The organism is Streptomyces sp. NPDC007863 (genome assembly GCF_040633895.1).
Taxonomy (GTDB): Bacteria; Actinomycetota; Actinomycetes; order Streptomycetales; family Streptomycetaceae; genus Streptomyces.
The window spans coordinates 109,321-219,940 of record NZ_JBEYEI010000016.1 but is presented as its reverse complement, the minus strand read 5'-3'; the positions used below and the strand labels follow the sequence as shown (position 1 = coordinate 219,940).

Here is a 110,620-nt window from a genome sequence, read left to right as displayed (position 1 = left end):
ACACCCGTCCCGCGGGCAGCTGTACGCCGAGCCCGGCGTCCTCCAGGACCCGGACCGCCGCCCGGCCGACCTCCGGTGCCAGGTAGTTGGTGAAGGTGTCCGGCCAGAGGGTGAGCGCGGGCGGACGGGCGGAGGAGCGGTCGGCGAACCACGAGGTGAAGGTGCGTGCGGCGACCCTCGGCATGGCCCGTTCCGGAGTGACGCCGGCGAGCCGGGCGGCGTACGGGAGGCGCATCGCCGCGTTCAGGCCGCGTCCGAAGTGGGCGAGCAGGGAGGGGAGGCGGCCCATCGTCCAGTGAGAGCGCGGGCGGCGCCACCAGCCGCTCACCCCGGCGTAGTGGCGGTCCAGGAACTCGGCCTTGTACGCGGCCATGTCGACGCCCACCGGGCAGTCGCTGCGGCAGCCCTTGCAGGAGAGGCAGAGGTCGAGCGCTTCCCGGACCTCCTCCGAGCGCCAGCCGTCCGTGATGATCTCGCCGATCGCCATCTCGTGCAGGAGCCGGGCCCGGCCCCGCGTCGAGTGCTTCTCCTCGCCCGTGGCGCGGAAGGACGGGCACATCACGGAAGGCCCCGAACCGGGCCCGGCCACGCGGCACTTGGCGACCCCCACGCACCGCGCGGCCGCCTTCCCCACTCCCACCACCGGCAGCAGCCCCTCGAACCGCAGCCCCGAGTCAAGGGGCTCGGGACGGACCAGCATCCCCGGGTTCAGTGCCCCGTCCGGGTCCCACAGGTCCTTCACCGCCCCGAACAGCCCGACCATCTCCTCCCCGTACATCCTCGGCAGCAGCTCCGCCCGCGCCTTCCCGTCCCCGTGCTCGCCGGACAGGGAGCCCCCGTGCGCGACCACGAGTCCGGCGACGGCCTCCGAGAAGCGGCGGAAGGCGCGGACGCCCCGCGGCGTCCACAGGTCGAAGTCGACGCGGACGTGGACGCAGCCGTCGCCGAAGTGCCCGTAAGGGGTCCCCCGCAGGCCGTGCTCGGCCAGCAGGGCGCGGAAGTCGCGCAGGTACGCGCCCAGCCGGGCCGGCGGCACCGCGCAGTCCTCCCAGCCGGGCCAGGCGTCCCCGCCGCCGGGCATCCGGGTGGCCGTTCCGGCCGCGTCCTCCCGGATCCGCCACAGGGCGCGCTGCCCGGCCGGGTCGCGGACGACGGCCGTGTCGAGCGCGTCCGCGGCCCGTACCAGCCGCCGCGCCGCACCGTCCCCGTCGGCTTCGCAGAACAGCCACGCCCCGCCCCGCGGCAGGCCCTGCGCGTCCCCCACCAGGTCGGCCGCCATGCCTTCCGCCGTCAGCGCTCCGTACGCCACGAGGCCCGCCGCCGCGTCCGCCGCGGCCGTCTCGTCGGCGTAGCCGAGGACGACGAGGACCGGGTCGGCGGGCAGCGGGACGAGACGGACGGTCGCCTCGGTCACCACCCCCAGGGTCCCCTCGCTGCCGACGAAGGAGCGGACGACGTCCGTGCCCCGTTCGGGGAGCAGCGCGTCGAGGGCGTAGCCGGAGATGCGGCGGGGCAGGCCGGGCGGGTAGCCGGTGCGCAGGAGGGCGAGGTTGCGGCCGACGAGGTCCGTCAGGCCGGCGGGGGCGCCTTGCCCGCCTCTCCCCAGTGTCAACCTCTCGCCCCGGTAACTCACCACTTCCAGTGAGTGGATGTTGTCGGCGGTGGTGCCCCAGGCGACGGAGTGGGCGCCGCAGGCGTTGTTGCCGATCATGCCGCCGAGGGTGCAGCGGCTGTGGGTGGACGGGTCGGGGCCGAAGGTGAGGCCGTACGGGCGCACCGCCTCCCGCAGCCGGTCGAGGACGAGGCCGGGGCGGACGACGGCGGTGCGGGCGGCGGGGTCGACGGAGACGAGGCCGTCCATGTGGCGTGTGAGGTCGAGCACGACGCCGGTGCCGGTGGCCTGGCCTCCGATGGAGGTGCCGGCGCCGCGCGGGACGACGGGGACGGCGCCGTGCCGGCGGCAGATCTCCAGGGCGGCGGCGATGTCGTCGGCGTCGCGCGGCGCGACCGTACCGGCAGGCACGCGGCGGTAGTTGGAGGCGTCCATGGTCGCGAGGGCCCGGGCGGAGGCGCTGAAGTCGACGTCTCCGGCGAGGGCGGATCTCAGGTCCGCGGCGAGGTCGGCGGAGGGGCCTGCGGCGTGTCTGTCGTCTGTTCCCACAACGCAAGGATGTCTCGTGGTTCGTCTCATCGGGCGGACATGCCGCGACCGGGCCCTGCCCGACCCGATACTCTCCGGCTCGTGGCCGACATCCAGATTCCCGCTGACATCAAGCCCGCAGACGGTCGTTTCGGCGCGGGCCCCTCCAAGGTGCGGACGGAGGCGCTGGACGCCCTGGCCGCCACCGGCACGTCCCTCCTGGGCACGTCCCACCGCCAGGCTCCCGTCAAGAACCTGGTCGGCGAGGTCCGTACCGGGATCCGTGACCTCTTCTCGCTGCCCGAGGGCTACGAGGTGATCCTCGGCAACGGCGGCTCGACCGCCTTCTGGGACATCGCGACCCACGGTCTGATCGAGTCCAAGTCGCAGCACCTCACCTTCGGCGAGTTCTCGTCCAAGTTCGCGAAGGCCGCGAAGCTGGCCCCGTGGCTGGCCGAGCCGACCGTGGTCTCCTCCGAGCCGGGCACCCACCCGGAGCCGGTGGCCGAGGCGGGCGTGGACGTCTACGCGTACACGCACAACGAGACCTCGACCGGTGTCGCCGCCCCGCTGAAGCGGGTCGCGGGCGCCGACGAGGGCGCGCTGGTCCTGGTGGACGCGACCTCGGGCGCGGGCGGTCTGCCCGTCGACATCACCGAGACGGACGTCTACTACTTCGCCCCGCAGAAGTCCTTCGCCGCCGAGGGCGGCCTGTGGCTGGCGGCGTTCTCCCCGGCGGCCCTGGAGCGCGCGCAGCGGATCCACGCCTCCGGCCGGCACATCCCGGAGTTCTTCTCGCTGCCGACGGCGATCGACAACTCGCTGAAGAACCAGACGTACAACACCCCGGCGCTGTCGACCCTCTTCCTGCTGAACGAGCAGCTGAAGTGGATCAACGGCCAGGGCGGCCTGGACTGGGCCGTGGCGCGGACGAAGGAGTCCTCGGACGCCCTCTACACGTGGGCCGAGGAGTCGAAGTACGCGACGCCGTTCGTGACGGACGCGGCGAAGCGCTCGCAGGTCATCGGCACGATCGACTTCGCGGACGAGATCGACGCGGCGGCGGTCGCGAAGGTGCTGCGCGCGAACGGGATCGTGGACACGGAGCCGTACCGCAAGCTGGGCCGCAACCAGCTGCGCATCGCGATGTTCCCGGCGATCGACCCGGCGGACGTGCGCGCGCTGACGGCCTGCGTCGACTACGTGATCGAGAAGCTGTAAGCAGGCAGGGCGTACGGGGCCCGGTGTCGGAGAGGACCGACGCCGGGCCCTCGCGCGTCCCCGGGGGCCGTCAGCCGGCCTGCGCCTTCACGTGGTCGATGACGGCGGTGAACTCCTCCGTCGGGGAGAACTCGACGACGTCGGTGTCCTCCAGCGCCTCGGGGGCGTGGCCGGGGCCCCAGTAGTAGGCCTGCCCGGCCTCGTAGGACTCGTCGCCCGAGGCGGTCCGCATCCTGATGCTGCCCTTGAAGACGTATCCCCAGTGCGGGCACTGGCACAGGTCGCCCTCCAGGCCCTTGAGCGCGGGCGCCATGTCGGTGCCCTTGGGGAGGTGGATGAAGGCGACGGTCATGCCGCCGCCCGCCTCCCGCATCCGGAAGTCGAGACCGCCGCCCTCCATGGCGACCGGGGTGTCCTCACGCGTGAATGCCGTCATGACGCCTCACCTCTTCGCTCTCCTTCCAGTCTGGCCCTGGGAGGTCAGCCGCGCCGCAGGAGCCGCTTGATGCCGAGGACGAGGACGGTGGCGCCGGCGAGGACGAGGAAGCCGGTGGTGGCGCTGCCGCCGGAGTCGGTGGCCGCGGGGGCGGTGCCGCCCATGCCGGGGGTCGGGGCGGCCGGGTCCGAGCCCGTGCCCGGGTCCGTGCCCGGGTCGGTGGCGCGGGGGGCGTCCTCGCGCTCCACGCGGACGACCCGGCTCCCCTGTCCTTCGGAGCCGAAGAGGTAGGCGGAGCCGTCGGGCGTGTACGTGACCGATTCCGCCTGCCCCTGGAAGGGGGCGCCGGGGGAGGTGCCGTCGCCTTCGATACGGCCGTCCTTCCAGACGTACTCGCGGGCGCTGAAGTAGCTGCGGAGGAGGAGGCGTTCACCGTCGGGCGAGAAGGCGCCGTCGGTCACCCAGGGGACCTCGCCGATGCGGCGGAAGGTGTTGGTGCCGGAGGTGGAGAGGCGCTCGGGGCCGGCGTAGAGGCCGCCGCCGTCCTCGTTCTTGCTGGCGATGTAGACGCGGCCGGTCTTCGGGTGGACCATCAGCGCCTCGGCGTTGCGGGGCCCGTCGGCGTACTTCACGTCGTACTGCGTCGCCCGGACGGTCTGGTCCTTGAGGGTCTTCGGCTCGGGGAAGCGGTAGATCCAGACGTGGTCCCAGGAGCCGTCGAGGTTGTCGCCGATGTCGCCGACGTAGATGTCGCCGTCCGGGCCGACGGAGATGGCCTCCATGTCCCGGGGGGTGCCGACCCCGGCCATCGTCAGGGTCGCGACCGTCTCTCCCGTACGGGAGTCGACGCCGAAGATCCGGGGCTGGTCCTGGTCGTTGTGGGTCCAGTAGATCCCGGGGTGCGCCCGGCTGGCGGCGAGGCCGCTGGACTCGGTGATCCGCGGGTCGGCGAGGGTGAAGTCCCGGTCGGGTTCCTGCCCTTCGGCGTGGGCATGGCCGGCCGGGAGCAGCGCCAGGGTGGCGGCCGCGGCGAGGGCGCACAGTGCAGATCGCATGGGATCAAGCGTGCCATGGCGCCGGGGAAACAGGCTTGACCTGCGCGGAAGCCACTGTCATGGTCGCGCGCATGCCTACCTTCACCGCGCCGGACGGCACGGAACTCGCCTGTCACGTCACCGGTTCCTTCCCCGGGTCCGGTCCCGCGCTGCTCTGTCTGCCCGGCGGTCCGATGCAGGACTCCGCGTATCTCGGGGACCTGGGCGGGCTCACCGCCTCCCGGACGGTGATCCGGCTCGATCTGCGGGGCACGGGCGCGTCGGCGGTGCCGGAGGACCCGTCCTCGTACCGCTGCGACCGGCTGGTGGAGGACGTGGAGGCGCTCCGTGTCCGCCTCGGCCTCGACGCGGTCGACGTCCTCGGGCACTCGGCGGGCGCGAACCTGGCCGCGCTGTACACGGCCCGGTACCCCGGGCGGGTGTCCCGGCTGGTCCTGGCGGCCCCGGGCACGGCGGCCGTCGGCCTGGACACGAGCGGCGAGGAGCGGCTGGCGGCGGCGCGGCGGCCGTGGCGGGAGAAGGAGCCGTGGTTCGCGGAGGCGTACGCGGCGCTGGAGGATCTGGCGTCGGGGCGGGGCGGGCCCGAGACGTTCGCGGCGGTCGCGCCGTTCTTCCACGGCACCTGGGACGACGCGGCGCGCGAGCGGGACGCGGCCGCGCACCGGCAGCGGAACGGCGAGGCCGCCGGGGTGTACGGCTCCGAGGGCGCCTACGACCCGGCGGCGACGCGCGCGGCGCTCGCGGCGTTCGGCCGGCCCGTGCTGGTCGTCGCCGGCGAGGGCGACGCGAACACCCCGCCGCCGACGGCCGCCGCGTACGCGGAGCTGTTCCCGCAGGGACGCCTTGAGGTCCTGAAGGGCGGCGGGCACTTCCCGTGGCACGACGACGCGGAGTGGTTCGCGGGCCGGGTGGCGGACTTCCTGGACGCGCAGGCGGGCCGGCCCGCCTGAACGGGAGGTGTCGCCCCGTACAACCTTTCGGGCGCGAGCCGGGTCTGGTGGGTGTGGCGCCCGGCGCCGCGCCCGCTCTTCCCTCGCCCGAGGAGGCTCCGCCTTGTCCCGCACCCGTACCGACGTCCGGACCCCCGTCCACGTCCGCCCGTCGTCCCGGCTCCGGCTGACCGCCGCCCTGGCCGTCACCCTCGCGGCGACGACCGCCGCCACCGCGGCGGGCCCGGGCGTCGCGACGGCGGCGCCCGTCGCCGCCCTGGCGCAGGAGGCGGGCACGGAGGCGACGATCCCGGTGATCGAGTCGACGGAGCGCGTGAGCAGTGTCGGTGCCACCGGCTTCCTCACCGACGGCTGGATCGACCACTGGGTACGGTACGACGGCACGTCCGTCGAGCTCCCGAGCATCAGCGGCACGTACCAGGGCTCGCCCGGGTCGGACCTCGTGGTGGGGGTCGACGGCGGCCACTACGTCCTCCACGACATGGCGAAGGGCGGCGAGCCCGTCCTCATCGAGGCGAAGTACTGGCTGCGGGCGGTCAGCGGCTCGACGCTCGTGCTGTTCGACAGCTGGGCCAAGAAGGTCCACCTGGTCAGCCGGGCTCCGGACGGGCAGACCGTCGACCGTGAGGTGACCGGGCTCCCTTACGGAGAGATCGGGAGCATCACCTCACCGGCCCCCGGCACGGTCGCGATCAGTGTGGGGTCGGACGGTGGGCGGCTCGTACTGGTCGACGTCGCCACGGCGTCCGTCGTCGAGTCGTACGACACCCCCGACGGCTACACCAGTCGGCCCCAGATCACCCCCGACCACGTGGCCTGGGCCTCCGACGGCACGACGCACGTGATCGACCGGGAGACCCGGGAGGGCGAAGTCCTGCCCTACAAGGCCACGTTGGTGCTGGGCGACGACTGGCTCGCGGTGGAGGACACCCGGATCACGCTCAGGTCGCGGAAGGACGGCCGGACGGTCGATCCGTTCCTGTACACGAGTGACGCGGTCTTCGGGTCCGACGGCACGTTCCTCGTGCGGGGCAGCACGACGACGGTGAAGGACGCCATCTTCCGCGTCGCCCTGGACGCGGACGGCGCCCCGGCGGTGACCGTGGTGGCGGACTTCCCCGAACCCCCGCCCCTCGCCCTGCGGAGCGTGACGGTGCCGAGCCGGATCACCACGTCCTGGACGCGGTTCAGCTGGGAGTTCAACCAGGAGGTGAACGCCGACTTCCGGGTGACGAACAAGGCCACCGGCCGCTCGGCGCTGCTGCCCGACAACATGAACCCGTTCGTCGACTGGGACACCACCATGGGCAACCTCTTCGGCGCCTACAACGGCGAGTACGCGTGGAAGCTGTCCGCCGGCACCATCGAGCGGACGGGCACCTTCACCCTGGCCCGCCCGACCCGGGCACGCGACTTCAACGACAACGGCGGCGCCGACGCGCTCGTCCGCGACAGCGCGGGCAACCTCTCCGCGTACGGGATGCGCCAGATCGTCGGCATGAAGGACCGGGAGTGCTACGAGGAGGGCTGCCCGCCCGTCGTCTACAAGCCGGACGCCGAGCGCCTCGGCACCGGCGGGTGGAACGCGTACACGCTGATGACCTCCCCCGGGAACCTGGGCGGCGGCGCGGCGGACGACATCGTGGGCCGCGACCGGGACGGCGTGCTGTGGCTGCACCAGAGCGAGAAGCAGAAGCTGCTGCCGCGCACGAAGGTCGGCGGCGGCTGGCAGGTCTACAACAAGATCACCGGCGGCTCCGACCTCAACGGCGACCGGCGCGGCGACCTGCTCGCGACCGACACGGCCGGTGTCCTGTGGTTCTACGCGTCCACCGGCGACGCCGCCAAGCCGTTCAAGCCGCGCGTGCGGGTCGGCGGCGGCTGGCAGGTCTACAACCTCCTCACCGCGCCCGGCAACATCGCCGGGGCGCACGGCGGCGACCTCCTCGCCCGCGACAAGGACGGCGTCCTCTGGCTCTACCTCGGCAAGGGCGACGGCACCTTCACCGCCCGCCGCAAGATCGGCGGCGGCTGGCAGAAGTACACCCACATCATCCCCGCCGGCCTCGGCTACGAGGCCCACCTGTCCGACATCTACGCGATCGGCCCGTCCGGCTCGGCGCACTACTCCAGCCTCGACAGCACCACCCGCCCCTTCGAAGCCGCGGACGTCCTGCCCCTGCGCACCGACTCCACCACCTACAAGACCTTCTTCTAGGAGGCCCTGCGCACGCCCCCGCCCGTGTCCCGCGTCACGTCGCAGGTCACGGGCGGGGTCCGGGATGATGTGACCATGCGTTTTCTGTTCGTCGGCGACAGCATGACCATCGGACGCGCCGGCGACTGGACCTGGCGCTACCGCATGTGGCGGCACCTGGAGAGGGTGCTGCCCGGCGGGTACGAGATCGTCGGGCCCCGGGACGGGCTGTACGTGCCCGAGGGCGAGGCGGGGGACCCGCAGGGCTACGCCGATCCCGCGTTTCCGGCCGCCGCCCGCCGGCACCTCGCCGGGTGGGGCGAGGGGTGGCTGCACATGGCGCCGGTCGTCGGGGAGACCGTCGCCGCGACCCGCGCGGACGTGCTCCTCGTCTCGCTCGGCCTGATCGACCTCGGGTTCTACACGAACAGCGACCAGACCGAGGAGAACGTGCGGGCGTTCCTCACCGGCGCCCGGGCCGCCTCCCCCGGCGTCCGGGCCGTCCTGCTGCCGGTGATCCCCAACATCCGGGCCACGTACGACGCCGCCTTCGCCGCCGAGTGCGACCGCTTCAACGAGCTGCTCGCCAAGGCGGTCGCCGATCTCGACACGGCCGCCTCGCCGCTGCTGCTCGCCTCGGTGCCGGACTCGTACGACCTGCGGACGGACACGTACGACGGGACGCACCCGGGTCCCGGCGGCGAGCACAAGCTGGCCGGCGCCTTCGCCGACGCGATGCACCAGGCGTGGGGGTTCGGCGGCCCGTACACCGGCGCGTACGCCGGCTAGGCGCCGTCAGGCGGCCCGGGTCATGCGGTTGGCGAAGGTGGAGAGGGTGTAGGCGCCGACACCGAGGACGACCTCCAGGGCGTTGCGGCGGGTGTGGCCGGCGGCCTCGAAGGCGGCCAGTTCGGCGTCCGACACCGCACCCGAGGAGGCGAGCACCTGAAGGGTGAACTCCCTTACGGCGTCGAGGCGTTCGGGCGAGGGGGCGGGGCCGAGGGCGGCGAGCTTCGCCTCGTGCATGTCGACGCAGAGGTGGCACTGGCTGCGGCGGGCGACGGTGAGGATGACGGTCTCGCGGGCGTGCGGGGCGAGGCTGGTGGACTCGAACGCGGCGGAGAGCGCGAGGAAGGCGTCGAGGACGTGCGGGGCCTGCTCCTTGAGGAGTGCGACGGCGCCGGCGGTGCGCTCGGGGAGGGTGGCGGTGGTGTGCGACAAGAGGATCTCCTCCTAGAATGGACAACATGGTTGACCATATGCCGGAAGAGAACGTAAACCAGGTTGTCGATTCGGGCAAGGGGATTCCCGCCCACCCCGACTCCCCCGACTCCCCCGACTCCCCCGGCCTTCCCGACTCCCCCGGCTACGAGCTGCCCCTGCTGCTCCTCGGCGGCTTCCGCACCCTCATCGACCGGCTGCACGCCCGCCTCGCCGACGAGGGACATCCCGGCATGCGCCCCGCCCACGGCTTCGCCATGCAGGCCATCGGCGGCCGGGGCGCCACCGCCAGCGAGATCGGACGCCGCCTCGGCGTCTCCAAGCAGGCGGCCGGCAAGACCGTCGACCGGCTCCTCGCCCTCGGCTACGCGGAACGCGCCGACGACCCCGCCGACGCGCGCCGCAAACTCGTCCGCCTCACCCCGCGCGGCCGCGACGCCCTGGCCCGCTCCGCCGCCGTCTTCGACGAACTGCGGGCCGAGTGGAGCGCGGTCCTCGGGGCCGACCGCGTCCGCGCCCTGGAGGCGGACCTGCGGAACGTGGTCCCCGCGGAGACCGCGTTCCGCCTCGACGCCACCAGCTGGCTCGGCGGGAACTGACCGCCCCTACCAGGCGAAGGCCTCCGGGGACGGACCCGGGCCCGGGAAGATCGCGTCCAGCTCGGCGAGGAGCTCGTCCGACAGCTCCAGCTCCAGGGCGCGCAGGGCGCCCGCCAGCTGCTCCGGGGTGCGGGGGCCGACGATCGGGCCGGTGACGCCGGGGCGGGTGAGGAGCCAGGCCAGGCCGACCTCGCCGGGGGCCAGGCCGTGCTTGTCGAGGAGGTCCTCGTACGCCTGGAACCGCGCCCGCTTCGCCGGGTCCGCGAGGGTCTCCGCCGCGCGGCCCTCGGTGCGGCGCCTGCCCTCGGTCTCCTTCTTCAGGACACCGCCGAGCAGACCGCCGTGCAGCGGCGACCAGGGGATGACCCCGAGGCCGTACTCCTGCGCGGCCGGGATGACCTCCATCTCGGCGCGGCGCTCGTAGAGGTTGTAGAGGCACTGCTCGCTGACGAGGCCGACCATGCCGCGGCGGGCGGCGGCCTCGTTGGCCTGGGCGATCTTGTAGCCGGGGAAGTTGGAGGAGCCGGCGTAGAGGATCTTGCCCTGCCGGATCAGGACGTCGATCGCCTGCCACACCTCGTCGAAGGGGGTGGCGCGGTCGACGTGGTGGAACTGGTAGACGTCGATGTAGTCGGTGCCGAGCCGCTTGAGGCTGGCGTCGACGGCGCGTCGGATGTTGAGGGCGGAGATCTTGTCGTGGTTCGGCCAGGCCTCGCCGTCCGTGCCCATGTTGCCGTACACCTTGGTGGCGAGGACGGTGCGGTCGCGGCGGCCGTCGCCCTTCGCGAACCAGGAGCCGATGATCTCCTCGGTGCGGCCCTTGTTCTCGCCCCAGCCGTAGACGTTGGCCGTGTCGAAGAAGTTCAGGCCGGCGTCGAGCGCCGCGTCCATGATGGCGTGGCTGGTGGCCTCGTCGGTCTGCGGGCCGAAGTTCATCGTGCCGAGGACGAGGCGGCTGACCTTGAGTCCGGTGCGTCCGAGCTGCGTGTACTCCATGAGGCACAAGCCAACTCGTTGGAGCGCGCTCGAAGCAAGGGCTTACCGGGGGGCGCGAACGCCCTACTGCCCGACCACCGACGCCACCGCGATGATCGCGAACATCAGTACGAGTACGCCGGCCATGATCTGGTTACGAGTCTTCGGATCCACGCATCGAGATTAACCCGGACCGTCCTCCCGGCCCGCCAGCGGCCAGGCCTCCACCGTCTCGTACCGGGGCTGCTCCCCCGCCACCCCGCTCACCGGCAGGTTCGAGCGGACCAGGGCCAGCTCGCCGACCTCCCAGCGGGTGCCCTCGAAGCCGTCGAGCGCGTCGAGGAAGGGGGCCAGCGGGGCGCCCTCGCCGCGGGCCCGGGCGATCGTCAGATGGGGCTGGTAGCGGCGGTGCTCCTCCATCGGGATCCCCGCCCGGCGGGCCGCCGCGTCGGCGCGCTCGGCGAGCCGCCGCAGGGCGTCCAGGTCGCCGGCGACGCCGGTCCACAGGGCGCGCGGGCCGAAGTGGCCGGCGCCGTGCAGCCGCAGCCCGAAGGGCGCGGTGCGCCCGGCCGCCCGGGCAAGCCGGGCCCGGAGGTCCGGGAGGAGCCCGTCGTCGACCTCCCCCATGAACGCGAGCGTGAAGTGCCAGCCGGGCCGGGAGGTCCAGCGCAGGGCCCGCGCACCGGGCAGGGCGTGGAGCGCGTCGACGGCGGCGCCGAGCTCGGCGAGCGCCTCCGCGGGCGGCAGGACGGCGGCGAAAAGCCTCATGCCCGCCAGTGTGGCAGCGGATGGCGTCTCTGATCAGCTTAGTGATCCCGTGTGAACCGTCAGGTTCGGCACGGGTTCTGTCCACCTGGGTGGGGAGGCGTGGGCGTGGAGGTGGAATCCGGCGCCCAGTGCTGCTCCTCGTGGCCGGTGTCGGCGGTTGGTGGGTGTGCTGATCGTGGTCACGCTCTGGTGCCGATGTGCTGCGCGGGGCAGCCGTGTCCGGTCCGTTGAGGCGTGTCCCTCCGGACGCCGGCCGGCACACCCCTGGGGTTGTGCCGGGGAGGGAACCCTGCGTCGCCTGGGCGCGGGGTGGTGGGTGCGTGGCGGGGTGGGGCCGGTTTTGGACCGGTCCGACCGGGCGGTCTTCGGGACGGTGGCGATGACGGCTGTGGTTTCGAGCCGGTCGACCACCGTGCGGATGACCGTCTGTCCGCTGGTGCGGTCGGTGACGGTCCTGGTCTGGTGGGTGAGGCCGCGTGCGGCGATACGGCGCCAGGCGCCCTGGTCGCGGTCGCCCTGCCACCCGCAGCCGGGCTGAGGGCAGAGGGCCCATTTCCAGCCGGGTGTGGTGGGTCGGTCGGGTGCCTTGCGGTGCCGCAGGGGGGTGAGGCAGTGCGGGCAGTGCTTGCTGGTGTTGCGGGGCGGGACGGTGACGACGGCGATGCCGGTCTCGGCGGCGAGGTGGCGCATCCGGTCGGCGATCTTCCCGCGTACGGTCTGCGAGAGGCGGGTGTTCATGGTGCGGCCCATGCCCCCGGCCTCCATCGACCTGAGGTCCTCCAGGTAGATCACGGTCGCCCCGGCCGCGATGGCCTGGTCCACCGCCCAGCGGGCAGCCGCCCACGCGAGGGCGTCGTTGAGGTTCGACCGGCGCCGCGAGACGCGCCGGATCTCCTCCGTCAGCACCGCGTGCCTGCCGTCCAGGGCGGGGTCGGCGAGCCGGGCGTAACGATCGGTCTTCGTATACAGGTGCTCCGACAGGCGGCGCAGCCGGTGCTGTTTGGCCAGGACGCCGGCGGCCCGGAACTGGGCCCCGGCGCCGAGGGCGGTGATCCGCCCGTCGTCGTGCAGCCGGACCGCGCCCGCCGACAGGAGCGTGTTGAGGCCCCAGTCCACCCCCAGGGCGACGGTGTGGCCGGTGCGCCGGGGCTTGGGCACGGGGTGGGTGAAGGCCAGGTCCGCGTGCACTTTCCCGCCGGTGGGGCGCAGGGTGGGCAGGTGGAGGACCGCGTTCGCCGGGACGGTGGCCGGCAGCGCGATCGGGCAGGCCACCCACGTCCAGTCCGCGTACGTCTGCGGGTCGGGGCGGGTCGGGAGCTGGAGGCGCAGCAGTGCCCGGCCTGCGTCGTCGGCGCGTTCGAGGGTGGCCTGCTGTCCGTCGCACGCGGACAGCAGCAGCATCCGCGCCGCACCCGGCTCCGGTTCCAGCTCGAACACATCCACCGGCAGACACCCGCGCCCGCGCACGTACGCGGCGATCTGACGGGTACGGGAACGGATCACGCCGGAGGGCAGGTGCTCCCCGCCGGGGATCGCGGCGCGCACCGCGTCCCACTCCTCGCGGGTGCGCTTCCCCGGATCGGCCGGCCACGCCGTCAGCACCCCGGCGATCACGTCCGCCCGCCACTTCACCGACCGCAGCATCCGCCCGGCCTGCTCCTGCGCCATGCGCACGATCCGGTCGTTCACCCGCACCCCGCCCGGCGGGGCGACCGTCCAGCCCAGACGGCGCAAAGCCATCCACGCCTGCGACGGCAGCCCCCGTCCACCCGCGTCCACACCCGAGGCCAGCACATCGACATCGGCGGCGTCCCAGTGCTCCGCCAGCAGTGCGCCTGTCATGTCCGCCACCAGGTCGGCGCACCAGCCCACCCGCTCCGCCAGGACGGCGGGGGTGAGGACCTCGCCGGTCTTCTCCACCACTCCCGACCGGAGCAGGACGGGTGCGCAGGCGGTACGCGCCGTCTCCCCCTCGCCCAACGGCAGCCTCCGGCCCACCGACACCCCTCCCCTCACCCCTGGTGCTGTCATCCGATCAACGACACCACCACGGTAAGGTCACACATTCGCCCCACGAACTCCCGGGCGACAACGACACCCCGCAACAACCTCCCCACACGAGACCCGCGAGCAACACACCACCGAAGATCCCTAAGGAAACCAGTGAGCCTCGGCCGGATGGACAACGCGATCAAGATCAGGCGGGGCGGACCCGCGGACCTTCCGGCCGTGCTCGCCATCCTCGACAGCGCCGTGGCGTGGCTCAACGGCGAGGGCATCACCGCCCAGTGGGGCACCACCCCCTTCACGGAGCGGCCGAAGACGGTCGAGCACGTCGGTCAGGTCATGGGCGAGGGCGACCCGTGGATCGCCGAGGTGGACGGCGTCCCGGCCGGCACCCTCACCCTGACCCCGCACCCCGGCGCGTACGTCCCGCCGGCCGGGGAGCCGGAGCGGTACGTCCGCTACCTCGCCACGGACGGCCGGTTCCACGGCCTCGGCGTCGGCGCCGCCCTGCTCGCCCACGCGGCGGAGGAGACCCGGCGGGCGGGCGTCCCGCTGCTCCGCGTGGACTGCTTCGCGGGCAGCGAGGGCCGCCTCGTCGCGTACTACGAACGCCAGGGCTTCACCCGCACCGACCCCTTCACCGTCGGCGACTGGCCGGGACAGGTCCTGGAGATGCGGGTCTGAACGGCGGACGGGGGGGGCGGGGGCCGCCGAAGCCCCCGCCCCCCGTCGCCGCCTTCCGGCCCGGGGTACGCCGGTCAGGCCGCCGTCGCCAGCCGCTGCGGGGTCGCGCGGGGGACGAAGCGGACGCTGGGGTGGCCGTGGCGCCAGCCCATGGCGACCCTCAGGTTGCCGATGCGGGCCAGGACCAGGCCGATGACCGCGGCGGCGGCGAGGGAGACCAGGCCGCCGGTGGCGAAGCCGACGCGGGCGCCGTACGTGTCGGTGACCCAGCCCAGGAGCGGCGCGCCGATCGGGGTGCCGCCCGCGAAGACCATCATGTAGAGGCTCATCACGCGGCCCCGCATGGCCGGGTCCGTCGCCATCTGGACGGCCGAGTTCGCGGTGATGTTCACCGTGAGGCCGATCATGCCGATGGGGACGAGCAGCAGCGCGAAGAGCCAGAAGGACGGCGAGAAGGCCGCCGCGATCTCCAGGACGCCGAAGACGCCCGCGGCGATCACCAGCATCCGCAGCCGGGTGGAGCCGCGGCGGGCCGCGAGCAGGGCGCCCGCGAGGGAGCCGGCCGCCATCAGGGTGTTGAGGAAGCCGTAGGTGCCGGCGCCGACGTGGAAGACCTCGCCGGAGAAGGCGGTCAGCCAGATCGGGAAGTTGAACCCGAAGGTGCCGATGAAGCCGACCAGGACGATCGGCCAGATCAGGTCGGGGCGCCCGGCGACGTACCGCAGGCCCTCACGGAGCTGGCCCTTGCCGCGCGGGGCGCGCTCGACCTTGTGGAGTTCGGCGGGGCGCATCAGCCACAGGGCGGTCAGCGGCGCGAGGAACGACAGGCCGTTGATGAGGAAGGCCCAGCCGCTGCCGACCCCGGCGATCAGGACGCCGGCGACGGCGGGGCCGACGAGCCGGGCGGACTGGAAGTTGGCCGAGTTCAGCGAGACCGCGTTGCGGAGCTGGTCGGGGCCGACCATCTCGGAGACGAAGGACTGCCGGGCCGGGTTGTCGACGACCGTCACCATGCCGAGGAGGAAGGCGATCAGGTAGACGTGCCAGACCTGGACGTGGCCGGAGAGCGTGAGGACGGCGAGCGCGAGGCCGCACAGGCCGAGCGCGGCCTGGCTGACGAGGAGCAGGCGCCGCTTCGGGTAGCGGTCGGCGATGACCCCGCCGTAGAGGCCGAAGAGGAGCATCGGCAGGAACTGCAGGGCGGTGGTGATGCCGACGGCGGCGGCCGAGCCGGTGAGGCTGAGGACGAGCCAGTCCTGGGTGATCCGGGCCATCCACGTACCGGTGTTGGAGACGATCGCTCCGGTGAAGAACAGCCGGTAGTTCCGGATCGAGAGGGAGGAGAAGGTCCCGCTGCGGGCCTTGCCGCCTCCTCGGGTAGTGGTGGGTTTATGGACGGGTGCGGAGTCTGCTCCGGGTCCCGTGCTCAAAGTGCGTCGCCTCCTTGGCGCTCGGTTCACAGATGGGCGAGCTTCTCCAGGACCGGAGCGGCCGCGCGCAGTACGGCCCACTCGTCCTCGTCCAGGCCCTCGGCGAGGGAGGCCAGCCAGGCGTTCCGCCTGCGGCGGGCGTCCTCGAGCATGGCCTCGGCCTGCTCGGTCTGGCTGACCACCTTCTGCCGGCGGTCGTCGGGGTGCGGCTCCAGCCGGACCAGCCCCTTGGCTTCGAGCAGTGCGACGATGCGGGTCATCGACGGCGGCTGTACGTGCTCCTTGCGGGCCAGCTCACCGGGGGTGGCGGAGCCGCAGAGGGCCAGGGTGCCGAGCACCGACATCTCGGTCGGGCTCAGCGACTCGTCGACGCGCTGGCGCTTGAGGCGCCGGCTCAGCCGCATGACGGACGAGCGGATCGCGTTCACGGCCGCGGCGTCGTCGGCGGTGCCGTGGGACAGGTCGGGCATGTAGTTAGCCTAACTCATTACTCTGACTAAGGACCACTCGGGGGGCGTCCACCGGCCCGCGTGTCGCGCGTGTCACACGGTCGCGTACCGCACGCCTCGCACCGCCCCAGGTCACGGACCGATATCCATGCATCACCCAAATGAGTGAGTCGGATCCGGAAAGTGACGCAAAGGGGCACCGGCAGCCCCGACCCTGAACGGCATGGGATCGACAGTGCTCAGCCTGCGCATCGACAGTGAGCTGCTCGACCGGCTCAAGGGTCACGCCGCGAAAAGGGGAATGAGCGTCCAGGACTATGTCGTCCGGACGCTCATTCGAGAGGACTTCGACGAGCGGTTCAAGACCGCCGTCGAGGAGACGGAGAAGTTCTACGGGGAGGGGGCGGAGCCGGAACCTCCCGGCGCCGCCCCCTCCCCGCTCGATCAGGTCAGGCCCAGCGCCGGCATCGCGTAGTAGAAGACGAAGATCGCCGACACGACGTACATGGCCACCGGGACCTCACGGCCCCGTCCGGCCGCGAGACGCAGCACGCTGAAGCTGATGAAGCCGATGCCGATGCCGTTCGTGATCGAGTACGTGAACGGCATCATCGTCATGGCCAGGAAGGCCGGCACCGCGATGGTGTAGTCGGCCCAGTCGATGTCCTTGACCGACCCGGCCAGGATCAGGAAGCCCACCGCGAGCAGCGCGGGGGTCGCCGCCTGCGACGGCACCATGGTCGCGAGCGGCGTGAGGAACAGCGCCACCGAGAACAGACCGCCCGTGACGACCGAGGCGAGGCCGGTACGGGCGCCCTCGCCGACGCCCGCCGTGGACTCCACGAAGCAGGTGGTGGCCGACGAGGAGGTCGCGCCGCCGGAGGCCACGGCGAGGCCGTCCACGAGCAGGACCTTGTTGATGCCCGGGAAGTTGCCGTCCTTGTCGATCAGCTTGGCCTCGTCGCCGACGCCGAGGATCGTGCCCATGGCGTCGAAGAAGCAGGACAGCAGCACGGTGAAGACGAAGAGGGCGCCGGTGAGGTAGCCGACCTTCGCGAAGCCGCCGAAGAGGCTGACCTCGCCGACCAGGCCGAAGTCCGGGGAGGCGACCGGGTTGCCGGGCCACTCCGGGGTGGTCAGGCCCCAGGACGGGATGTCCGCGACCGCGTTGATCACCATCGCCACGATCGTCATGACGACGATCGAGATGAGGATCGCGCCCGGCACCTTGCGGATGATCAGGGCCAGGGTCAGCAGGGTGCCCAGGGCGAAGACCAGGACCGGCCAGCCGAGCAGGTGCCCGCCGGTGCCGAGCTGGAGCGGCACGGTGGTGTGCGCGGCGTCGGGGATGCGGGAGACGAAGCCCGAGTCGACGAGGCCGATCAGCATGATGAAGAGGCCGATGCCGATCGCGATGCCCTTGCGCAGGCCGACCGGGACGGCGTTCATGACGCGCTCGCGCAGACCGGTCGCGACGAGCAGCATCACGACGATGCCGGCGAGGACGACCATGCCCATGGCGTCCGGCCAGGACATCCGGGGCGCCAGCTGGAGGGCGACGACCGTGTTGACGCCGAGACCGGCGGCGAGCGCGATCGGGACGTTGCCGATGACGCCCATGAGGAGCGTCGAGAACGCCGCGGTCAGGACGGTGGCGGTGACGAGCTGGCCGCTGTCGAGCTGGTGCCCGTACATGTCCTTGGCACTGCCGAGGATGATCGGGTTCAGCACGATGATGTAGGCCATCGCGAAGAAGGTGGCGAAACCGCCGCGGACCTCACGGGCGACGGTGGAGCCGCGCTCGGAGATGCGGAAGAAGCGGTCGAGACCGGAGGTGGGTTCCTGCGGGACCTGCGGTTCGGGGGCAGGGGCCTTGGCGGCGGCCGTGGTGCTCATGGGGGTGGGTTCCTCTTCGGGAAAGAAGTCCAGAAGTCCTTTTTTGGCGGTTCATACGAGGGAAACCCGCCTCAGGCAAACCGTTTCAGTATGAACACATGAACGAGCGGGAGTCCATCTCCGCGCGTAGACCCGAATTCGGCCCACCTAGACTGGCGGCATGGCGAAGTGGACACCGAAGCACGAGGCACCCGCACCCCTGGAGGGGCCGGTCGTCGCGACGATCACCGGCGGGACGATCATCTGGTTCGTCCTCTTCCTCGTGCAGCTCCCCTTCTACGGCTGGTTCGCCGACCGCGACATCACCTCCTGGGTGTGGACCTGCCTGGCCGGCGGCGCGCTCGGTCTGCTCGGCATCTGGTACGTGCGCAAGCGCGACGCGGCCCTCAAGCGGCACCAGGCCGCGCGCGAGGCCGAGGAGGCGGGCGGGGCGTCCCCCGCGTAGCACCCGGCCGCCGGCACCCGGCCCCACGCCCCGCGTAGCCCCACGGGACGATTCCGGTCCTCCCGCGGTCGGATCTTGCCGCTTCCCAGCGGGTGAACGGTCGATTCCGGTCGTACCGTCGGAACCATGACGCAGCGGGCGAAGATCGACACGGACAGCGGCGACACCCGGGGCACCCCCGTCGAGACCGAACCGCCCGTCGTCCACCGCCCCGCCGGACTGACCTCCGCCGAGGTCGCCGAACGCGTCGCGCGCGGCGAGGTCAACGACGTACCCGTCCGCAGCTCGCGCTCCACCGCCGACATCGTCCGGGCCAACGTCTTCACCCGCTTCAACGCGATCATCGGCGTCCTCTGGGTGATCATGCTGATCGTCGCCCCGATCCAGGACAGCCTCTTCGGCTTCGTGATCGTCGCCAACACCGGCATCGGCATCATCCAGGAGCTGCGCGCCAAGAAGACCCTCGACGGGCTCGCCGTCATCGGCGAGGCGAAACCCACCGTCCGCCGCGACGGCCGCGCCGCCGGGATCTCCACCTCCGAGATCGTCCTCGGCGACCTCATCGAGCTCGGCCCCGGCGACAAGGTCGTCGTCGACGGCGTCGTCGCCGAGGCCGACAGCATGGAGATCGACGAGTCCCTCCTCACCGGCGAGGCCGACCCCGTCGTCAAACGGCCCGGCGACCCCGTCATGTCCGGCTCCTTCGTCGTCGCCGGCGGCGGCGCCTTCACCGCCACCAAGGTCGGCCGGGAGGCGTACGCGGCGCAGCTCGCCGAGGAGGCGTCCCGCTTCACGCTCGTCCACTCCGAGCTGCGCTCGGGCATCTCCACGATCCTCAAGTACGTGACGTGGATGATGGTGCCGACCGCGATCGGCCTGATCATCAGCCAGCTGGTCGTCAAGGACAACGACCTCAAGAACTCCATCGCCCGGACCGTCGGCGGCATCGTCCCGATGATCCCCGAGGGGCTCGTCCTGCTCACCTCGGTCGCCTTCGCCATCGGCGTCATCCGGCTCGGCCGCAAGCAGTGCCTGGTGCAGGAGCTGCCGGCCATCGAGGGCCTGGCCCGGGTCGACGTCGTCTGCCTCGACAAGACGGGCACGCTCACCGAGGGCGGCATGGACGTCACCGAGGTCCGCGTCCTGAACGGCTCCGACGAGGGGTACGTGCGCAAGGTCCTCGGCGCCCTCGGCGAGTCCGACCCGCGGCCCAACGCCTCCCTCCAGGCCATCATCGACGCCTACCCGGACGCCGAGGAGTGGCGGTGCACCGAGTCGCTGCCCTTCTCCTCGGCCCGCAAGTACAGCGGTGCCGCGTTCAGCGAGGGCGACGGCGAGGAGTCCACGTGGCTGCTGGGCGCCCCCGACGTCCTCCTCCCGCACGGCGACCCGAACCTCGCGGAGATCGACCACCTCAACGAGGAGGGCCTGCGGGTCCTCCTCCTCGCCCGTACGGTCCACGAGCTCGACTCCCCGGACGTCGCGAAGGACGCCCGCCCCACCGCCCTCGTCGTCCTCGAACAGCGGCTGCGGCCCGACGCCGCCGACACCCTCGCCTACTTCGCCGACCAGAACGTCGCCGCCAAGGTCATCTCCGGCGACAACGCGGTCTCCGTCGGCGCGGTCGCCGGCAAGCTGGGGCTGCCCGGCGCCGACCACACCGTCGACGCCCGCACGCTGCCCGCCGACCGGGAGGAGATGGCGAGGGTCCTCGACGAGAACGCGGTCTTCGGCCGGGTCACCCCGCAGCAGAAGCGGGACATGGTCGCCGCGCTCCAGTCCCACGGGCACACGGTCGCCATGACCGGCGACGGCGTCAACGACGTCCTCGCCCTGAAGGACGCCGACATCGGCGTCTCCATGGGCTCCGGCTCGGAGGCGACCCGGGCCGTCGCCCAGATCGTCCTCCTGAACAACTCCTTCGCGACGCTGCCGTCGGTGGTGGCCGAGGGCCGCCGGGTCATCGGCAACATCACCCGGGTGGCGACCCTCTTCCTCACGAAGACCGTCTACTCGGTCCTCCTGGCGATCCTGGTGGTGGTCAGCCAGATCGAGTACCCCTTCCTCCCCCGGCACCTCACCCTGCTCTCCACCCTGACGATCGGCGTCCCGGCCTTCTTCCTCGCCCTCGCGCCCAACAAGGAACGCGCCAGGCCGCACTTCGTCCGCCGGGTCATGCGGTACGCGATCCCCGGCGGCGTCGTCGCGGCGGCCGCCACCTTCACCACGTACCTCCTGGCCCGCCACCACTACACGGGCGCGGACGCGCTGGGCGCCGAGACCAGCGCCGCCACCCTCACCCTCTTCCTCGTCTCGATGTGGGTCCTCGCGATCATCGCCCGCCCCTACACCTGGTGGCGGATCGCCCTGGTGGCCACCATGGGCGGCGCCTTCCTCCTCGTCCTCGCCGTCCCCTGGCTCCAGGACTTCTTCGCCCTCAAGCTCGTCGGCACGACCATGCCCTGGGCGGCCGTGGCCGTCGCGGCGGCGGGCGCGGCGGTCCTGGAACTCGCCTGGCGCTGGGTGGACCGCAGGTTCCCCGCCTGACGGGCCTGACGGGCCGCGCGGCACGGGAAGCGGGAGGATGGAAGGGCAGGGACTCGCCAAGGGGGCGTCATGTCTCGTATCGAGGAATCCATCGACATAGCCCGCCCGCCCGAGGACGTCTTCTCCTACCTCATGGACCCCGGGCACATTCCCGAGTGGCAGGAGAGCGCCGTGGCCGCGCGGCGGCTGGACGAAGGAGAGCTGCGGGTCGGCTCGCGGTTCCGGGTGCAGCGCCGGTTCGGCCGCCGCGAGATGCCGATGACCATGGAGGTCACGGAGCTCACACCGCCGAGCAGCTGGCACTTCCACGGCGTCGACGGGCCCGTGCGCGGAGACGTGCGGGGCACGCTCGAACCGCTCGGCGACGGCAGCGGCTCCCGGCTGACGCTGTCGCTCGACTTCGAGGGCCACGGCGTCGGCAAGGCCCTCGTGCCGCTCGTCGTGCGCCCGCGCGTGCGGAAGGAGATGCCGCGCAACGAAGCGCACCTGAAGGAACTGATGGAGACCGGGCCCGCCCGCTAGCCGCGGGCGGACCCGGGGGCCTGGACCCGGGGCCTAGTCGAACCAGCGGTCGCGGGCCAGTTCCTCCGTGCGGGTGGGGTCCTCCAGGAGGGCGGCCACCTCGAAGCGGCGGGGCCACTGGCGGGTGGCCCAGGCGAGGGCGGCCGCCACGCCCTCCAGGGTGGCGGCGTGCAGGGTGCCGTCGGGGGTGAGGCGCCAGTCCAGTTCCGTGTCGCCCGCGCGCAGCTCCTCGTGCTCCACGTAGGTCGCGGGCGTCGACGGGCCGAGGAGGGCGTGGACCGAGGCCGGGACCTCGTGCACCTCGCCCTCCGTGGTGACCTCCGCCGGGACGGCCGTGCTCAGCCGGCGGACCTGGAAGAGCTCCGCGAGATCGGCCGCCCGGGACGGGGAGACCGGGAGGAGCGGCAGGCCGGCGGCGAGCGGAAGGAGGTCGGGGGCGTCCGCGACCAGCGCCTCGGTGGCGTCCACGACGACCAGCTCGCCGTCCACGACCGCCCGGAGCTCGTCCGGGAGGGTGACCTGCTCGGGATCCAGGTCCGCGAGCGCCGTGTAGAGGGCGTACAGCTGGGCCGAGGTGACCTCGCGGGACGGGTCGGCGAGACGTCCGAGGAGCTCCGCCGCGCCGCCCGGCTCGTCCAGGAGGGCCGCCACGGAGGTGCGGACGCCGAGGGCGCGCAGCACCTGCTCGTCCTCGAAGCCGGTCGCGTCGGCGGAGTCGTACAGGCCGGCGAGGAGCGGATCCGAGCCCTCCGCCCGCAGACCCGCCGGGCGGCGCCCGTCGAGGACCGGGTGGTCGCGCAGCCACCACGCCGTGTACGGGCGGACCGTCTTCGTCGTGCCGTCCGGGAGGAGGACCCGCACGGGCTGGATCAGGGCGTCCCGGTACGGCGGCCGCGCGAGGAGCGCCAGCGCCCGCGGCCAGGCGTCGTCGTCGATCAGGTCCAGGTCCCGCACGGCCACGATCTCCGTCGCCACCGGCGGCACCGGGGTCGGCGGCAGCTGGTCGAGGACGTCCTCGCACCACACGTCGACCGCTTCCAGCAGGCCCGCGTCGTCCGGCTCCGGGAAGTCCCCCACCCGGGGCTCCAGGTCGTCCGGGTCGAGGACGAGGTCGTTGGCGCGGACCAGCGCGAAGTGCGCGAGGACGCCGCAGGCGGCGAGCGGGCGGGTGCCCCAGCGGTCGGCCAGCTCGCCGTCGACGTAGGCGAGTTCACCCTCCCGCATGACGGCGGCGAACGGCGAGTACGGCATGACGAGTTCGCCCGCCGGGGCGAGCTCGCCCTCGTCGTCGGGCAGGGCCAGCGCGCCGAGCCACGGCTCGTCGCCGGGCTCCAGGTCCGCGTCCCGTACGAGACCGAGGACGATCTCCACCAGTTCGTCCGCGTCCAGCTCCGGCGCGTCCAGGTCCCACATGTCGGCCGATTCGAGGGAGTGCGCCACCGCGCCCCGCACCTGCGGGGTCGTCAGGACGGCGTGCGGCGTGGCCGGCAGCGCCCCCAGCTTCTCCAGGAGCGGGTGGACGGCCTCCGGGTGCGCCACCTTCAGGCCGAGCTTCGACAGCTGCGCCGGCGTGCCCTCCTGCGGCAGCAGGACCTGGCGCGGCCCGATGACCGTCCGGCCCGAGTCCAGCGGCACCGGAAGGCCCGTCAGCCGGTCCGGGTCCACCCCGGCGAGCGAGTCGTACAGCCGCCGCCACCACTCCGGCGCCCGCTCCACGCCCGCCAGCCGGTCCACCGCCTCCGTCAGCGGCACCCGGCCCACGCCCAGCGTCCGCAGTTCGGGGCGGCGCTCCAGACCCGCCGGAAGCAGCCCGGGGAACACCTCGGCGAGCACCGCGACCGTCTCCGCGCCCGCGCCCTCGACGGCCTCCGCCTCGATCGGGCGCAGCGCCGGGAGCTCCTCCGTCGGCGCGGCCGGCGCGAGGAACGCGACCCGCGGCAGCCGGTCCAGGATCGCCTCGCGCAGCGCCCCGTCGAGCGGCCCCTTGCCGAGCGGGCCCGGTACGAGGTCGAGCGCGCCGCTCGTCACCGGCCGCCAGTCGGCGAGGAGTTCGGCGTACGCGTCGGCGGCCCGCTGCACCAGGAAGTCCGTCAGCGGTCCCGGCGCCGGGTGGCGGCGGGCCGTGTCCAGCGGCAGCGAGGCGATCAGCAGGGCGGGGATGCCGAGCGGCTCGTCGGTCGGCGTCGGCGCGTGCACGACGGGCGCGGTGCGCGGGTAGCGCGGGGCGCCCGCCTCGTCCACCGGGACGGCCCAGGTGACGGACCAGTGGGGGCGGAGCCGCTCCTCGACCGGGCGGTCGGCGAGCAGGCCCGCGTCCAGCGGGCCGGCGTGGCTGACGGTCCGCCAGCGGTTCGGGCCCTCGGCGGCCGAGTCCTCGATCCGGACGTACCCGTCCTCCTCGGAACGGGTCAGCGTGCGTACTCCTTCCGGGGTCTCCACGACGATCTCGGAGAGACCCGGAAGAGTGAGCAGCAGCGCGTCGTCGACGGACGCGAGGAGGCGCTCGGTGAGGCCGTGCGCGGCGGCGTCGCGGAGCGGGAGGACGACGACGGTGTCGTACCCGTCGGGCGCGGTGCCCTCGGCGGGCAGCGGCAGCCGGAGCAGCGGTACGTGGCCGTCCCTGCGGCGCAGTTCGTCGCCGAGGCCCGGGACGTGGCGGGCCACCTCCGCGGTCGCCTCGCGGGCCTCCGCGAGGGACCAGCGGACGCCGCCGTGCCGCCCCAGGACGGCGGGCTCGTCGGAGACGGCGAGGACGGCGGCGAAACCGACGCCGAAGCGGCCGACGGCCGTCGCCGTGTCCCGCTCGGTGCGCTTGGCGGAGGCGCGGAGCGTGGACAGCGACTCGACGCCGGTCGCGTCGAGCGGGGCGCCGGTGTTGGCGGCGGCCAGCACGGCGGGGCTGTCGGCGTCCGCCGGATGCAGCGTCAGCCGCAGCCGCCCGGTGCCGCCGCCGCGGGCGGCGGCGTCGGCGGCGTTCTGCGCCAGCTCCACGACGAGGCGGTCGCGGTAGCCCCCCAGGGCGAGGTCCTCCTCGGCGTTCGCGTCCTCGCGGAAGCGGGCCGGGGAGGCGGTCCAGGCGTCCAGCACCCCTCTGCGGAGCCGCGCGGTGCCGAAGGGGTCGCTGCCGTCGGTCGTCGTCCGGACGGTGACGCTCACGTGTGACTCCACTCTGCTGTTTCCGGCCTTCGGTCCCGCGCCGAAGTTACCGCGCCCCGGGTACGGCGCCGACGACCCCTCCGAGAACCTCCGTTTCCCCCGCCGAACGGCCCCCGAAAACCCCCGCGACGGCCCTCCGGAACCCTGCCGGGGCGGGGCCTGGGCCGGTCCCGGGCCGGGTACGGAACGGGGCGTCGCCACCACCGTGTGGGCAGGTGCTCCGGGTGGGCACACCCCAGATGTGGCTGCCCGTGTGCGGGGCGTTCAGGCGCGGGAAACCAGGCCCGGTGCAGGGCGCGCCGCCCCGGACGGATCCGGGACGGCGACGGAGCGGCGAGGGCGCGGCCCTGGGGTCAGGAGTGGCCCAGGTCGGACGTGGTGGTGTCCTCGGGGAGGGTGCTGCCGGAGTCCGTGGGGGGACGGAGCGGGAAGGGGTCCACCGCCGTGGAGTCCAGGACGGGCTCGGCCGGACGCGGCGGGGTCGGCATGACGGCCGCCTCCGAGTGCCCGCCACAGCCGTACGCGAGGGAGACCACCCGGCCGTCCGCCGGCGACAGCTCGTTGGCGCAGAGGCCGAAGGACTGGCTCAGCGAGCCGGACAGGGGGATCAGGAAGGCGCAGGTCTGGCAGGTCGCCGGCGCGGCCTGGGCCATCGGCGTGCGGGGGCCGAAGGAGTCGTCCCAGCGGTCCGCCGCGAGGCGGAGGCCGTAGCGGGAGAGGACACGGGCCCGGCCCATGCCGAGCTCGTCGGCGACGGCCGCGATCGCGCCGCGTGCCGACGCCCGCTCCGTGATCTCGGCGTCCTCCGCGTCGAGGTGCTCCGCGAGCTCCGAGGTGACCGCGGAGTTCGGCGGCGGGACGTCCTCGCCGGTGTAGCCGGGTTCCAGGCGCGGGTCGTCCTGCTCGGTGGGCAGCAGGTCGCCGGGCCCGAGGTCGCCGGGGCGCAGCCGCTCGCTCCACGGCACCCATTCGGGCGCGAGGAGGGCGTCGGAGCCGGGCAGCAGGACGGTTTCGTCAAGCGTGACGTTCTTGGCGCGGGAGGCGCGGGTGACGGTGACCGCCCAGCGCCAGCCGCGGTATCCGGGCTCCTTGCACTCGAAGTAGTGCGTGACGACCCGGTCGCCCTCCGCGACGACGCCGGCGTGCTCGCCGACGACGCCGGGTGCGGCAGCTTCCTCGGCCGCCTCCCGCGCGAGGTCTACGGCCTCGGCGCAGAGGCGGTCGGGGGCCGGGGTACGCGTGGCTCGCGGGGTACGCGGGGTACGGTCTCGCGTCGTCGCAGCACTCACAGGTCTCGCTTCTCTCCTACGCCGTCTCACGGGTGCGCCGGCCGAGGTCCGGGAGCGAGGCTCCGGGAGCGGGGCGGGCGGAGCGGACCTGAGGGCCGCATCGACGTCCGCACCCGACCGGTCTCACATGTCTCGGGCACACCTATCGTCATCCATTCTGCGGGATGCCGAAGGGGCGCGCGGCCGAGAGGAACCGCCGGTGGCGCGCTACGCACGCTACCCCGTTCGCGGGCCTGGGCCCACCTGCGCGCCCCAAGTGACCCGGATCGAGCCCGCGGGAGCCCGGCCCGGGGCGGCGCCCGCGCCCGTGCCGGGGCCCGTCCCGTACCGGCGTGTCCCCGACACCCCGGGGTGTCCGCTCGGTTCGGGCGGGCCCGGGTTGGGGCACTATGAGGTGGTGGCAGCCGCACGGTCCTCCGGTCGATCCCACGATCGTCCCGGGCCGCTCCGCCGAGCGGGACGGGCGGTGGGGCGTGCGCTGCACCTGCCGTTCACGGGGACCGCGAAGGGGATCCGGCGGGCCACGCACGCGCAGGGCGCGGGCGAGTCGGGGCTCGGGAAGCTGATCGAGCTGCACGCGGTCAACGGCGCCGGGGACGTGATGATCACCGTGGCGCTCGCGTCGACGGTGTTCTTCTCGGTGCCGACCGACGAGGCCCGCGGGCGCGTCGCGCTCTACCTCGCCATCACCATGCTGCCGTTCACGCTCCTCGCGCCCGTCATCGGCCCGCTCCTCGACCGGCTGCCGCACGGGCGGCGGGCGGCGATGGCCGCGGCGATGCTCACCCGGGCGGTGCTCGCCGTGCTGATGTCGGGCGCGGTCGCGACGGGCGGGATCGAGCTGTATCCGGCGGCGCTCGGCGTGCTCGTGGCGTCGAAGGCGTACGGGGTGGTGCGCAGCGCCGTGGTGCCCCGGCTGCTGCCTGCGGGCTTCTCGCTGGTGAAGGCGAACTCGCGGGTGACGCTCGCCGGTCTGCTCGCGACGGGCATCGCCGCGCCGATCGGGGCGGGGCTCCAGCTGGTCGGTCCGCGCTGGCCGCTGTTCGGGGCGTGCGCGCTGTTCCTGCTGGGGACGTACTGGGCGGTGCGGATGCCGCACAAGGTGGACTCGGCGAAGGGCGAGCGGCGGGCGCACCTGCTGACGCACGGCGAGACGAAGCCGAGTCTGCGGACGGTGGGTCCGGCGGTGCTGCACGGGCTGCAGGCCAACGCGGCGCAGCGGATGCTCTCCGGCTTCCTGATCTTCTTCCTGGCGTTCCTGCTGCGCGAGCATCCGCTGTCGGGGCAGTCGGCGGCGGTGTCGCTGGGCATCGTGGGCGTGGCGGCGGGGGTGGGGAACGCCTGCGGGACGGCGGCCGCGGGGCTGCTGCGGGACCGGGGGCGCCGGCCCGAGGTGATCATCGCCACGATGATCACGACCGTGCTCGCCACGGCGGTCTGCGCCGCCGTCTTCTTCGGCGGGGTGATGGTCGCCGTGCTGGGCGCGGTCGCGGGGCTGACGCAGGCGCTGTCGAAGCTGTCGCTGGACGCCCTGATCCAGCGGGACGTGCCGGAGCTCGTGCGGACCTCGGCGTTCGCCCGCTCCGAGACGGCGCTGCAGATGGCGTGGGTGGTGGGCGGCGGGCTCGGGATCGTGACGCCGCTGAACGGGACGGTGGGGATGGCGGTGGCGGCCGGCTTCCTGGCGATCGGCGCGCTCCTCGCCGTACGGGGCCTGCTGTCGTCGCGCGGGCCGGGCACCACGGACCGCCCGCAGCGCGCGAAGGTGGCCTGAGGCGCCCCGGACGGAGCCGTATCGGCCCCGGGAGCGCGGCGCGCCGTACCCCCGCGTGTCGGTGGCGCGGCGGCCCGATAGCCTTCGGCTCATGACCGTTGCGTTCTTCTCCGGCTCGCGCCGCCGGGCCGCTGCCGCCCTCGGGGCCGTCTCCGCCGGGCTCCTCGTCCTCACCGCCTGCGAAAAGCCGACTCCGATCGCGACCGTCACGGTCGGGTCCGAATCGATCAACTCCGAGGCGGCCTGCTACAACGACGGCGACCCCCTCAAGGAGTCCGACGTCCAGAAGTGCCTCAACCAGAAGGCCGAGAAGTCGATCACCGTCGCCATGGACGACAAGATCCGCTTCGGTGTGGACCCGTCGATCGCCGACAACGGCTGGACGATCTTCCTGGGCGGCCAGCAGGCCGAGCCGGAGCCGTACAAGAAGACGTACCGGACCATCCCGGCCAGCGCCTTCTTCTCCAGCCAGACCGGCGAGGCGACCGACGAGACCCAGGTGACGATCGTCGAGAACACCGGCAAGACGCTCACCGGCATCTGGCACTTCAAGCTGAAGAAGGAATCCTGATCCTCCGGTGCACCGCCGGATCCTGATCGTGACGGCCGTGGCGGCGGAGGCGGACTCCGTCGCCGGCGGCCTCGCGAGCGGCCTCGCCCGCCCGGCCGTGGAGCTTCCCGTGCCGGGCGGACTCGTGCTGCGCCGGTACGAGGACGGTGACGGCCCGAGGGCCGTGGACGTCCTCGTCGGCGGGGTCGGGCCCGCGGCGGTCGCCGCCGCGACGGGCGCCGCGCTGACCCGGGCCGCGCTCGCCGGGGACCCGTACCGGCTCGTCGTCTCCGCCGGGATCGCCGGCGGCTTCCCCGGCCGCGCCCCGCTCGGCTCGCTCGTCGTCGCGGACGCGATCGTCGCCGCCGATCTGGGCGCCGACACGCCCGACGGGTACCTGCCCGTCGACGAGCTCGGCTTCGGCCGCTCCGTCCACCCCGTCCCGGACGCCCTCACCGGGCCCGTCGCCACCGCCCTCGCGGCGGCCGGGCTCCCGCACACCACCGGCGCCGTCCTCACGGTCTCCACCGTCACCGGCACCGCCGCCCGCGCCGACGAGCTCGCCGCCCGGCATCCGGCCGCCGCCGCCGAGGCCATGGAGGGCTTCGGGGTCGCCGAGGCCGCCGCCGCCCACGGCACCGCCGTCCTCGAACTGCGGGCCGTGTCGAACGCCGTGGGGCCCCGCGACCGCGCCGCCTGGCGCATCGGCGACGCCCTGGCCGCGCTGCGCCGCGCCGTGGCCGTACTCGAACCCACCCTGTCGGAGGCCCGGCCGTGCAGCTGAAGATCGCCTACTCGCCCTGCCCGAACGACACCTTCGTCTTCGACGCCTGGGCCCACGGCCGCGTCCCCGGCGCCCCGCGCCTCGACGTCACCTTCGCCGACATCGACGTCACCAACGGCTGGGCGGAGAACGGCACCGACGGCCACGACGTCCTGAAGGTCTCGTACGCCGTCCTGCCGTGGATCCTCGACGAGTACGCGCTGCTGCCCTGTGGCGGGGCCCTCGGCCGCGGCTGCGGCCCGCTCGTCCTGACCCGCGAGCCCGGCCTCGACCTGCGGGGGAAGACGGTCGCGGTGCCGAGCGAGCGCTCGACCGCCTACCTGCTCTTCCGGCTGTGGGCGGCCGAGACAGTCCCCGGAGGCGTCGGCGAGGTCGTCGTGCTGCCGTTCCACGAGATCATGCCCGCCGTCCGCGACGGGAAGGTCGACGCGGGGCTCGTCATCCACGAGGCCCGCTTCACCTACGGGTCCTACGGGCTGCACTGCCTCGCCGACATGGGGGAGCACTGGGAGTCCACCACCGGCCTGCCGATCCCGCTCGGCGCGATCGTCGCCCGCCGCTCGCTCGGCGCGGACACCCTGCGGCTGCTCGCCGACTCCGCCCGGCGCTCGGTGCGGATGGCCTGGGACGACCCGGCCGCCTCCCGGCCGTACGTCATGGAGCACGCGCAGGAGATGGACCCGAAGGTCGCCGACCAGCACATCGGCCTGTACGTGAACGAGTTCACCGCCGACCTCGGCGAGGACGGCTACGCGGCGGTCCGGGGCCTGCTCACCCGCGCCGCGGCCGAGGGGCTCGTACCGCCCCTCGGCCCGGACGCGCTGTCGTTCCCGTAAGGGTCAGACGTCCAGCTGGTCCGCGACCGCCCGCAGCAGGCCGGCGATCTTCTTGCCGGCCGCCTTGTCGGGGTACCGGCCGCGCTCCAGCATCGGCGTGATGTTCTCCAGGAGCGTCGTCAGGTCCTGCACGATCGACGCCAGCTCGTCGGGCTTGCGGCGCTGCGCCGCCGCCACCGACGGCGTCGGGTCGAGAATCGTCACCGAGAGCGCCTGGTCACCCCGCTGACCCGCGACGACACCGAACTCCACCCGCTGGCCCGGCTTCAGTGCGTCGACTCCGGCAGGGAGCACCGACGAGTGCACGAAGACGTCACCGCCGTCGTCACGGGAGAGAAAGCCGAAGCCCTTCTCGCTGTTGAACCATTTGACCTTGCCAGTCGGCAAAGCACACGCTCCCTCTGTCGGTACCGGACACTCCTGGGCGCCCGTGGAAATGCCCTGGAACACCTTACTGGGGCTGTCCCCAGGCACAGTGAGGGTTAATCCCGCACTCGAACCGGCCAGGTCCCGGAGCTGGGAAAAGGCCGGGCAACGGACAGAGAGGTCCAGGAGACGGGCCATCAAATCGGCGCGGTCAGAGGTTCCTGCGCCACGTGGCGTCCGGAGAGGTCAGGCGCTTCACGAGGATGCGCGCGAGGAGACGGATCGCGGTCTCGTCCTCCCGCACCCGGTGGACATGCTCGCGGTGGGCGTACACGTCCCTGCCCGGCCCGCTGTTCCCGGCTTCGTGCCAGAGGAACACCGCGTCGGCCTCCTCCGTGATCACGCCCTCGCAGGCCCGGCAGAAGTAGAGCGTCCGCTTCATGCCCTGCCGCCGAGGTCCAGGTAGTGGCCGGTGAGGGCCAGGACGGACCGGGCCAGCCGTTGAGTGTGCCTGAGCGCCCAGGGGGACGCACCGGACACAGCGCGCATCCTGAGCCGACGCGAAGCCTCCTCCACACCCACCAAGGCGCAGATGCGGGGCATGTCCCCCTTCGGGTGCCTGTCGGCCGCTGCCGTCACCTCCGGGATGACCAGCATGAGCATCCCCCGAAGGGCTTGGGTCAGGCTGTCCAGTTCTTCCGGGGACAGGGTCCCCGCCCCTTCCCCGAGTGCCCTTCGGGCCGTCTCCCGCATCGTCTTCACGTCGAGCGGGATCGCCCGCTCTGGGACTTGTTCTGCCGCGCTGCGGGCGGTGGCGTTCATGCGTCGACTCCTTGCGGTCGGCCAGGCTCTGAGTGGCCTCCCATGCAATCGACCGGGTGCGCGCGCCGACAGGGACGCACCGTCCCACTTTCGGCCCCTTAGCCGGCGACTCCCAGGAACTCGGCCAGCGACCGCAGCCCCGGCGGGTGGTTGGGAAGCGACCACAGGTCACGGACGATCGCGACGGCCAACGTGTGGTGCCGCATCCATATGGGTGCCACCTTCCGGAGTGATTCCAGGGCCCTGACCGCCCCGGCGGCATCTCCGATGTCCGTGTGGGCGCGGGCCACGTCCAGCAGGAGCCAGGTCCGCCAGGACGGCGGGGTGTCCTTACTCAGCCGCATGCCCTTGGCGAGCGCCAGCGCGTCGTGGGGGTGGCCGTACTGGACCGCGAGGCGTACCCGTTCGATGCGGACGGACGACGGGCTGAACACACTCACCATGCGGCTGTCGCCGCCCTCGGGAAGCTGGGAGACGCGCCCGGCCTCCCCTTCCGCATGCCCCATGAGGGCCGCCGCGCGGTCGTAGTCGCCGCTCCTCGCCGCCGACGTGGCGGCGCTCATCGTCAGCCCGCCCCACACCTTCAAACCGTCCGCGGTCTCGGTGAGACCCCCGCTCTTCATGTCGTCGGCGGCGTGCAGGGCAATGGCCAGGGCGTCTTCGAGCCGCCCTTGCCGCTGGTACGTCCACGCCGTGGAGTTCACCAGCATGGGAAGCAGCAGAGGGTTCGACGACCGGGTGGCGGCGTCCATGGCTCGCTCCAGACTGATCAGCGCCAGGTCCGTCTTCCCCATACGGACAGCGACGTGTCCGGCGAGCTGAAGCGCCTTGCCCAGGGCCGCGAACCCTTCCGCCCTTTCCTCCTGGCCAGTGGAGACCGTGACCGAGCGGGCGTCGGAGATCAGGGCGGGCAGAGCGTCCATGACCGCGTCGAACTCGGCTGCGTGATAGTGGGTCCATCCCTCCGCGATCCGCTCGCGCAGGGCGTCCGGGGAGAAGTCGGAGGCCGGCGGCCGGGGTGCAGGTCCCCAGAGCGCTGGCATGACCGCACGCCGCACCGCCACGAACTTGGGGCCGTCGTTCTCCCCCTGCGACGAAACCGCCGGAGGGTCACCGAGCAGGGTCGTCAGCTCCACCCCGAGCCCATTGGCCAGGGCGTGCAGTGTGGGGAGGCGCGCGGAGTGCTTCCGTCTCTGCTCAAGCTGCCGGATCACGTCCACGGACACGTTCGAACGCTCCGACAGCTCTTCCTGCGTCAGGTCCGCCAGACGGCGCAGCCGACGCAGGGTCTTGCCGAGGTCTTCGGTCGTCACGCCGCCACCGTACGCCGCCGCCTTCCCCGGGCATCAGGCAAAGGGTGACCTCGCCCTGATGGTGTCGTTGATCTGATGACAGCACCGCGGGCGAGGGGAGGGGTGGTGAGCCGGAAGCTGCCGTTGAGCGACAGGGAGGTGGCCCGTACCGCCACTGCCCGTGCCCTGCTCCGGTCGGGGGTGGTGGAGAGGACCGGCGAAGTCCTCGCTCCCCCCGTCCTCGCGGAACGGGTGGGCTGGTGCACCGACCTGGTCGCCGGGATGACCGGTGCACTGCTGTCCGGGCACTGGAACGCCACCAATGTGGACGCACTGGCCTCGGGTGTGGACGCGGGCGGCCGAGGACTGCCGTCGAAGGCATGGATGGCTCTGCGCCGACTGGGCTGGAGCATCAGCCCGGTCGGGCACGTGCGGGTGAACGACCGGATCGTACGCATGGCACAGGAACAGGCGGGGCGCGTACTGCGGTCGGTGAAGTGGCGCGCGGACGTGACAGCCGGAGTTCTGGCGACATGGCCCGCCGATCCGGACAACCGCACGACGGCCGATTGGGAGCGGGTACGTGGCGCGATTCCGGGTGGGGAGCACCTACCCTCCGGCGTGATCCGTTCCCGCACCCGCCAGATCGCCACGTACCTGCGCAGGCACGGGCGCATCCCGGCGGATGTATACGAGATGGAGCTCGCGCCGCGCGCGGCCCGCATGCTCCTGCTCGCCGCGTGCGACGGCCAGGAGGCCACGATCGAGCGCTCCGAGGACGGGCACCGGGGGCTACTGCGCTTGCAGCTTCCGACGCGGCCGGATCCGCGGACCTACGCCGACTGGACCTGGGTGGCCTGCCCCATCGCGCTGCCGCCCACGGTCCCCGCGAACGCGGTACTCCATCTGCCCACCCTGCGCACCGTCGACGGACGAGTCCGAGTCGATCTCGCCTATGCCCACCCCGCGCCAAAGCCGCAGCGCTCCGGCCACACCGTCGGCCTCGGCGTGGACTGGGGCCTGAACACCCTCCTCAGCGCGGGGGCCGTCCGGCTGCACGACGACGGGCGCATCACCGCCCTCGGGGCGGGCGGACAGTTCCGGTCGGGTGGTGTGCTGGCCAAGCAGCACCGGCTGCGCCACATCAGCGAGCGACTGCACGCCAAGTCCGGCCACTACGCCCGGCTCGCCGACCCCACACTGAACAGCAAGGCCGAACGGCTGGCGGAGGAGATCCGGCGCGTCTCCGAGCGTCGGTCGAACCTCAGCGACGCTCTCGCCCGGGCCGCGGCCCGCTGGGCCGTCGACCAGGCCATCGCCGCCGGAGCCACGGTCATCTACCTGGAAGACCTGCAGTCACTGGAAGCCAGGGGCATGGGCCGTACGATGAACACCCGTCTCTCCCAGACCGTACGAGGCCGGATCGCCGACTGGATGCGGCACCTCGCCGCCGAGACCGGCATCGCCGTAGTCACCGTGCCACCGCGCAACACCTCCAAGCACTGCCCGCACTGCCTCACACCCCTGCGCCACCGCAAGGCCCCCGACCGTCCTGCCGAGCCCGGATGGAAATGGGCCATCTGCCCCGGTTGTGGCTGGCAGGGCGACCGGGATCAGGGCGCCTGGCGTCGCATCGCCGCACGCGGCCTGACCCATCAGGCCACGACAGTCGTGGACCGCACCGGCGGGCAGATGGTGATCCGCACCGTGGTCGACAAGCTGGAGACCAAGGCAGTCATCACGGCGGCCACCCCGAGAGCCAGCCGGAAGGACCGGTCGAAGACCGGCCCGACCCGGCCTCGTCCCAACCGTCCCGCGCCCAGGCGACGCGGGGTTCCCTCCCCGACACGACCTACCGGTCGTGCCGGTCAGCGTCCGGGGGGACACGCACCAACGGACCGGCCACGGCTGCCCCGCGCAGCCGACCGGCACCAGAGCGTGACCGCGATCAGCACAGCCACCCCCCGCCGCCACCGGCCGCGAGGAGCAGCGCTGGGCGCAGGATTCCACGTCCATGCCCACGCTTCCCCACCCAGGTGGGGACACCACCCGCGCCGGACCTGACGGTTCGCACGGGCCGCTCAGCTGAATCAGAGACGCTAATGCTCCGGGCGCCGGCCAGGGAACTACCCTGGCGGAATGCGCAGTGAAATCCCCACAGGACCGGTGAGCGAATCCGCAGACGACTCCGCGCCGGGCGACGGGCTCGTCAAGGCGGGTGTCGTCGTCTTCGCGATCGGGGCGGTCGCGACGCTGGTCACCGTGGCTCCGCTCTTCCTCGGGACCGATCCCTTCCCGACCGTCGCCTACCTGGTGTCGATGCTGATGGGCGTCGGTTTCGCACTCGCCGCCGCCGGGGTGCTCCGGTCGGTCGCAGCCCAGCGACGGCAGGCACGGCGTACCGCCTAGGAACGGCAGTGGTCGTTACGTGCGCTCCCCACCACCCACTCAGAGCGACCAGCGGGGCTTGAATCCCGGCCGACGGACGGCGGGAAGCCGCTGAGCAGGGATAGGGCACCCCATTCAACGGCCGCGCACCCCGAACCGACGGATGCGCTCCCACCGGCGCGCGCCACTGGCCGAGCCCCACCCCACCGGGCGGGGGACGCCAGCCGACGGGAGCGATACCCGGCCTCCGGGGCCCACCGGCCGGCAGGCGCGCACCCGCCTCAGCCGGCCCCTGGCCGGTCCGCGTGGGCCCGCTCCCGGGCCGCCCTCCGAGTTTTCCTGCACGCCTGAAGGTGGCGGGTCAAGGGTGGGCGCAGCCCATCGCGCAGCGACGCCGAAGGCGCCCTTGACGCGCCGCCGGAAGGCGTGACTCTCGGAGAAGAGGGCGGCCGCACCCGACACCCACCAAGCCGGGCCACCCCGGAAACCCCTCTCCCGCGCCCGGGGCCCGCGAAGCCGGCTCACCCTGAAACTGCGACAGCCCCGAGGCTCCCCGATGAGCGGAGCGCCCCCTCAGCGGGCGGGCTCCGCCACGTACGCCTGCCACCAGGCGCGGAAGTCCGTCAGGTCCTTCAGGACCACGTCGGCGCCCGCCTCGCGGAGCTCCTCGGGGCTGCACGGACCGGTCGCCACCGCGACCGAGACGGCGCCCGCGGCCTTCGCGCCGCGGACGTCGCCGACGTGGTCGCCGACGTACACCGAGGCGCCGTGCTCGCGCAGCGCCTCCGCCTTGGCCTCGGCGAAGAGACGGCCGACGATCGCGTCCGGCTCGATGCCCAGGTGGGCGAAGTGGCGGTGGGCGTCGGGGGCGTTCTTGGCGGTGACGACGACGGTCCGGCCGCCGGCCTCGCGGACCGCGTCGAGGGCCTCGACGGCGCCCGGCATGGGGACGGTGGGCTCGATCGCGTACTCGGGGTAGAGGGCGCGGTAGCGGGCGGTCATCTCGGTGACCTGCTCGGCGGGCACCCAGTGGGCCATCTCCTGCTCCAGCGGCGGGCCGAGCCGGGTGACGACGAGGTCGGCGTCGACCTCGACGCCGTACTTCTCCGCGAAGGCGAGGAAGGCCGCCTTGATGCCGGGGCGGGTGTCGAGGAGGGTCAGGTCGAGGTCGAAGCCGACCGTGAGCGGGCCTGCGGAAACGTTCGTCGTCATGGGTGACATTGTGCCCGGGTGTTCGAATTCGGCCGCTGCTTAGACTGAGCCAAGCCTTACCGAACCTCCCGCCCCGATGCCCGATGGGTGCTCATGACAGCCGCTTTCCGTTCCAGACGGGTCCTCGCGACCTCGGCGGCCGTCGTCGCCCTGCTGCTCGCCGTCCTCCTCAGCCTCGCCGTCGGCGCCCGGGCCATCGCCCCCGGCACCGTCCTCGACGCGCTCCTGGGCTCCGCCACCGGCGACGACGCCGAGGTGGTGCGGCAGCTCCGGGTCCCCAGGACCGTCATCGGCCTGATGGTCGGCGCCGCCCTCGCGCTCGCCGGCACCGCCCTCCAGGGCATCACCCGCAACCCGATCGCCGACCCCGGCATCCTCGGCATCAGCCAGGGCTCCTCCGTCGCCGTCGTCCTCGCCATCGCCTTCCTCGGCGTGCACAGCCTCTCCGGCTACGTGTGGTTCGCCTTCGCGGGCGCCGCGCTCGCCTCCGTCGCCGTGTACGCGATCGCCACCGGCGGCCGCGGCGGCGCCACCCCCGTGAAGCTGGCCCTCGGCGGCGCGGCGGTCAACGCGCTGCTGCTGTCGGTGACGACCGGCGTGCTGACGACGAAGGCCGCCGCGCTCGACGAGTTCCGGTTCTGGCAGACCGGCTCCCTCGACGGGCGGGACGCGGCCACGATCGCCCAGATCTGGCCGTTCCTGCTGATCGGCGCCGTGCTCGTGCTCTCCGTGGCGCGCGGCCTGGACGCCCTCGCGCTCGGCGAGGACGTCGCCAAGGGGCTCGGGCAGAAGGTCGCCACCGTCCGGATCGTCGGCGGGCTCGGCGCCACCGTCCTCACCGGCGCGGCCGTCGCCGCCGCCGGACCCATCGCCTTCGTCGGCCTCGCCGTCCCGCACATCGCCCGCGCCGTCGTCGGCTCCGACCACCGGTGGGTGCTGCCGATGGCCGCGCTGCTCGGACCCGTCATGGTCCTCGTCGCGGACGTCGCCGGGCGGATCGTCTTCCCGCCGGGCGAGGTCCCCGCCGGCGTCATGACGGCCCTCATCGGCGTGCCGTTCCTCGTGACGCTGGTGCGACGGAAGGCGGTGCCGGCGTGAGCGCCCTCCTGACCCCGGCCCCCGCCGCGAAGAACCCCGGCACCCGGCCCGCCGGATACGGACTCCTCCGCCTCGGGCCCGCCTCCCTCCTCGTCCACCGCCGGTCGGTGCTCGCCGTCGTCCTGCTGCTCCTGCTGCTCGCCGCGGTCTCCGTCGCGTACCTCTGCGTCGGCGAGAAGACCTTCTCCCCCGGCGAGGTCCTCACCGTCCTCACCGGCGGCGACTCCCCCGCCGCGTTCGTCGTCGAGGAGCTGCGCGAGCCGCGGCTCGTCACCGCGCTCGCCGTCGGCGCCGCCTTCGGGATCGCCGGCGCGCTCATCCAGACCGTCGCCCGCAACCCGCTCGCCTCACCCGACATCATCGGCATCAGCCAGGGCGCGGGCGCGGTCACCGTCGCCGCGATGACCTTCGGCCTCGCCTCGTACACGGTCCTGCCCTACCTGTCGATCGCCGGCGGCGTCCTCGCCGCCGCCCTCGTGTACGCCTTCGCCTGGCGCGGCGGACTGCACGCCACCCGCTTCGTCCTCATCGGCATCGGCATCGCGATCGCGCTGCGCTCCCTGATCACCCTCTTCATGACCAAGGGCGACTTCCTCGTCGCCCAGCAGGCGCAGATCTGGATGACCGGCTCGCTCAACGGGCGCGGCTGGGAGGAGTCGGCGCCGGTCCGCTGGACGCTGCTGCTGATGCTGCCCGCCGTGCTGTGGGCGGCCCGCGCCCAGCGGACCGTCTCCCTCGACGACGCCACGGCGACCGCGCTCGGCGTCCGCCTCGGCCGGGTGCGGCTCGGTCTCGTCGCCGTGGGCGTGGTCCTCGCGTCCGTGGCGACCGGCGTCGCCGGACCGGTCGACTTCGTGGCGCTGCTCGCCCCGCAGATCGCCCGCCGGATGACGCGCACGGCGCAGATCCCGCTGCTCTGCTCGGCGCTGCTCGGCGCCCTCGTCGTCGCCGCCGCCGACCTGATCGGGCGGCGGCTGTTCTCCCCGGTGGAACTGCCGGTGGGTGTCCTCACGGCGGCGGTCGGCGCCCCGTATCTGATCTGGCTCATCATCCGGAGCCGTACGGGAGGGAAGGCATGAGCGCCGAGAAGAGCGCGGAGACGCGTACCCAGACGCGCACCGGCGCGGGTACGGGGGCGGGCGCGGCGGCCGGCGGCCGGCTCGCCGCGCGGGGGCTGACCCTCGCCTACGAGAGCCGGACGGTCGTCGAGGACCTGGACCTGGTGGTCCCCGACGGCAAGGTGACCGTCATCGTCGGGCCCAACGCCTGCGGCAAGTCGACCACCCTGCGGGCGCTCGGCCGGCTCCTCAAGCCGGTCCGGGGCGCGGTCCTGCTCGACGGCGAGGAGCTGGCGAAGCTGCCGACGAAGCGGATCGCCCGCTCGATCGGCCTGCTGCCGCAGACGCCCGTCGCACCCGAGGCGATCACCGTCGCGGACCTCGTCGCACGCGGCCGCCAGCCCCACCAGGCGTGGTGGAAGCAGTGGTCCGAGGAGGACGAGCGGGCGGTGACGGAGGCGATGGCCCGCACCGACGTCGCCGCGCTCGCCGACCGCTCGGTCGACGAGCTCTCCGGCGGCCAGCGGCAGCGCGTCTGGATCGCGATGGCCCTCGCGCAGGAGACGGACCTGCTGCTCCTCGACGAGCCGACCACCTACCTGGACATCGCGCACCAGGTGGAGGTCCTGGACCTGGTCCGCCGCCTCAACCGGGCGCGCGGCCGGACGGTGGTCCTCGTCCTCCACGACCTGAACCAGGCCGCGCGGTACGCCGACCACCTCATCGCCATGAAGGCGGGCCGGGTGGTGGCGCAGGGCGCCCCGTCCGAGATCGTCACCGAGGCGATGGTCCACGACGTCTTCGGCCTCCCCTCGGTCGTCGTCCCCGACCCGGTGACGGGCTCGCCGCTGGTGGTGCCGGGGGCGCCGTGGGAGGAGTCGTAGAAGCTCCCGGGGCTTCCGCGACAGGGCTTCAGGCGCGGCGGGCGCGCAGCAGGAGGTAGGCGGCGGAGGCGAGGGCGGCGGCCCGGAGGGTCCAGGGCCAGGTCTCGGCGAGGGCCTGGCCCATGGCGTCGCCGCCGGTGGCCACGGCCTCGCCCCAGCGGCCCTCCACCCGCCCCCAGAGCCAGACGACGCCGCCCGCCGCGGCGAGCCCGGGCAGCACGAAGACGGCCGTCTTCACCTGGCCGGGGCTCAGCCGGCGGGAGCCGTAGGCGAGGAGCCAGCCGAGGGCCAGCGCGATCAGCCAGCCGAACGCGGCGCCGGCGATCAGCAGCACGGCGGCGAGCAGCAGGAAGGGATGCGCGAAGCCCCTCGCCCGGACCGGCGCGGCCTCCTCCTCCGGAGCCTCCTCCTGCACCCCCGCCTTCTTCGGACGGCTGCTCAGCAGCCACCCGGCGGCGCGGCGCACCCGGCTCCTGGGGGCGGTCTCCTCCCGGGACTCCTCCTCCGCGTCCTCCGCCTCGGGCTCCGGCGGCCGGAAGAGCTCGGGGGCCTCGATGCCGCCGAAGAAACCGGGCACGTCCGGGTCCGCCGCCGAGCCGTCGCTCCCCCAGCCGGAGACCCAGTCCCCTGCCCCGACTCCGGCTCCGACGTCACCCGGACGGGGGTGCGGCACGGGCGCCCGGGCCGTGGAGGGCTCCTCGGCGGCCTCGCGGGTGTCGGACCACCAGGCGGCGGCCGGGGCCGGGGCCGTACCGGACGCCGCGCCCGAGTCCGCACCGGACGCCGCGCCCGGCGTCCCCGGCCCCGACGCGCCCGGCGTCCCCGGCCCCGACGCGGCCTTCGTGACGACCTCGTCCGGGGTGCCCAGGTCGCCGAGGATGCCCCGGACGGCGGTGGGGGACTCCTCGCCGCGGGTGGCGCGACGGCGGTCGATCTCGTCGCGGAGACCGGCGACGAGGGCGCTGCGGTCGCCCGGCGGGAGGTGCCTCTGCTGGGCGAGGTCGCCGACCTCGCTCAGGTAGTCGAAGACCATCCGGTCGCTCTCGATGCCCACGCCGCCCCTCCACCGTCCGGCCGAACGCCGTCCCGGTCCTGACGGTAGCGCCTGTGCAGCGGATAACGTGGGGCGGATGGGGATCGGCGAGCTGGACCGGGAGGCGCACGTGCCCGAGGGACGTCCGAAGGGGACCGCGGCGGGTCCGCGCACGCTGGCCGAGGCGCTGCGGGCGCGCGGCGACGACGGGCTCGCCGCGCTGCTGCGGGCCCGCCCCGACCTGCTGGGCCCGGTGCCGAACGATCTGACGCAGCTGGCGACCCGGGCCGGGACGCGGGCCTCGGTGGTGCGCGCCCTGGAGCGGCTCGACCGGTTCTCGCTCCAGGTGGCGGAGGCGCTGGCGGTGGCGCCCGACCCGGCTCCGTACCCCGTGCTGCTCGACCTGTTCACCGGCGGGCGCGAGGAGCCGGAGATCGAGGCGGCGCTGCCGCGCGCGGTGGCGCTGCTGCGCGACCAGGCGCTGGTGTGGGGCGAGGACGACCGGCTGCGGCTCGTCCGGACCGCGCGCGAGCTGCTCGCCCCGTCGCCGCAGCACCCGTCCCCCACCGGGCTCGGGCCGACGGTCGCGGAGGCGACGGCGGGGATGTCGCCGGGGCGGCTCCAGGAGATCGTGGCGGCGGCCGGGCTGCCGTCGACGCACGACCCGGTGTCGGCGGTCGCCGCGCTGACCGGGCTCTTCACCGACCGCAAGCGGATGGGGGCGCTGCTCGACACGGCGCCGCCGGAGGCGCTCTCCGTCCTCGACCGGCTCGTGTGGGGGCCGCCGTACGGCGAGGTGACGGCGCGGCCGACGGCGCCGGTGGGCTGGCTGCGCGACCGGGGGCTGCTGCTGCCGGTGTCGCCGCGCACGATGGTGCTGCCGCGCGAGGTGGCGCTGCACCTGCGGGGCGGGCGGGCGCACCGGTCGCCGGAGCCGCGCGCGCCGGAGGTGGGGGTGGCCCGCGCGTACCGTCCCCAGGTTGTGGACAGTGCCGCCGCCGGGCAGGCGTACGCGGCGCTCGCCACGGTCGAGGAGCTGCTGAAGTCCTGGGACCACGGCGGGCCCGCGGTGCTGCGGGCCGGCGGGCTCGCGGTGCGGGACCTGAAGCGGACGGCGGCGGCGCTCGACGTGCCGGAGCCGGTGGCCGCCTTCTGGGTGGAGCTGGCGTACGGGGCGGGGCTGCTGGCCTCGGACGGCGAGGCGGACGAGCGGTACGCGCCGACGCCCGCGTACGACGACTGGCTCGACCAGCCGCCGGCCGAGCGCTGGGCCCGGCTGGTCGGCGCCTGGCTGGCGGCGACCCGCACGCCGGGTCTCGTCGGCGGCCAGGACGCGAAGGGCCGCACGCTGTCCGCGCTCGGCCCCGACCTGGACCGCGCGGCGGCGCCGGAGGTACGCCACCGGGTCCTCGCCCTCCTGGCGACGCTGCCGCCGGGCGCGGCGGCCGCCCCGGAGACGCTGCTGGCCCGCCTCCGCTGGGAACGCCCGACGCGCGGCACGACGACGGCCAGGAGCACACCGCCGGCCGCGGCGGGCACGGGCGCGGGCACGGGCATCGGCACGGGCACGGGCGCGGGCGCGGACTCCGGCGCGGAGCCCGGCGCGGCAGGCCCCTGGGCCTCCGAGGCGGGCACGGGCCGCGGCGGCCCCGGCACCCCGCGCCCCGTCGCCGACCTGCGGGAACGCCTCGCCCACTGGGCCCTCGGGGACGCCGAACTGCTCGGCGTCACCGGGCGCGGCGCGCTGTCCACGGCCGCGCGGGCGCTGCTCAACCTGCCGCTCGACGCGCCCGCCGGGCAGGCCGCCGAGGGCGGCGGCGTCGAGCCGGAGGTCGCGGCCGAGCGCGCGGCGGAACTCCTCGAACCGCTGCTGCCGCAGGCCGTCGACCACGTGCTCCTCCAGGCCGACCTGACGGCCGTCGCCCCCGGCCCGCTGCTGCGGCCGCTGGCCGACGCGCTCGCGGTCCTCGCGGACGTGGAGTCGAAGGGTGGCGCGACGGTCTACCGGTTCACGCCCGGTTCGGTGCGGCGCGCCCTCGACACCGGCCGCTCCGCCTCCGACCTGCACGCCTTCCTCGCCGCGCACGCGCGCACCCCCGTGCCCCAGCCCCTCGCGTACCTCATCGACGACGTGGCGCGGAAGCACGGACACCTGCGGATCGGCGCGGCCTCCGCCTACGTGCGCTGCGACGACGACGCGCTGCTCGGCGAGATCCTCGCCGACCGCCGCTCCGCGGCCCTGCGCCTGCGCCGCCTCGCGCCGACGGTCCTGGCCGCCCAGACGGACCCGTCCTCGCTCCTCGACGGCCTGCGGTCGATGGGGTACGCCCCGGCGGCCGAGTCGGCGGAGGGCGACGTCCTGATCGCCCGCGCCGACGCCCACCGCACCCCGCCCCGCACACCCCCGGCGCCCGTCCCCGACGGCCCTCCGGCCCCCGACACCACCCTGCTCAAGGCCGCGGTCCGCGCCATCCGGGCCGGCGACCACGCCGCCACGGCCGTACGCAAGGAACCCGCCGTCCCCGTCACCACCGGCGGCCTCCCCCGCACCTCGGCGGCGGAGACCCTGGCGACGGTGCAGGCGGCCGCGATGACCGGCTCGGCCGTCTGGATCGGCTACGTCAACGCGGAGGGCGCCGCCAGCCAGCGCGTCATCGCCCCCGTCCGCGTCGAGGGCGGCTTCGTCACCGGCTACGACCACACGGCCGACGAGGTCCGCACCTACCCGCTGCACCGCATCACGGGCGTCGCGGAACTGGCGGACGAGGAGGTCTGAGGCCGGTCAGGAGCGGACGTTGCCGGTGAGGAGCATGACGACGAACACCAGGAAGCCGAGCTCGGCCAGCAGCACGGGGTAGACCGCCGCGAGGACGCACCCCGCGGCGGCGAGCCGGACGCGCGTCCGGCGCCGCCGCACGGTCCGGGCGAGGAACCACCCCGGAGCGACGACCAGGAGCGGCAGCACGAACCCGGTGACGAGGACCCAGGGAACGGCCGTGAACAGGTCCCCCGCGGCCGCCGCCCCGCACGACACGACGGGCGCGAGCACCGTCGCCACCACCGGCGGCACCCACCAGTGGGGGTCGGCCGCGTCCCCGGCGGCGGGGACGCGGGCGGGGACGGCCGTGGGAACGCCGGCGGGGACGGCCGTGGGGGCGGGGGCGACAGCGCGGGCGGTGGCGGTGGCGGTGCGAGGCTTCATGCCGCCATTCGACCGGCCCGCCGCCGCCCGCCCCACCGCGCGCCTACTCATCTCCCCCGGCTCGCCGTACTCGGATCGATCGGCTCTTGCGGGTCCCCGCCCCCGAGATTTACCTTGATGTCAAGATTCTCGACATCAAGGGGGCATCATGTCGACGACGCCGGACCCGTCCGCCTACACCCTGGACGGGCTGCACCACGTCCAGCTCTCCATCCCGCCGGGCGGCGAGGACGTCTGCCGGGCGTTCTGGGGCGGGGTCCTCGGCATGGCGGAGGTCGCGAAGCCGCCGGTCCTCGCGGCGCGCGGCGGGTGCTGGTTCCGGGGCGGGGGGATCGAGGTCCACCTCGGCGTCGAGGAGGACTTCCGGCCGGCCCGGAAGGCCCACCCCGGCATCCGCGTCACCGGCATCCACGCCCTCGCCGCCCGTCTGGAGAGCAGCGGCACGACCGTCACCTGGGACGACGGCCTCCCCGGCCACACCCGCTTCCACACCGTCGACGGGTTCGGCAACAGGCTGGAGTTCCTGGAGCCGAGGTAGACTTGTACGTTTCCCTCGCCGCGACCTGCCTGCGGAGGTATGTGTGTCCTGCCTGATCGTCCAGAGCGACAAGACGCTGCTCCTGGAGGTCGACCACGAACTCGCCGATGCGTGCCGACGGGCGATCGCCCCGTTCGCGGAGCTGGAGCGGGCGCCCGAGCACATCCACACGTACCGGGTGACGCCGCTCGGGCTGTGGAACGCGCGGGCCGCCGGCCACGACGCCGAGCAGGTCGTGGACGCGCTCGTCGAGTACTCCCGGTATCCGGTGCCGCACGCGCTGCTCGTCGACATCGCCGAGACCATGGACCGGTACGGACGGCTGACGCTGACGAAGCACCCCGCGCACGGGCTGGTGCTGACCACCACCGACCGGCCGGTCCTTGAGGAGATCCTCCGGTCGAGGCGGGTGCAGCCGCTGGTCGGGGCGCGGATCGACCCCGACACGGTGGTCGTGCACCCCTCCGAGCGCGGACAGATCAAGCAGACCCTGCTGAAGCTGGGCTGGCCCGCCGAGGACCTCGCCGGGTACGTCGACGGCGAGGCCCACGCGATCGAGCTCGCCGAGGACGGCTGGAGCCTGCGGCCGTACCAGCAGCACGCCGTCGAGGGCTTCTGGCACGGCGGCAGCGGCGTCGTCGTGCTGCCCTGCGGGGCGGGGAAGACGCTGGTGGGCGCCGGGGCGATGGCCAAGGCCAAGGCGACGACGCTGATCCTCGTCACCAACACCGTCTCCGCGCGCCAGTGGAAGAACGAGCTGGTGAAGCGGACCTCGCTGACCGAGGACGAGATCGGCGAGTACAGCGGGACGAAGAAGGAGATCCGGCCCGTCACCATCGCCACGTACCAGGTCCTCACGACCAAGCGGAAGGGCGTCTACCCGCACCTGGAGCTCTTCGACTCCCGCGACTGGGGCCTGATCGTCTACGACGAGGTGCACCTGCTGCCCGCGCCGGTCTTCAAGTTCACCGCCGACCTCCAGGCCCGGCGGCGCCTCGGCCTGACCGCGACGCTGGTGCGCGAGGACGGCAAGGAGGCGGACGTCTTCTCGCTGATCGGGCCGAAGCGGTTCGACGCGCCGTGGAAGGAGATCGAGGCGCAGGGGTACATCGCGCCCGCCGACTGCGTCGAGGTCCGGGTCAACCTCACGGAGTCGGAGCGGCTCGCGTACGCGACGGCCGAGGCGGAGGAGAAGTACCGCTTCTGCGCGACGACGGCGACGAAGCGGCGGGTGACGGAGGCGCTGGTGAAGAAGTTCGCCGGCCAGCAGATCCTCGTCATCGGCCAGTACATCGACCAGCTCGACGAGCTCGGCGCGCACCTCGACGCGCCCGTCATCAAGGGCGAGACGTCGAACAAGGAGCGGGAGCGGCTCTTCGACGCCTTCCGCAACGGCGAGATCAACGTCCTCGTCGTGTCGAAGGTCGCGAACTTCTCCATCGACCTGCCCGAGGCGACCGTCGCCATCCAGGTCTCCGGCACCTTCGGTTCCCGCCAGGAGGAGGCCCAGCGCCTCGGCCGCGTGCTCCGCCCGAAGGCGGACGGCCACCAGGCGCACTTCTACTCGGTCGTCGCCCGCGACACCATCGACCAGGACTTCGCCGCCCACCGCCAGCGCTTCCTGGCGGAGCAGGGGTACGCGTACCGGATCGTCGACGCGGACGAGCTGCTGGCGCCGTAGGAGCCCGGGCCGCCGGGCCCGGTCTCAGTCCATCAGGGCGAGGACCGGGCCCATGAGGGCCAGGGCGTACTGGGCGGCGACGAGGACGCGGCGGGGCACGACGAGGGCCACCACGCCCACCGCGGCGGCGAGGCCCACGGCCCAGAAGCCGGCCGTGACGAAACCTCCGCCGACGCCGTCACCGGAGATCGCGTCGCCGAGGGTGACCATCATGGTCGCCACCACGCAGGCCGCGACGAGCAGCAGTCCGACGCCCGCGAAGACGCGGAGCGCGGTGGGGCCCGGGGCGTACGGGTCGGCGGTGGGGTGCTGTGTCGTCATGGCCCCATCCCATCAGCGCGCCGGGGCCGCCGGCAGGGGTGCGCGTACTCAGCCGGGGCCGGGCGCGTACTCAGTCCGCGGGTGAGGCGGGGCCGGGTCCGGGTCCGGGGGCGTATACCGGGCGGGGGTTGCGGACGCCCGCGCCGTGCCGGCCCGTGGTGTCGCCGTAGTCGCCCAGCAGGGCGACGTCGACGGCGGCGGAGCCGAAGGCCCGCAGGGCCGCCACCAGGCGGCGGGGGCGGGGGCGGGGGACGGTGGTCACGAGGGTGAAGGTCGTCGCGCTCATGACTCCATTCTGGAATCAGGACATTCGCCGCACATCGACCTGCGGTCGGAACCCGGCTCACCCTTACGGCGGACCCCGCCCCCTACGGGAAACCGATTCGCCCGGACCCCCGGTCCGGAGTTAGAATCACCGGCTTCCCCGCCTCCCGTCCGCGTACGGAGAGCGCCGCCGCCCGGTCGGAAACCGGCGGCCACATCGACGTGTCCGTGATCCGTGTATCGACCGGAGGCTTCACCGTGTCCGCTGCCGTGCCCACCGACGATCCGCTCGTACGCGAGCGGGCCCACCTCACCTCCTCCCGTGCCGCCCTGCGCACGATGCGCGAGGAGGTGGAGGCGCTGGACATCAAGGACGTCACCGCGAACTGGGTCAACTCGATCGTCCTGGAACGGCAGATCGAGGACCGCATCAAGGCGCTCGCGGACCTCTCCCACACCCCGCTCTTCTTCGGCCGGCTCGACTACCTGCCGTCCACCCAGCACGGGCAGCGCTTCTACATCGGCCGCCGGCACGTCCACGACGCGCAGGGCGACCCCATGGTCATCGACTGGCGCGCGCCGGTCTCGCAGCCGTACTACCAGGCGTCGAAGAAGGACCCGCAGGACGTCGGGCTGCGCCGCCGCTTCGGCTACACGGGCGGCGAGCTCACCGCGTACGAGGACGAGCGGCTCTCCGACCCCGCCGAGCTCGAGCGCACCAGCCGGCTGCTCCAGGCGGAGATCGAGCGGCCGCGCGTCGGCCCCATGCGGGACATCGTGGCGACGATCCAGCCCGAGCAGGACGAGATCGTCCGCTCCGACCTGTCCGGCACGCTGTGCGTGCAGGGCGGCCCGGGGACCGGGAAGACGGCCGTCGGCCTGCACCGTGTCGCCTACCTGCTGTACGCGCACCGGGAGCGGCTCGCCCGCACCGGCACCCTCGTCATCGGGCCGAACCGGTCCTTCCTCCAGTACATCGAGCAGGTGCTGCCCGCGCTCGGCGAGCTGGAGGTGAAGCAGGCGACCGTCGACGACCTCGTCGCGCACGTGGAGGTGCGGGGCGCGGACGAGGCGGCGACCGCGGTCGTGAAGGGCGACGCCCGGATGGCGGAGGTGCTGCGGCGGGCCGTGTGGTCGCACGTCACCCTGCCGGCGGAACCGCTGATGGTGGTGCGCGGCTCGCGGCGCTGGCGGGTCCCCGCGTACGAACTGGAGGAGATCGTAAGGGAGTTGACCGCGCGCGACATCCGTTACGGGGCGGCCAGGGAAGCGCTGCCGCAGCGCGTCGCGCACGCCGTCCTCGTACGGATGGAGCAGGCCGGCGAGGCACCCGACGACCGGGTGCAGAACACGGTCGCGCGGAACGCGGCGGTGAAGGCGCTGGTGAAGGAGTGCTGGCCGGCGGTCGACCCGGCGAAGCTGGTCCTCCGGCTGCTCGGCGACGCGGAGTTCCTGGCGGAGCACGCGGAAGGGGTGCTGAGCGAGGAGGAGCAGAAGCTGCTGCTGTGGGCGAAGCCGGCGCGGAGCGCGAAGACCGCGAAGTGGTCGGCGGCGGACGCGGTGCTGATCGACGAGGCGACGGACCTGGTCGAGCGGACCCACTCGCTCGGGCACGTGGTCCTCGACGAGGCGCAGGACCTGTCGCCGATGCAGTACCGGGCGGTGGGGCGGCGCTGCACGACCGGTTCGGCGACGGTCCTCGGCGACCTGGCGCAGGGCACGACGCCCTGGGCGACGGCGAGCTGGGAGGAGGCGCTGGCGCACCTCGGCAAGCCGGGGTCCCGGGTGGAGGAGCTGACGGCGGGCTTCCGCGTCCCCACGGACGTCATCGCGTACGCCTCCCGTCTCCTGCCGCACATGGCGCCGGGACTCGCGCCGGTCGAGTCCGTACGGGAGAACCCGGGCGACTTCGAGCTCCGCGAGCTGGCGGCGCCGTCCGACGCGGCGGTGGTGGCGGCGTGCGTGGACGCGCTCGCGCACGAGGGCTCGATCGGCCTGATCGCCGCGGACGCGCGGATCGCGCCGCTGGCGGAGGCGCTGGAGGCGGCGGGGCTCGCGTACCTCTCCCCCGGTGAGGAGACGACCGCCGCGTCCCGGCTCACCCTGGTCCCGGCCTCGCTCGCGAAGGGCCTGGAGTACGACTACGTGGTCCTCGACGAGCCGGCCGCCGTCGTCGACGGCGAACCCGACGAACGCACCGGGCTGCGCCGCCTGTACGTCGCCCTCACCCGAGCCGTCTCCGGCCTGACGATCATCCACGCGGCCCCCCTGCCGGGGCAGTTGGCACCGTAACGCCATCCCGCCGTTCCGTCGTGCCCACGACGGAACGGCGGGGCTCCGCGTCAGTCCGTGGTGATGCCTCGGGCGGCGAAGACGTCCGCCGCGTCGGGCACCGCGAGGACGCCGTCCTCCACGAACGTGACCTCGCGGAGGTTGGGCAGCAGGTCGAGGTCGTCGAGGGAGCGGACGTCGAAGAGGTCGTCCTCGCCGTCCCAGGCGGGCGCGCAGTGCCGGAAGACGTCCGTCCCCGCGTCGAAGCACAGCTCCTCCACGGTGGCGAGCAGCTCCGCCGGGATCTCCAGCGCCTCGAAGTACTCCCGGGACTCCGGCAGCACCTCCTCGTGCAGGCCGTTCGCCAGGACGAAGGAGGCGGCGTCGGTGATGCCCCGCTCGGCCATCCGCGCGTGCAGGTCGTAGACCGGGAGGAGCGTCCCCGCCTGGTACATGAGCTCCTCGATGACGAGCAGCTTGAGGTTGAAGTCGTGGAACCGGGTCATGGGGACATGGGTACCACGCCGCTCCGACAGCCCTCGCGGGCGCGTCAGCCGCCGGCGGGGCGGACGAAGGCCTCGCGGACGTCCGCGGCCAGCTCCTCGATCCCGGCCCGGCCCATGTGTTCCGCGACGAAGGCCACCGACCCGAGGCTCCCCTTGTCCGCCCACATGCACACGGCCTTGCGGAGCCCGGCGGTGTCGACGACCCGGGCGCACCGCGTCCAGCCGCCGCGGGCACCGGCCCGCGCGTCCCAGTCCTCGCGGACGTCGGCCGTGTCCTTCAGGCCGCCGAGCATGCCGTAGCGCCCGGACACGTCCTCGGCCCTCACCTGGTGGAAGTCGCCGACCGCCGCGTAGACCACGAGCTGGGAGCCGTCGGCGGAACCGGAGCCGTACATCCGGAGGACGGAGTCCTCCACTCCGTCCTCGGCCGTCGGCCCTCCGACGGCGCCGAGGTCGACACCCCGCGCGCCGCGGAACTCGTCGTGGGAGACCAGCTCGTAGCGCGGGTACGCGGTGTAGGCGGCGTACGAGGCGCCGCCGACGAGCAGCAGGAGGGCCGCCGCGGCCCCGGCGAAGGCGCCTTCGCGCCGGGTGAAGCGCGGCACGGGCGGCAGCTCGGGCGCCCCGAAGCCGCCGTCCGCTCCCTCCTCCTCCCGGGGTACGGCCTCCGGCACGGCCGCCGCCAGCCGGTCGGCGGCCCGGTCGCGGGCGTCGCGGAGCAGCCTGCGGAGCCCGAGGAAGGGCAGTTCCAGCAGGAGGCCGGCGCCCGTGGCCACGCCCAGCGGGATCTCCGGCACGACGGTGAGCCGCAGGATGACCAGCAGGACGACGAGGACGCCGACGGCGAGGCGGTATTCGAGGCCACGGAGCAGCAGGAGGCGGGCGCCGGCCCGGCCGGGGGCGGCGAGGACGGCGGTCGTCTCGGCGAGGACGGCGAGCCGCCGGTCGTGCGGGGCGGCGGCGGCCCACTGGGCGGTCCGGGCGGCGGCCGCCGCGGGCGTGGGCGCGTCGGCGAAGGCGCGGGCCGTGTCGAAGGACTGCATCCGCCGGATCGAGACGGCGTCCCGCGCGGCGGCGGAGACGGCGCCGCCGGCCGCCTCGGCGCTGCGCAACTCCGCCGAGTGCGGGGCGAGTTCACGCAGCCGGTCGAGGGCCCGTTCGCCGCGCGCACGCCTGCCGGGGTGGTCGAACCCGTCGGAGCGGGCGCCGAGTTCGGCGTATTCGCCGAGGAGTCCGATGTCGTCCGGGAAGGCGTCGAGGCCGTCGCGGAGGACGCTTTCGGCGGCGGCGTCGTGGTCGTCGTCGTCCTCCGCCAGGTGGGCGCGGGCGAGCACGAGGCAGAGCCCGGCATCGGGCCCGCCCGTGTCGAGCGCGTCCCGGACGAGGTCCCGCGCCTCGGCCGGGCGGTCGGCGGCGATGAGCGCCTCGGCGCGCGTACGGATGTCGTTCAAAGGTCCCCACCCCTGGTGCCCGCGGCGGGACGGGCCCCGGCCGCGAGCGTCACCATCCCCCGGACCGGAACCTCGGTCAAGCGTCGGGAAGCAGCTCTGACCTGCCTTTTCTTCCCCATCGGGGAACAACCGGACGTGATCGTGATCCGGTCGTCACCCGAACTCGGGGAGGGACTCGGTCCAGGCCCTGCGGGCCACGGCGGCCAGGACGGGGTTCGGGGTGGGGGCGGTGCCGGGGCCGGGGAGGGAGCCGTAGTAGTGGTCGGTGACGAGGCCCCAGCAGAGGGCCCAGCCGCGGCCGCGGTCCCAGGTGGCGGGGTCGAGGCGGGAGGCCTCGCGGAAGAGGGGGCGGGTGGCGGGGGTGAGGAGGGTCCAGGCGGGGAGGAGGTCGGCGGCCGGGTCTCCGGTGCCGAGGCCGCCGAAGTCGATGACGGCGGTCAGGCGGCCGTCGCGGGTGAGGAGGTTGCCGGGGAGCAGGTCGCCGTGGAGCCAGACCGGGGGGCCGTCCCAGGCGGGGAGGGACAGGACCCGGTCCCAGGCCGCGAGGGCGGTGCGTTCGTCCAGGAGGCCGGCCGCGGCGAGGGCCTTCACGGCGGACGGCAGGGCGCCGTCCTCCCATGCGGTGACGGCGCCGCCGCGGAAGGAGCGGGGGCCGCCGGTCGCGTCGGCGGTGCGCAGCGCGACGCCGAAGCGGCCCAGTTCCTCCGCCGCGTGGGCCAGGTCCCGTACCGGTGCCGTCCAGGCGTCGGCGCCGTCCAGCCACCGGTACACGCCCCACGGCCGGCCGAAGCCCTCTCCCGGGGCGCCGATGCCCACCGGGACCGGGACGGGCAGGGGGAGGGAGGGGGCCAGCCGCGGCAGCCAGCGGTGTTCCTTCTCCACCTGGCCCGTCGCCCATGGCGCCTTCGGCAGCCGTACGACGAGGTCGTCGCCCAGCCGGAACAGCGCGTTGTCCGTCCCGGCCGAGGCGACCGCCCGTACGTCCAGGCCCGCCCAGTGCGGGAACCGGGCCGCGATGAGCCTTCGTACGAGCGCTTCGTCGATTCCTTCGAGCCCCTCCGTCATGGGGAGGGACGCTAACGAGAAGGCCGGACGCCCGCACGGGATTTATCGCGCCCCTGGGCTCCCCTGCACGAGCAGCTAGACGGGCAGCGGCCAGCCGGGGCCGCTGCGGTCACCGAGCCATACCCGCTGCGCGTCGGAGGTGACGGTCACGCCGAACGCCGACAGGTGCGGCGCCCCTCGTCTCTGCCAGATGTCCACGGCTTCCTCCACGGCGTCCCACAACCTCAGAGGCCCCCGCTGGGTCACAGTCCATCCGCCCTCGCCGTCCGACCGGGTCCGCGCGTGCGAGCCGGTGGCGACGTCGAGCAGGATCTGTTCCGTTCCCAGACCGGTCCGTTCGGCAGAGGGGGCGGCGAGCTGGGCGACGAACCTTGCCGTCCAGTCGTCCAGCACGGCGGGGTCGATGACGCTCGGCCGTCGGACACCCGGCAGGAGTTCGACCGGGCCATGGGCAGGCCGTTCGTGCGTGCGCGCCATCATGAACGAGGTGTGCCCGGGCAGGAATCTTCCCGAGGCTCCGCCCTCCCCGTCGGCGGTCAGCCGGACCAGCCCGTGGCCGAACCCCCACCCGGCAAGGGTGAGCAGCAGCGCGCCACCGGCCCGGACCTGCCGAAGCAGACCGTAGGGGACGTACCGCATCGAACAGAACGCGATCACGATGTCGTACGGGGCCGCCTCCGGGTACCCCCGGAGCCCGTCTCCCGTGACGACCGTCGCCCCGTACCCGGCCTCGGTGAGCGCCCTCCTCGCCCGCTCGGCGGCATCCGGGTCGGTCTCGATCGCCGTGGTGTTGGCGGCTCCGACGATCTCGGAGACGACCGCTGTGGAGTACCCCGTTCCCGCGCCGACGATCAGCACGCGACTCCCCGCCTCGATCCCGGCCTGCTCGATCAACCACAACACGGAGCCGGGCAGCGTCGAGGACGACGTGGGCGTGCCTCCGGTGACCGTTCCCCCGGCGTCCTCGGCGAGCACACCGTCCAATTGCGTCACCCATGTCTCGTCGCGGTACGCGAGCTCCAGCCACGCGTCGGCCGGCATCCGATCTCGCCGTACCGGTGTCCATTCCGTCACCCCCGGCGGCGGGCTGGGCCGGTAGACCGCTTCTCCGAGGAACACCTCCCGGGGGACGTTCTCGGCCGCGCGTCGCACATCGGCGCGGGTCACTCTCCCCTCCTTGACGAGCTTCTCGACCAAGCGGTGCCGCAGTCGCGCGGCGGCTTCGGCGTCGGCGTCGGCGTTCATTCGGAAGCACCCTTCTGCAGCACGTCGGCGAGCGCACCGGCGATGGCCCGGTTCGTCTCCTCGCCGACGAAGGCCCACTGGCCATTCGGATTGCATTCGAGGAACCACCAACGGCCCTCGCTGTCGAGGGCGAAGTCGAATGCCCCGAAAACGAGCCCGAAGGTGCGAAGGTACGTACGGACGGCGTCCACGACGACGTCGGGCACGGAGATGGGTGAGCAGCGGACGAGGCGCTGGTCCTGCCGCCAGTCGACGTGATCGCCGTCGGTGTCGATCCGGGTGGCGAACAGGTCGTCGGCGACGGCCGCGAGCCGGATGTCGGCGACCTTGGGGACGCGTACCTGGAACAGGTGCGGACAGAGTGCCACCGAGTCGTCGAGTTCGTCGGCGTGGACCGGACTCACCCAGACCGTCCGGTTGCGCCCGTCCGCACCTGGCAGGTGCACTCCGTGCAGAGGTTTGTAGACCACCCGGCCGTGCCCCCTCGCGAACGCTCTCGCGTCCTCGACCCGATTCGTGATCAGCGTGGGGGCCACAAGGAACCCGAGGCGTCCGGCAGTGGCGAGCTGGACCGGCTTGGAGCCGGCGGCCCGGTTACGTAGCGGATGGTTGAGGTGGAGAACGCCGGGCAGGGCGGTCAGCACCCCCGTGTAGCCGGCACGGGCCTCTTCGATGCCGAAACGCCGCTCGGGGCTCTCCGCCTGCCGGGGGTCGCCGTACGGGGCCGGGCGACGCCAGTACACGGACCGTACTTTCACGAGGTCGAGCCCCCGCGTGGCGGTGGTCAGCTCGCCGGCGAACCCTCCGGCGCCGAACCGCACGGTCAGCCGAGCGGGTTCGGGGAAGTCGGTGGCCGGGTCGAGCCGCACGACCGGGACGCCCCGTTCGTGCAGCTCGCCCACCACCAGGTCCGCCGTGATGTCGCCGAGCGCCGTGATGACGAGAACCGGTGACCTGTCCATGGTCAGTCCGGCACGTGGTCTTCAAGGGCGTCCGAGTCCGACGGCGGAGGTGGCTGCGCGCCGCCTCCGTCCGAACCCGTCGCGGTCGGGGACGAGGTGGACTGGCTGCTGCCGTGCCCGCTCATGTCGACGGTGCGGCCGTCCGTGTCGAAGTACACGGTCATCTGCGTGACGGGGTCGATCTCCGTGCGGGTGAAGGGCCAGGCCACGGTGTGCGGGTACGGTGCGAGGCGGCTCGCACCCCAGGGCCGTACGCCCTCCCGCCCGGCACGGTCGTGGCCCGTCTCCCCCGTGGCGAGGGCAGCGGTCTGGATGTTGCGGGCGGCGGTCGTCCACTCGATTCCGCTTTCGGGCCTGATGTGCGCGATGCGTACGACTCTGCCGTCGGTGTGCAGTTCGTGCGTGACGGCGGTCAGCTCGCCTTCGCTCCGGCTGGCGGTGTCACGGACACGGGTGCCCAGCAGCGGATGCGCCTCGTATCCGTCCGTCCCCACCGGGTGTGCCTCCTCCGCTTCAGCACGCCGCATGAACCTCTCCCAGCCTCCGGCCGCCCTGATGCGCAGCGTGCGACTGGGTGCGCCTGGAGGTGACTCCCTCGTCTCCATGGCCTCTCTCCTTCACCGGAACCGATTGGTCGGAAGCGTCAACACCCGTCACCCATAAGGGGCCTGGCTGTTTCCGCGTCCTGAACGTAAGCCCGGCGCGTACGCGGTAGAACTGACTGGCAGTACGTGTGGGAGACGGACCTCCGAGGAGAGACGGTCATGGTGGCGAAACCGCCCGCACCCCGACGCGCGACCGCCGGGACTGTCACCGGCTTCGTGCTCCGTCTCGTCCGCGAGAGCATTCCGCGGACCCAAGCCACGATGGCGGAAGACCTGGGCGTCGATCTCGGTACGGTGCAGGGATGGGAGTCGGGTCGCCGGCCTCTCGCGAACATGAAGGCGGGAGCGCTGTTACGACTGCGCCACCGACTGGGATTCCTGGGAGCCGACACGGGCGTGCTCGCCCTGCTGGATCCGGCGATGGACGCAGACCAGATCATCGGGGCGGCCCTGGAGCCCGCGGGTGACGGCGGTCCACACCCGTTGGCGACCTGGGTACACACGCGGGACACGGCCCACATGCTGGCGTGGTCTGTGACGGGGGTGGCACCGCCCGCGCTCCGAGACCGTGTCCCCCGATCCCGGCGGGGGCCAGCCGCCTCCGCTCCCCTTCTGGAGGCGACGGACCGGGCCCGCCTCTTCGACCATTTGCGGGAAGTCGCCGAGGCCGCCCAGAAGCCCGGCGGAGATGGTCTGCTCCATCGACAGGCGCTGTATCTGGCCTCCTACGACCGGGGACCGAAGGCCACCTCTTGGACGGCGCAGACCCTCCATGCCCGCCGGGACGTCCTCGCCCGCCGGGGGTGGTCGGAAGGGTGGGCCGAAGCGCGTTCGACCGCGACCGCGCTGGCCCGCCTCGGCGATCCTCAGCCGCTGCTGGACTTCATCGAACGCTCGCTGGCCGACGACGACGCCGCCGAGACAGCGAACCTCAACTACTGGGCGTACTGGCTGGGCGGCGTACGACTGCCGCAGGCCGACGACGGGTTCATGCGGGAGCGCGGACCGGCCTCCTGGGATCCTGTCACGCTCCTCCGTGGGCTCACGTACGGGATGCACGACGCACCCGGGTACGTCGATCTCTACGTGCACACCCTGTGGACGCTACTGACCGCGTATCCGTGGCTGCCTCAGGCGTCACGCGGACTGGCAGACGAGCTGGCGGACCGTACCGGACGGCTGCTGGACGGCGGGTCCACTTCACCGAGGTCACACCGCGAACTCCAGGCCATGCACTACGTTTTGCTCGATCGCACGTGACACGGGAGGTCATCGCATGGCTGATGAGACGTCGAACGCCGAAGGCACTGCCGGCTTCATCTTCGAGATGGGCGTACTGAAGAACGCCAAGCGGACCGGCTGGTGGTTCACCGGCAACAACAACCCGGAGTCCATCGCCGAGCACTCCTTCCGCGTCGGTGTCATCGGAGCCGTGCTGGCGATGATGGAGGGAGTGGACCCGGCACGGGTCGCGTTGATGTGCCTCTTCCACGACACGCAGGAGACCCGGATCGGGGACATCCCGCACATCGGCCGTCGCTACCTCGACGCCGCCACGAACGAGACGGTCACGGCGGACCAGGTGTCCGCGGCTCACCCTGCGGTACGGGACGGGGTCCAGCGTGTCGTGGCCGAGTACGAGGCCAAGGAGACCCCCGCGGCCCTCGTGGCCCGCGACGCGGACAAGCTGGAGTGCCTCGTACAGGCGGTGGAGTACCGCGCGCAAGGCAACACCCTGGTCCAAGACTGGATCGACACCTCGCTGAACAGTCTCAAGACACCCTCTGCCCGGGCCCTCGCCGAGGCCGCCCTGGTCATGTCCCCGCTGGAATGGCGAAGGACCTACCTCGGCTGAACCAGCGGGCCTTCCCGGGCCGCCCGCGACCGGCGGGCGGCCCGGGAGGTGTCACCTGTCGATCGCCTCGCGCCAGGTGCGGACCGCTTCGGCGGAGACCGGGGCGGTCCAGCCCTGCGGGCGGGCGGCGCCGCCGATGTGGAAGGCGGTGAGGCCGGCGGCGCGCAGTCGGGGCAGGTGGTCGAGGCGGAGGCCGCCGCCGACGAGGATCTGCGGTTCGTAGCCGGGTTCGCCGGAGCGGGCGGCCTCGGCCTCCAGGACGGGCAGGCCGTCGTCGACGCCGCCGGCGGCACCGGCCGTGAGGTAGGTGTCGAGGCCGGGGAGGTCGGCGAGGCGCTTGCGCAGGCCGTCGCGGTCGGCGGCGCGGTCGATGGCCCGGTGGAAGGTCCAGTGGGCGCCGTCGAGGACGGCGATGAGCCGTTCGACGGCGACGAGGTCCGGCGCGCCGTCGGCGGTGAGGAAGCCGAGGACGAACTCGTCGGCGCCGGCGGCGCGGAGCTCGGCGGCCCGGCCGGCCAGCGCGTCGATGTCGCCGGCCGCGAAGCCGTCCGCCAGGCGCAGCATGACGCGCAGCGGGATGTCGACGGCGCGGCGGATGGCCGTGAAGGTGGCCGTCGACGGGGTGAGGCCGTCCGCCGCCATGTCGGTGACGAGTTCGAGGCGGTCGGCGCCCCCGGTCTGGGCGGCGACCGCGTCCTGCTCGTCGAGGGCGATCACCTCCAGGACAGCACGGTTGCTCATTGCGCCCATTCCTCCATGAATGACGACTACAGGTCTAGTCCAATGACCAGACTAGCCGTGCCGGTGACCTCCCGCATCGTGCTCGGCGGTCTCCGCGGGGGCCGGGGCGGAGCCCGGGGCGCCGGCCTTCACCGTGAAGGCGGCCGTGCGGACCTCGCCCTCGTGCTTGAAGTCGAGGAAGAGGCGGTACGCGCCGGGGGTCGGCGCGGTGGCGGTGAAGGAGACGTCGGGGCCGGGGCCGCCCTCGTTCGGGTGGACGTGGAGGTAGGCGAGGTCGCCCTGGCGGAGGGCGACCAGGTGGCCGTACGCGCCGAGGTAGGGCTGCAGATCGGTGACCGGCTCACCGTCCTTGGAGACCGTGAGCCGCAGCTCACCGGGCTTGCCGGGGTCGAGGGTGCCGCCGAGGCGGACCTGGTAGCCGTCGACGGTGGCGGTGGTCGCGGCGGCGGGGAGCGGCCGGGGGGTGTAGGCGCCGGGGACGCCGAGGTCGACGCCGAGGGTGACGGCCTCGGCGCCCTTCGCGGCGGGCGTGAAGTCGGCGAAGGCCTTGTAGGCGCCGGCGGCCGGGAGGTCGGCGTCGACGCTCCAGGTGCCGTCGGGGGCCTTCTCGGGGTGGAGGTGGCGGAAGACCGTCAGGTCGCGCGAGGCGACGATGAAGTGCAGCTCCTTGTCGTGCTCGGTGGTGAAGGCGGTGACCTTCTTCCCTTCGGCGTCCTGGATGGAGAACTTCAGGGTGCTGCGGCCGACGGGCGGGGTTGGGGTCTCCAGGGCGAGGGCGTAGCCGCCTTCGGAGACCTGGAGGCCGCCGGGGAGTTCGGCGGCGGCCCGGGCGGGGGCCTCGCCGGGCGCCTGGCCGGGGGTGGCCGCCTCGTGGCCCGCGTGGTCGCCGCTCTCCGCCTTCGCGGGTTCGCCCACCGGGCCGACGCCCTTCCCGACCCCGTACGCGGTGCCGAACGTCGCGGCGAGCGCGGCCGCGAAGGCCGTGATCTTCATTCCCGTGTTCATGGCTGCTCTCCTCGGTGAGCGATGGCCTCTGTTCTCTGTTCCCTGCACTTCACCATACCCCTAGGGGGTATCAAGTCAAGCCGACTCGACACTTGCACCGAATACCACTGGGGGGTATACATGGACTCACGCCGCCGATACCCCCCGAGGGTATCCGGCCCCTGGACACACGATGGAGGACGACATGGGTTCCTGCTGCACCCCCGACCACAGCTGCTCCACCGCCGGCACCGCCACCGCGGTCGCCGTCGCCGACGCCACCAGCACCGTCTACGCCGTCTCCGGCATGACCTGCGGCCACTGCAAGACCTCGGTCACCACGTCCGTCGGCGCGGTGGAGGGCGTCCTCTCCGTGGACGTCGACGTCGCCGCCGGCCTGGTGACCGTCACCACCGACGGCGCGCCCGACGACGCCGTCATCGGCGCCGCGATCGACGACGCGGGCTACGAGCTGACCGGCCGCGCCTGACCACCCGCCCCACGAGCCGCCGGGGCCCGACCCGGACCGCCGCCCGGGCCCCGGCACCCGGCACACCCCACCCGCTGCACCGAGGAGCAGGAATGACCACGACCACTCCGGGCACCGCCCAGGTCGAGCTCGCCATCGGCGGCATGACCTGCGCCTCGTGCGCGGCCCGCATCGAGAAGAAGCTCAACCGCATGGACGGGGTCGAGGCCACCGTCAACTACGCGACCGAGAAGGCGAAGGTCACCTTCTCCGCCGGCATCCCGGTCGCCGACCTCATCGCCACCGTCGAGGCCACCGGCTACACCGCCGCCGAACCCGAGCCGGAGCGCCCCGCGTCCGACGGCGCCGAGGGCGGCCCCTCCGACGAGGAGAAGGCCGACGCCGAGCTGCGGCCCCTGAAGCAGCGGCTGATCACCGCCGTCACCCTCGCCGTCCCCGTCATCGCGATGGCGATGATCCCGGCGCTCCAGATCGAGTACTGGCAGTGGCTGAGCCTCACCCTCGCCGCGCCGGTCGTCGTCTACGCCGCCTGGCCCTTCCACCGGGCCGCCTGGACCAACGCCCGGCACGGCGCGGCCACCATGGACACGCTGATCTCGGTCGGCACGATCGCCGCGTTCCTGTGGTCCCTGTGGGCGCTGTTCTTCGGCACGGCCGGTACGCCGGGGATGACGCACCCCTTCGAGTTCACCATCGCCCGCACCGACGGCGCCGGGAACATCTACCTGGAGGCCGCCGCCGGCGTCACCGCCTTCATCCTGGCGGGCCGCTACTTCGAGGCCCGCTCGAAGCGGAAGGCCGGCGCCGCGCTCAAGGCGCTGATGCAGCTGGGGGCGAAGGAGGTCACCGTCCTGAAGAACGGACGCGAGATCACCGTGCCCACCGCCGAACTCCAGGTCGGCGACCGCTTCCTGGTCCGCCCCGGCGAGAAGATCGCCACCGACGGCACCGTCGTCGAGGGCTCGTCCGCCGTGGACGCCTCCATGCTGACCGGCGAGTCCGTGCCCGTCGAGGTGGGCGTCGGCGACGCCGTCACCGGCGCCACCCTGAACGCCGGCGGCCGGCTCGTCGTCGAAGCCACCCGCGTCGGCGCCGACACCCAGCTCGCCCGGATGGCGAAGCTCGTCGAGGACGCGCAGAACGGCAAGGCCGCCGCCCAGCGGCTCGCCGACAGGATCTCGGCCGTCTTCGTGCCGGTGGTCATCGCGCTCTCGCTCGGCACCCTCGGCTTCTGGCTGGGGACCGGACAGGGCCTGACCGCCGCGTTCACCGCCGCCGTCGCCGTCCTGATCATCGCCTGCCCGTGCGCCCTCGGCCTCGCCACCCCGACCGCCCTCATGGTCGGCACCGGGCGCGGCGCCCAGCTCGGCATCCTGATCAAGGGGCCCGAGGTCCTGGAGACCACCCGCAAGGTCGACACCATCGTCCTGGACAAGACCGGCACCGTCACCACCGGCCGGATGACCCTCCTCAAGGTCCACACCGCCGCCGGTACGGACGAGACCGAGGTGCTGCGCCTCGCCGGCGCCCTGGAGCACTCCTCCGAGCACCCGATCGCCCAGGCCGTCGCCGCCGGCGCCGCCGCGAAGGCCGGCACCCTGCCCACCCCCGAGGACTTCGCCAACGTCCCCGGCCTCGGCGTCCAGGGCGTCGTCGACGGCCACGCCGTCCTCGTCGGCCGCGAGAAGCTGCTCGAAGAGTGGGCGATGGAGCTGCCCGCGGACCTCAAGTCCGCGAAGGACGCGGCGGAGAAGGCCGGGAAGACGGCCATCGCGGTCGCCTGGGACGGGGAGGCCCGCGCGGTCCTGGAGGTCGCCGACGCGATCAAGGAGACCAGCGCGGAGGCGATCCGCCGGCTCAAGGGCCTCGGGCTCACCCCGATCCTCCTGACCGGCGACAACCAGGCGGTCGCCGAGTCCGTCGCCGCCGAGGTCGGCATCGGCGAGGTCATCGCCGAGGTCATGCCGCAGGACAAGGTCGACGTGGTCAAGCGCCTGCAGGCCGAGGGCCGTTCGGTCGCCATGGTCGGCGACGGCGTCAACGACGCCGCCGCGCTCGCCCAGGCCGACCTGGGCCTGGCCATGGGCACGGGCACGGACGCCGCCATCGAGGCCGGCGACCTCACCCTCGTACGAGGCGACCTGCGGGCCGCGGCGGACGCCATCCGGCTCTCCCGCAAGACCCTCGGCACCATCCGGTCCAACCTCTTCTGGGCCTTCGCCTACAACGTGGCCGCCCTGCCGCTCGCCGCGGCCGGACTGCTCAACCCGATGATCGCCGGTGCCGCGATGGCCTTCTCCTCGGTCTTCGTGGTCGGCAACAGCCTGCGGCTGCGCGGCTTCCAGGCCGCCGCCGCGTGACCTCCGGACCCCTCGACCCGACGGGAGAGCTGCCGTGGCCGGTTACTCACCGCACAAGGAAGACGTCATCAGAAGGCTCCGGCGGATCGAGGGCCAGGTCCGGGGAGTGCAGCGGATGGTCGACGAGGACACGTACTGCGTCGACGTCCTGACCCAGGTCTCGGCCATCAACGCCGCCCTCCAGTCCTGCGCCGTCGCCCTCCTGGACGAGCACCTCGCCTGCTGCGTCACGGAGGCGATCGCCGCCGGCGGGGACGAGGCCAAGGAGAAGGTCGGCGAGGCGTCGAAGGCGATCGCCCGGCTGATCCGGAGCTGACGACGGCGCAGTCCACGACCGGAGAAGTCCACGAACCGCCCCCGCACGGGGGCGGTTCGTCGTTTCCGGGGCGGAACCGGGAGGGGGTCAGACGTGGAGCGCCGGCGGGAAGCCCGTCCAGCGGAGGTCCTCGGGCAGGTGCCGGGTGTCGTTCAGGACGAGGACGGCCGGCGGGCGGCCGGGGGCGTAACGGATCACCGTCAGCGCCGCGTTCGCCTGGTTGACGCCCATCCACCGCCAGGCAGGCGCGTACAGCGCCGCCCGCACCAGCCAGCCGACGAGGAAGTTGTGGGTGACGAGCAGCTCGTGGCGCGGCTCGTCCCCCTCCACCGGCCCCGTGAAGCGCGCGACCGCCTCCGCCGCCAGCTCCGCGCCGCGCGCCCGCTCCTCCGCGGGGAACTGCTCCAGGAAGCCGAGCATCGCGTCGGCCACCTCGCCCGGCAGCTCCTCCCGCGACGGCTGGTACGGGACGTAGTCGCCGGCCTCCTCGGCCACGCGTACGGGCACGCCGTCGAGCCGCTCGCCGACCAGCCGGGCCGTCTCCGCGGCGCGGGCCAGCGGCCCGTGGTGGACGGCCGCCAGCGGCACGCCCCGCAGCCGCTCCCCGAGCAGCGCGGCCTGCCGCCGCCCCGCCTCCGTCAGCCCCGACTCGTCGGGCGTGGCCTCGCCGTGCCGGGTGACGTAGAGGAAGCGGTCGGCCGTGCGGGGGCTGCTCATGGATGCGTACCTTCCGTACCGGAGAAACGATCTTGCGGTCTCCCTCCCGGACGCGCTTGGCGAACCCGCCGGTTGCGCGGCGCGCTGCGCCGACCGGGGGTGGGCGGCGCGGATGGCGCGGCGCCGAACGAGTGGACTCGCCCCGCTCCCGTCGGCGGGCGCCGCGACGGTACGGCCGCCGGTGCTGATCTGGCAGCGCGCGTACCCGCTCCTCCTCACCCCCATCTCCCGCCCCCGGAAGGCGTTCCCCATGCGACGACCCACCCCCCGCCGGCTCCTCGCCACCGCCCTGCTCCTCGCGACGGCCGCCCTCGCGCCCGCCGCGCTCCCGGCGACCGCCGCGCCCGTCCCCGTACCGCTCCGGCACGGCGACGGAGACGACTGCCGGGGCGAGGACGGGCTGCCGTCCGCCACCGTCGCGCGGCTCGACGCGACCGTCGAGAAGGTGCGGCGGCAGGCGGGGATCCCCGGTCTGGTCGTCGGCGTCTGGATGCCGGGGAAGGGGTGCTACGTCCGCGCCACCGGGGTCGCGGACAAGAAGACCGGCCGGCCGATGACCACCGACGGGTACATCCGGATCGGCAGCGAGACGAAGACCTTCACCGTCACCGCGCTCCTCCAGCTCGTCGACGAGGGGAAGGTCGGGCTCGACGACCCGATCGACGACTACGTCCGGGGCGTGCCGAACGGCCACCGGATCACGCTGCGGCAGCTCGCCGAGATGCGCAGCGGCCTGTTCCCGTACACCGCCGACCCGGACTTCGTCCACGACCTGCTGAGCGAGCCGGAGCGGCCGTTCAACCCGTGGGAGGCGGTGTCGTACGGCTACCGGCACGCGAACACCTTCCAGCCGGGCGCCACCTTCCAGTACTCCAACTCCAACCTCGTCCTCCTCGGCCTGGTCGTCGAGAAGGTCACCGGCCGGCCCCTCGCGAAGGTCCTGCACGAGCGGGTGATCCGGCCGGCCGGGCTGCGGCACTCGTTCCTGCCGAAGGGCGCCGAGTTCCCGGAGCCGCACCCGCGCGGCTACACCGACCAGACGCTCGACGGCTCGGTCGCCGACGCCACCGACTGGAACCCCAGCTGGGCCTGGGCGGCCGGCGGGATGATCTCGGACTTCGACGACCTGCACCGCTGGGCGAAGGTCCTCGCCACCGGCGAACTCCTCAGCCCCGCCACCCAGGCGCAGCGCCTCAAGACCCTCCCGACCGGCTTCCCCGGCACCTCGTACGGCCTCGGCATCCTGAACACCAACGGCTGGATCGGCCACAACGGCTCCCTCCCCGGCTACGAGACCGTGACCGTCTACCTCCCGTCGCAGAAGGCCACGCTCGTCCTGATGCTCAACACCGACACGTTCAGCGGCGGCCAGGAGCCGTCCACGCTGGTGGCGAGGGCCGTCACGGAGATCGTCACGCCGAAGAACGTGTACGCGGGCTCGGTCACGCCGCGCCGTTGACCCCGGCCGTGTCTACGATCGGGCCATGAGCGCTGACTGTTCTCGCTGGTCCATCGGTTCGCGGAACTCGTTCCTCTCCATCGGGTCGGTCGGCTCGACGCTGTCGATCGGCTCGGTGGGCTCCTTCCTGTCCATCGGCTCGGTCGGCTCCGCGGCCTCCGTCCTCTCGGCCGGCTCCTGGGCCAGCCTCGGCTCGCTGCTGTCGGCGGAGTCCCAGTGGTCGGCCCTGTCCTGGCGCTCCCGGGGCGCCGTGCTCGCCGCCGGCGCGGGCCTCACGGCCGTCGCCCTGACGGCCCTCGCCGCGGCCCGCCGCGACTGAACGCGCCTGACGGACCGAGCCGTTCGGTTCCTATACTGGTGCGCCCCTCCCCTACCGCTAGGACGTACCCCATGGCCGTCAGCGAGGACGTCCTCGCCGCGTACGGGATCCCCGTCATCCCCGACCCCGCCGACGCGGCCTCCCGCAAACGGCAGGCGATCATCGACGCGGCGCTGACGGAGTTCCTCGCGGAGGGGTACTCGGCCGCGTCGATGGACGCGATCACCGCCCGGTCCGGGGTGTCGAAGGCGACGATCTACAAGCACTTCGGCAGCAAGGAGCGGCTGTTCCTCGCCGTCGTCGGCGGGATACTCCCGAAGACGTACGCGGACCTGGAGCCGACGAACTCGACCGTCGCCGCCGCCCCCGACCTGCGCGCCGCCCTGGTGCGGCTGACGACGGACTGGGCGCGGATCCTGCTGCGGCCGGACATCATGTCGCTGCGGCGGCTCGTCATCGGCGAGATCGACCGCTTCCCGCAGCTGGGACAGCTCTGGTACCGCGTCAGCTACGACATGAACAACGGCCCGCTCGTCGAGGCCTTCACCGAGCTCGCCGCCCGCGGGGTCCTCGACGTGCCGGACCCGAAGCTGGCGGTGCAGCAGCTCGTCGCGGCGACGGTGGGGGTGCCGCAGCTCGTGCGGACCTTCTCGCCGGAGGCGGAGATCGACGACGCCGAGCTGGAGCGGACGATCGCCTCGGGAGTGGACCTGTTCCTGGCCCGGTACGCGGCCGCCGGCGCCTGACGCACGCCTGACGCCCGACGCCCGACGCCCGACAACGTTCCGCACGACATCTCCTCCGGAGGAAACGACATGGCACCACCCCTGCGCGTCCTCGTCCACGGCGGCGGCATAGGCGGGCTCACCCTCGCCGCCCTGCTCGCCCGCCGCGGGCACACCGTGGAGGTCGCCGAGGTCCGCGACGGGCCCGACGCGCTCGGCGTCGGCATCATCCAGCCCTCGAACGCCCTGCACGTGATGCGCGAGGCCGGGCTCCTCGACGCCTGTCTCGCCGCCGGCTTCGCGTGGGAGGTCCTCACCATCGCCGACCCGGCCGGGACCGTGCGCCTCGACCTGCCGCAGCCGCGCATGGACGGCGCCCCGCCGGCCAACGGCATCCCCCGGCCCGCGCTCGTCCGCCTCCTCGCCGACGCCGCCCGCGAGGCCGGTGCCACGCTCCGGTACGGCGCCACCGTCGACACGCTCGCCGACGACGGCACCGGCGTCGACGTCACCCTCACGGACGGCTCCGCCGGCCGCTGGGACCTCGTCGTGGGCTTCGACGGCATCGGCTCCCCGCTCCGCACCCGCCTCTACGGCGACCGCCACACCCCCGAGTACACCGGCTTCGCGAACTGGCGGGTCACCGTCCCCCGCCTCCCCGGCATCGACGGGGTCCTCATGTGCGTGTTCGGGCCCGCGGCGAAGGCGCTGCTCACCCCGATCACCGACGAACTCATGTACCTGGGCGCGGTGTTCCCCGAGGACGCCGACTACCGTCCGGACCCCGGCACCGCGCACGAGGAGCTGGCGAAGCGGCTCGCGATGTTCACGGGGCCGGTCGGCGAGGCCGTCGCCTCCGTCACCGACCCGGCGTCCGTCGTCCACACGCGCATCTCGCAGGTGACCGTCGAGGACCCGTGGCACGTCGGCCGGATCGTCCTCGCCGGCGACGCCGCCCACGCCTCCACCCCGCACCTCGCGCAGGGCGCGGCGATGGCCGTCGAGGACGCCCTCGTGCTCGCCGACGCGCTGCGCGACGAGGACACCGTCCCCGCCGCGCTCGCCGCCTGGGAGGCCCGCCGCCGCCCCCGCGCGCTGTGGGTGCAGGCGCTGTCCCGCGCGGTCCTCAAGCAGGAGACGGGCACGCCCACGACGCCCGAGGAGGACGAACTCCTGAAGATCGGCGTCCCGGGCGCCGCGCACGTCCTGGTCCAGCCCTACTAGGCCACCGGGTCACCGGGCTCACTGGCCCCCGGCTCACCGGCTCACCGGACCACCAGGCCCAGCGCCAGGACGGCGATCAGGGCGCTCGACGCCAGGCCCGTGAGGAGCCGGGCGCGGGCGCCCGTCAGGGCGTGGCCGAGGAGGGTGCCGGTGGCGGCGAGCAGCAGCTGCCAGCTCGCCGAGGCGGCGAAGGCCGCGGCGACGAAGACGGCCGCCTCGGCCGGGCCCGTCGTCGCGTGGCCGCCGAGGACGAGGGCCGTGAAGTACAGGACCGTCATCGGGTTCAGGACCGTGATGCCGAGGAAGGTCCAGAAGGCCCGGTGCGGTGCCGTCACCGGCCGGTCCTCCGCCGGGGTCCCGGCGCGGTGGGCGCGGAGCGCGGTACGGGCCGAGGCCGCCGCGAGGGCCAGGAGGACGAGGACGGACGCCCAGCGCAGGGGCGACGCCACCGGGGCGAGGAGCGGCACGAGCGCGGCCCCTCCGGCGACCGCGACCAGGGCGTACACCCCGTCCGCCGCCGCGATGCCGAGCGCCGCGCCCGCCCCCGTACGCCAGGGGCCGCGGGCCGCGACCGCCACCAGGTGCGCGCCGACGGCGCCCACCGGGACCGCGATGCCGTAGCCGGCCAGCAGGCCGGCCACCGCCGCGCCGGTCACGCGACGGCGGGGGTCGCACCTCCGGTGACCGGGGCCGTGCGCTGTCGGTGGTAGGCCGCGCCGTCCTTCGTCCGGGCGAGGAAGCCGCCGACGACGAGGTAGCGGCGCAGGGCCGGGTAGTCCTCGTGGACGGTCTTCAGGGCCTCGTTGACCTCGGACTCGCGGTAGACGCGGCCGGACTCGAAGAGGCTCTCGGCGAGGTGCGCGAGGAGCGCCTCGCGGCGGGCCGGACGTCGCGGGATCGCGACGAGCCGCCCGTCGGCGGCGAAGAGGTCCGCGACGGGGCGCGGGGAAGGATGACTGGTCATGGGGCGTAAGGGTGTCGGCCGTCCCGCTTCCCCGCAAAGGGTTTTCGGGCGGCGGCCGGCGCCGGCCGCCTCAGCGGAGCATGACGTTCACCGCGTCCTGGAAGGTGGGCAGGATCGGCGGGAGGCCGACCTCCTGGAAGATCGGGCGGGCCTTCGCCGCGAAGGCGAGGAAGTCCTCCTCGGAGTCCCAGAAGTCCACGACCCGCCAGCCGCCGGAGCCGTCGGGGCCCGCCGCGTGGGCGAGGAAGCCCTGCGGGGGCCACCACTCGGACTCCTTGAGGCGGCGGGTCGTGGCCTCGTACTGCTCCTGGGTGCCGCCGGGGATCTCGACGGTGACGATGACGGCCATGCTGCTGCTCCCGTACGTGCGGGGGTGGGGGTCCCGACCAGCTCACCCCCGCCCCGGTGCCCCCGCACCGCGACGGGGACCGAACGGGCGAGCGTCCGCGGCGAAGGGGCCGCCCGGCGTCCGGGGCGGACGTCGGGCGGCCCCTCGGGCGGGCGGGCGGCGGTCAGGCGGCGGCCTTCTCGCCCTGCGGGGCGGGCGCCGCGGCGGCGCCCGCGGCGGCCACGGCCTTGTCGCCCTTCATCACCAGGAGGGTGACCACGCCGCCGACGGCGGCGATGACCGCCGCGCCGAGGAAGGCGGCCGAGAAGCCCTCGGTGAGCCTGGGCAGGTCGCCGAGCCGGTCGGCGCCCTGCGACATGGCGACCGCGGTGAGGGCGGCGAGGCCGAGCGCGGAGCCGACGTTGTAGGTGGTGTTGACGATGCCGGAGGCGAGTCCGGCCTGTTCCCGCGGGGCGCCGGACATCGCGGCGATCATCGCCGGGATGTAGGCGAGGGACATGCCGAGCGCGGCGACGAGCGAGGCGGGCAGGACGTCGACGAGGAAGGTGCCGGTGGGCTCGACGGCGGCGAGCCAGACCAGGCCGGCGGCGAGGACCAGCAGACCGCCGCCGATGAGCGGCTTGGCGCCGACCTTCGCCATCAGGCGGGCGGTGACGGCCGTCATGAAGATCATGAGGAGCACGGTCATCGGGAGCAGCGCGGCGCCGGAGGCGAAGGCCCCGTAGCCGAGGACCTGCTGGAGGTACAGGTTGAGGAAGTACCACATCGGGATCCACGCGGCGCCGAGCAGCGTCATCGCCAGGTTGGCGGAGCCGAGGCGCGGGACCCGCCAGACGCCGAGCGGCATGAGGGGCTCGCGGACGGACTTCTGGATCACGAGGAACAGGGCCAGGAGGACGGCGGCGCCGGTCAGCTGGAGGACGGTCGCGGTGGAGCCCCAGCCGGCCTCGGGGGCGCGGACGACGGCGAAGACGGCGAGGGCGAGGCCGGCGGTGACGGCGGCGGCGCCGAGGACGTCGACGGCGCCGCGGCGGGAGCCGACCTCCGGGAGGAGCCGGGTGGCGGCGAGGGTGGCCAGGCCGATCGGGATGTAGATGAGGAAGACCCACTGCCAGGCGGCCCATTCGGTGAAGACGCCGCCAAGGAAGACGCCCGCGGTGCCGCCGGCCGGGGCGGCGGCACCGTAGAGCGCCATCGCCTTGCCGAGCTCCTTCGGGTCGTGCATGAAGAGCATCATCAGGAGGGTCATGGCGGAGGGCGCGATGAGCGCGCCGCCGACGCCCTGCACGGCGCGGCCCGCGATCTCGACCCAGGCGGTCTGCGCGGCGGCGGCGAGGACCGAGCCGGCGATCATCACGGCCCAGCCGGTGACGAAGATCCTGCGGGCTCCGACGAGGTCGGAGAGGCGTCCGCCGAGGAGCAGCAGACCGCCGAAGACGATCACGTAGGCGTTGAAGACCCACTGGAGCTCGCCCTGGGAGAAGCCCAGGTCCTTCTGCATCTCGGGGAGCGCGACCCCGATGATCGAGGTGTCCATGATGACCATGAACTGGGCGGTGGCGAGCACGAGGAGTGCCCACCAGCGCCGGGGGTTGACGTTCGACATCGCACTGCCCTTCGCTCGCGGCCGACCGGTGACCCGGGTCGCTCACATACCCCTAGGGGGTACCTTCTCGGAGCACCGTAACATACCCATGGGGGGTATATAAGACCGAGAGGGGCGCCGGCTTCCGCCCGGGATCCGGGCAGCCGGAACGGGCACGGCGCGCCCGGGACCGGAGCGGCCGGAACGGGCACAATGCGCCCATGACCGCAACCGAGGACAGCGCGACCGCCACCGGCGACCTCCTCCGGCGCTGGAACGCCACCCTGCTCGCCGCCCGCGCCGGCCGCGAGGGCCCCGACCCCGCCCCGTACGGCCACGACCTGCTCGCCCGCTGGGCCGAACCGCAACGCCGCTACCACACCACCGCCCACCTGCGGGCGGTCCTCGACCGGATCGACGAGCTCACCGACATGGGCGGCGAGGGCGGGGAGCTCGAACTCGTCCGCCTGGCCGCCTGGTTCCACGACGCCGTCTACCGCCCCGACCGGTCCGAGAACGAGGAACGCTCCGCCCACCTCGCCGAACGCGCCCTGACCGAAGCCGGGCTGACCGCCCACGAGGTCGCGGAGGTGGCCCGCCTGGTCCGCCTCACCGTCACCCACGACCCGGCCCCCGGCGACCTCAACGGCGAGACCCTCTGCGACGCCGACCTCGCCATCCTCGCCACCGGCCCCGACACCTACGGGGGGTATACGGCGGCCGTCCGCGAGGAGTACGCCTTCGTCCCCGACGACGCCTTCCGCGAAGGCCGCGCCGCCGTCCTCCGCCACCTCCTCTCCCTCCCCCGCCTCTTCCGCACCCCGTACGGCGCGGCGGTCTGGGAGGAACAGGCCCGCGAGAACCTGGAGAAGGAACTCGCGGAGCTGACCGGCCGGTGAGAACGCAGACGCCCGGCCGGGGGGATCCCGGCCGGGCGTCTCGACCCCGACCGCCTCTGAGCCGCACGCGGGAAGGAGGCGCGGCAGGCCGCCGGGGGGCGCGTCTCGCATCGCGAGAAGAACCGGTGCCTCGGAATGACAGGAACGAATCACCGGTTCACACATGTCATGCCGTCTCTCTCCGCCGAGCCCCTCCCCGCTCCTCCTCCCACCCCCGCCCCCACCGCCCCCCGGATGCCCCTGGCCGTCTACATCCTCGGCCTCTCCGTCTTCGCACTCGGCACGAGCGAGTTCATGCTCTCCGGCCTCCTGCAGGCCATCGCGGACGACATGGACGTCTCCATCCCGCAGGCCGGACTGCTCATCTCCGCCTTCGCCATCGGCATGGTCGTCGGCGCCCCGCTGCTCGCGGTGGCCACCCTCCGCCTCCCCCGCAAGACGACCCTGGTCGCCCTGATCACCGTCTTCGGCCTCTCGCAGATAGCCGGCGCGCTCGCCCCGAGTTACGGCATCCTCTTCGCGTCCCGCGTCGTCAGCGCCCTCGCCTGCGCCGGCTTCTGGGCCGTGGGCGCGGCCGTCGCCATCGCGATGGTCCCGGTCGACACCCGGGCCCGCGCCCTGGCGGTCATGATCGGCGGCCTCTCCATCGCCAACGTCCTCGGCGTCCCGGCCGGCGCCTTCCTGGGCGAGCACCTCGGCTGGCGCTCCGCCTTCTGGGCCGTCGGCGCCGCCTCCGCGATCGCCCTCGCCGGCGTCGTCACCCGCATCCCGCACCTCCCGCTCCCGGAGACGAGGCCCCGCCTCAGGCAGGAGCTCACGATCTACCGGGACCGCCAGGTCCTCCTCTCGATCACGGTCACCGCCCTCGCCGCGGGCGGCGTCTTCTGCGCCTTCTCCTACCTGGCCCCGCTCCTCACCGACGTCTCGGGCCTGGGCGAGGCCTGGGTCTCCGGCGTCCTGGCCCTCTTCGGCATCGGCGCCCTGGTCGGCACGGTGATCGGCGGCCGCGTGGCCGACGCCCACCTCTTCGGCGTCCTCCTCACCGGCATCACGGCCTCCACCGTCTTCCTGGTGGCCCTGGCCCTCTTCGCCGCCGTCCCCGCGGCGACCGTCACCCTCGCCTTCCTCCTCGGCGTCTCGGCCTTCTACACGGCCCCCGCCCTCAACGCCCGCATGTTCGACGTCGCCGGCGCCGCCCCCACCCTGGCCGGCGCCACCACCACCGCCGCCTTCAACCTCGGCAACACCGCCGGCCCCTGGCTCGGCGGCACGGTCATCGACGGCGGCCTCGGCTATGCCTCCCCCGCCTGGGCCGGCGCCACCATGACCCTCCTGGCCCTCGCCACCGCCGCCCTCGCCCTCCGCCTCACCCGCACGAACAGGTCCAGGGTGGTGATGGGCGCCCAGGGCGCGCCGTCGAAGCAGCAGGCGTACGACCACCAGGGCTGACCCCACGCTCAGGTGCGGCCAACCGGTACTCCACCATCCCGCCGCACCACCCGACCCGCGTGAACCCCGCCTTCTCCAGCACCCGGCCCGAGGCACCGTTGTCCGGGTGACGCCTGGCGCCGAGGGAAGTGAAGCCCCCGGCGCCGAAGGCGAAGGAGACGAGCAGCCGAACGGCGCTCGTCGCGTGACCGCTCCGCCACCGGTCCTCGCGCAGGACGTAACTCACTCGCCCGTGGCCGCCTGACCGGCGGCCGAGCTTCACGACGCCGACGAGGTCCCCGTCGACCTCCACGCCGAGGACGTACTGGACCACCGGATCGGCCGTGGCCCACTCCCGTACCCGCGCCACGTACTCCACGGCCTCCTGCCCGCCCATCCCGGCCCGTCCGAGAAAGGCCACGGCGGCTCCGCTGTAGACGCGCCGGACAGCCGCGGCGTCATCGGTGGTCAGCGGGCGCAGCCCGGTCACCGGGCGAGCGATGCGACGACCGCGGCGGCCGTGGGGCGGTCCGCCGGCACCGGAGCGAGACACACGGTGATCGCCGCCTCGAACTCCCCGAAGGTCCATGGCCGGACCTTCGGAAGCGGCACGCAGGCGGCGATCACCGCGCGGCCGTCGCCGTCCTCGTACCCGACAGGGCGCCGCCCGGTCCAGCACCAGTACAGCGACGCGCCGAGCCCCCAGACGTCCGCCTCGGGAGTCGCCCGTACGTGGGTGTCCACCGGCGTCGCGAGGACGGCGGCCGCGATCTCAGGGGCGGTGGTGTGCGTGAGAGCACCCCGGTAGGGAAGGCGCGGACGGTCATCGGGCCCGCAGGCGAGGGCGTAGTCGACGAGTGCCACCCTCCCGTCTGCCGCGACCAGGGCGTTGGTGGGCTGGACGTCCGCGTGGGCCCATCCGACGGCATGCATCCGGTCCAGGCACCCGGCCCACGTCCGGGCGGCGTCGAGAAGCCACGGCCGCGCCCCCGGCCCGTCCTCGGCCCGCACCGGGGCGAACGCCTCCCACACCGACTGGCCGTCGGCCCACCGCACGGCGAGCCACCGCCCGCCCTCCCACGCGCCCGCGCTCACCCGATACCCGGGGCGCACCGCTCCGGCCTCGACGAGCCGCGCGAGGTGAACGTCCTCCTGGGCCAGCTCCGCGGCCTTGTCCCGCGCCCAGTCGCCGTGGGGGTCGTTCGCCTTCAGTGCGACGGCTCCCCGAGGGCCCTGGACCTTCCAGGCCCGCGAACCACGCCGATCGCTCAGGAGCCGCGCGCGGAGGGGTTCGCCGAGATGGCTCTTGAGGCGGTGGACGGCCTCGTCCGGGGGAGAAAGCGCCTCGTCCACGTACGGATCTCCTGCCAGTCGTAGGGAATGCCCTCGAAGACATCGCGGCCGTCGTCGTCGGCCATGGCAAGTGCGGCGGCCAGATCGGGAGTCGAGCGGAGAAGCCGGGGATCACGTCGGCGGACGGCCGCCCGTACGGCAAGGAACGAAACCGGAGCCGCCGGAAGGCGATCGCCCGCCGCAAAGATCTCCTCCTCGCCCTCGTGAAACGTGCCGACCATGATCCCGACCGGGCCGTACAGGTTCTTGAGGGCCCAGTGCGGCCACGCCAGAAGCGCCCGGTGCCAGGCCCCGGGCGTCTCGCCCAGGAGAACGACGTTCTCGCACCGCAGGAACCCATGGGGCTGACGGATCAGGGGCCGTAACCGCTCGGCGGCCGTCGCCCCGGCGTGGAACAGTTCCGCCTCCACCGCTCCCGCGTCACCGTCGACTCCGTAGACGGTCCAGGTGGTCAGCCCCCGCTCGACGGAGGGGCCCAGGTAAGGACAGTGCGCGGTCATCCGCCGCACGTACCCGCTGACGTCCACGGACCGCGGCCGGACCGCGCCGGCCTCGACGAGGCGGAGCGCCCCGGCGGTCGGCCGGGACGCCCCGCCGGTGCGCGCGGGGCTCACCGGCCGCCCGGCGCGACGTCGTCGCCGTCTCCGGTGGTGGGGGTGCAGTCCCACTCGGCCACGACCCGCCCGGTCTCCCGGTAGTGCGCCAGCGCTGTCTCGTCGAGGCGCCCCTCCTCGTCGGTGAACCAGATCTCCGGCAGCGGGCCGTACGCCTCCTCGTACGCCGCCACCCAGCCGACCGGCCCCACCCCCTTCGCCTCCCGGTGCCCGAGCACCGCCCCGGCGTGCCCGGCGCAGAAGCCCGCGTACTCCGGGGTGGCGAGCATCCGGTGCCACACGGCGTCCACGGCCCGCGAGAACATCTCGGCGGCCCCCTCCCCGCGCGCGAACCGCCGCCCGGCGATGCCCAGGAACCGGCCGAGTTCCCGGCGCTCGATCGTGGTGGGCCTCTTCGTGTCACTCATGTGGTGCTCCTTCCGACGGTGTTCCGTGTTCTCCTGGATGCCATCCGGGACGAAGGTCCGGGGAGCGGGGCCGTACCCTCGCTCGACGGATTGGCGTCGCCGCATCGGGTGCAGGCGTATCGCCCGTTCACGCCGAGGGTTTTGCGACCGCATCGGGTGCAGTCGTGCGCGGTGATCACGACGGCTGCGGGCACGTCATGCCCGTGTGCCGGTAGACGACGTTCGCACGGACCCCGGGGTCCGTACCGGACACGAAGCCGCGCCGCATCCGCTCGTCCGGCCGGATCGGCCGCGCACACCGCGGACACCGGTGCCCCGACGGGGCGTGGGTGCCGTACTCGTCCGTGATGTCGTCAGTTGCCATGGGGCCCAGAGTCGTCCGGATGGACGACCCCGATCTAGAGGCTTTCCCGTTGCCGCAAGAGTTCGTCCCGGACGCCTTCGAGCAGCGTGATCGATTCCGCGCCGGTGACGGCGTCCTCGGCGAAGCCGTCGAACTTCGCCACGTACACGGCTACGTCCCGGGGGTCGGTCACGACCACTTCCGCGTGCACGGTCTCGACGGTCACGGCCCGGTCGTCCCTGACGACGAACGCGTGGTTGGGGATGTCACGCTTGGGCCCTGCGAGGGGAACGACCCGGAGATCCACGTTCGGGAGCCTGGTGACGGAGATCAGTTTGTCGAGCTGGCCGACCATGACCATGGGCGGGACGATGAGCCATCTCAGCACCGGTTCCGTGAGAACGAACCGGAACGCCTTCCCCTCGTCGTAGAGGGCGGATTGCCGTTCGAGCCGTGCCGCGACCGTGCGCCGTACGGTCTCTTCGGTCAGATCGTCGTGGCGGGACAGAATCGCACGCGCGTACTCGGGGGTCTGGAGGAGGCCGGGAATGAGTGCCGGCTGGAAGACGCGCAGGAGGCTCATCCGGGCTTCGATCGCCCGCAGCCGTTCCTGCGCCTTGTGGAGACCCGCGCGCTGGATCAGCCGCCAGGCCGTGGCCTCCGTGGCCACGGCGCGGGCCGCGTCCAGGTATTCGGCCTTGACCGCCTCCGACACTTCCAGAGCGGTGAGGATGCGGTCCACGTCGTCGGCGCTCGGGGACAGCTTCCCCGTCTCGATCTTGCTCAGCTTGCTGGGAGACATGACGGCGCTGCGGGCAACGGCCTTGGCTTCCCTCCCGGAAGCGATCCGCAAGGCCCGCAGCGTGACGCCCAGCTCCGAACGGTTCATCCGGCGTGCTTGGTCCACCAGTCGGCGAACGGCACGGCACGCGCCAAGGCCACGTCCCTGCGCTCCGCGTACTCGGGGCCTACATCGTCCGGCAGCACCTCGGCACCTGCGAATCCGCCGTCGTCCGTGTAGTTCATGGACACGGCCGTGGTGGAGTCGAAGAGCCAGAAGTCGCCCGAGTTTTCCAGGGGGTTGATCCCGTCCGTCACATCGAGGATGAAGAACTCCTCCCCGGCCGTCGCGTTCGTCACGTATCCCCAGCTGAGTTCGAACCGCAGGTACGGGGTGAGAGGACGACCGAGGACGTGGACCCGGTAGACCCTGCGCCCCGACCGCGTCCATGTCCCGACCTCGTCGAGCCAGTCCGCGTTGTAGCCGTCCGGGATCGGCTCGCCATCCAGGAATCTTCGGTAGGCGTCCACGTTGCCGGAGCGGCTGTAGTCGTCGAGCGTCTCCAGCCGGAAGGCTTCCTGACGGAAGCCGTCGAACATGTCGTCCAGGGTGCGGTCAGGCACTGGCGTTCTCTCCGAACGCCTGCCGGATCAGCTCCATGGGGATCTCCACCAGGGTTTCGTGATCGGGAATGCTGAGCCCGTGATCGGCCGGGGTCTCGCCCTGTACGAGGATCGTGCCCCGGTCGGTCTTGTAGATGGTGGGGCAGTCCCGCTTGTCGCAACTCTTCGCGAGCATGGTCACCTTCACGACGATCCCCTTACTCGTAGGTGCCTCCGATGGTTACGGGCGGGGTCCGTCGGCGACAAGGGGTTTCGGTTTCCACAACGGGAAACGCCCCGCCGCGCAGACGGGGCGACTCGGAGACCTGGGTGCTCAGTCGTCCGACGGCAGCGGGTCGGCGACGAAGGTTCCCAGCCCGACCTCCCCACGGGTCCAGCCCTCTTCCCGTACGTGCCGCATCGCCTTCGCCGCCGTCGCGTTCACCACGCCGAACTCCTGGGCGATCTCCAGGGTGGACGGCACACGGCTGCCCGGCGGGTAGGTCCCGGACTCGATACGCCGGATGAGCTCGGCGGCGATCTGTCTCCAGAGGGGGCGGGTGCGATCGAGATCCATGGGTGCAGCGTGGTTGTCCGCAGCTTTCTGCGCATCCGTAGATAACCGTGGATAACTGCGGATACAGTGATGCCCGACACAGAAGCGCCCCTGGCGCGGCCGGGCAGGGCCACCCCAGGGGCTGACCGAAGAATGGAGCTTCGGCCATGCGGAACCTTATCGTCGCGTTGCTCGCACACTTGCTCAGCGCGCTGGCGGCCGATTCCCGGCAGCGCCGGGCAAGCGCCCCGGCGACCACCGCCGTCCCCGCCCTGCGGATGGACGAACGCCGCCCCCGCTCCCCGTACGGGCTCATGGACACCCTCGACGGGGAGGGCACCGCCCTCGTCCGTCCCTATCTGCTCGCGCACGAACGGCAGCAGGAGCGGGCTGCCCTGCAACTCTGGCGGCGGGTCGGCCTGGTGCTGGCGGCAGACTTCGGGGTCGACCTGGACACGCGGGACGTGCACGCCCCGGGGGTGATGGCGTGGTGAGCGTGCCGAGCCCGGAGCCGTCCGCGCGGAAGCCCGTCCGCATGTGCGCGCGGTGCCAACGGATCACGGACGCACCCGTGACCGTCGCCGAGGTGCACCAGAGTTCCGGGCCCGGATGGAACGTGTACGCGTGCCCGGAGTGCGCGCCGCACTTCCCGCCCTTGCCCGACGTACCGGATCTCTTTCCGGGAGGGCGCTCGCACCCCGCCTAGGAGGCCGGCCGTCCCTTGGGCCGGCGCAGCCCCGCCTCCGTGAGCCGGCGGAGGAGTTCCTTGGAGCCGACCGGGAGCGCGCCGGCGGCGAGCGTCTTCTCGTACCAGTCGGACGGGATGTCGTAGTGGTCGCGGTCGAAGCCGCGGGCGGGGGCGCCGAGGGCGGCGGCGAAGGCGTGGAGTTCCTCGAAGGAGGCGTCGCTGACGAGGTGGGACCACATGCGGCCGTGGCCCGGCCAGGTCGGCGGGTCGATGTAGAGGGTCATCGGCGGGGTCCTGTACCGCCGGCTCCGCCCGCGGGCCCCGGCCCGTCGGCGGGGAGACTCATGTCAGCCCGCCCACCCGGGCCACCACGACGCCCTGTTTGCCGCAGACCCAGTGGGGGTCCGGGCCCAGTTCGGGTTCGACGTCGAGGGCGTGGGGGTCGCCGGAGGAGCAGACGGGGCAGAGGGGCCAGCGGCCGTAGGCCTCCAGGAGGGCGTCCTGGACGTCCTGGGCGACGAGGCCGGCGACGTACTCGACGCCCTCGGGCCAGTGCTCGACCCACCAGCGGCGGTGCGTCACCGCGTCCTCCACCATCGACACGACCTGCGCGGCGGCCACGTCACGGGCCGCGAGGTCGGCCAGCACCAGTGCGCGAGCGGCGTGCAGCGCCTGCTCCACGGGGTCGATGTCGTCCATGGGGTCATTGTCCCCCGGCCGTCCCGGAAGGACGAAGGTCCCCTCCTCATCCGGGACGTACGGGGTCTTGTCCGCGCCCGGTCCTGAAAGTATCTTTCAAGCGTGACCAATGACGTGAAGGAAACTTTCAGCGGGGAGGCGCCCCCCGCCCCCGCCGCCCTCGCCGCCAAGGTGCGGACCCTCGCCCCCTCCATGACCCGTTCCATGCAGCGGGTCGCCGAGGCCGTCGCCGGGGACCCCGCCGGGTGCGCCGCCCTCACGGTCACCGGTCTCGCCGAGCTGACCGGCACCAGCGAGGCCACCGTGGTCCGCACCGCGCGGATCCTCGGCTACCCGGGCTACCGCGACCTGCGGCTCGCGCTCGCCGGGCTCGCCGCCCAGCAGCAGTCCGGGCGCGCGCCCTCCGTCACCGCCGACATCGCCGTCGACGACCCCGTCGCCGACGTCGTCGCCAAGCTCGCCCACGACGAGCGCCAGACCCTCGCCGACACCGCCGCCGGACTCGACACCGCGCAGCTCGGCGCCGTCGCCGCCGCCTGCGCCGGCGCCCGCCGCATCGACGTGTACGGCGTCGGCGCCTCCGGCCTCGTCGCCCAGGACCTCGTACAGAAACTGCTGCGGATCGGCCTCATCGCGCACGCCCACGGCGACCCGCACCTCGCCGTCACCAACGCCGTGCAGCTCCGCCCCGGCGACGTGGCCCTCGCCATCACCCACTCCGGCTCCACCGGCGACGTCATAGAACCGCTCCGGGTGGCCTTCGAGCACGGCGCCACCACGGTCGCGGTCACCGGCCGCCCCGACGGCCCCGTCAGCCAGTACGCCGACCACGTGCTGACCACCTCCACCGCCCGGGAGAGCGAGCTCCGGCCGGCCGCCATGTCGTCCCGCACCAGTCAACTCCTGGTCGTGGACTGCCTGTTCACCGTCATCACACAGCGTACGTACGAGACCGCGGCCCCTGCCCTCGCGGCCTCGTACGAAGCCCTCGCCCACCGGCACGCGCCCCGAACCACCCGCTGACACCACGACCATGAAAGAGCAGCCGCCCGTGTCCACCACGTACTCCGAGCTCCGCGCCCAGCTGGCCACCCTCACCACCGAGGCGTTCCGCCCCGAACTGGCCGAGATCGACCGGCTGTCCACCCTGGAGATCGCCCGCACGATGAACGGCGAGGACCAGTCCGTCCCCGCCGCCGTCGCCCGCGAGCTCCCCGCCATCGCCGCCGCCATCGACGCCACCGCCGAGCGGATGGCCCGCGGCGGGCGCCTCCTCTACCTGGGCGCCGGCACCGCCGGCCGCCTCGGCGTCCTCGACGCCAGCGAGTGCCCGCCCACCTTCAACACCGACCCCTCCCAGGTCGTCGGCCTGATCGCGGGCGGCCCCTCCGCCATGGTCCAGGCCGTCGAGGGCGCCGAGGACTCCAAGGAGCTGGCCGGCGCCGACCTCGACGCGCTCGGCGTCGGCCCCGACGACACCGTCGTCGGCATCTCCGCCTCCGGCCGCACCCCGTACGCCATCGGCGCCGTCGAGCACGCCCGCGCCCTCGGCGCGCTCACCATCGGACTCTCCTGCAACACGGACAGCGCGCTCGCCGCCGCCGCCGAGCACGGCATCGAGGTCGTCCCCGGGCCCGAACTCCTCACCGGCTCCACCCGCCTGAAGGCGGGCACGGCCCAGAAGCTCGTCCTCAACATGATCTCGACGATCACCATGATCCGCCTCGGCAAGACCTACGGGAACCTCATGGTCGACGTCCGCGCCTCCAACGAGAAGCTCCAGGCCCGCTCGCGCCGCATCGTCGCGCTCGCGACCGGCGCCCCCGACGAGCAGATCGAGGCCGCGCTCGCCGCCGCCGAGGGGGAGGTGAAGAACGCCATCCTGATCATCCTCGCCGACGTCGACGCCGCCACCGCGGCCCGCCGCCTGGAGGAGTCCCACGGCCATCTGCGTGCGGCGCTGCACGCGACCACCCCCTGAGCCGTCCCCCGCCCCCGTACCGAAGGCACCACCGCACCATGAGCACAGACGACAAGAACCGCGCCATCGCCGCCGCGATCCTCCCCCTCGTCGGCGGCGCCGGGAACATCTCCTCCGTGGCCCACTGCATGACCCGCCTCCGGCTGGGTCTGCGCGACCGCTCGCTCGTCCAGGACGAGGCCCTCAAGGCCCTGCCGTCCGTGATGGGCGTGGTGGAGGACGACACGTACCAGATCGTCCTCGGCCCGGGCACGGTCGCCCGCGTCACCCCCGAGTTCGAGGCCCTGGTGGCCGAGGGAGCCGCGGAGGCCCCCGCGCACTCCGCCGAGGAGCTGGCCGACAAGGGCGCCGCCCTCAAGGCGGCGCGGAAGGCGAAGAACGCGACCCCCTTCAAGCTCTTCCTCCGCAAGATCGCGAACATCTTCGTCCCGCTGATCCCCGCCCTCATCGGCTGCGGCATCATCGCCGGCCTCAACGGCCTGCTGATCAACCTCGGCTGGCTGCCCGGCGTCACCCCGGCGCTCGCCGCCATCGCCAGCGGCTTCATGGCCCTCATCGCGGTCTTCGTCGGCTTCAACACGGCGAAGGAGTTCGGCGGCACGCCGATCCTCGGCGGCGCGGTCGCCGCCATCATCGTCTTCGCGGGCGTCGCCAAGATCGAGGTCTTCGGCCAGACCCTCTCCCCCGGCCAGGGCGGTGTCCTCGGCGCGCTCGGCGCGGCCGTCCTCGCCGTGTACGTGGAGAAGTGGTGCCGCCGCTGGGTGCCGGAGTCCCTCGACGTCCTGGTCACCCCGACGCTCACCGTGCTCGTCTCCGGGCTCGTCACGATCTACGGCCTGATGTTCGTCGCGGGCGAGGTCTCGCAGGGCATCGGCGACTTCGCCAACTGGCTCCTGGAGAACGCGGGCGCCGGCGCCGGCTTCCTCCTCGGCGGCCTCTTCCTGCCGCTGGTGATGCTCGGCCTCCACCAGGCCCTCATCCCCATCCACACCACGCTCATCGAGCAGCAGGGCTACACCGCGCTCCTCCCCATCCTGGCGATGGCGGGCGCGGGCCAGGTCGGCGCGGCCATGGCCGTCTACCTGAAGCTGCCGCGCAACGGCTCCATCCGCCGCACCATCAAGTCCGCCCTCCCGGCCGGCTTCCTCGGCGTCGGCGAACCGCTCATCTACGGCGTCTCCCTCCCCCTGGGCCGCCCCTTCGTCACGGCCTGCGTCGGCGGCGCGTTCGGCGGCGGGTTCGTCGGCCTCTTCTCGATGCTGGGCGACAAGGTCGGCTCCACCGCCATCGGCCCGTCCGGCTGGGCGCTCTTCCCGCTCCTCGACGGCAACAAGGGCCTCGGCACGACCATCGCGATCTACGCGGGCGGCCTGATCGTCGGCTACCTCGTCGGCTTCGTCGCCACGTACTTCTGGGGCTTCAGCCGCGAGCTGATCGAGGAGTTCGACGTGGACACGGAGGCGGCGGCGACCCCCGCCCCGGTCGCCGCGGGCACGCCCGCCGCCACCCCGGGCCACGAGCCCGAGCCCGAGGCCGTGAAGGTCTGACCCGCACCGGGAGTCCTTCCGTACGGCTCCGAAGGACGAGGCCCCGCCTCCGCGCACGTCACGCGGGCGCGGGGCCCCGGTCGACCCGGTCGACGACGACGCCGACGACGCTGGAGACCGGCAGCAGGCCCCAGAAGCGGGAGTCGGTGCTGAAGGCGGGGTTGTCGCCGAGGAGCGCGATCCGGCCGGGCGGGACGAGCGCGCCCTCGGGGACGCCGGCGGCGGCGCACACCTCGGGCGGGACCGGTTCCCCGGCCAGGGCGGCGACCCGCTTCACCACCAGCGGCGGCCGGGCCGCCGGGCCGGCGCCCGGGCGGGGGCGCACGAGTCCCTCGGGTGGGGCGACGACGACGATCCGGCCGGTACGCAGCCGGGCCGCGCCGCCGCGGACCACGAGGACCCGCTGGCCGTCGCGCAGGGCCGGCATCATGCTCGGCCCGTTGATCCGCAGCCGGGAGAGGAAGCGGCGCAGCAGCACCAGGAGCAGGACCGGGCCGGCGGTCGCGCCGAGGATCACGTACGGGTACATCCGCGTCTCGCCTCTCCTCAGGGCACCGGGTCCGGGACCGGGTCCGGCGCGTCCGTACGGTAGCCGTCGGCCTGGAGCGTGAACAGCTCCGCGTACCGGCCGCCGCGCTCGATCAGCGTCCGGTGGGTGCCCTCCTCGACGACCCGGCCGTCGCCGAGGACGACGATGCGGTCGGCGTCGCGGACGGCGCCGAGCCGGTGCGAGATCACCACGCCGGTCGCGCCGCCCCGCAGGGTGCGCAGGCTGTCGTGGATCTCCTTCTCGGCCTCCGCGTCCAGGCCCGCGCTGGGCTCGTCGAGGATCAGCAGGTCGGCGTCGGCGCGCATGAACGCCCGTGCCACGGCGACCCGTTGCCATTCGCCGCCGGAGAGCGACTGGCCGGCGAAGGACGCGCCGGGGCCGCCCTGCTCGGCGTCCGGGACGAAGATCCGGCTGAGGAGGGTGCCGTAGCCGGCGGGCAGGCGGGTGAGCCGGTCGTGGACGCCGGCCGCCCGCGCCGCCGCGGTGACGGCGGCGGTGTCGCCGGCCCGGTCGAGCCGGCCGAGGCCGACGTTCTCGGCGGCGGTGAGGTCGTAGCGGCCGTAGTCCTGGAAGACGACGCCGATCCGGCGGCGGTACTCGTCCGGGGTGAAGCGGCGGATGTCGGTGCCGTCCCACAGGATCCGGCCCTCGGTCGGGTCGTACAGCCGGCACAGCAGCTTCACCAGGGTGCTCTTGCCGGCGCCGTTCAGTCCGACGAGCGCGGTCGCCGCGCCCGCGGTGAGCGTCAGGTCCACCCCGCGCAGCACCCACGGCGAGGAGTCGTCGTACCGGAACCAGACGTTCTCGAAGGTGATCGAGGACCGCAGCGGGCGCGGCTCCTCGGCCGGCCCCTCCAGCTGCCGCAGGTCGGGGGTGAGGTCCCGCAGGGCCCGGTAGGAGACGAAGGTGAGGAGGGCCTGGTAGGCGTTGCTGCCGGTGTTCGCGAGCTGGCCGACGCCGGTCTGGATGGCGGCGGTGGCGGCGAGGAAGACGGAGACGTCGCCGACGGAGAGCGCGCCGGAGCCGACGGCCCCGACGACCCAGACGAGCCCCGCGCCGTAGACGGCGACGCCGAGCACGGACGGCCCGACCCCCCTGACGAGGTTGCGGAGTTCGGTGCGCCGCTCGGCCTCGGAGGCGGCGGCCAGTTCGGCCCGGGCCCGGTCCTTGAAGTGGTCCTGGAGCCCGAAGAGCCGGATCTCCTTCACCGCGTCGGTGTCGGTCAGCAGGCTCGCGTAGAACAGCTGGCGGCGGCTGCGCGCCACGATGTCCCGGATGACGGCGGCCCGGCGGCGGCCCGCGGTGAGCTGGGTCCGGAAGGTCGGCAGCGCCATGACCACGGTCAGCGCGCCGAGCAGCGGGTTGAGGACGCAGACCGTGATCAGGAAGCCGAGGAAGGTCACGAGCGCCTGCACGCCGCCGACGACCGAGCCGATCAGCATGCCGGGCGCGGAGGAGCCGGCCTCCTGGGCGAGCCGCAGCTCGTCCTGGAAGGCCGGGTCCTCGAAGTGCCGCAGTCCGGGCAGCCGGTTGACGCCCTCGAACAGCTCGTCCTGGACGCGGAGCTGGACCCGCCGGGCGTGCTGTTCGCGGAGGAAGTCGGTGACGGCGGGGACGAGCGCGATGCCGAGGGCGACGCCGACCATGAGGACGGCGACGCGGACGAGGGCGTCCGTGGGCCGGTCCTGGGTGATCGCGTCGAACAGCTCTCGGACGAGGAGCGCGGCGGCGGCGGGCAGGAGTCCCGCGACGACGCTCCCCGCCAGGTAGAGCAGGAGCGCGCCGGGCCCCGCCCGCCAGGCGAGCTTCGCGGCGGTCCGCCCGGCCCGGAGCACGTCCGCCCTCGGCTGCCGCTTCACCGGGAGGCGGAGGCCGTCGGGGCGGCGGGGGTCTTCGGGGCGGCGGGCGCGACCTGGCCGCGGTCGCTGATCCGGCCCTCGGCGTCGACGTCGAGGTAGCTGGGCCAGCGGACGATCCCGAAGGAGGCGGAGGCGCCCCCGGTGCCGGCGGCCTCGGGGACGACGCGGGCGACCGGGTCGAGCAGTTCGATCATCCGCTGCCGCTCGGGGCCGCCGCCCTTGAGGAAGACGAGCACATGGTCCCGGCCACCCGGGAAGTCCTTCGCCATGGCGGCGAATTCCGGCGCCTGCTCGACACAGGGCGTGCAGGTGGTGGAGAGGAATCCGATGACGGATCCAGGGGCGACGGAATTCCGGTCGATTTCCTCCCCGGAATGCGCGTGGGCATGGAATTCGGGGACGGGAGAACCGTCGGGAAGCGTGTTCTCCGGGGCGTCGGAGACGTATTCGCCGGAATTCCCGGCGGAGCCCGAGGTGCGGCGCGCGAGGGCGAGCAGCAGGAAGAGGTTGAAGACGGAGAGACAGCCGATCAGCACGACGGCGGCGACGAGCATGGGAAGGGCCTCGCTTGGGTTCGCGGCGGATGCGCAGGGGGCGGTCGGGGGGTCAGGAGGTCCGCCGGCCGGCTCCGCCGGTTCCCGAGAAGACGTCGGCGAGCAGGTCGGTGGAGAGGACGAGCGCGCTCACGCAGAGCGCGCCGAACAGGCTGACGAAGACCCCGGCGGGGTCGAGGGAGCCGGCCACCGGGACGGACCCCGGACCGCCCGCGGCGAGCGAGGCGGCGAAGCCGGTGCCGGTCGCCGCCAGGAGGACGGCGTTGCGGACGAGGTGGGCGGGCCCGACCCGGGTCCGGGAGGCGCCGAAGCAGGAGCAGGAGGTGTCGATCCCCCGGCGGAGGACCGAGGCCAGGGCCGCGGTGAAGACCGCGATCAGGCCGAAGGAGAGGACGAACGCCCAGGTGGTGAGGGCCGGCACCCAGACGGCGACGGCGAGCACCGCCTCCAGGACGGGCACCGCGACGGCGACCGGGCCGAGCGCCCGCAGCGGCACGATCCGCATCTCGCGGACGGTGGTGCGGAACGCGCCGGGGGCACGCGCCTTGCCCAGCGCGGAGGCCGCGAAGACGACGGCGACGACGCAGCGGAGGGCGAGGTTCAGGGGGTCGGTCACGTCGGTCACGGTCGTTCCTCCGTCGTCCGGTCCGGCCGGGGCCCTCCCCGGGGCCGCGTGGGGCGGCGCCGGGGAGGGAGGGGTTCACCGCGGAGTGCGGGAGGCGGTCAGCAGTCGCCCGGGTACGACTTGGTGACGCAGGTGGGCGCCGCCGCGCAGTTCCAGGAACAGCAGACCTTGACGTAGAGCGTGGAGCCGGAGCACCAGCTGCTGCCGCCCGCGGGGCAGGCGCAGTACGCCTCGGCGCTCTCCTCGCGGAGAACGCGTCCGAGAAGGCGGTCCGCCATGCCGACAATTGCCTTGACCATAGGATCCCTCACAAAGTGGAGATGGATATTCGGGTCGTGCAAACGTTCACGAGAACTCGCGTTCCGAAACCTACCCGGCTGCCGGAATAAATGTCTAGACCAACCGCGATCTTCGATCGCGAACGTGAACCACGGGCGCGAATCGCGAGGTCAGAGGGGGTAAAGGAAAAGAACCAGCCATCCGGAACGGCTGCCCCCACATGGAATTCAAGCTTCCGAAAGCACGTGCGCATGGCCGGAACCAGATGCCCCGCCGAGAGCGGACACCGTCCTAGACTCCGCAACCATGACGACCACGCACCACGACCTCGCCGCGATCGCCGCCGACCTCGCCCCCACCGGCACCCTGCGGGCCTCCGTCAACCTCGGGAACCCGGTACTCGCCCAGGGCACCCCGGAAGCGCCCGCCGGCATCACGGTCGACCTCGCGCGCGAGATCGGCCGGCGTCTCGCGCTCCCCGTCGAGACGCTCTGCTTCGACGCGGCGCGCAAGTCGTTCGAGGCGATGGCGGACGGCCGCGCCGACCTCTGCTTCCTCGCGATCGACCCCGCGCGCGAGAAGGAGGTCGCCTTCACCTCCCCGTACGTCGTCATCGAGGGCGTGTACGCGGTCCCCCGCGACTCGCCGCTCGTCTCCGTCGAGGACGTGGACGCGCCCGGCGTCCGCATCGGCGTCAAGCAGGGCTCGGCCTACGACCTCCACCTCACCCGCGCCCTCTCCCACGCGACCGTCGTCCGCGGCGCGGAGGGCGTCGAGGTCTTCCGCACCCTGGACCTGGAGGCCGGCGCGGGCATCCGCCAGCCGACCGCCGCGTACGTCGCCGCCCACCCCGAAGTCCGCCTGATCGACGGCCGCTTCATGGAGATCCGCCAGGCCGTCGGCACCACGACGGCCAGGGCCCCGGAGACGATCGCCTACCTCACCGCCCTCGTCGAGGAGCTGAAGAAGAACGGCTTCGTCACCGAGGCCCTGCACCGCTCCCACCAGGACCCGGCCCTGGTGGCCCCGTGACGACGCCACCCGGATTACGTCAATATCTCCCCGCGCAATCCCAGGAGATAGCGCCGATCCGGCACCAAAGCCGGACGGACCCCATGCCTCCGGCCCCTCTCTTCCGGCCACCTCCACCCCATGCCTACCGCGCCGTGACCCAAGCCACAGACGGACACGGCTACGTCGCTTTGAATCTTCCCGGCGTACACCTTCGACCCCATGGGGGGGGACCATGCCTCGCACACGAACGCGGCGCACCTTACTGATCGCGGCGCTCGCCGCCGCCACGCTCTCCGGCGTCACGACAGCAGCCCACGCCGACACGCCTCGCCCCGACGGCAGCGACCTGTACACCATCAAGCCGAACGAGGAGGGGATGTTCCCCCTCTACTCGACTCCGGAACCGGGACAGGTCCAGCCTCTCAACTGGGACGGCTGGCTCACCGGTTGGGGTCCGGGCAACAACGAGTCCCGCCACTGGGACGACAACGACTACACGGAGGTCCTGTTCACCGGCTGCACCTCCGAAGGTGAGCCCGTGTCCTCCCTCATGCTGAAGCTGTGGCAGGAGATCCCCTACAGCCTCGACAAGGACTTGGGCGTGAACACCCTCACCGGGTGCTTCAGGGGCCCCAGCTACACCTCTCAGGGTGTGTGGAACACGCACATCGACGGCGGCACCAAGCGCTACTTCACGATCCCGGCGCTCAACGGATCCATCTACACCAGGGCCACCGTCTCCGTGGACAAGGTGTACGTGGACACCACGGCCGCCGACTGACGGACCCCCGCCCCCGACCCGGCCGGGAGGTGGCGCTCCGTCTCCCGGCTTCTCTCCGAGATCGGCGCCGCCCCCTTGAGAACCCGAGCCCTCCTCCGTTCCTCCGCCGCCCTGTGGACCGCACCGGTCTGGGTCGGCATCGTCGTCTTCTACTTCTTCCACGCCCTCCATCTCACCCGGCCCTATGCCGAGGTCGTCGAGGGCCCCCTCTGGGCACCCCAGCAGGTGCACATCGCCCTGCTGTACTTCTACGCGTTCGCGTACGCCATCACCCTGGGCCTCGCGACCTGGGACGGCGGGAGACTCAAGAGGGACCGTGTGTGGGACCTCGCCCCGGGCCGCTCCCGCTACCGCGTGGCCGCCGTCGCGCTCGCGCCCTCCATCGTCGCCGGCTGGCTGATCCTGCTCCTGCCGGTCGTCATGCGCCTGGTCGAGACGCGGCTGGTGCCCACACCGGCGTCCCTGCTGCCCCTCCTCATGGGCATGGGCATCGTCTGCGCGTACGCGATCGTCGGCTGCGCCCTCGGACACATCACCCCACGGCTGATCGCCGCACCGTTCTCCGCCGTGGCGGCCTTCTACGCCATCGCCAAGACCAGCGCGTACAGCGACCCGGTATGGCCCCGGCACGTGTCCGGGCAGCTCGACACGAGTGCGGCGTTCGGGGAGTACTTCTCCGTACCCACGGTCCTGGTGCCGTTCCTGTTCGCCGCCGCACCGGCGGCGGCCGTCGCCGCGTGGTGGACCGGTGCAGGCCGCCGTCCGTGGCGCGTCGGCGCCCCGGTGGCGGCTCTCGCCGTCATGGCCGTCTGCGTGCACACCGCCTCGGGCTGGAGTGTGGCGGAGGGACCGGTCACCGCCGGCCACGCACCGGCCCGCTGTACCGGCTCGGCTCCCCGGGTCTGCATGGCGGAGGCGGGGGGCGCGGTCGAGGATCTCGACGCCGCACGGCGCGAGATCGCCACCTCACTGCAACGGCTCAAAGCGGCCGGTGTCGACGTCACTCCACCCGCCACGGTCGCCGACAGCCTGCTATACGAGCGCGACCGGCCCCCGTCGACCCGTTCGACCTGGTGGCTGCCGCTCACCGCCGAGGCCGACCGGCCGGACGGCGATCTCACGGGCCTCCGGTACGCCGTTCTCCTCCACTCCGTTTCCTTTCCCTGCGCCTTCCCCACCACGCTCCGCCCCGACGTCTCCGCCGACTGGATCGTCAACCACGACGCGGCCGTTCTGTGGGCCGCGTACGAGGTGGACGCCGAGGAGCCCTACCTCGCGTGGCGCAGGGCCGAGTACGGCCAGATCGCGAACGGCGGCGCGGTCCTGGCGAAGGTACGGGAGCGTGCCGCGAAGGGCCGCGCCCTCCCCACGGCCGCTCAGCGCGCGGCGTGGTTCGAACAGGAGAAGGCGAAGGCCTGCCACCTCGCACCCGCACCCGCACCCGCACCCGCACCTTCGGCAGGTGGATCGTGATCTGGTGGTTCAAGGGGCGCCGCGTGACGGCCGTCGTCCTGCCCGGCCTCATGGCGTTCGCCGCGCTCACCGCACTGGCGCACGACCAGTCCGTCGCCCTGCCCGGCATGTTCGGACCGGGCACCAGCCTGCTCTTCCTGATGAACATCGTGCCTCTGATCGTCACCGGCGTCCTCACCCACAGCCTCGCCCAGCGCCTTCCCGAGGGTGAGGAAACGGCGGCGCGGGCCGTCCACCGGTACGACGCGCTCCTCGTCCTCCACGCGGTCGCCGCGAGCGCGGCGACCGCGTGGGCGATCGGTCTCTCCTCCCACTCCCCGGCGGCGACCGAGGCGGGACGCAACACCTTCTTCCTCGTCGGCCTCGCGCTGCTGGGCGGCGCCGTCGGCCCCCAGCTCGCGACCGTCGCCCCCGTCGCCTGGGTATTCGTCACCGCGTTCGTCGGCTACCGCGACATCCGGCGGCCGTGGCCGTGGGCCGTCACCCTCCACCCCGCCGGGTACCTGCCCACGTTCCTCCTCTGTCTCCTGGTCTTCGCCGCCGGTCTGGCCGCGCTGACCCGCACTCGCCGCCCCGTGTGAAAGGCCGCCCGTGTCCCTCGTCCTCGAAGCCGTCTCCTATGCCTACGGCCGCCGAGACCGCCGCGTCCTCAACGGCCTCGACTACACCGTGCCCGAAGGGCTGACCATCCTGCTCGGCCCGAACGGCGCGGGGAAGACGACCCTGCTGAAACTCGCCGCCGGAGCGAGCCGCCCCCTGACCGGCACCGTGCACCTGGACCGGGTGTCCTCCCTGTCCAAGGAGTACCGGAGGAAGGTGGCCTGGATGCCCCAGAACATCACGGCCATGACCGGCCTCACCGCCCGCGAACAGGTCGCCTACACCGGCTGGTTGAAGGGCATGAACCGCGGCGAGGCCTGGGAAGCGGCCGCGACCGCCCTGGACCGGGTGCAGATGAGCGAACACTCCGGCGTCAGGACGAAGCGGCTCTCCGGCGGACAGCTCCGCCGGGTCGGCGTCGCCTCCGCCCTCGTGCACGGCGCCCGGGTGCTCCTCCTCGACGAGCCCACGGCCGGCATGGACCCCACCCAACGGCGCGTCTTCCGCGACCTGGTCCTCCGGCTCGCCACCGACGAGGTACGCGTCCTCCTGTCCACCCACGACGTCGCCGACCTCGCCGAGGAGGCCGACCACGTCACCACCCTCACCCGCGGCGTGATCACCTACTCCGGCTCCACCGGGGACTTCCTCGGCCACGCCCCCGCTGGAACGCCCGAAGCCCGCAGGGCGGAGGCCTCGTACACCGCGCTCACCTCCGCCCCGTCCCTCGACTGAACTCCTACTCGCCCAGCAGGCCCAGCAGTTCCGCCTCCCGCTCCACGCTCAGCCCCGCGCGCCGCTCCCGGTCGAGGCCCTGTTCCCGCTCCCAGGCGAGGGTGTCGGCGATCACTTCGTGACGCGGCCGCTGCCGGAGTCCGGCGGCGGCCGCCGCGGCACCCGAACGCGCCTGGAAGCCGCTCCAGTCCTCCGCCACGATCCACAGCGGCAGCGACTCGGGCCCCATGAACTCCGTCACGCCCTGCTCCAGGAGCCAGGCGGACCCGGCGGGCACCACGGGCCCGCGGTGCCCGGCGGCCCGGCGGGACAGCTCGATCCACTCGCCGAGCGGCACGTTCGGCCCCACCGCGTCGTACGCGCCGGTCAGCCCCTTCTCGGCCGAGTCCAGGATCCAGTCGACGAGGTCCCGCACGTCGACGACGCGGGTGGGCAGCCCGGGCTCGTCCGGCACGAGCAGCGGCGCCTCCGGGTCCCGGGCGGCCCGGGCCGCCCAGTAGCCGGTGCGGCAGCTGACGTCGCCGGGCCCGCCGATGAGCCCGGCCCGGGCGACGAGCAGCCGGTCCCCGACGGCGGCGGCCGACGCCCGCTCGCAGGCGGCCTTCGCCTCCCCGTACAACTCACGGTCGACCTCGTCGAGTTCGGTCGGCGTCATGAGCGGGGCGGACTCGTCGGCCCCGATCTCGGCCTGCGAGGCGTACACGTTCCCCGACGACACGTACGTCCAGTGCCGGGCCCGCTCCCCGAGCGCCGCCAGCGCCGCCTTCACGAACCCCGGCTGCCACGACACCTCGACCACGGCGTCCCAGTCCCGCCCGGACAGCGCGTCGTACGCCCCCGGATCCCGCCGGTCCGCGACGACCAGCCCGGCCCCCTCGGCCACCTCCCCGCTCTCCCCGCGCGCGAGACACGTCACCGCGTGCCCCCGCTCCAACGCCCGCCGCGAGACCTCGCGGCCCACCCAGGCGGTCCCGCCCAGCACCAGAATGTCCATGCGCCCAGTCGACCACCGAACACCCGCTCCCCAGAGGCCGGTTCGCCGTCGGCGCACCGAGTGCGCCGACGGCGAACAGAGAAAGGGGGCGCTCCCGTCAGAACAGGCTCTTGAACCCGTTCCAGCCGCCGCTCCCGATCAGCACCCGGCCGACGTACAGACCGGTCCCGGTGGAGGAGTACCAAGAAAGGGGTTCCCCTCAGGCGGAAAGGTCGATGGCGACAGGTTGCGGAGGGGCCGCGGGAGGACGTCGTGCGCGAGGGGCACGTACGCCTGGCCGGGGGTGCCGGCCCGAGGCCCCCACCTGCCGGCAAGCGGGTCGTACAGGCGCGCGAATCGCCGCCGCCACGGATACGTCATGTCGCCGAGAACCCGGCCCGGTCGGCCCCTCCACACCCCCCTTCCCGGCCGCCGAAGGGGCCGGGAGCGCGACGTGGCGCAGCCCGAGGGGAAAGGGACCCTGACCTGCCCCACACCCTGCCCACGCCCCTCACAAGCCCTCCCCTCGCACCTCCAACACCCCACCTGACCTGGGCATTTACCCTCCCCGCCTCTACCCTGGAAGTCACGTCGAGGGGAGAGCCACATGGCAGGGACGGACCGCGGAATCCGCACGGTCGAGGACGTACTGGTGCTGCTGGACGGGCTGTTCGCGCCCGGCGCCGACCGGTGGACGGAGGGCGGGGCGGACTGGTGGGACGGCTTCTACGCGGACCGCGACCGGCCGGTGCCGTTCTTCGTCCCGAAGCCGGACGAGAACCTGGTGGCGTACGCCGGCCAGGGCCTGCTCAAGGGCGGCGGGCGGGCGCTCGACCTGGGCTGCGGCCCCGGCCGGAACACCCTCCACCTGGCCTCGCTCGGCTACGAGGTGGACGGCGTCGACCTCTCCGCGACCGCCGTCCGCTGGGCGGAGGAGCGCGCCCGGGAGACGGGCACGACCGGCGCCCGCTTCCACCGCGGCGACGCCTTCGCGCCCGGCACCGTCGAGGGCCCCTACGACCTCGTGTACGACTCGGGCTGCTTCCACCACCTCCCGCCGCACCGCCGCGTCAGCTACCTCGCCCTCCTGGACCGGGTCCTCGCCCCCGGCGGCCTGTTCGCGCTGACCGCCTTCGCGGCCGGCGAGGGCGGCATGGGCTCGGAGCGCCCCGACGCCGGCTTCTACCGCGCGGGCGCCCTGGAGGGCGGCCTCGCCTACACCGACACCGACCTCCGCGCCGTCTTCGCGGACCTGACCCCGCTGGAGGTCCGCCGCATGCGCGCCGAACCCGCGGACTCCCCGCACTTCGGCGAGGGCTTCCTCTGGACGGCCCTCTTCCGCCGCGAGCCGTAACGAAGGAGAAAGGGGGGAGGCCCGGGGCGTGACGCCCCGGGCCTCCCCCTTTTTCTCCCTACGCCTAGAACAGCCCCTTGAAGGCGTTCCAGCCGCCGTTGCCGATGAGCACGCGGCCCGCGTACTTCGCCCGGCCGTCGGAGGCGTACCGGTACAGCTTCCCGTCCGTGGTCCGCGCGAGCAGATCGGCCCGCCCGTCCCCGGTCACGTCGCCGACCCCGGCCAGGGCGGAGTAGACGTTCCAGCCGCCACCGATCCGGTCCCGCGCGGTCACGCGGCCGCTCGGCGTCCCGTCGTACCGCCAGAGCACGCCGGCGTAGTCGAGGGCGACCAGGTCGGCGCGGCCGTCGGTGTTGATGTCGCCGACGCCGACGACCTTCTTGTAGAGCTTCCAGTCCACGCCGATCCGCACCCGCGGCTTCAGGTACGTGCCGCCGGTGCCGGCGTAGAAGTACATGTCGCCGGTGCTGGTCTGACGGGTGACCAGGTCCGGGTGACCGTCGCCGTTCAGGTCGCCGGGCGCGGTCAGCTGGTCGAACTGGCCCCAGCCGGTGCCGATCAGGGTGTACGGCGACGAGGCCGAGACGACCTTGCCGCAGCCGGGCCGGTAGGCCCGCAGCTCGTTCCCGACGCGGACGAGGACGTCATTGCACCGGTCGCTGTTCACGTCGCCGAAGGGCATGAGGAGCGTCCCGGCGGGGAACTTCGTCCCCGTCCCGGCGGTCCGCCCCGACAGGCCGCCCGTGCCGTTGCCCCGGTACATCGAGACGGCACCCAGGGAGTCGGTGACCAGCAGGTCGCCGACGGCGTCGTCGCCGGCGAGGTCACGCCAGACGGGCGCCCCGCCGGTCACGCGCAGGGACCCGGTCTGGACGAGATCGGCGCCCTGCCCGTCCCTCGGCTTCACGGTGAGGGTCCAGGTGTACGTACCGTTGAGCACCTTGTTGCCGGCGGTGTCCGTCCCGTCCCAGCCGTACTTCCCGTCCCAGCCGCCGTACAGGTGGACCGTGCCCGTCGGACCGGACACGCTCAGCGTGCGCACGACCTGCCCGGTCAGCTTGTTCTTCAGGGAGATCTGAGCCGCGCCGGCCTTCTCCTTCGACAGCCACCAGCGGGGCTGCCAGACGCCCCTCCTGATGTCGACCGCGGCCGGAACGGAGGCGTCGACGGCCGTGATCCGGCTGGTGGTGCCGCCGAGGCCGACGACCCTGATCGCCTCCCAGGAGTCGACGTAGGCGATGCCGCCGCCGTGGCGGTCGACCGTCCAGCCCTGGCCCTCGTACTGATCGCGGTCGGCCGCGAGGTCACCGAGATGACGCTCGACCGGCGTGCCGGACCGGACGTCCTCCACGTACAGGCCCGTGGTGGCGCCGGTCGCGGTGTAGGCGATGAAGCCGTCACCGAGCCGCGGCTTGGCGGCGGCCGGGATGCGGGTCCACACCGACTTCTTCGCCTCACGGTCGTGGACGACGACGGAACCCGGCGCCGAGGCGCACCGCCGCGTGATCCACTTGCCGACGACCTCAAGGCCGGTGAAGGCGCAGCCGGTGCCGAGGTCGGCGGTGGCGACGGTCGCCCCGGTCACCACGTCGACCGCCGAGACCGTGCCGTTCGTGGCGGAGCCGGTCCACAGCTGACGGCCCCAGAGCGACTGGTTCAGGTTGGTGGAGTCCCGCAGCACGGCGCCGGTCTCGACGTCCGCGACGATGGAGCGCAGGGTGGTGCCGGAGGTGGCGTAGAAGTGCACGTACCGGCCCTCGGACCGGACGAGCGTCTTGGCCTTGAGCGCGGTGGCGTACGGAAGCACCACCGTCCGGGGCGGACGGTCCTCGTTCCGCACCGGGTACGGCCACACCTTCACCGCGACGGCGCAGGCGACGCAGCCCGGCTTGTCGGCCTGCTCCAGGGTGACCAGCCGGCCCGCGCCGTCGTCCGCCCACCAGCGCGGCAGGGTCGCGCTCGACGGGGCATGCGGGCACCGGTTGTTCGCGACCATGGCGTCACAGCCCCACAGGGCGTCCGACTTGTAGTCGGACCCGTGTCCCAGCAGGTACCGCTCCGAACGGGCCGAGCCGGACTGCGACACCAGCTGCCCGTACGACAGGGTCAGGCCCTCCGTCTTGGCGGGCTCGCCGACCGAGGCCTCCCAGTACGCCCACGGCTCCCCGTCGGCGCTGATGCCCATCCGCAGCAGACTCCACCAGTCGGCGTCGTCGTTCTCGCCGAAGGTGTACAGCCAGCCGGACGAGCGGAAGACGGGATCGGACTGACGGACGGTCACTCCGAACCGGCGGGCTTCCCCGCCGGCGATCGGCACGGCCCACAGCTCGGCGGCGCCGGACAGGGTCTCCGTGTCGGGCAGGGGGGCCTTGCCGACGATCCAATCGCCGAGGAGGACGGGCACGGTGGTGCCGTCGGCGATCTGCTGGGGCAGCGTGACCTCGCGCGCCGGGGCGGTCGGCTCGGTGCGCGAGAGGACGAGGACCTTCGCGGTCCCGGCACCCCCGCCCAGCGCGATCCGGCCCGTGTCGAGCGACGCGGAGACGACCGGGAAGGACGCCTGGGTCAGCGGGGTGACGGCGCCGGAGGCGAAGTCGAGGAGCGCGACGGTCCGGGTGTCCCCGGTGGCGTAGCCGATGACCGCGCCCGTGTCGTCCTGGGTGAGGACGGACGGCTGCGCGGTGGCGCCCGGCAGGCGCACCTGGCGGTCGGCGGGCGCGCCCGTCCCGAACCCGTGGAAGGAGAGGGTGACCCCGTCGCTCCCGGGCTGGACCCGGACCAGCTGATTGCCGGCGACGAGCGGCAGCCACGTCTGTCCGGCGGTCGTGTCCACCGTGTCGGCCCGCCCGGCCTTGAAGTCGTGGACGGTGGCGCGGCCGCTCTCCGGGTCGGGGCAGACGTACCGGTCGCCGTACGCGTAGGACTCGTCCGCGGACGAGCACGCCGGAGCCACGACGCTGTTTCCGTAGCCCAGCTTCACCCAGCGCTTCTCCGGGCCCTTGGCCAGGAGCGCGCCGCTGACGCCGACCGCTTCGAGCGTATACGCCGGCAGGGTGCCCGCCTGGGGCATCGGGTCGATGATCGCCTCGTACGGCGCGGTGTCGGCGGCCACCGCGGCCGGGGCCGCGGCGGTGAGGCCGGTGACGGCCAGGGCCGCGCTCAGCGCGAGCGCGACCGTTCTTCGAACGGACAAAAGGGGTCCCCCTCATACGAAAAGCGTCGATGACGACAGGCTGCGGAGGGGTACGCGGAGACGGCGGCATGGCAGACGGACGGACGGCCACGGCGGTACGCGCGGGCGCCGGCCCGATGCCCCCCACCTGCCGGCTGAAGTGATCGTACAACCGGTCGAAACCGGCATGCCAGAGACTTCCCCCACCCCTACCCTGCCCCCATGGGGATCCGGAGGAGTTCGTACGTCTGTCTGCCGTGCCGCGCCTCGTACAAGCAGGGGGACGAGCACGGGCCCGAGCACCGCTGTCCGCGGTGCGGGGAGCCGACGACCGGGGTCGGGACCGCGTTCCAGCCGCCGCGGCGGCGGGACACCGAGGGGTGGCGGGTGCTGTCCGTGCTGCTGCACGCGGGGGTGCGGTTCCCCACCAGCTGCTGTCAGGGGTGCGGGCCCGGCTACCGGCCCCGGACGCTCGCCGAGGTGAAGGCGCGGGTGGCGTACGCGCGCCGGACCGGGGAGCCGCTCGCCGAGGCGCTCGTCCGGCCGGTGGTCTGAGACGCGGAAGGACCGGGAACGCGCCGAGGGCGGCACCCCCCTCGCGGGGAGTGCCGCCCTCGGCGTTCGCGTTCGACTCGCGTCAGCGATGAACTGCCGATCCGTCAGGATCAGAAGTCCATGTCACCGCCCGGCATGCCGCCGCCGGCCGGGGCCGCGGCCTTCTCCGGCTTGTCGGCGATGACGGCCTCGGTGGTGAGGAAGAGCGCGGCGATCGACGCGGCGTTCTGCAGCGCGGAGCGCGTCACCTTGGCCGGGTCGATGATGCCCTCGGCGACCAGGTCGACGTACTCGCCGGTCGCGGCGTTGAGGCCGTGGCCCGGGGTCAGGTTGCGCACCTTCTCGACCACGACGCCGCCCTCGAGGCCGGCGTTGACCGCGATCTGCTTGATCGGGGCCTCCAGGGCGAGCTTGACGATCGCGGCACCGGTGGCCTCGTCGCCGTCCAGCTCCAGCTTCTCGAAGACGCTGGAGGCCTGGAGCAGGGCCACGCCGCCGCCGGCGACGATGCCCTCCTCGACGGCCGCCTTGGCGTTGCGCACGGCGTCCTCGATGCGGTGCTTGCGCTCCTTGAGCTCGACCTCGGTCGCGGCACCGGCCTTGATGACCGCCACGCCGCCGGCGAGCTTCGCGAGGCGCTCCTGGAGCTTCTCGCGGTCGTAGTCGGAGTCGCTGTTCTCGATCTCGGCGCGGATCTGGTTCACGCGGCCCGCGACCTGCTCGCTGTCACCGGCACCGTCGACGATGGTGGTCTCGTCCTTGGTGATGACGACCTTGCGGGCGCGGCCCAGGAGGTCGAGACCGGCCGACTCCAGCTTGAGGCCGACCTCCTCGGAGATGACCGTGCCGCCGGTGAGGATGGCGATGTCCTGGAGCATGGCCTTGCGGCGGTCGCCGAAGCCCGGGGCCTTGACCGCGACGGAGCGGAAGGTGCCGCGGATCTTGTTGACGACCAGGGTCGACAGGGCCTCGCCCTCGACGTCCTCGGCGATGATCAGCAGCGGCTTGCCCGACTGCATGACCTTCTCCAGGAGCGGGAGGAGGTCCTTCACCGAGGAGATCTTGGAGTTGACGATGAGGAGGTAGGGGTCCTCGAGCGAGGCCTCCATGCGCTCCATGTCGGTGGCGAAGTACGCCGAGATGTAGCCCTTGTCGAAGCGCATGCCCTCGGTGAGCTCGAGCTCCAGACCGAAGGTCTGGGACTCCTCGACCGTGATGACGCCTTCCTTGCCGACCTTGTCCATCGCCTCGGCGATGAGCTCGCCGATCTGGGTGTCGGCGGCGGAGATGGAGGCGGTGGAGGCGATCTGCTCCTTCGTCTCGACCTCCTTCGCCTGGTCGAGCAGGGCGCCGGAGACGGCCTCGACGGCCTTCTCGATGCCGCGCTTGAGGGCCATCGGGTTGGCACCGGCGGCGACGTTGCGGAGGCCCTCGCGGACGAGCGCCTGGGCGAGGACGGTGGCGGTGGTCGTACCGTCGCCGGCGACGTCGTCCGTCTTCTTGGCGACTTCCTTGACCAGCTCGGCGCCGATCTTCTCGTACGGGTCCTCGAGCTCGATCTCCTTGGCGATGGAGACACCATCGTTGGTGATCGTGGGGGCGCCCCACTTCTTCTCGAGGACGACGTTACGGCCCTTGGGGCCGAGGGTGACCTTGACGGCGTCAGCGAGCTGGTTCATGCCGCGCTCGAGACCGCGCCGGGCCTCCTCGTCGAACGCGATGATCTTGGCCATGTGAAGTGGTCCTCCCGGACATGGGGTGGATAACGCTCCAGGACCGCGCCGACGCCCGCGACGGACGGCCTCCGCGCACCGTGTGGTTCCTTGCCCCACCCGGGTCGGCGGCCTCGTCATGCCCAGTCCTCGTAGCACTCTCACCTTCCGAGTGCTAACGCCAATGATTAGCACTCGACCCATGCGAGTGCAAGCGACTCTCGTGGATCGGGCACCTCGACGCCATCCGCGCGCGGGAGGCGCGCGCGAGGCGCCCCACCGGCGTCCGGGAACGCGTGAGGGGCCCGCATCCCAGGGGATGCGGGCCCCTCGACGACGAGACGTCGGTGGCCGATCGCGCCGCGCCTCAGGCGGTCACCTTGACCATGTCCGCCTGCGGACCCTTCTGACCCTGCGAGATCTCGAACTCGACTCGCTGGCCCTCTTCGAGGCTGCGGTACCCATCCATCTGGATGGCGCTGTAGTGGACGAAAACATCCGCACCACCGTCGACCGCGATGAAGCCGTAGCCCTTCTCCGCGTTGAACCACTTGACGGTGCCCTGAGCCATGCCTAACTCCCCTATTACTTACTGGCCCTTGCGCGGATCCGCACTTCACGGACCCGGGTCAGAACCTGCGCCGGAACGCGTCGACCGCGGCTGAATGTATCTGTCCAACTGCCCTCTGCAACAGGGCAATCCACCGGGAATTCTGGAAGGCGCGGAAAGGGGAATCGGGGAGAAATCCATGAATTGCCGGGCAACTCGGGCCGGGCGAAAGCGGCATAAGGGGCAGAGTGCCTATGCTTTTCGGCCGCTTCTTGGCCCGTTCTCGTCAGGTCCGCGGCCACTCTCATATGCGCCCGGCATGCGCGGCGGAGGGGGCTTCCCCAACTCTATCGCGCTCAACCATGCAGAATTGCCCCCTCCGCTTTCTCTCGCGGAAGGGGCAATTCTGTAGCGAAAGCTACCAACAGGTAAGGATCAGCAGCCGCCGGCGACGGCCGGGATGATCGAGACGCCCGCGCCGTCCGGCGTGGCGGTCTCCAGGCCCTGCTCGAAGCGGACGTCGTCGTCGTTCACATAGACGTTCACGAAGCGGCGCAGCTTGCCCTGGTCGTCCAGGACGCGGGCGGCGATGCCCGTGTGGTTCTTCTCCAGGTCGGCGATGACCTCGGCGAGGGTGCCGCCCTCGGCCGGGACCTCGGCCTGGCCGCCGGTGTAGGTGCGGAGGATGGTGGGGATGCGGACGTTCACGGCCATGTCGATGCTCTCCGTACGGGTGTCGGCGGGTGTCAGTGGGCCAGGCCCGCGTCGCGGAACGCGTCCAGGCTCGGGCGGATGGTGGCGGTCGCCTGAGAACTGTCGGCAACGGCGTCCAGGGTCTTGAGCCCGTCACCGGTGTTGAGGACGACGGTGGTGAGGTTCGGGTCGATGACGCCGGCCTCGACGAGCTTGCGCGCCACGCCGACGGTCACGCCGCCGGCCGTCTCGGCGAAGATGCCCTCGGTCCGGGCGAGCAGCTTGATCGCGTCCACGACCTGCTCGTCGTTCACGTCCTCCACCGCGCCGCCGGTGCGGCGGGCGATGTCGAGGACGTACGGGCCGTCGGCCGGGTTGCCGATCGCCAGGGACTTGGCGATGGTGTTCGGCTTCTGGGGCCGCACGACGTCGTGGCCGGCCTTGAAGGCCGCCGACACCGGGGAGCAGCCCTCGGCCTGGGCGCCGAAGATCTTGTACGGCTTGTCCTCGACGAGGCCCAGCTTGACGAGCTCCTGGAGCCCCTTGTCGATCTTGGTGAGCTGGGAGCCGGAGGCGATCGGGATGACCAGCTGGTCGGGGATGACCCAGCCGAGCTGCTCGCAGATCTCGTACGCGAGCGTCTTGGAGCCCTCGCCGTAGTACGGGCGGAGGTTGACGTTCACGAAGCCCCAGCCCTCGCCGAGCGGGTCGCCGATGAGCTCCGAGCAGAAGCGGTTGACGTCGTCGTAGTTGCCCTCGATGGCGACGAGGTCACCGCCGTACACGCCGGCCATGACGACCTTGCCCTGCTCCAGGTCGTGCGGGATGAAGACGCAGGAGCGGAAGCCGGCGCGGGCGGCGGCGGCGCCGACGGCGCCGGCGAGGTTGCCGGTGGAGGAGCAGGAGAGGGTGGTGAAGCCGAAGGCGCGGGCGGCCTCGATGGCCTGGGCGACGACCCGGTCCTTGAAGGAGTGGGTCGGGTTGCCGGAGTCGTCCTTGACGAAGAGCTTGCCGGGGGCGACGCCGAGCTCGCGGGCGAGGTTGTCGGCCTTGACGAGCGGGGTCCAGCCGGGGTTCAGGTTCGGCTTCTCGGCGACGTCGGCCGGGACGGGCAGCAGGGGCGCGTACCGCCAGATGTTCGCGGGGCCGGCCTCGATCCGCTTCCGCAGCTCCTCCGGGTCGCCGAGCGGCAGTTCGTAGGCCACTTCGAGGGGGCCGAAGCAGAGCTCGCAGGCGAAGATCGGGCCGAGGGCGAAGACCTCGCCGCATTCGCGACAGGAAAGCCCGGACGCGGGACCGAGATCGACGGTGGTGCCGGTGGTGTCGGCGGCGGCAGGTGCGGAGGTCTGTACAGCCATGGAGGGGAGGCCCTTTCTCCTCATCTTCCTCATGACGCATTTCGCCATGAGACGGATTTGGCACCTTCCCTAGCCGGGGGCCTCGCTGGCGCAAGACAAACCGACTGGAGGGTTGCCGGGGCTTCAACGGGCCGTATCCCTCTGCCCCTCTGGATGAGCGGTATTCGATTGTGAGACGCGGGCGGGACCCCGACATGCATCGGGCCTCCGCGTTGTTCAAGACTGTAACCGAAGGCTTCGAAGGTGGAGACGGTCGTCCGATCCGCGAGATGGAGATCACGTTGCTGGAAGAAGTGGAGCGCTGGCTGACCCGGCGGTCCTGGTCCGTGTCCGACCGCCCCCTGGAGCGGGTGCTCGCCGCCAAGCGGGGGACGACGGTCAGCGTGGTGCTGCCCGCGCTGAACGAGGAGGCGACGGTCGGGGACATCGTCGGCGTGATCCGGCGCGAGCTGATGACCGAGGCGGTGCCGCTCGTCGACGAGCTGGTGGTGATCGACTCGGGCTCCACCGACCGCACCGCCGAGGTCGCGGCGGCGGCCGGCGCGCGCGTCGTCGCCCGCGACGACATCCTCCCCCGCATACCGGCGGTGCCGGGCAAGGGCGAGGTCCTGTGGCGCTCACTCATGGTGACCGGCGGGGACGTGGTGTGCTTCGTCGACGCGGACCTGAGGGACTTCTCGGCGGACTTCGTCACGGGGATCGTGGGCCCGCTCCTCACCGACCCGGACGTCGACTTCGTGAAGGCGATGTACGACCGCCCCTTCGGAGACACCCCTGGTCAGGGCGGCCGCGTGACGGAACTGGTGGCGCGCCCGCTGCTCAACCTGCACTGGCCGCGCCTCGCCGGCTTCGTGCAGCCGCTGGGCGGCGAGTACGCGGCCCGGCGCTCGCTGCTCGAACGGCTCCCCTTCCCCGTCGGTTACGGAGTGGAGCTGGGCCTCCTCGTCGACGCGCTGCACACGGTGGGCCTGGACGCCCTCGCGCAGGTGGACGTCGGGGTCCGCAAGCACCGGCACCAGGACGGGCAGGCGCTGGGCCGGATGGCGGCGGCGATCTACCGCACGGCGCAGGTGCGGCTCTCCCGGGGCCATCTCGTACGCCCCTGGCTCACCCAGTTCGAGCGGGGCGAGGACGGCTTCGAGCCGCGCACGTACGCGGTGGACACGGAGGAGCGCCCGCCGATGGCCGAGATCACGGAGTACGCGCAGCGCCGCGTGGCGTAGGGACGTCACGACGCGAAGGCGCGCCATCGCGTGGCGTAACGTCCGTAGATGATGCGCTTTGCCTACATTGCCCTTTTATGCGCTTCAGATCATCGCACCCGCTTCTCCGCGTGCTCGCGGCGGGCTCCCTCGCCGTGGGCGCGCTCTCGCTGACGACGGCCGGGCCCGCCGCCGCCGACGTCGTCGAACCCTTCGGCGAGCGGTACCAGGAGTCCCTGTACGGGGACTTCACCACCATCGGCAACACCGTCATGGGCTGCCCGGAGACCCCCGCCGACCTGGCGGCCCGCTGCGCCACCGCCACGAAGGGCGAGGGCGCGGACAACAACAACACCTTCGTGATGCGGCGCCTCGACACCGCCGGCACCGGCGACGCCTACGGCTCCAGCACCGGCCGGGTCCGGCTCCCCGAGGGCGCCGAGGTGGCGTACGCCCGCCTCTCCTGGGGCGGCAACGACGGCACGTACCGGGGCCCGAGCGGGGCGCGGCTGAAGCGCTGCGACATCTCCGGCGCCGACGTGGCGCCCTCCCCGGGGGACCCGGCGACCACGGCCCCGCTGCTCGCGGTCGGGGCGAAGGCGGCGGCGCCCGTCTCGATCGACAGCATGGTCGTCGACCCGGCCGACACCAGCGGTCCGCACTACTACACGGGCGAGTCCGACGTGACCGCCGCCTTCGCGGGCGTCTCGGGGACGGGCGCGCCGGTGGCGGTCGGCGTGAGCGGCGTCTGGGCGCCGGACGGCAAGGGCTGCGTCGCCGGCTGGTCCCTCACCGTCGTGTACCGCTTCCCGGGCCCCGACCCGGTGAAGGCGCCGGAGCGGCGCTCCGTCCACGTCTACGGCGGGCACGTCCTCCAGCGCTCGACCTCCCCGGCGACGACGATCACGGTGGACGGCTTCCACCGCTCCCCGGGGAAGGCGCGGGCGAGCGTGACGGCGTACGAGGGCGACTGGAACACCCCCGGCGACAGGTTCCTCGTCGACGGGAAGAACGTCACCGAGTCCCACACCGGCAACACCGCCAACTTCTTCGTCAGCGAGGACGACGGCGCGGTCTCCCCGGACCTCGTCGACAACCTGTCCATCGACGCGAAGGAGTTCGACGTCCCCGACGGCGCGATCCCGGTCGGCGCGGCCTCCGCCGAGCTGACCTTCTCCACCAGCGGCGACACCTACGTGCCCTCCGGCCTCGCCTTCTCCGTGCCCGTGCCGGACCTGGAGGTCACCAAGACGGCGCACCCGCGCACGGTGAAGCCCGGGGACACCCTCACGTACACGATCACCGCGAAGAACGTCAGCGGGCTCGACCACCCGGACGCCTCCTTCGCCGACGACCTCACCGAGACCCTCGACGACGCCGACTACGCGGGCGACGCGAAGGCGGACCTGGGCGAGGTCGCGTACGAGAAGCGGAGGATCGGCTGGACCGGCGACCTCCCGGCCGGGAAGACGGCCACCGTCACGTACTCGGTGAAGGTGAAGGACCCGGCGACGGGCGACGGCAAGCTCCGCAACGCGGTCGTGGTGAGCTCCCCGCGCTCCAACTGCGGCGAGGGCAGCGAGGACCCGGCGTGCGCGGTGACCCCGGAACTGGAGAAGCCGGACCCGGGCCAGTCCCCGTCGACGTCCACGCCGTCGCCGCCGCCGACGCCGGAGCCCACCGACCCGACGTCCGGGCCCACGGAGCCCACCACCGCCCCGACCGACCCGTCCCCCTCCCCCTCCCCCTCGCCCTCCGTGACCACCACCGCGGCCCCGGCCCCCGGCCCCGGTCACGGCGGCACGGGAGGCGGCGGAACCGGCGGAACGGGCGGGTCCTGGGGCTCGGGCGGCTCCATGGCCGAGACCGGCGCGCACGGCGAGCGGCTGTGGCTGCTCGGCGCGCTCGCCGTGGTCCTGGCGGCGACGGGCCTGGTCGCGAAGGCGGCGATGCGCGGCCGGCGGATCCGCTGAGCACCGGCGTGGACGCCGGAGGCCGTCCGTATCCGGCCGACCGCTGACCGTATACGTACGTTTGAGCGGTTACGGGACGGGCTAGGTTCGCCACATGGCTTCCGTACTCGTGGCATCCAACCGAGGCCCCGTCTCGTACACGCTCGGTGACGACGGCACGCTCTCCTCCCGCAGGGGCGGCGGCGGCCTCGTCTCCGGCCTGAGCGCCGTGGACTCCCAGGACGGCCTGTGGGTGTGCGCGGCGCTCGGCGACGGCGACCGCGAGGCCGTCCGGCGCGGCGTCGCCGAGCCCGGGGTCCGGATGCTGGACATCGATCCGGAGGTGTACGCCGACGCGTACAACGGCATCGCGAACTCGGTGCTGTGGTTCCTCCACCACCACCTGTACGACATCCCCCGCGAGCCCGTCTTCGACGCCGCCTTCCGCCGCCGCTGGGACTCCTACCGCGCCTACAACCGCGCCTTCGCCGAGGCCCTGGCCGCCGAGGCGGCCGAGGGCGCGGCGGTCCTGGTGCAGGACTACCACCTGGCGCTCGTCCCCGGGATGCTGCGCGAGCTCCGCCCCGACCTCAGGATCGGTCACTTCACGCACACGCCGTGGGTGTCGCCGGAGTACCTGCGGATGGTGCCGGACGACATCGTCGAGGAGCTGCTGTGGGGCATGCTCGGCGCGGACGAGCTCGGTTTCCACACCTGGGGATGGGCGGCCTCCTTCATCGGCTGCTTCCAGCAGCGTGAGGACGCGACGGGCTACTCCCAGGGCGTGTGGCCGAGCGGCGACCCCTGGTACGGCGTGGAGTGGCGCCGGTACGGCATCGGGAAGGGCCGGACCCGCGTCCGGGTGTACGCGCTCGGCGTCGACGGCGACGAGCTGCGGGCCCTCGCCCACCGCCCCCAGGTCGACGAACGCCTGGCCCGGCTCCGCGAGGAGGTCGGGGACCGGAAGACCATCGTCCGCGTCGACCGCACCGAACTGTCGAAGAACATCCTGCGCGGCCTGCTGGCCTACCGGGAGCTGCTGACCGAGCACCCCGAGTGGCGCGACAGGGTCGTCCACCTGGCCTCCGCCTACCCCTCCCGGCAGGACCTGGAGTCGTACCGCGCCTACACGGCGTCCGTCGTCGCCCTCGCCGAGGAGATCAACGCCGAGTTCGGCACGGCCGGCTGGCAGCCGGTCCTGGTCTCCGTCGAGGACGACTTCACCCGCTCCCTCGCCGCGTACCGGCTCGCCGACGTGGCCCTGGTCAACCCGGTCCGGGACGGCATGAACCTCGTGGCGAAGGAGATACCCGTGGTCTCGGACGCGGGCTGCGCCCTGGTCCTGTCGACCGGCGCGGGCGCCCACCGCGAGCTGGGGGACGACGCCCTCACCGTCGACCCCTTCGACGTCTCGGCCACCGCCGAGGCCCTCCACACGGCCCTCACCATGCCGGCCGAGGAGCGCGCCGCGCGCACCGGGCGCCTCGCCGAGGCCGCCACCGCCCTCCCCCCGCAGCGCTGGTTCCTCGACCAGGTGGAGGCCCTGCGGACCACCTCGGACTGACCCCGCCCCCCTCCAACTCCGTCCCCCTTCCCGTCCGTTGTGGACCGGGCACGCCCCCGCCCCCTAGCCTGCTCCCGGGGCGAGGCGTGATCAGGGGGAGGCGCGGTGGCGGAGCAGCGAGGGGGTGCGGTGCGGCCGGGCGACCGGATCGGGCCGTACACCGTCCTCACCGAACTGGCCGGCGGCGGGATGGGCCGGGTGTACGTGGCCCGGTCGCCCGGCGGACGGACGGTGGCCGTGAAGACCCTGCTGGGCGCCGCCGACGGCGGGACCATCGCCCCCGAGGACCGGCGCCGCTTCGCCCGCGAGGCGGCGCTCGCCCAGCGGGTGCACGGCCCCTTCACCGCCGGGATCGTCGGCGCGGACGCCGACGCCGAGGTCCCCTGGATGGCCACCGAGTACATCCCGGCCCCGTCGCTGCACGAACTCGTCGCGGGGCAGGGCCCGTTGCCACCGGAGTCGCTGGCGTGGATCGCCGCCGGCACGGCCGAGGCGCTCACCGACATCCACGCCGCCGGGCTCGTCCACCGGGACGTGAAGCCGTCGAACATCCTGCTGCCCGAGGAGGGGCCCCGGGTGATCGACTTCGGCATCTCGCAGGCCGCCGACCTCACCCGTACCGGCAACGCGCTGGGCACCATCCCCTTCGCCGCCCCCGAGCAGGCGCGCGGCGAGCCGACCACCCCCGCGTCCGACGTCTTCTCGCTCGGCGCCACCTTCTTCTTCCTGCTCACCGGCCGCAGCCCCTACCGGGGCATGGGCCACGGCACGGCGATGGAGCAGCTGGTCCGGGCCGCCGAGGCCGACCTCGACCTGCGCGGACTGCCGGCCGAGGCGGCCGGGCTCGTCCTCCCCTGCCTCGCCGTCGCCCCCGCCGACCGCCCGGCCCCCGGCGCCCTGCTCGACCTCGTCGAACCGGTCCTCGCCGCCCGGCCGCAGGCGCACGGCGCCGCCGACTGGCTGCCCGACGACTGGGCCCGCGCCATCGAGCGCCACCGGGTCCGCCGCACCCAGGAGGCCGGCACGGCGGGCCGCCGGTACGCCACCGACGCCGGCACCGCGCGGGCGCCGCGGCCGGCCCCGAACCGCACCCGCCGCCTCCCCCGCCCCGCGCCTGCCCGCGCCCGCCGCCTCACCCCGGTCACGGCCACGCTCGGCGTCGCGCTGGCCGCCGGCGCCGCCGCCACGGTCTACGCCCTGCTGCCCGACGGTCCCGGCCTCTCCCCCGTACGCCAGGACCTGCGGCTGGCACTGGTGGAGGAGACGGCGACCGGGGAGTGCACGGACGCGATGGCGCCGCCGACGTTCTACGACGAGAAGACGAAGACGTGCTTCCGGGTCTCGACCCGGGACGCGGAACGCATGAGCGTGAAACAGCTCCGCAAGGCGGAGTCCGCGTTCGACGCGGCGATGGGCGGCGCCATGGTCAACGTGACCTTCCAGGACGCCGACGGCAAACGCTTCACGGCCCTCACCGAACTGGCCTCGAAGCGCGAGGCCCCCAGGAACCAGATCGCCATCCTCCTGGGCGACCGGCTGATCAGCGCCCCCTCGGTCGCCTCCCCCATCCCCGGCAACGAGATCCAGATCTCCGGCGGCTTCACCAAGAGCGAGGCCGACGCCCTGGCCGTGGAACTGGGCGGCTGAGACTCAGCTCCCGTCGGCACCCTCCCGCCGCTCCCGCCCCCACGCGGCGAGCGGCTCCAGCGCGTCGTTCAGCCGGAGACCGTCCTTGGTGAGCCCGTACTCGACCCGCGGCGGCACCTCGTCGTACGAGACACGGCGCACGATCCCGTCCGCCTCCATCTCCCGCAGATGGGAGGAGAGCACCTTCTCGGTGATCCCCGGCACCATCCGCCGCAGCTCCCCGAACCGCCGCTCGGGCCCCTCGCGGAGCGCCCAGAGGATCAGCACCTTCCACTTCCCGCCGATCACCTCCATGGCGGTGTCGATCCCGCACACGTGCCCCTCGTCATCCACAGGCCGATTCACCGTCGTCATGCCGCATCCTCCTGACCTGCTCGCTCACCTCAGGGTAACCACCCACTCCGAAGTGGGTACTTGAGCAGGTCAGAGCCCTGCCGCAGCCTTGAGGACATGACAGCGAACGCATCCGCCAAGACACCCGTCACCCTCCTCGGCCTCGGCGCCATGGGCACCGCCCTCGCCCGCACCTGGCTCGCCGCCGGCCACCCGCTCACCGTCTGGAACCGCACCGCCTCCCGCGCCGAACCCCTGGTGGCCGAGGGCGCGACGGCCGCCGGGACCGCCGCCGAAGCCGTCGCGGCGAGCGACCTGGTGATCCTCTGCCTCCTGGACGACGCCTCGGTGGACGAGGCCCTGAAGGACGCCGACCTGACCGGCAAGGACCTGGTCAACCTCACCACCACGACCCCCGCCCAGGCCCGCGAGCGCGCCGCCTGGGCGACCGCCCGGGGCGCCCGCTACCTGGACGGCGGCATCATGGCCGTCCCGCCGATGATCGGCGTCCCGGAGGCCGGCGGATACGTCTTCTACAGCGGCGCGGCGGACCTCTTCGAGACCCACGCGAAGACCCTCGCGGTCCCCGCGGGCACCCGCTTCGTCGGCACGGACGCCGGCCACGCGGCCCTCCACGACGTGGCCCTGCTCAGCGCCATGTACGGCATGTTCGCGGGCGCGGCCCACGCCTTCGCCCTGATCCGCGGGGAGGACATCGACCCGGCCGCGTTCGCCCCCTTCCTCACCGAATGGCTCACCGCCATGGCCGGCCCCCACGTCACCCAGACCGCCGACCAGCTGACCAGCGGCGACTACACCACCAACGTGGTCAGCAACCTCGGCATGCAGACGGCCGGCACCCCCACCTTCCTCACCACCGCCGCCGAACAGGGCGTGAGCCCCGAACTCCTCACCCCCTACTTCGCCCTCATGCGCCGCCGCCTCACGGAGGGCTCCCCGTCGGAGGACCTGACGGGCGTGGTGGACCTGCTGCGGCGGTGACGGAGTGGGCGCCTGTCAGCTCGACCAGGTGATGGTCCGCGCGTCCGGCGTGACCGTGATCCGGAAGCGGTCGAGCTCGGGTGATCCGTCCTTCCGCCAGCGGGTCAGGTGGTCTTCGATCCGGTCCCACAAACGCTCCGGACCTCCCTGCCGGACGGTCCACCCTCTGCCGTCCCTACGAACGGCGGCCCATGATCCGGCGTCGACGTCGAGGAACACCTGCCAGGTCTCACCGCCCTCGCGCGGGATCAGGATCCGCTGGGTGCGAGGCGCCGCGATCTGGGCGACGAACCGTGCGGTCCAGTCGTCCAAGTCGTCGGCGCCGACGAGGGCTTCGCGTTCCTCTCCCTGGCCGAGATCCGGGAGCATCCCGAGCGGGGGCGGAAGCTGGGGCCGGGCGAGCATGAACGAGACCTGGCCGCCCAGGAGCCTGCCGTGGGCGACGCCGTCGTCGACGGTGAGGCGGGCGAGTTCGGAAGAGTACATCCACCCGCACACGGTGGCGAGGATCTGGCCACCGGGCCGGGTCTGGGCGAGCCAGGCCGGCGGGATGTCCAGGACTCCGCAGGTGGCCACGATCCGGTCGTACGGACGATCCTCCGGGTACCCGTCGAGGCCGTCCCCGACGACAAGCCGAGGACGGAGGCCCACGGCACCCAGGGCGGTACGGGCCCGGGCGGACACGTCTTCGTCGACCTCGATCGAGGTCACCAGGCCGTCCCCGAGACGGTGGCACAGGAGCGCGGTCGAATAGCCGGTGCCGGTGCCGATCTCCAGGACCCGCATTCCGTCTTCCAGGCGGAGCTCTTCGAGCATCCGGACGACCAGGCTCGGCAGGGTGCTGGAGCTGGTGGGCGCCCGGAAGATCCGGCCGTGGATGTCGACGGGCGCCACCGTCCCGGCGATCTGGGTCACCAGGGACTCGTCGTCGTACGTGCCGGGGAGCCACGCCGGATCGTCGGACAGGACCGGCTCCCAGCCGGTGGGCCCGTCGCCGTCGACCCGGCGGAAGTACCCGCCCCTGAGGAACTCGTGCCGAGGCGTGTCGAGCACGGCCCGGCGCCACCGGGGCGAGCGCAGTCGACCACCGGCGGCGAGCCGCTCGGCCAGGGCCTCACGCAGGGTCTTGTCGTCGCTCACGTGGTCTTCCGTCCGAGGAGGTCGGCCATGGCCGCGACCATGGGCAGTCCGGTTTCGGGTTCCATCCAGGCCCACTGGCCGGACGGGTTGCATTCGAGGAACCACCATGCCCCCGTCCGGTCCACGGCGAAGTCGAATGCGCCGAAGACCAGCCCGAAGTGGTCCAGGTACCGATGGAGGGCGCCGGTGATCCCGGGCGGAGCTTCGACCACGGTGTAGGTCAGCCGGTCGTAGTCCGTACGCCAGTCGAGCAGGTCCGAGTCGATCCGGACGCTGAACACCCTCCGGCCCATCACCGTCACGCGTACGTCGGCGACCTTGTCGATACGGCTCTGGAACAAGTGGGCGGTGCCGGCCACCCGCTCGTCGACCTGGTCCGCAGTGACCTCTGCGACCTCAACGGTGCAGGACACTCCGTCTCTCCGGTACAGGGGCGTCGACAGGGGTTTGTAGATGACGGGGCCGTTCGTCCTGATGAACGAGCGGGTCGCGTCCGGATCGGAGGTGATGAGGGTCCGTGGGACGCGGAATCCGCATCGCACGGCGACTGCGAGCCCGGAGGGCTTGAACTCGGCGTCCCCGATGCGGTGGGGGTGATTCACGTACAGGCAGCCGGGGAGGGAGGCAAGGACGCCTCCGAGACCATAGCGGGCCTGAGTCGTGGCGAAGCGGGCGTCGTGCTCGTCGAGATGCGTGAAGGCGAAGCCGGACGGACGCCGGTAGTACAGCGACCGCACGCTGGCGAGGTCGGCGGTCCTGGTGGGGGTGGTCAGCGTTCCTGCGATGCCGTGAGGCGTGAGGGTGGCCGCGAACGACAAGGTGGCGGGGAAGTCCCCCGAGTCGAGCTGCACGACCGGGACGTCCCGGTCGTGCAGCTCGCTCATCACCAGGTCGGCCGTGGGGTCGTCGATCATGGTGACGACCAGCACCGGGCCGACCTCGGTCACTGGTCGGAGTCGTTTCCGGTGTCCTGGTCGCCACCGCCGGACCCACCGCCGCTGGAGCCGTCCGAGGGGTTGCCGGTGTTGGTGGCCGGGTTGGTTCCGGTACTGGTCCCGTGACCGGGCATCTCCATGATCTGACCGGCGGCGTCGAAATACCGGGCGGTCTGGGTGTCCGGGTCGATCTCGGCCCGGACCCAGGCGGGCGCCATGGCCGGGTAGGGGGCCATGCGCTGGACACCCCACGGCACGGCCGTGTGGTGTCCCATGGGCAACGGCGTCCCGGTCGGGAGCCGGTCGGAGTGGGTGAACACGCTTCCTCCATCGGTCGGTTCGGTTGGTGCGCGGTGCCCGGCCACGGCGAGGCAGGCGTCACGGGCAGCGGCCGGGTTCAGTCCGGCAGCGGCTGGGCCTCGTCCGGCGCCAGGGTGCCGGGCTCGAATGGCACCGGACACGCGGCGCCGGACACGGGCACTCTGGACGGTCTGACGTTGCCGAGGGCCGTCGACCACTCCACCCCGGAAGCGGGGCGGATGTGCGCGACGTCGACCACACGGCCGTGGTCGTGCATCTCGTGCGTAACCGCCATGAGCGCACCCTCGCCCCCGCAGGCGATGTCCCGTACTCGGCACCCGATCAACTCGTGCTGGACATGGCCGGCATCGTCGGCAGCGCTCACCCCTCCCCCTCCTCCCCGCCCGGTTCGCCGAAGACACGGTCGAGAAACCGCGCCCACCCCTCGGCCCCCCGTTCACGCAGCTCCCGGCTCGGAACCCCGAACTCCGCGCTCACCGCGACGTAGTCGGGCCCGCCCGCCTCTGGCGCGCGGTGAGGAGGTGAACTGTCCATCGCTTGCTCCTGTGGTCGACGTGCGATCAGTCAACGGCCGGAGACCGCCACGGGACAGGAAAGGTCTCCGGTCGGCGCACGCGGCGGGACCGGAAGACTTTGCCTGCCCTTTGCGACTCCTCTGGCTCGGAGCACGGGCCGGCACTACGTTCTGTCTCGTGGCAGTCAACGCCGTGCTGAAGCAGCGGATGGCCGACTTAGGCCTCACTCAGGAAGAGTTGGCGGGTCGGATGAACGCCGCCCTGCTGGAGATCACCGGCAGGCCCGGCGATGTGTCGGACCGGACCGTACGGAATCTGCTCAGCGGAGCCACCCGGCGCCCGATCGGCCGTACGCGCAGGGCACTGGAAGCGGTCTTCCGCTGCCCCCTGAGAGATCTGGGATTCGATTCCCCCCGCACCATGCCCCCGCCGGAGGATCCAGTGGAACGCCGCCAGTTTCATCGCAGTCGGCACTGCGCTGGCACTCACCTCGGCAACCCCGTCCCACGGGACACCCCGACGCATCGGCGTCAGCGACGTCGAACGCCTCCACCGCAGGTTCGCGGACATCATCGCCAAGGACCACCGTCATGGCGGGCGTCTCGTCATCGAGCACACGGCCACGGCTCTCGCGGACGAAGCCCTCGCCCTCCAGGAGGCCGGCACGGCCAGCCAGCGCATCAGAAAGCAGGTCTACGCCGCGGCTGCCGCGTTCCGGTCCTCCGCGATGTGGGCCGCCATCGACGGGCGGCGCTTCGACGACGCCGCCCGGCACATGCATGCCGCCCAGCAACTCGCCGAAATGGCCGGAGACCCGTACATCAAGTTCCGCATCTGGTCCCACGCAGGGACGATGTACCGGCACATGGGACGTCCGGCGGACGCACTCGCGGCCAACGACGTGGCCCGTAAGCTCGGCATCACCCGCCAGGACCCCATGTTCGCCTCCCTGGGCCTGGCCCGGCAGGGCGCGATCCACGGAGCAGCCGGT

111 protein-coding genes and 1 riboswitch (2 of these 112 running past the window's edge) are annotated in these 110,620 nt (G+C 73.1%); of the genes, 51 read left to right on the top strand and 60 right to left on the bottom strand.

Annotation, left to right across the window (positions count from 1 at the left end; translation table 11 throughout):
- On the bottom strand, positions 1–2,191 hold the 5' portion of the coding sequence (locus ABZ621_RS25260; RefSeq protein ID WP_360608241.1) for an FAD-binding and (Fe-S)-binding domain-containing protein. Its footprint begins 584 nt before the window's first position; 2,191 of the gene's 2,775 nt are visible here — the first part of the coding sequence; the start codon lies at positions 2,189–2,191; the stop codon falls past the left edge of the window.
- Positions 2,192–2,242: 51 nt separating this feature from the next.
- Between ABZ621_RS25260 and serC the strand changes: the two genes are divergently transcribed.
- Complete coding sequence (gene serC, locus ABZ621_RS25255) at positions 2,243–3,361, top strand: phosphoserine transaminase (protein ID WP_360608239.1); 1,119 nt, start codon at positions 2,243–2,245, stop codon at positions 3,359–3,361.
- 70 nt (positions 3,362–3,431) lie between these two features.
- Here serC and ABZ621_RS25250 read toward each other — a convergent pair whose 3' ends face one another.
- Positions 3,432–3,797, bottom strand: coding sequence for a hypothetical protein (locus ABZ621_RS25250; RefSeq protein WP_360608237.1), 366 nt, complete (start codon positions 3,795–3,797; stop codon positions 3,432–3,434).
- 44 nt (positions 3,798–3,841) lie between these two features.
- A complete protein-coding gene (locus tag ABZ621_RS25245; RefSeq protein WP_360608235.1) occupies positions 3,842–4,852 on the bottom strand; it encodes a WD40 repeat domain-containing protein in 1,011 nt (336 codons plus the stop codon).
- Positions 4,853–4,923: 71 nt separating this feature from the next.
- Between ABZ621_RS25245 and ABZ621_RS25240 the strand changes: the two genes are divergently transcribed.
- From ABZ621_RS25240 to ABZ621_RS25230, 3 genes are all read left to right on the top strand, one after another.
- Positions 4,924–5,802: an alpha/beta hydrolase gene (locus ABZ621_RS25240; protein ID WP_360608233.1), complete on the top strand. Its 879-nt coding sequence runs from the start codon at positions 4,924–4,926 to the stop codon at positions 5,800–5,802.
- Between the two features lie 103 nt (positions 5,803–5,905).
- Positions 5,906–8,020, top strand: coding sequence for a hypothetical protein (locus ABZ621_RS25235; RefSeq protein WP_360608231.1), 2,115 nt, complete (start codon positions 5,906–5,908; stop codon positions 8,018–8,020).
- 75 nt (positions 8,021–8,095) lie between these two features.
- Positions 8,096–8,788, top strand: coding sequence for a GDSL-type esterase/lipase family protein (locus ABZ621_RS25230; protein ID WP_360608229.1), 693 nt, complete (start codon positions 8,096–8,098; stop codon positions 8,786–8,788).
- Positions 8,789–8,794: 6 nt separating this feature from the next.
- Here ABZ621_RS25230 and ABZ621_RS25225 read toward each other — a convergent pair whose 3' ends face one another.
- A complete protein-coding gene (locus tag ABZ621_RS25225) occupies positions 8,795–9,220 on the bottom strand; it encodes a carboxymuconolactone decarboxylase (RefSeq protein WP_360608227.1) in 426 nt (141 codons plus the stop codon).
- 26 nt (positions 9,221–9,246) lie between these two features.
- On the opposite strand from ABZ621_RS25225, the gene ABZ621_RS25220 reads away from it, so the two are divergent.
- On the top strand, positions 9,247–9,819 hold the full coding sequence (locus tag ABZ621_RS25220; RefSeq protein WP_360608225.1) for a MarR family winged helix-turn-helix transcriptional regulator: 573 nt from the start codon (positions 9,247–9,249) through the stop codon (positions 9,817–9,819).
- A 6-nt stretch (positions 9,820–9,825) separates the two neighbouring features.
- Here ABZ621_RS25220 and ABZ621_RS25215 read toward each other — a convergent pair whose 3' ends face one another.
- From ABZ621_RS25215 to ABZ621_RS25205, 3 genes are all read right to left on the bottom strand, one after another.
- Positions 9,826–10,815, bottom strand: coding sequence for an aldo/keto reductase (locus ABZ621_RS25215; RefSeq protein WP_360608223.1), 990 nt, complete (start codon positions 10,813–10,815; stop codon positions 9,826–9,828).
- Between the two features lie 162 nt (positions 10,816–10,977).
- A complete protein-coding gene (gene thpR / locus ABZ621_RS25210; RefSeq protein ID WP_360608222.1) occupies positions 10,978–11,562 on the bottom strand; it encodes an RNA 2',3'-cyclic phosphodiesterase in 585 nt (194 codons plus the stop codon).
- A 33-nt stretch (positions 11,563–11,595) separates the two neighbouring features.
- On the bottom strand, positions 11,596–13,560 hold the full coding sequence (locus ABZ621_RS25205) for a zinc ribbon domain-containing protein (protein ID WP_360608220.1): 1,965 nt from the start codon (positions 13,558–13,560) through the stop codon (positions 11,596–11,598).
- Positions 13,561–13,740: 180 nt separating this feature from the next.
- Between ABZ621_RS25205 and ABZ621_RS25200 the strand changes: the two genes are divergently transcribed.
- Positions 13,741–14,253 carry a GNAT family N-acetyltransferase gene (locus tag ABZ621_RS25200; protein ID WP_360608218.1) on the top strand — a complete coding sequence of 171 codons (513 nt, stop codon included), beginning with the start codon at positions 13,741–13,743 and terminating at the stop codon, positions 14,251–14,253.
- A 74-nt stretch (positions 14,254–14,327) separates the two neighbouring features.
- Here ABZ621_RS25200 and ABZ621_RS25195 read toward each other — a convergent pair whose 3' ends face one another.
- Together ABZ621_RS25195 and ABZ621_RS25190 are read right to left on the bottom strand one after the other, a co-directional pair.
- The gene (locus ABZ621_RS25195) at positions 14,328–15,683 is read right to left on the bottom strand and encodes an MFS transporter (RefSeq protein ID WP_360608216.1); all 1,356 of its coding nucleotides are present in this window, start codon (positions 15,681–15,683) and stop codon (positions 14,328–14,330) included.
- Positions 15,684–15,709: 26 nt separating this feature from the next.
- Positions 15,710–16,153, bottom strand: a complete 444-nt coding sequence (locus ABZ621_RS25190; RefSeq protein ID WP_169088004.1) for a MarR family transcriptional regulator — start codon at positions 16,151–16,153, stop codon at positions 15,710–15,712.
- Positions 16,154–16,355: 202 nt separating this feature from the next.
- Between ABZ621_RS25190 and ABZ621_RS25185 the strand changes: the two genes are divergently transcribed.
- Positions 16,356–16,607, top strand: a complete 252-nt coding sequence (locus tag ABZ621_RS25185; RefSeq protein WP_360608214.1) for a hypothetical protein — start codon at positions 16,356–16,358, stop codon at positions 16,605–16,607.
- On the opposite strand, the gene ABZ621_RS25180 is transcribed toward ABZ621_RS25185, so the two are convergent.
- Positions 16,577–18,028, bottom strand: coding sequence for an NCS2 family permease (locus ABZ621_RS25180; RefSeq protein WP_360608212.1), 1,452 nt, complete (start codon positions 18,026–18,028; stop codon positions 16,577–16,579). The two genes, ABZ621_RS25185 and ABZ621_RS25180, sit on opposite strands and share 31 nt — an antisense overlap.
- A 160-nt stretch (positions 18,029–18,188) precedes the next feature.
- Between ABZ621_RS25180 and ABZ621_RS25175 the strand changes: the two genes are divergently transcribed.
- The 3 genes from ABZ621_RS25175 to ABZ621_RS25165 all read left to right on the top strand — a co-directional run bounded on the left by ABZ621_RS25175 (position 18,189) and on the right by ABZ621_RS25165 (position 21,542).
- A complete protein-coding gene (locus tag ABZ621_RS25175) occupies positions 18,189–18,473 on the top strand; it encodes a DUF2530 domain-containing protein (RefSeq protein ID WP_360608210.1) in 285 nt (94 codons plus the stop codon).
- A 126-nt stretch (positions 18,474–18,599) separates the two neighbouring features.
- Positions 18,600–21,020: an HAD-IC family P-type ATPase gene (locus tag ABZ621_RS25170; protein WP_360608208.1), complete on the top strand. Its 2,421-nt coding sequence runs from the start codon at positions 18,600–18,602 to the stop codon at positions 21,018–21,020.
- A 69-nt stretch (positions 21,021–21,089) separates the two neighbouring features.
- Positions 21,090–21,542: an SRPBCC family protein gene (locus ABZ621_RS25165; RefSeq protein WP_360608206.1), complete on the top strand. Its 453-nt coding sequence runs from the start codon at positions 21,090–21,092 to the stop codon at positions 21,540–21,542.
- Between the two features lie 33 nt (positions 21,543–21,575).
- Here ABZ621_RS25165 and ABZ621_RS25160 read toward each other — a convergent pair whose 3' ends face one another.
- Both ABZ621_RS25160 and ABZ621_RS25155 read right to left on the bottom strand, forming a co-directional pair.
- Positions 21,576–24,710 carry a molecular chaperone Hsp90 gene (locus ABZ621_RS25160; protein WP_360608204.1) on the bottom strand — a complete coding sequence of 1,045 codons (3,135 nt, stop codon included), beginning with the start codon at positions 24,708–24,710 and terminating at the stop codon, positions 21,576–21,578.
- A gap of 341 nt (positions 24,711–25,051) precedes the next feature.
- Positions 25,052–25,987, bottom strand: a complete 936-nt coding sequence (locus ABZ621_RS25155) for a DUF3027 domain-containing protein (protein WP_360608202.1) — start codon at positions 25,985–25,987, stop codon at positions 25,052–25,054.
- Between the two features lie 397 nt (positions 25,988–26,384).
- On the opposite strand from ABZ621_RS25155, the gene ABZ621_RS25150 reads away from it, so the two are divergent.
- The 4 genes from ABZ621_RS25150 (at position 26,385) to ABZ621_RS25135 (ending at position 29,931) form a co-directional block, all read left to right on the top strand.
- Positions 26,385–27,761, top strand: a complete 1,377-nt coding sequence (locus ABZ621_RS25150) for an MFS transporter (RefSeq protein ID WP_360608200.1) — start codon at positions 26,385–26,387, stop codon at positions 27,759–27,761.
- Between the two features lie 91 nt (positions 27,762–27,852).
- Entirely contained in the window at positions 27,853–28,332 is a 480-nt protein-coding gene (locus tag ABZ621_RS25145) for a DUF2771 domain-containing protein (protein WP_360608198.1), read from the top strand.
- Positions 28,333–28,339: 7 nt separating this feature from the next.
- A complete protein-coding gene (locus ABZ621_RS25140; protein WP_360608196.1) occupies positions 28,340–29,095 on the top strand; it encodes a futalosine hydrolase in 756 nt (251 codons plus the stop codon).
- A complete protein-coding gene (locus ABZ621_RS25135; RefSeq protein WP_360608194.1) occupies positions 29,086–29,931 on the top strand; it encodes a 1,4-dihydroxy-6-naphthoate synthase in 846 nt (281 codons plus the stop codon). The genes ABZ621_RS25140 and ABZ621_RS25135 overlap by 10 nt, the downstream gene beginning before the upstream one ends.
- 3 nt (positions 29,932–29,934) lie before the next feature.
- Here the strand turns inward: ABZ621_RS25135 and ABZ621_RS25130 are convergent, their stop codons facing one another.
- The 4 genes from ABZ621_RS25130 to ABZ621_RS25115 form a co-directional block, all read right to left on the bottom strand.
- A complete protein-coding gene (locus ABZ621_RS25130; RefSeq protein ID WP_189846836.1) occupies positions 29,935–30,318 on the bottom strand; it encodes a cold-shock protein in 384 nt (127 codons plus the stop codon).
- 190 nt (positions 30,319–30,508) lie between these two features.
- Entirely contained in the window at positions 30,509–30,739 is a 231-nt protein-coding gene (locus ABZ621_RS25125) for a hypothetical protein (protein WP_360608191.1), read from the bottom strand.
- On the bottom strand, positions 30,736–31,119 hold the full coding sequence (locus tag ABZ621_RS25120; RefSeq protein WP_360608189.1) for a DUF6415 family natural product biosynthesis protein: 384 nt from the start codon (positions 31,117–31,119) through the stop codon (positions 30,736–30,738). Before ABZ621_RS25120 ends, ABZ621_RS25125 begins: the two co-directional genes overlap by 4 nt.
- A 98-nt stretch (positions 31,120–31,217) precedes the next feature.
- The gene (locus tag ABZ621_RS25115; RefSeq protein WP_360608187.1) at positions 31,218–32,432 is read right to left on the bottom strand and encodes a helix-turn-helix domain-containing protein; all 1,215 of its coding nucleotides are present in this window, start codon (positions 32,430–32,432) and stop codon (positions 31,218–31,220) included.
- A 105-nt stretch (positions 32,433–32,537) separates the two neighbouring features.
- Between ABZ621_RS25115 and ABZ621_RS25110 the strand changes: the two genes are divergently transcribed.
- Both ABZ621_RS25110 and ABZ621_RS25105 read left to right on the top strand, forming a co-directional pair.
- A complete protein-coding gene (locus tag ABZ621_RS25110; protein WP_360608185.1) occupies positions 32,538–34,475 on the top strand; it encodes a zinc ribbon domain-containing protein in 1,938 nt (645 codons plus the stop codon).
- A 75-nt stretch (positions 34,476–34,550) separates the two neighbouring features.
- The gene (locus tag ABZ621_RS25105; protein ID WP_360608183.1) at positions 34,551–34,820 is read left to right on the top strand and encodes a hypothetical protein; all 270 of its coding nucleotides are present in this window, start codon (positions 34,551–34,553) and stop codon (positions 34,818–34,820) included.
- 552 nt (positions 34,821–35,372) lie between these two features.
- Here the strand turns inward: ABZ621_RS25105 and ABZ621_RS25100 are convergent.
- Complete coding sequence (locus ABZ621_RS25100; RefSeq protein ID WP_360608181.1) at positions 35,373–36,020, bottom strand: HAD hydrolase-like protein; 648 nt, start codon at positions 36,018–36,020, stop codon at positions 35,373–35,375.
- Positions 36,021–36,104: 84 nt separating this feature from the next.
- On the opposite strand from ABZ621_RS25100, the gene ABZ621_RS25095 reads away from it, so the two are divergent.
- Genes ABZ621_RS25095 through ABZ621_RS25085 form a run of 3 tightly spaced genes read left to right on the top strand, consistent with a single transcriptional unit; the run spans position 36,105 to position 39,051 of the window.
- Positions 36,105–37,109 (top strand): iron chelate uptake ABC transporter family permease subunit, encoded by a 1,005-nt coding sequence (locus ABZ621_RS25095; protein WP_360608179.1) that lies wholly within the window; start codon positions 36,105–36,107, stop codon positions 37,107–37,109.
- On the top strand, positions 37,106–38,188 hold the full coding sequence (locus ABZ621_RS25090; RefSeq protein ID WP_360608177.1) for an iron chelate uptake ABC transporter family permease subunit: 1,083 nt from the start codon (positions 37,106–37,108) through the stop codon (positions 38,186–38,188). The genes ABZ621_RS25095 and ABZ621_RS25090 overlap by 4 nt, the downstream gene beginning before the upstream one ends.
- Positions 38,185–39,051, top strand: a complete 867-nt coding sequence (locus tag ABZ621_RS25085; protein WP_360608175.1) for an ABC transporter ATP-binding protein — start codon at positions 38,185–38,187, stop codon at positions 39,049–39,051. Before ABZ621_RS25090 ends, ABZ621_RS25085 begins: the two co-directional genes overlap by 4 nt.
- Positions 39,052–39,079: 28 nt before the next feature.
- On the opposite strand, the gene ABZ621_RS25080 is transcribed toward ABZ621_RS25085, so the two are convergent.
- Entirely contained in the window at positions 39,080–40,105 is a 1,026-nt protein-coding gene (locus ABZ621_RS25080) for a hypothetical protein (protein WP_360608173.1), read from the bottom strand.
- Positions 40,106–40,181: 76 nt separating this feature from the next.
- Between ABZ621_RS25080 and ABZ621_RS25075 the strand changes: the two genes are divergently transcribed.
- Positions 40,182–42,860: a helicase C-terminal domain-containing protein gene (locus tag ABZ621_RS25075; protein ID WP_360608171.1), complete on the top strand. Its 2,679-nt coding sequence runs from the start codon at positions 40,182–40,184 to the stop codon at positions 42,858–42,860.
- A gap of 6 nt (positions 42,861–42,866) precedes the next feature.
- Here ABZ621_RS25075 and ABZ621_RS25070 read toward each other — a convergent pair whose 3' ends face one another.
- Complete coding sequence (locus ABZ621_RS25070; protein WP_360608169.1) at positions 42,867–43,286, bottom strand: hypothetical protein; 420 nt, start codon at positions 43,284–43,286, stop codon at positions 42,867–42,869.
- A gap of 148 nt (positions 43,287–43,434) precedes the next feature.
- Between ABZ621_RS25070 and ABZ621_RS25065 the strand changes: the two genes are divergently transcribed.
- Both ABZ621_RS25065 and ABZ621_RS25060 read left to right on the top strand, forming a co-directional pair.
- On the top strand, positions 43,435–43,824 hold the full coding sequence (locus ABZ621_RS25065) for a glyoxalase (protein WP_360608167.1): 390 nt from the start codon (positions 43,435–43,437) through the stop codon (positions 43,822–43,824).
- Positions 43,825–43,867: 43 nt separating this feature from the next.
- The gene (locus tag ABZ621_RS25060; RefSeq protein WP_360608165.1) at positions 43,868–45,505 is read left to right on the top strand and encodes a DNA repair helicase XPB; all 1,638 of its coding nucleotides are present in this window, start codon (positions 43,868–43,870) and stop codon (positions 45,503–45,505) included.
- Positions 45,506–45,529: 24 nt separating this feature from the next.
- Here the strand turns inward: ABZ621_RS25060 and ABZ621_RS25055 are convergent, their stop codons facing one another.
- Positions 45,530–45,826: a hypothetical protein gene (locus ABZ621_RS25055; RefSeq protein WP_360608162.1), complete on the bottom strand. Its 297-nt coding sequence runs from the start codon at positions 45,824–45,826 to the stop codon at positions 45,530–45,532.
- Between the two features lie 70 nt (positions 45,827–45,896).
- Positions 45,897–46,112: a hypothetical protein gene (locus ABZ621_RS25050; protein WP_360608160.1), complete on the bottom strand. Its 216-nt coding sequence runs from the start codon at positions 46,110–46,112 to the stop codon at positions 45,897–45,899.
- Between the two features lie 236 nt (positions 46,113–46,348).
- Between ABZ621_RS25050 and ABZ621_RS25045 the strand changes: the two genes are divergently transcribed.
- The gene (locus ABZ621_RS25045; RefSeq protein WP_360608158.1) at positions 46,349–48,382 is read left to right on the top strand and encodes a UvrD-helicase domain-containing protein; all 2,034 of its coding nucleotides are present in this window, start codon (positions 46,349–46,351) and stop codon (positions 48,380–48,382) included.
- Positions 48,383–48,432: 50 nt separating this feature from the next.
- Here the strand turns inward: ABZ621_RS25045 and ABZ621_RS25040 are convergent, their stop codons facing one another.
- The 6 genes from ABZ621_RS25040 to tgmA (ABZ621_RS25015) form a co-directional block, all read right to left on the bottom strand.
- Positions 48,433–48,867: a hypothetical protein gene (locus ABZ621_RS25040; RefSeq protein WP_360608156.1), complete on the bottom strand. Its 435-nt coding sequence runs from the start codon at positions 48,865–48,867 to the stop codon at positions 48,433–48,435.
- Positions 48,868–48,911: 44 nt separating this feature from the next.
- Positions 48,912–50,318, bottom strand: coding sequence for a hypothetical protein (locus tag ABZ621_RS25035; protein ID WP_360608154.1), 1,407 nt, complete (start codon positions 50,316–50,318; stop codon positions 48,912–48,914).
- A 153-nt stretch (positions 50,319–50,471) separates the two neighbouring features.
- Complete coding sequence (locus ABZ621_RS25030; protein WP_360608152.1) at positions 50,472–51,383, bottom strand: aminoglycoside phosphotransferase family protein; 912 nt, start codon at positions 51,381–51,383, stop codon at positions 50,472–50,474.
- A 75-nt stretch (positions 51,384–51,458) separates the two neighbouring features.
- Positions 51,459–52,628: an ATP-grasp peptide maturase system methyltransferase gene (tgmC, locus tag ABZ621_RS25025; protein ID WP_360608150.1), complete on the bottom strand. Its 1,170-nt coding sequence runs from the start codon at positions 52,626–52,628 to the stop codon at positions 51,459–51,461.
- On the bottom strand, positions 52,625–53,590 hold the full coding sequence (tgmB, locus tag ABZ621_RS25020; protein ID WP_360608148.1) for an ATP-grasp ribosomal peptide maturase: 966 nt from the start codon (positions 53,588–53,590) through the stop codon (positions 52,625–52,627). The genes tgmC (ABZ621_RS25025) and tgmB (ABZ621_RS25020) overlap by 4 nt, the downstream gene beginning before the upstream one ends.
- A gap of 2 nt (positions 53,591–53,592) precedes the next feature.
- Entirely contained in the window at positions 53,593–54,117 is a 525-nt protein-coding gene (gene tgmA / locus ABZ621_RS25015; protein ID WP_360608146.1) for a putative ATP-grasp-modified RiPP, read from the bottom strand.
- 237 nt (positions 54,118–54,354) lie between these two features.
- On the opposite strand from tgmA (ABZ621_RS25015), the gene ABZ621_RS25010 reads away from it, so the two are divergent.
- Together ABZ621_RS25010 and ABZ621_RS25005 are read left to right on the top strand one after the other, a co-directional pair.
- Positions 54,355–55,455, top strand: a complete 1,101-nt coding sequence (locus ABZ621_RS25010) for a helix-turn-helix transcriptional regulator (RefSeq protein WP_360608144.1) — start codon at positions 54,355–54,357, stop codon at positions 55,453–55,455.
- Between the two features lie 16 nt (positions 55,456–55,471).
- Positions 55,472–56,050 (top strand): HD domain-containing protein, encoded by a 579-nt coding sequence (locus ABZ621_RS25005; protein ID WP_360608142.1) that lies wholly within the window; start codon positions 55,472–55,474, stop codon positions 56,048–56,050.
- Positions 56,051–56,101: 51 nt separating this feature from the next.
- Here the strand turns inward: ABZ621_RS25005 and ABZ621_RS25000 are convergent, their stop codons facing one another.
- Both ABZ621_RS25000 and ABZ621_RS24995 read right to left on the bottom strand, forming a co-directional pair.
- Positions 56,102–56,791, bottom strand: a complete 690-nt coding sequence (locus ABZ621_RS25000; protein ID WP_360608140.1) for a copper homeostasis protein CutC — start codon at positions 56,789–56,791, stop codon at positions 56,102–56,104.
- Positions 56,792–56,842: 51 nt separating this feature from the next.
- Complete coding sequence (locus ABZ621_RS24995; protein ID WP_360608138.1) at positions 56,843–57,796, bottom strand: hypothetical protein; 954 nt, start codon at positions 57,794–57,796, stop codon at positions 56,843–56,845.
- Positions 57,797–57,980: 184 nt separating this feature from the next.
- Here ABZ621_RS24995 and ABZ621_RS24990 point away from each other — a divergent pair, with 184 nt between their 5' ends.
- The 3 genes from ABZ621_RS24990 (at position 57,981) to ABZ621_RS24980 (ending at position 60,941) form a co-directional block, all read left to right on the top strand.
- Positions 57,981–58,265: a heavy-metal-associated domain-containing protein gene (locus tag ABZ621_RS24990; RefSeq protein WP_360608136.1), complete on the top strand. Its 285-nt coding sequence runs from the start codon at positions 57,981–57,983 to the stop codon at positions 58,263–58,265.
- 92 nt (positions 58,266–58,357) lie between these two features.
- The gene (locus ABZ621_RS24985; RefSeq protein ID WP_360608134.1) at positions 58,358–60,625 is read left to right on the top strand and encodes a heavy metal translocating P-type ATPase; all 2,268 of its coding nucleotides are present in this window, start codon (positions 58,358–58,360) and stop codon (positions 60,623–60,625) included.
- 34 nt (positions 60,626–60,659) lie between these two features.
- Positions 60,660–60,941, top strand: a complete 282-nt coding sequence (locus tag ABZ621_RS24980) for a metal-sensitive transcriptional regulator (protein WP_360608132.1) — start codon at positions 60,660–60,662, stop codon at positions 60,939–60,941.
- A gap of 87 nt (positions 60,942–61,028) precedes the next feature.
- Here the strand turns inward: ABZ621_RS24980 and ABZ621_RS24975 are convergent, their stop codons facing one another.
- Complete coding sequence (locus tag ABZ621_RS24975) at positions 61,029–61,658, bottom strand: histidine phosphatase family protein (protein WP_360608130.1); 630 nt, start codon at positions 61,656–61,658, stop codon at positions 61,029–61,031.
- 250 nt (positions 61,659–61,908) lie between these two features.
- On the opposite strand from ABZ621_RS24975, the gene ABZ621_RS24970 reads away from it, so the two are divergent.
- The 4 genes from ABZ621_RS24970 to ABZ621_RS24955 all read left to right on the top strand — a co-directional run bounded on the left by ABZ621_RS24970 (position 61,909) and on the right by ABZ621_RS24955 (position 65,385).
- On the top strand, positions 61,909–63,117 hold the full coding sequence (locus tag ABZ621_RS24970; protein WP_360608128.1) for a serine hydrolase domain-containing protein: 1,209 nt from the start codon (positions 61,909–61,911) through the stop codon (positions 63,115–63,117).
- A 25-nt stretch (positions 63,118–63,142) separates the two neighbouring features.
- Positions 63,143–63,436 carry a hypothetical protein gene (locus ABZ621_RS24965; protein WP_360608126.1) on the top strand — a complete coding sequence of 98 codons (294 nt, stop codon included), beginning with the start codon at positions 63,143–63,145 and terminating at the stop codon, positions 63,434–63,436.
- Positions 63,437–63,507: 71 nt separating this feature from the next.
- Positions 63,508–64,182: a TetR/AcrR family transcriptional regulator gene (locus tag ABZ621_RS24960; protein ID WP_360608124.1), complete on the top strand. Its 675-nt coding sequence runs from the start codon at positions 63,508–63,510 to the stop codon at positions 64,180–64,182.
- 69 nt (positions 64,183–64,251) lie between these two features.
- Complete coding sequence (locus ABZ621_RS24955; RefSeq protein ID WP_360608122.1) at positions 64,252–65,385, top strand: FAD-dependent monooxygenase; 1,134 nt, start codon at positions 64,252–64,254, stop codon at positions 65,383–65,385.
- 41 nt (positions 65,386–65,426) lie between these two features.
- Here the strand turns inward: ABZ621_RS24955 and ABZ621_RS24950 are convergent, their stop codons facing one another.
- From ABZ621_RS24950 to ABZ621_RS24935, 4 genes are all read right to left on the bottom strand, one after another.
- A complete protein-coding gene (locus ABZ621_RS24950) occupies positions 65,427–66,041 on the bottom strand; it encodes a LysE family transporter (protein WP_360608120.1) in 615 nt (204 codons plus the stop codon).
- A complete protein-coding gene (locus ABZ621_RS24945; RefSeq protein ID WP_360608118.1) occupies positions 66,038–66,349 on the bottom strand; it encodes a DUF2087 domain-containing protein in 312 nt (103 codons plus the stop codon). Before ABZ621_RS24945 ends, ABZ621_RS24950 begins: the two co-directional genes overlap by 4 nt.
- A 70-nt stretch (positions 66,350–66,419) precedes the next feature.
- A complete protein-coding gene (locus ABZ621_RS24940) occupies positions 66,420–66,698 on the bottom strand; it encodes a hypothetical protein (protein WP_360608116.1) in 279 nt (92 codons plus the stop codon).
- 163 nt (positions 66,699–66,861) lie between these two features.
- Positions 66,862–68,304, bottom strand: a complete 1,443-nt coding sequence (locus tag ABZ621_RS24935; RefSeq protein WP_360608114.1) for an MFS transporter — start codon at positions 68,302–68,304, stop codon at positions 66,862–66,864.
- A gap of 200 nt (positions 68,305–68,504) precedes the next feature.
- Between ABZ621_RS24935 and ABZ621_RS24930 the strand changes: the two genes are divergently transcribed.
- On the top strand, positions 68,505–69,182 hold the full coding sequence (locus tag ABZ621_RS24930) for a hypothetical protein (protein WP_360608112.1): 678 nt from the start codon (positions 68,505–68,507) through the stop codon (positions 69,180–69,182).
- Between the two features lie 234 nt (positions 69,183–69,416).
- Positions 69,417–70,631 carry a Cmx/CmrA family chloramphenicol efflux MFS transporter gene (locus tag ABZ621_RS24925; RefSeq protein WP_360608267.1) on the top strand — a complete coding sequence of 405 codons (1,215 nt, stop codon included), beginning with the start codon at positions 69,417–69,419 and terminating at the stop codon, positions 70,629–70,631.
- Here ABZ621_RS24925 and ABZ621_RS24920 read toward each other — a convergent pair.
- The 8 genes from ABZ621_RS24920 to ABZ621_RS24885 all read right to left on the bottom strand — a co-directional run bounded on the left by ABZ621_RS24920 (position 70,549) and on the right by ABZ621_RS24885 (position 75,287).
- A complete protein-coding gene (locus ABZ621_RS24920) occupies positions 70,549–71,199 on the bottom strand; it encodes a GNAT family N-acetyltransferase (RefSeq protein WP_360608109.1) in 651 nt (216 codons plus the stop codon). The genes ABZ621_RS24925 and ABZ621_RS24920 overlap by 83 nt on opposite strands.
- Positions 71,097–71,963 (bottom strand): hypothetical protein, encoded by an 867-nt coding sequence (locus ABZ621_RS24915; RefSeq protein WP_360608107.1) that lies wholly within the window; start codon positions 71,961–71,963, stop codon positions 71,097–71,099. Before ABZ621_RS24915 ends, ABZ621_RS24920 begins: the two co-directional genes overlap by 103 nt.
- Entirely contained in the window at positions 71,879–72,577 is a 699-nt protein-coding gene (locus ABZ621_RS24910) for a hypothetical protein (RefSeq protein WP_360608106.1), read from the bottom strand. Before ABZ621_RS24910 ends, ABZ621_RS24915 begins: the two co-directional genes overlap by 85 nt.
- Complete coding sequence (locus tag ABZ621_RS24905) at positions 72,574–72,984, bottom strand: hypothetical protein (RefSeq protein WP_360608104.1); 411 nt, start codon at positions 72,982–72,984, stop codon at positions 72,574–72,576. The genes ABZ621_RS24910 and ABZ621_RS24905 overlap by 4 nt, the downstream gene beginning before the upstream one ends.
- Positions 72,985–73,382: 398 nt before the next feature.
- A complete protein-coding gene (locus ABZ621_RS24900) occupies positions 73,383–74,216 on the bottom strand; it encodes a helix-turn-helix transcriptional regulator (RefSeq protein WP_360608102.1) in 834 nt (277 codons plus the stop codon).
- Positions 74,213–74,707, bottom strand: coding sequence for a DUF6879 family protein (locus tag ABZ621_RS24895; RefSeq protein ID WP_360608265.1), 495 nt, complete (start codon positions 74,705–74,707; stop codon positions 74,213–74,215). Before ABZ621_RS24895 ends, ABZ621_RS24900 begins: the two co-directional genes overlap by 4 nt.
- A 16-nt stretch (positions 74,708–74,723) precedes the next feature.
- Positions 74,724–74,918: a hypothetical protein gene (locus ABZ621_RS24890; protein WP_360608100.1), complete on the bottom strand. Its 195-nt coding sequence runs from the start codon at positions 74,916–74,918 to the stop codon at positions 74,724–74,726.
- A gap of 126 nt (positions 74,919–75,044) precedes the next feature.
- Positions 75,045–75,287, bottom strand: coding sequence for a winged helix-turn-helix domain-containing protein (locus ABZ621_RS24885; RefSeq protein WP_360608098.1), 243 nt, complete (start codon positions 75,285–75,287; stop codon positions 75,045–75,047).
- 146 nt (positions 75,288–75,433) lie between these two features.
- On the opposite strand from ABZ621_RS24885, the gene ABZ621_RS24880 reads away from it, so the two are divergent.
- On the top strand, positions 75,434–75,760 hold the full coding sequence (locus ABZ621_RS24880) for a hypothetical protein (protein ID WP_360608096.1): 327 nt from the start codon (positions 75,434–75,436) through the stop codon (positions 75,758–75,760).
- Positions 75,761–75,968: 208 nt separating this feature from the next.
- Here the strand turns inward: ABZ621_RS24880 and ABZ621_RS24875 are convergent, their stop codons facing one another.
- Together ABZ621_RS24875 and ABZ621_RS24870 are read right to left on the bottom strand one after the other, a co-directional pair.
- Complete coding sequence (locus ABZ621_RS24875) at positions 75,969–76,238, bottom strand: DUF4031 domain-containing protein (protein ID WP_360608094.1); 270 nt, start codon at positions 76,236–76,238, stop codon at positions 75,969–75,971.
- Between the two features lie 58 nt (positions 76,239–76,296).
- Positions 76,297–76,653, bottom strand: coding sequence for a hypothetical protein (locus tag ABZ621_RS24870; RefSeq protein WP_360608092.1), 357 nt, complete (start codon positions 76,651–76,653; stop codon positions 76,297–76,299).
- Positions 76,654–76,755: 102 nt separating this feature from the next.
- On the opposite strand from ABZ621_RS24870, the gene ABZ621_RS24865 reads away from it, so the two are divergent.
- Genes ABZ621_RS24865 through ABZ621_RS24855 form a run of 3 tightly spaced genes read left to right on the top strand, consistent with a single transcriptional unit; the run spans position 76,756 to position 80,181 of the window.
- On the top strand, positions 76,756–77,676 hold the full coding sequence (locus ABZ621_RS24865) for a MurR/RpiR family transcriptional regulator (protein WP_360608090.1): 921 nt from the start codon (positions 76,756–76,758) through the stop codon (positions 77,674–77,676).
- Positions 77,677–77,686: 10 nt separating this feature from the next.
- Complete coding sequence (murQ, locus tag ABZ621_RS24860; protein WP_360608088.1) at positions 77,687–78,634, top strand: N-acetylmuramic acid 6-phosphate etherase; 948 nt, start codon at positions 77,687–77,689, stop codon at positions 78,632–78,634.
- 38 nt (positions 78,635–78,672) lie between these two features.
- Positions 78,673–80,181 (top strand): PTS transporter subunit EIIC, encoded by a 1,509-nt coding sequence (locus tag ABZ621_RS24855; RefSeq protein ID WP_360608086.1) that lies wholly within the window; start codon positions 78,673–78,675, stop codon positions 80,179–80,181.
- Between the two features lie 58 nt (positions 80,182–80,239).
- Here ABZ621_RS24855 and ABZ621_RS24850 read toward each other — a convergent pair whose 3' ends face one another.
- From ABZ621_RS24850 to ABZ621_RS24830, 5 genes are all read right to left on the bottom strand, one after another.
- Entirely contained in the window at positions 80,240–80,710 is a 471-nt protein-coding gene (locus tag ABZ621_RS24850; RefSeq protein ID WP_360608084.1) for a S26 family signal peptidase, read from the bottom strand.
- 17 nt (positions 80,711–80,727) lie between these two features.
- A complete protein-coding gene (locus tag ABZ621_RS24845; RefSeq protein WP_360608082.1) occupies positions 80,728–82,590 on the bottom strand; it encodes an ABC transporter ATP-binding protein in 1,863 nt (620 codons plus the stop codon).
- Complete coding sequence (locus ABZ621_RS24840) at positions 82,587–83,144, bottom strand: hypothetical protein (RefSeq protein ID WP_360608080.1); 558 nt, start codon at positions 83,142–83,144, stop codon at positions 82,587–82,589. Before ABZ621_RS24840 ends, ABZ621_RS24845 begins: the two co-directional genes overlap by 4 nt.
- A gap of 52 nt (positions 83,145–83,196) precedes the next feature.
- Positions 83,197–83,769, bottom strand: coding sequence for a MauE/DoxX family redox-associated membrane protein (locus ABZ621_RS24835; RefSeq protein ID WP_360608078.1), 573 nt, complete (start codon positions 83,767–83,769; stop codon positions 83,197–83,199).
- 98 nt (positions 83,770–83,867) lie between these two features.
- Complete coding sequence (locus ABZ621_RS24830) at positions 83,868–84,047, bottom strand: hypothetical protein (protein WP_189951076.1); 180 nt, start codon at positions 84,045–84,047, stop codon at positions 83,868–83,870.
- Positions 84,048–84,354: 307 nt separating this feature from the next.
- Between ABZ621_RS24830 and ABZ621_RS24825 the strand changes: the two genes are divergently transcribed.
- The 5 genes from ABZ621_RS24825 (at position 84,355) to ABZ621_RS24805 (ending at position 88,651) form a co-directional block, all read left to right on the top strand.
- Positions 84,355–85,080 carry a transporter substrate-binding domain-containing protein gene (locus tag ABZ621_RS24825; RefSeq protein ID WP_360608076.1) on the top strand — a complete coding sequence of 242 codons (726 nt, stop codon included), beginning with the start codon at positions 84,355–84,357 and terminating at the stop codon, positions 85,078–85,080.
- Between the two features lie 214 nt (positions 85,081–85,294).
- Positions 85,295–85,843, top strand: a complete 549-nt coding sequence (locus ABZ621_RS24820) for a hypothetical protein (RefSeq protein WP_360608074.1) — start codon at positions 85,295–85,297, stop codon at positions 85,841–85,843.
- Between the two features lie 75 nt (positions 85,844–85,918).
- On the top strand, positions 85,919–87,316 hold the full coding sequence (locus tag ABZ621_RS24815; RefSeq protein ID WP_360608072.1) for a PTPA-CTERM sorting domain-containing protein: 1,398 nt from the start codon (positions 85,919–85,921) through the stop codon (positions 87,314–87,316).
- Between the two features lie 23 nt (positions 87,317–87,339).
- Positions 87,340–87,897: a hypothetical protein gene (locus tag ABZ621_RS24810; protein WP_360608070.1), complete on the top strand. Its 558-nt coding sequence runs from the start codon at positions 87,340–87,342 to the stop codon at positions 87,895–87,897.
- A 10-nt stretch (positions 87,898–87,907) separates the two neighbouring features.
- Positions 87,908–88,651 carry an ATP-binding cassette domain-containing protein gene (locus ABZ621_RS24805; RefSeq protein ID WP_360608068.1) on the top strand — a complete coding sequence of 248 codons (744 nt, stop codon included), beginning with the start codon at positions 87,908–87,910 and terminating at the stop codon, positions 88,649–88,651.
- Positions 88,652–88,655: 4 nt separating this feature from the next.
- Here the strand turns inward: ABZ621_RS24805 and ABZ621_RS24800 are convergent, their stop codons facing one another.
- Complete coding sequence (locus tag ABZ621_RS24800) at positions 88,656–89,645, bottom strand: NAD-dependent epimerase/dehydratase family protein (protein ID WP_360608066.1); 990 nt, start codon at positions 89,643–89,645, stop codon at positions 88,656–88,658.
- A gap of 586 nt (positions 89,646–90,231) precedes the next feature.
- Between ABZ621_RS24800 and ABZ621_RS24795 the strand changes: the two genes are divergently transcribed.
- Positions 90,232–90,978 carry a class I SAM-dependent methyltransferase gene (locus ABZ621_RS24795; RefSeq protein WP_360608064.1) on the top strand — a complete coding sequence of 249 codons (747 nt, stop codon included), beginning with the start codon at positions 90,232–90,234 and terminating at the stop codon, positions 90,976–90,978.
- 64 nt (positions 90,979–91,042) lie between these two features.
- On the opposite strand, the gene ABZ621_RS24790 is transcribed toward ABZ621_RS24795, so the two are convergent.
- Positions 91,043–94,171 carry an FG-GAP-like repeat-containing protein gene (locus ABZ621_RS24790; RefSeq protein WP_360608062.1) on the bottom strand — a complete coding sequence of 1,043 codons (3,129 nt, stop codon included), beginning with the start codon at positions 94,169–94,171 and terminating at the stop codon, positions 91,043–91,045.
- Between the two features lie 201 nt (positions 94,172–94,372).
- On the opposite strand from ABZ621_RS24790, the gene ABZ621_RS24785 reads away from it, so the two are divergent.
- Positions 94,373–94,705, top strand: coding sequence for a deoxyxylulose-5-phosphate synthase (locus tag ABZ621_RS24785; protein ID WP_360608060.1), 333 nt, complete (start codon positions 94,373–94,375; stop codon positions 94,703–94,705).
- A 110-nt stretch (positions 94,706–94,815) separates the two neighbouring features.
- Here ABZ621_RS24785 and groL read toward each other — a convergent pair whose 3' ends face one another.
- From groL to thrC, 4 genes are all read right to left on the bottom strand, one after another.
- Complete coding sequence (gene groL / locus ABZ621_RS24780) at positions 94,816–96,438, bottom strand: chaperonin GroEL (RefSeq protein WP_043226129.1); 1,623 nt, start codon at positions 96,436–96,438, stop codon at positions 94,816–94,818.
- Positions 96,439–96,784: 346 nt separating this feature from the next.
- A complete protein-coding gene (locus tag ABZ621_RS24775) occupies positions 96,785–96,988 on the bottom strand; it encodes a cold-shock protein (protein ID WP_030498267.1) in 204 nt (67 codons plus the stop codon).
- 414 nt (positions 96,989–97,402) lie between these two features.
- A complete protein-coding gene (locus ABZ621_RS24770) occupies positions 97,403–97,681 on the bottom strand; it encodes a MoaD/ThiS family protein (protein ID WP_043226131.1) in 279 nt (92 codons plus the stop codon).
- A gap of 32 nt (positions 97,682–97,713) precedes the next feature.
- Entirely contained in the window at positions 97,714–99,018 is a 1,305-nt protein-coding gene (thrC, locus tag ABZ621_RS24765) for a threonine synthase (RefSeq protein ID WP_360608057.1), read from the bottom strand.
- Positions 99,019–99,035: 17 nt separating this feature from the next.
- Positions 99,036–99,178, bottom strand: a riboswitch (SAM riboswitch).
- Positions 99,179–99,299: 121 nt separating this feature from the next.
- Between thrC and ABZ621_RS24760 the strand changes: the two genes are divergently transcribed.
- From ABZ621_RS24760 to ABZ621_RS24745, 4 genes are all read left to right on the top strand, one after another.
- Entirely contained in the window at positions 99,300–100,241 is a 942-nt protein-coding gene (locus ABZ621_RS24760) for a glucosyl-3-phosphoglycerate synthase (RefSeq protein ID WP_360608263.1), read from the top strand.
- Positions 100,242–100,318: 77 nt separating this feature from the next.
- Positions 100,319–102,193: a hypothetical protein gene (locus ABZ621_RS24755; protein ID WP_360608055.1), complete on the top strand. Its 1,875-nt coding sequence runs from the start codon at positions 100,319–100,321 to the stop codon at positions 102,191–102,193.
- Between the two features lie 94 nt (positions 102,194–102,287).
- Complete coding sequence (locus ABZ621_RS24750; RefSeq protein WP_360608053.1) at positions 102,288–103,736, top strand: trehalose-6-phosphate synthase; 1,449 nt, start codon at positions 102,288–102,290, stop codon at positions 103,734–103,736.
- A gap of 105 nt (positions 103,737–103,841) precedes the next feature.
- Complete coding sequence (locus tag ABZ621_RS24745) at positions 103,842–105,383, top strand: protein kinase (RefSeq protein ID WP_360608051.1); 1,542 nt, start codon at positions 103,842–103,844, stop codon at positions 105,381–105,383.
- 3 nt (positions 105,384–105,386) lie between these two features.
- Here the strand turns inward: ABZ621_RS24745 and ABZ621_RS24740 are convergent, their stop codons facing one another.
- A complete protein-coding gene (locus tag ABZ621_RS24740; protein ID WP_360608049.1) occupies positions 105,387–105,737 on the bottom strand; it encodes a helix-turn-helix domain-containing protein in 351 nt (116 codons plus the stop codon).
- A gap of 96 nt (positions 105,738–105,833) precedes the next feature.
- On the opposite strand from ABZ621_RS24740, the gene ABZ621_RS24735 reads away from it, so the two are divergent.
- The gene (locus tag ABZ621_RS24735; protein WP_360608047.1) at positions 105,834–106,718 is read left to right on the top strand and encodes an NAD(P)-binding domain-containing protein; all 885 of its coding nucleotides are present in this window, start codon (positions 105,834–105,836) and stop codon (positions 106,716–106,718) included.
- A 15-nt stretch (positions 106,719–106,733) separates the two neighbouring features.
- On the opposite strand, the gene tgmC (ABZ621_RS24730) is transcribed toward ABZ621_RS24735, so the two are convergent.
- The 4 genes from tgmC (ABZ621_RS24730) to ABZ621_RS24715 form a co-directional block, all read right to left on the bottom strand.
- Complete coding sequence (gene tgmC / locus ABZ621_RS24730) at positions 106,734–107,858, bottom strand: ATP-grasp peptide maturase system methyltransferase (protein ID WP_360608045.1); 1,125 nt, start codon at positions 107,856–107,858, stop codon at positions 106,734–106,736.
- Positions 107,855–108,805, bottom strand: a complete 951-nt coding sequence (tgmB, locus tag ABZ621_RS24725; protein ID WP_360608043.1) for an ATP-grasp ribosomal peptide maturase — start codon at positions 108,803–108,805, stop codon at positions 107,855–107,857. The genes tgmC (ABZ621_RS24730) and tgmB (ABZ621_RS24725) overlap by 4 nt, the downstream gene beginning before the upstream one ends.
- Entirely contained in the window at positions 108,802–109,113 is a 312-nt protein-coding gene (gene tgmA / locus ABZ621_RS24720; protein WP_360608041.1) for a putative ATP-grasp-modified RiPP, read from the bottom strand. Before tgmA (ABZ621_RS24720) ends, tgmB (ABZ621_RS24725) begins: the two co-directional genes overlap by 4 nt.
- 77 nt (positions 109,114–109,190) lie before the next feature.
- On the bottom strand, positions 109,191–109,478 hold the full coding sequence (locus tag ABZ621_RS24715) for a hypothetical protein (RefSeq protein WP_360608039.1): 288 nt from the start codon (positions 109,476–109,478) through the stop codon (positions 109,191–109,193).
- Positions 109,479–110,356: 878 nt separating this feature from the next.
- Between ABZ621_RS24715 and ABZ621_RS24710 the strand changes: the two genes are divergently transcribed.
- Positions 110,357–110,620: the beginning of a hypothetical protein gene (locus tag ABZ621_RS24710; protein ID WP_360608037.1), read on the top strand. The gene runs 447 nt beyond the window's last position; only the first 264 of its 711 coding nucleotides appear in the window; it begins with the start codon at positions 110,357–110,359; its stop codon lies off the right edge, out of view.

What these genes read in the sequence shown, in the direction of transcription:
- ABZ621_RS25250 (WP_360608237.1), bottom strand. Translation starts at nt 3,797, where the DNA reads ATGACGGCATTCACGCGTGAGGACACCCCGGTCGCCATGGAGGGCGGC.
- ABZ621_RS25245 (WP_360608235.1), bottom strand. Translation starts at nt 4,852, where the DNA reads ATGCGATCTGCACTGTGCGCCCTCGCCGCGGCCGCCACCCTGGCGCTG.
- ABZ621_RS25240 (WP_360608233.1), top strand. Translation starts at nt 4,924, where the DNA reads ATGCCTACCTTCACCGCGCCGGACGGCACGGAACTCGCCTGTCACGTC.
- ABZ621_RS25230 (WP_360608229.1), top strand. Translation starts at nt 8,096, where the DNA reads ATGCGTTTTCTGTTCGTCGGCGACAGCATGACCATCGGACGCGCCGGC.
- ABZ621_RS25220 (WP_360608225.1), top strand. Translation starts at nt 9,247, where the DNA reads ATGGTTGACCATATGCCGGAAGAGAACGTAAACCAGGTTGTCGATTCG.
- ABZ621_RS25215 (WP_360608223.1), bottom strand. Translation starts at nt 10,815, where the DNA reads ATGGAGTACACGCAGCTCGGACGCACCGGACTCAAGGTCAGCCGCCTC.
- thpR (WP_360608222.1), bottom strand. Translation starts at nt 11,562, where the DNA reads ATGAGGCTTTTCGCCGCCGTCCTGCCGCCCGCGGAGGCGCTCGCCGAG.
- ABZ621_RS25200 (WP_360608218.1), top strand. Translation starts at nt 13,741, where the DNA reads ATGGACAACGCGATCAAGATCAGGCGGGGCGGACCCGCGGACCTTCCG.
- ABZ621_RS25190 (WP_169088004.1), bottom strand. Translation starts at nt 16,153, where the DNA reads ATGCCCGACCTGTCCCACGGCACCGCCGACGACGCCGCGGCCGTGAAC.
- ABZ621_RS25185 (WP_360608214.1), top strand. Translation starts at nt 16,356, where the DNA reads ATGGGATCGACAGTGCTCAGCCTGCGCATCGACAGTGAGCTGCTCGAC.
- ABZ621_RS25180 (WP_360608212.1), bottom strand. Translation starts at nt 18,028, where the DNA reads ATGAGCACCACGGCCGCCGCCAAGGCCCCTGCCCCCGAACCGCAGGTC.
- ABZ621_RS25175 (WP_360608210.1), top strand. Translation starts at nt 18,189, where the DNA reads ATGGCGAAGTGGACACCGAAGCACGAGGCACCCGCACCCCTGGAGGGG.
- ABZ621_RS25170 (WP_360608208.1), top strand. Translation starts at nt 18,600, where the DNA reads ATGACGCAGCGGGCGAAGATCGACACGGACAGCGGCGACACCCGGGGC.
- ABZ621_RS25165 (WP_360608206.1), top strand. Translation starts at nt 21,090, where the DNA reads ATGTCTCGTATCGAGGAATCCATCGACATAGCCCGCCCGCCCGAGGAC.
- ABZ621_RS25145 (WP_360608198.1), top strand. Translation starts at nt 27,853, where the DNA reads ATGACCGTTGCGTTCTTCTCCGGCTCGCGCCGCCGGGCCGCTGCCGCC.
- ABZ621_RS25125 (WP_360608191.1), bottom strand. Translation starts at nt 30,739, where the DNA reads ATGAAGCGGACGCTCTACTTCTGCCGGGCCTGCGAGGGCGTGATCACG.
- ABZ621_RS25120 (WP_360608189.1), bottom strand. Translation starts at nt 31,119, where the DNA reads ATGAACGCCACCGCCCGCAGCGCGGCAGAACAAGTCCCAGAGCGGGCG.
- ABZ621_RS25105 (WP_360608183.1), top strand. Translation starts at nt 34,551, where the DNA reads ATGCGCAGTGAAATCCCCACAGGACCGGTGAGCGAATCCGCAGACGAC.
- ABZ621_RS25100 (WP_360608181.1), bottom strand. Translation starts at nt 36,020, where the DNA reads ATGTCACCCATGACGACGAACGTTTCCGCAGGCCCGCTCACGGTCGGC.
- ABZ621_RS25095 (WP_360608179.1), top strand. Translation starts at nt 36,105, where the DNA reads ATGACAGCCGCTTTCCGTTCCAGACGGGTCCTCGCGACCTCGGCGGCC.
- ABZ621_RS25085 (WP_360608175.1), top strand. Translation starts at nt 38,185, where the DNA reads ATGAGCGCCGAGAAGAGCGCGGAGACGCGTACCCAGACGCGCACCGGC.
- ABZ621_RS25075 (WP_360608171.1), top strand. Translation starts at nt 40,182, where the DNA reads ATGGGGATCGGCGAGCTGGACCGGGAGGCGCACGTGCCCGAGGGACGT.
- ABZ621_RS25070 (WP_360608169.1), bottom strand. Translation starts at nt 43,286, where the DNA reads ATGAAGCCTCGCACCGCCACCGCCACCGCCCGCGCTGTCGCCCCCGCC.
- ABZ621_RS25065 (WP_360608167.1), top strand. Translation starts at nt 43,435, where the DNA reads ATGTCGACGACGCCGGACCCGTCCGCCTACACCCTGGACGGGCTGCAC.
- ABZ621_RS25055 (WP_360608162.1), bottom strand. Translation starts at nt 45,826, where the DNA reads ATGACGACACAGCACCCCACCGCCGACCCGTACGCCCCGGGCCCCACC.
- ABZ621_RS25050 (WP_360608160.1), bottom strand. Translation starts at nt 46,112, where the DNA reads ATGAGCGCGACGACCTTCACCCTCGTGACCACCGTCCCCCGCCCCCGC.
- ABZ621_RS25040 (WP_360608156.1), bottom strand. Translation starts at nt 48,867, where the DNA reads ATGACCCGGTTCCACGACTTCAACCTCAAGCTGCTCGTCATCGAGGAG.
- ABZ621_RS25030 (WP_360608152.1), bottom strand. Translation starts at nt 51,383, where the DNA reads ATGACGGAGGGGCTCGAAGGAATCGACGAAGCGCTCGTACGAAGGCTC.
- tgmC (WP_360608150.1), bottom strand. Translation starts at nt 52,628, where the DNA reads ATGAACGCCGACGCCGACGCCGAAGCCGCCGCGCGACTGCGGCACCGC.
- tgmB (WP_360608148.1), bottom strand. Translation starts at nt 53,590, where the DNA reads ATGGACAGGTCACCGGTTCTCGTCATCACGGCGCTCGGCGACATCACG.
- tgmA (WP_360608146.1), bottom strand. Translation starts at nt 54,117, where the DNA reads ATGCGGCGTGCTGAAGCGGAGGAGGCACACCCGGTGGGGACGGACGGA.
- ABZ621_RS25010 (WP_360608144.1), top strand. Translation starts at nt 54,355, where the DNA reads ATGGTGGCGAAACCGCCCGCACCCCGACGCGCGACCGCCGGGACTGTC.
- ABZ621_RS25005 (WP_360608142.1), top strand. Translation starts at nt 55,472, where the DNA reads ATGGCTGATGAGACGTCGAACGCCGAAGGCACTGCCGGCTTCATCTTC.
- ABZ621_RS25000 (WP_360608140.1), bottom strand. Translation starts at nt 56,791, where the DNA reads ATGAGCAACCGTGCTGTCCTGGAGGTGATCGCCCTCGACGAGCAGGAC.
- ABZ621_RS24995 (WP_360608138.1), bottom strand. Translation starts at nt 57,796, where the DNA reads ATGAACACGGGAATGAAGATCACGGCCTTCGCGGCCGCGCTCGCCGCG.
- ABZ621_RS24990 (WP_360608136.1), top strand. Translation starts at nt 57,981, where the DNA reads ATGGGTTCCTGCTGCACCCCCGACCACAGCTGCTCCACCGCCGGCACC.
- ABZ621_RS24985 (WP_360608134.1), top strand. Translation starts at nt 58,358, where the DNA reads ATGACCACGACCACTCCGGGCACCGCCCAGGTCGAGCTCGCCATCGGC.
- ABZ621_RS24975 (WP_360608130.1), bottom strand. Translation starts at nt 61,658, where the DNA reads ATGAGCAGCCCCCGCACGGCCGACCGCTTCCTCTACGTCACCCGGCAC.
- ABZ621_RS24970 (WP_360608128.1), top strand. Translation starts at nt 61,909, where the DNA reads ATGCGACGACCCACCCCCCGCCGGCTCCTCGCCACCGCCCTGCTCCTC.
- ABZ621_RS24965 (WP_360608126.1), top strand. Translation starts at nt 63,143, where the DNA reads ATGAGCGCTGACTGTTCTCGCTGGTCCATCGGTTCGCGGAACTCGTTC.
- ABZ621_RS24960 (WP_360608124.1), top strand. Translation starts at nt 63,508, where the DNA reads ATGGCCGTCAGCGAGGACGTCCTCGCCGCGTACGGGATCCCCGTCATC.
- ABZ621_RS24955 (WP_360608122.1), top strand. Translation starts at nt 64,252, where the DNA reads ATGGCACCACCCCTGCGCGTCCTCGTCCACGGCGGCGGCATAGGCGGG.
- ABZ621_RS24945 (WP_360608118.1), bottom strand. Translation starts at nt 66,349, where the DNA reads ATGACCAGTCATCCTTCCCCGCGCCCCGTCGCGGACCTCTTCGCCGCC.
- ABZ621_RS24940 (WP_360608116.1), bottom strand. Translation starts at nt 66,698, where the DNA reads ATGGCCGTCATCGTCACCGTCGAGATCCCCGGCGGCACCCAGGAGCAG.
- ABZ621_RS24935 (WP_360608114.1), bottom strand. Translation starts at nt 68,304, where the DNA reads ATGTCGAACGTCAACCCCCGGCGCTGGTGGGCACTCCTCGTGCTCGCC.
- ABZ621_RS24930 (WP_360608112.1), top strand. Translation starts at nt 68,505, where the DNA reads ATGACCGCAACCGAGGACAGCGCGACCGCCACCGGCGACCTCCTCCGG.
- ABZ621_RS24925 (WP_360608267.1), top strand. Translation starts at nt 69,417, where the DNA reads ATGCCCCTGGCCGTCTACATCCTCGGCCTCTCCGTCTTCGCACTCGGC.
- ABZ621_RS24920 (WP_360608109.1), bottom strand. Translation starts at nt 71,199, where the DNA reads ATGGACCTTCGGGGAGTTCGAGGCGGCGATCACCGTGTGTCTCGCTCC.
- ABZ621_RS24905 (WP_360608104.1), bottom strand. Translation starts at nt 72,984, where the DNA reads ATGAGTGACACGAAGAGGCCCACCACGATCGAGCGCCGGGAACTCGGC.
- ABZ621_RS24900 (WP_360608102.1), bottom strand. Translation starts at nt 74,216, where the DNA reads ATGAACCGTTCGGAGCTGGGCGTCACGCTGCGGGCCTTGCGGATCGCT.
- ABZ621_RS24895 (WP_360608265.1), bottom strand. Translation starts at nt 74,707, where the DNA reads ATGTTCGACGGCTTCCGTCAGGAAGCCTTCCGGCTGGAGACGCTCGAC.
- ABZ621_RS24885 (WP_360608098.1), bottom strand. Translation starts at nt 75,287, where the DNA reads ATGGATCTCGATCGCACCCGCCCCCTCTGGAGACAGATCGCCGCCGAG.
- ABZ621_RS24880 (WP_360608096.1), top strand. Translation starts at nt 75,434, where the DNA reads ATGCGGAACCTTATCGTCGCGTTGCTCGCACACTTGCTCAGCGCGCTG.
- ABZ621_RS24875 (WP_360608094.1), bottom strand. Translation starts at nt 76,238, where the DNA reads ATGACCCTCTACATCGACCCGCCGACCTGGCCGGGCCACGGCCGCATG.
- ABZ621_RS24870 (WP_360608092.1), bottom strand. Translation starts at nt 76,653, where the DNA reads ATGGACGACATCGACCCCGTGGAGCAGGCGCTGCACGCCGCTCGCGCA.
- murQ (WP_360608088.1), top strand. Translation starts at nt 77,687, where the DNA reads ATGAAAGAGCAGCCGCCCGTGTCCACCACGTACTCCGAGCTCCGCGCC.
- ABZ621_RS24855 (WP_360608086.1), top strand. Translation starts at nt 78,673, where the DNA reads ATGAGCACAGACGACAAGAACCGCGCCATCGCCGCCGCGATCCTCCCC.
- ABZ621_RS24850 (WP_360608084.1), bottom strand. Translation starts at nt 80,710, where the DNA reads ATGTACCCGTACGTGATCCTCGGCGCGACCGCCGGCCCGGTCCTGCTC.
- ABZ621_RS24840 (WP_360608080.1), bottom strand. Translation starts at nt 83,144, where the DNA reads ATGCTCGTCGCCGCCGTCGTGCTGATCGGCTGTCTCTCCGTCTTCAAC.
- ABZ621_RS24830 (WP_189951076.1), bottom strand. Translation starts at nt 84,047, where the DNA reads ATGGCGGACCGCCTTCTCGGACGCGTTCTCCGCGAGGAGAGCGCCGAG.
- ABZ621_RS24825 (WP_360608076.1), top strand. Translation starts at nt 84,355, where the DNA reads ATGACGACCACGCACCACGACCTCGCCGCGATCGCCGCCGACCTCGCC.
- ABZ621_RS24820 (WP_360608074.1), top strand. Translation starts at nt 85,295, where the DNA reads ATGCCTCGCACACGAACGCGGCGCACCTTACTGATCGCGGCGCTCGCC.
- ABZ621_RS24800 (WP_360608066.1), bottom strand. Translation starts at nt 89,645, where the DNA reads ATGGACATTCTGGTGCTGGGCGGGACCGCCTGGGTGGGCCGCGAGGTC.
- ABZ621_RS24795 (WP_360608064.1), top strand. Translation starts at nt 90,232, where the DNA reads ATGGCAGGGACGGACCGCGGAATCCGCACGGTCGAGGACGTACTGGTG.
- ABZ621_RS24785 (WP_360608060.1), top strand. Translation starts at nt 94,373, where the DNA reads ATGGGGATCCGGAGGAGTTCGTACGTCTGTCTGCCGTGCCGCGCCTCG.
- groL (WP_043226129.1), bottom strand. Translation starts at nt 96,438, where the DNA reads ATGGCCAAGATCATCGCGTTCGACGAGGAGGCCCGGCGCGGTCTCGAG.
- ABZ621_RS24775 (WP_030498267.1), bottom strand. Translation starts at nt 96,988, where the DNA reads ATGGCTCAGGGCACCGTCAAGTGGTTCAACGCGGAGAAGGGCTACGGC.
- ABZ621_RS24770 (WP_043226131.1), bottom strand. Translation starts at nt 97,681, where the DNA reads ATGGCCGTGAACGTCCGCATCCCCACCATCCTCCGCACCTACACCGGC.
- thrC (WP_360608057.1), bottom strand. Translation starts at nt 99,018, where the DNA reads ATGGCTGTACAGACCTCCGCACCTGCCGCCGCCGACACCACCGGCACC.
- ABZ621_RS24755 (WP_360608055.1), top strand. Translation starts at nt 100,319, where the DNA reads ATGCGCTTCAGATCATCGCACCCGCTTCTCCGCGTGCTCGCGGCGGGC.
- ABZ621_RS24750 (WP_360608053.1), top strand. Translation starts at nt 102,288, where the DNA reads ATGGCTTCCGTACTCGTGGCATCCAACCGAGGCCCCGTCTCGTACACG.
- ABZ621_RS24740 (WP_360608049.1), bottom strand. Translation starts at nt 105,737, where the DNA reads ATGACGACGGTGAATCGGCCTGTGGATGACGAGGGGCACGTGTGCGGG.
- ABZ621_RS24735 (WP_360608047.1), top strand. Translation starts at nt 105,834, where the DNA reads ATGACAGCGAACGCATCCGCCAAGACACCCGTCACCCTCCTCGGCCTC.